Below are 115,343 nucleotides of genomic sequence, written 5' to 3' on the forward strand. Positions count from 1 at the left end.
AAACGCCCGGTTACATTCCGAACCCGGAAGCTAAGCCTTTCAGCGCCGATGGTACTGCAGGGGGGACCCTGTGGGAGAGTAGGACGCCGCCGAACTAATCTTCAGCTCCGGTCTCTGAACCTCTGGTTCAGAGACCGGAGCTTTTTTGTTCTGATTTTCGGGTGGTGGGTGTAACGCGACGTTCACCTCATCTGACCAGGATCCGCTTCATGGCGACAGTGGGAACGCTCAAGTCGGCCGGTGTGCGTGCCGGTGATGAGGTCGTGGTGCCGGCGTATGGCAGTGCCGAAGTGGCGCGGGCCGTGGTGGAGTTGGGCGCGGTGCCGGTGTTCGCCGATGTGGAGGGTGACAGCTACTGCCTGGACCCGGCCGCCGTCTCGGACGTGGTGACGAGTCAGACCGCTGCGGTCGTCGCGGTGCACCGTTTCGGGCGGCGTGCGGATGCCGGTTGGATCCGGGACGTGGGGCAGCGGCATGGGCTCCTGGTACTGGTGGAGGACGAGCCCGGGGCGGATCTGGTGGGGGCGGAGCTGCGGCGGGCGCATGCGGCGTACCTGGACGGCAGGCTCACCGGGGTCTGGACGCCGCAGCCGGCGGCGGGGCACACGTACGAGCAGTATGTGGTGCGGGTGCCGGGGAACGGGCGGCCGGACCGGGACGCGTTCGCGCGGGCTTTGCGGGCCAAGGGAGTTGCGTGCAAGGTGCCGGTGCTGGCGCCGACCTACCGGATGCCGGGGCTGCGGCGGGACGTGTTTCTGCCGGAGACCGAGCGGGCGGTGGACGAGACGCTGGCGCTGCCGGTGCATGCCGGAATGTCGCGGCGGGAGTTGCAGAAGATGGTCAGTGCGTGCAATGCGCTGGGTGGATTGCTGCAGCCGGCTTTTTGACCGAGGGCGGTGCCGGTTCGTGATCGGCGGGGAGTTGGGGTAATATTCTTTCTGTTGCTGCGCCCCAATAGCTCAGTCGGCAGAGCGTCTCCATGGTAAGGAGAAGGTCTACGGTTCGATTCCGTATTGGGGCTCCGGAGAGCGAAGGCCCTCGCCATATGGCGAGGGCCTTCGTCGTATGTGGATGTGGTGTTCCGTCAGTTCTGCGGGGCGGTGATGTAGGCCAGTCCGTGGGCGCCGGAGATATCGGTGCGGTCGACTTCCAGTGTGGTGACGGGGCGCAGGGTGATGAGGTCGACCACGGTCACGGTGCTGGAGAGGTTCCCGGAGACATAGGCGAATCGGGCGTCGGGTGACGAGGTGATGGTGAGCGGGAACTCGCCGACCTGCACCTGGCCGATCGGGGTGAGGGTCTCGGGCGCGAAGACCGTGAGGACGCCCGGGAGCTGGGCGCCGAGCGTCCCGTGAACGGCGGTGTCCGGGCGCAGCTCGCCGGCGAGGAGCATGCCGGTGGCGGTGGCGTGGACGGGCATGGTGAGGCCCTCGGTGGGGAGGGTGCGGACGGTCTCGTGGGTGGCGGTGTCGATGACGCGGACGCCCGGGGGTGCGGTGGACGGCGTACCGAAGTCGACCTTGGGGGCCGCGACATAGAGGTGGCGGCCGTCGGGGGAGACGGTGAGGCCCTCGCTGCCGGGGACCGGGATGCGGTCGGTGCAGACGGCTCGGCCGAGGTCGAGGACGGAGATGAACGCGGCCTCCTTGTTGGTGGTGTAGCCGTGTCGTCCGTCGGGGGTGAGGGCTAACCAGTGGGGCCCGGGAGCCATGGTGGGGATGCGGCCGAGTCGGGCGTGGGTGCGGGTGTCGATGATGAGGACGCCGCCGGGCTCGGTGTCGGTGGCCTCGACACTGACGTACAGGCGGCCGCGTTCACGGTCGAGGGCCAGGCCGTGCGGAGCGTGGTCGGGGCTGGTGTCGAGCGTGGTGACGATGCTGCGGGTGTCGACGTCGATGACGGTGATCTCGTGGGAGCGGCCGGTGTTGGCTCGGTAGTAGCCGGAGCGGTAGGTGCTGGCGCAGTACAGCAGCCGGTGGTCCGGGTCGTAGCACAGTTCGTGGGGCTGCGGCGGGACGCGGAGAACGTCGAGGCGCTCGTGGGTGGCGGCGTCGAAGAAGGTGACGGTGGGGCCGGTCTGGCTGACGACGGCGAGCAGGTCGCCGGGCGTGCCCGTGGTGGTGGAAGTCATGCTCCGCATCCTGTGCGGCCGTTGGCGAGGACTCCAATGCAAGGTGGGCAGGGGTGCCGTGCGCCGAACGCAAGGGTGCTGATGGTGGCGGGGGAGCGGCCGACGAGCTGTGAGGCGGCCCACAGGGTCCGGTGCGGCCGCTGCCCCCGGGTGGTCAGCCGAGCTGGGGCTCGGGGACGCGCATGGCGAGGATGGCCATGTCGTCCGAGGCCGGTTCCGCGGCGAAGCGTTCCACGGCGCGCAGCACGCGGGCGGCGACGGCGCCGGCCGTCAGGCCCGTGCACGTCGTCAGGACGTCGGTGAGGCCGTCGTCGCCGAGCATGCGGGTGCCCTCGCGGCGTTCGGTGACGCCGTCGGTGACGCAGAGCAGGACGTCGCCGGGGTCGAGGGTGACGGTCTGTTCGTAGAGTTCCAGGTCGTCCATGACGCCGAGGAGCGGCTGGGGTTCGGCGGCCGGTTCGACTGTGCCGTCCTGGCGGAGCCGGAGTGGCAGGGGGTGGCCGGCGCAGACGACCTTGAGGATCGAGCTGCCGTCGTCCTGCGGCCACAGTTCGCCGTAGAGGAGCGTCAGGAAGCGGCTGCGGGCGCCCTCGTCGAGGATGGCGGCGTTGAGCCGTTCGAGGACGGCGGGGCCGCCGAAGCCCTCGCGGGCGAGCAGGCGGAGGGCGTGCCGGGCGAGGCCGGTGACGGCTGCGGCTTCCGGGCCGGTGCCGCAGACGTCCCCGATGGCGAAGCCGTAGGCGCCGTCGCGGATCGGGAAGAGGTCGTAGAAGTCGCCGCCGACTTCGTTGCCCTCGCCGGCCGCGCGGTAGATGACCTCGACCTCGACACCGGCGATGTCCGGCAGCGGCTCCGGGGGCAGCAGGCTGCGCTGGAGGGACTGGCTGATGGCCGTGCGCTCGGAGTAGAGGCGGGCGTTGTCCAGGGCGAGGGCGGCGCGTCGGGAGAGGTCCTCGGCGAGTTCGAGGATCTCCTGGCGGAAGTGCTCCTCGGTGGGTTTGCCGAGGGTGAGCATGCCGATGACGCGGTTGCGGGCGACGAGCGGGAGGACGACGGTCTCGCCGCCGACGGCCGAGGCGGTGGCGAGGGTGGCTCCGGGACCGGTGGACGGCCGGGCGGCGTTGCCCAGGCCCAGGCTGCGCATGGACGTGCGCAGGGCGGCGTCGTGGGCGGCGTCGGCGGGGGCGGTCCAGACGCGGGCGCCGGGGGTGGGCACCGGCTCGGGCGGGTCGACCTTCATCAGGAGGGTCTTGAGGCCGTCGATGCGGTCCTCGTCCTCGTGCAGGACGTAGGAGAGTTCGGGCTCGGAGGTCTGGTCGGCGACGGTGTAGACGGCGCACCACGTCGCGAGCGTGGGGACGGTCATCTGCGCCATCAGGGCCAGCGTCTGGTCGCGGTCGAGGGTGCCGGCCAGCAGGTCGGAGGCCTCGACGAGGAAGGAGAGGGAGCCGCGGCGGAGCTTCTCCAGTTCGGTCAGGCGGGCGCGTTCGACAGCGAGCGCGATCCGGTCCGCGGCGAACTGGAGGCGCAGCGCCTCCTCGTTGGTGTAGCGGCCGGGGCCCTCCGCGGCGACGCCGAGGGAGCCGGTGAGGCGTCCCTCGACCTTCAGCGGGACGGTGACGACCGAGCGCATGCCCGTTCCGCCGAGCAGCGGGACGGCGCCCGGGACGGCCGTGAGGTCCTCGTGGACTGCGGGCATCCGGGCGGAGCCGTAGCGGCCCGATCCGGCCTCGACCGGGACGCGGGCGAAGCGCTGGCGGGCGGAGGGCAGGCCGGTGGAGGCGCGGACCTCCAGCTCGGTCTCGTCGTCGGTGGCCAGCAGCAGGTAGGCGGCGTCGCCGTCGAGCATGTCGCGGGCGCGTTCGACGGTGCGCTGGAGCAGGCCGTCGAGGTCGTCGGGGGCCGGGGAGCCGATGAAGACCTCGAACGGGTCGGAGGGGTGAACCGTTGACCGAGCAGCCTGTGCGGCGGCGTCCGGTGCGGGGGTGCGCTGGGGGCTCTGGAGGATCGCGCGCTCGTGGTCGCGCACCAGGAGGCAGACCGTGGAGGCTTCGCCGTCGGCGTCGCGGACGCGCAGGTGGGAGGCGTACACGGGGACGACCCGGCCGTCGGCTCCCCTTATGCCGTAGGAGCCCTCCCAGCGGGAGAGCTGGAGCGCCTCGGCGATGCCGGTGCCGGTGCCGGGGGTGTGCGGCCAGGCGGCGAAGTCGGTGAGCGGCTTGCCGTTGACCTGCTCGGGGTCGTAGCCGAAGAGGTCCTGGGAGTCGTCGTTCCAGAAGCTGATGCAGCCGCCGCGGTCGATCTGGATCACCGAGACGCGGACGCGGGTGTCGGTGACCGGGAGGGCGTCGACGGGGAGGGCGGGGCCGGCGGAGCGGGTGCCGGCGGGGCGCTCGGGGAGGTCGAGCTGGAACCAGACGTGTTTCTGCGCTGCGGTGTACTCGACGCCCCAGCGGGTGGCCAGCGCGCCGCAGAGCAGGAGTCCGCGGCCGCCCTCACGGTCCGGATGGGCCATCGCCTGGCCGGCGTGTTGGAGCGGAATCTCACGTTCGGGGTAACGGTCGGCGACGGAGATCCGTACCCCGCCGTCGCTGCGCAGGCACAGTACGTCGGCGGCGGTGCCGGCGTGGACCACGGCGTTGGTGACCAGCTCACTGGTCAGGACGACGGCGTCGTCGACGATGTCTGCGCAGCCCCAGCCCTGGAGGGTGTCGCGGACGAACGCACGGGCGGTGGCGACCGAGCGCCCCACCGGCTCGAATGTTGCGGCGGCCCGCGCGGTGATCACTGTTCTCCTCGATCGTGTGTCGGTGATCTGCTCCCCCATGGTCGCGGCGCCCCTCCGAATACCTGTCGTGCTCGCAACCACCCGCCCGAGCGCATGGCCGGGCGGGCGGACAGCCGTATGCCAGGTTACTTACCTTCGCCGCGCCCGAGGATGCCGGTCACGTGTGTTTCCGCCCCAATCGTGCCGTGGGACGGTGTGCGATGCTGCCGAACTGTTATGGCCTGGTTGGGCCATGGTGAAACACTGGGCAAGTATCAAGAGAAAGCCCGGGTAGAACGGTCGACCCTGCGGGAGGGACACGGTGGAGTCTGGCGCAGCGGCGCGGGGCGCAAGTACGCGCGCGAAAGGCGGACGATCCCGGAACAATGGGACGATCGAGGTGGATGCGGCTGCGCTCAATCGGCTGTTGGTCGCTCTGGTCGCCATGCGGGACGGGAACTTTCGCAAGCGCCTCACGGTATCCGGCGACGGCGTCATGTCGGAGATCGCGGCGGTCTTCAACGAGGTCGCCGATCGCAATCTGCACCTGACCGGCGAGCTGGCGCGGGTGCGCCGGGTCGTCGGGCGTGAGGGAAAACTCACGGAGCGTCTGGAGGTCGGTGCCGCCGAAGGCTCCTGGGCCGCGGCGATCGACGCCTCGAACGCCCTGGTCGACGACCTCGTACGGCCGGTGTCCGAGGTGGGACGGGTGCTGTCGGCGGTGTCCGAGGGCGACCTGGAACAGCGGATGGACCTGCGGTCGCGCAGTTCGGACAGCTCGTCGGAGCATCCGCTGCGCGGTGAGTTCCTCAAGGTCGGCCGGACGGTCAACGGGCTGGTCGACCAGCTCTCCGCGTTCACCGACGAGGTGACCCGGGTGGCCAGCGAGGTCGGTACCGAGGGCAAGCTCGGCGGTCAGGCGCGAGTGCGCGGGATGTCCGGTTCGTGGAAGGACCTGACGGAGTCCGTCAACACCATGGCCTCCCGGCTGACGGCACAGGTGCGTGACATCGCCCTCGTCACCACGGCGGTCGCCAAGGGCGATCTGTCGCGCAAGGTGACGGTGCACGTCGCCGGCGAGATGCTGGAGCTGAAGAACACCGTCAACACGATGGTCGACCAGCTCTCCTCCTTCGCCTCCGAGGTGACCCGGGTCGCCCGTGAGGTCGGTACCGAGGGCGAGCTCGGTGGCCAGGCACAGGTCCCCGGCGTGGCCGGCGTGTGGAAGGACCTGACGGATTCCGTCAACCTGATGGCCGGCAACCTCACCGCTCAGGTGCGCGGGATCGCCCAGGTCACCACGGCGGTCGCGAACGGCGACCTGTCGCAGAAGGTCACGGTCAGCGCGCGCGGCGAGGTCGCCCAGCTCGCCGACACCATCAACACCATGACCGAGACGCTGCGCACCTTCGCGGACGAGGTGACGCGGGTGGCCAACGAGGTCGGGGCCGAGGGGCAGCTCGGTGGCCAGGCACAGGTGCCGGGCGCGGCAGGTACGTGGAAGGACCTCACGGACTCCGTCAACAACGCCTTCCGCAACCTGACCGGTCAGGTGCGGGACATCGCGCAGGTGACCACCGCGGTCGCCAATGGTGACCTGTCGCAGAAGGTCACCGTCGATGTGGCCGGCGAGATGCTGGAGTTGAAGAACACCGTCAACACGATGGTGGACCAGCTCTCCGCGTTCGGTGCCGAAGTGACGCGGGTGGCGCGGGAGATCGGCGTCGAGGGTGAGCTGGGCGGACAGGCGGCGGTGCCCGGGGCCGCGGGGACGTGGAAGGACCTCACGGACTCCGTCAACACCGCGTTCCGCAACCTCACTGGCCAGGTGCGCAACATCGCGCAGGTGACCACCGCGGTCGCGAACGGCGACCTGTCGCAGAAGGTCACCGTCGACGTCTCCGGCGAGATGCTCCAGCTGAAGAACACCGTGAACACCATGGTGGACCAGCTGTCCTCGTTCGCCGACCAGGTCACGCGGATGGCCAGGGACGTGGGCACCGAGGGCCGGCTGGGCGGTCAGGCCCGGGTGGACGGCGTCAGCGGTACGTGGAAGGAACTGACCGACTCCGTCAACTTCATGGCGGGGAACCTGACCTCGCAGGTGCGGCAGATCGCCCAGGTGACGACGGCGGTCGCGCGCGGCGACCTGTCGCAGAAGATCGACGTGGACGCGCGCGGCGAGATCCTGGAGCTGAAGAACACCATCAACACGATGGTCGACCAGCTCTCGGCGTTCGCCGAGCAGGTCACCCGGGTCGCCCGCGAGGTCGGTACGGACGGCCGGCTGGGCGGTCAGGCCCAGGTGCCCGGCGTCGCGGGCGTCTGGCGGGACCTCACCGACTCGGTGAACGGCATGGCCGGCAACCTGACGGCCCAGGTCCGCAACATCGCGCAGGTCGCCACGGCGGTGGCGCGCGGCGACCTGTCGCAGAAGATCGACGTGGACGCCCGGGGCGAGATCCTGGAGCTGAAGAACACCCTGAACACGATGGTCGACCAGCTCTCGTCGTTCGCGGAGCAGGTCACCCGGGTCGCCCGCGAGGTAGGTACCGAGGGCATCCTGGGCGGCCAGGCCGAGGTGCAGGGCGTCAGCGGTACGTGGAAGGACCTCACCCAGTCCGTCAACTTCATGGCGAACAACCTGACGTCGCAGGTGCGGAACATCGGCGAGGTGACGACGGCGGTCGCCCGCGGTGACCTCTCCAAGAAGATCACCGTCGACGCCAAGGGCGAGATCCTCGAACTCGTCACGACCGTGAACACCATGGTCGACCAGCTCTCGCTGTTCGCCGAGCAGGTGACGCGGGTCGCCCGTGAGGTGGGCACCGAGGGTCAACTGGGCGGCCAGGCAAGGGTTCCGGGCGTCACCGGCATCTGGAAGGACCTCAGCGACAACGTCAACCTGATGGCCAACAACCTGACCATCCAGGTGCGGAACATCTCCCAGGTCTCGGCGGCAGTTGCCAACGGCGACCTCACCAAGAAGGTGACGGTCGAGGCGCGCGGCGAGGTCGCGCAGCTCGCCGACACGGTCAACACGATGGTCACGACGCTGTCGTCGTTCGCCGACGAGGTCACGCGCGTGGCCCGCGAGGTGGGCACCGACGGCATTCTGGGCGGTCAGGCCCGCGTCCCCGGCGTCGCCGGTACGTGGAAGGACCTCACCGAGTCCGTGAACTCGATGGCCAACAACCTCACCGGCCAGGTCCGCAACATCGCGATGGTCACCACCGCCATCGCCAAGGGCGATCTGACGAAGAAGATCGACATCGATGCGCGCGGGGAGATCCTGGCGCTGAAGACCACCATCAACACCATGGTCGACCAGCTGTCGTCCTTCGCCGAAGAGGTCACCCGGGTGGCCCGTGAGGTGGGTACGGAAGGCCAGCTGGGCGGTCAGGCGCAGGTGCGGGGCGTGGCCGGCACCTGGCGGGACCTGACCGAGTCGGTGAACGAGATGGCCGGCAACCTGACCCGTCAGGTGCGCGCCATCGCCGCGGTCGCCGCGGCGGTGACCCTCGGCGACCACAACGTGCGGATCGATGTGGACGCGGCCGGCGAGATCCTGGAACTCCAGGACAACGTCAACACGATGATCTCCACGCTCCGGGAGACCACCCTCGCCAACGAGGAACAGGACTGGCTCAAGGGCAACTTGGCCCGGATCTCCGGTCTGATGCAGGGCCGGCGCGACCTCAAGGACGTCGCCACGCTCATCATGAGCGAGCTGTCGCCCGCGGTCTCGGCCCAGCACGGCGCGTTCTTCCTCGCGGCGCAGCCGGACAGCAAGGAGATCGGCGCGGACGGCGGCGAGCCGGGCGCCTACGAGCTGCGGCTGATGGGCTCGTACGGCTACTCCATGGGCGGGATGCCGACGACCTTCAAGCCGGGTGAGACGCTGATCGGCACGGCCGCGGAGGAGGGCCGCACGATCCTCGTGGAGAACGTCCCCTCCGGCTACCTCAAGATCGCGTCCGGGCTGGGCGAGGCTCCGCCGGCGAACGTCATCGTGCTGCCGGTGCTCTTCGAGGACAAGGTGCTCGGCGTGATCGAGCTGGCGTCCTTCCAGCCGTTCACCCAGATCCAGAAGGACTTCCTCAGCCAGATCGCCGAGATGATCGCGACCAGCGTCAACACCATCTCGGTCAACACCAAGACCGAGGTGCTGCTCGAGCAGTCGCAGGAGCTGACCGAGCAACTGCGGGAGCGGTCGGCCGAGTTGGAGAGCCGGCAGCGGGCGCTGGAGCTGTCCAACACGGAGCTGGAGGAGAAGGCCGAGCAGCTGCGGGCGCAGAACCGCGACATCGAGGTGAAGAACACCGAGATCGAGGAGGCGCGGCAGGTCCTGGAGGAGCGTGCCGAGCAGCTCGCGGTCTCCATGCGCTACAAGTCGGAGTTCCTGGCGAACATGTCGCACGAGCTGCGTACGCCGCTGAACTCCCTGCTGATTCTGGCCAAGTTGCTGGCCGACAACGCGGAGGGGAACCTCTCCCCGAAGCAGGTCGAGTTCGCCGAGACGATCCACGGTGCCGGCAGCGACCTGTTGCAGCTGATCAACGACATCCTCGACCTGTCGAAGGTCGAGGCCGGCAAGATGGACGTCAGCCCGACGCGGATCGCGCTGGTCCAGCTCGTCGACTACGTGGAGGCCACGTTCCGGCCGCTGACCGCGGAGAAGGGACTGGACTTCTCCGTACGGGTCTCCCCGGAGCTGCCCGCCACCTTGCACACCGACGAGCAGCGGCTGCTACAGGTGCTGCGCAACCTGCTGTCCAACGCGGTGAAGTTCACCGACACCGGCGCCGTCGAACTGGTCATCCGGCCGGCCGGCGCGGACGTGCCGGTGGCGATCCGCGAGCAGTTGCTGGAGCACGGCTCGCTGCGTGACCCGGACGCCGAGATGATCGCCTTCTCGGTGACCGACACCGGCATCGGCATCGCGTCCAGCAAGATGCGGGTCATCTTCGAGGCATTCAAGCAGGCCGACGGCACCACCAGCCGCAAGTACGGCGGTACCGGCCTGGGCCTGTCCATCAGCCGGGAGATCGCCCGGCTGCTGGGTGGTGAGATCCATGCCCAGAGCGAGCCCAACCGCGGCTCCACGTTCACGCTGTACCTGCCGCACAACCCGGGCGGGCTGCCGCCGCAGGGCTATCCGCAGCTGGTGGCCGGCGGACTGGCGATGGACGCGGAGGCGCGCGAGACCGAGGACGGGTGGCAGGAGAGCGAGCCGCCGCAGGGCCGCGAGACGAGCGGGGGCAGCCTGAGTCGGCGCCGTCGCCGCGCGGTCTCGGGCTCTCAGCGCCGCCTGGCGCTGCCCGGCCAGCAGCCGTCCGCGCCGCTCCAGCCGGCGCCCCAGGCGCCGCCGCAGCCGGCTGCCCAGCAGCCCGTGGAGGAGCACTGGATGGGCAACGGACAGGACCTGGTGGATCCGGGCTTCGACGGTGGCTTCCACGGCGAGAAGGTGCTGATCGTCGACGACGACATCCGCAACGTCTTCGCGCTCACCAGCGTCCTGGAGCAGAACGGCCTCTCGGTGCTGTACGCGGAGAACGGCCGGGAGGGCATCGAGGTCCTGGAACAGCACGACGACATCGTCCTGGTGCTGATGGACATCATGATGCCGGAGATGGACGGGTACGCGACCACGGCCGCGATCCGTCGGATGCCGCAGTTCGCCGGGCTGCCGATCATCGCGCTGACCGCGAAGGCGATGAAGGGCGACCGGGAGAAGAGCATCGACTCCGGCGCCTCCGACTACGTGACCAAGCCGGTGGATACCGATCATCTGTTGTCGGTCATGGACCAATGGATGCGTGCGGAGTGACGGGGCGTCCAGTATGGGAGTCGAAAGAGGATCATCGCGTGCTGACTGAGTGTGGCCGCGGACGTGTGGAAGCCCCGGATCCGGGGAACCTTCTCGTCTCTGTCTGCGTTTCTGCTACGTGCACAGTGACATCGCGGTGACAGGGTGTGGCGACAGGCGGGGTGCAGCTACCATGACCGGCACAAGGACGGGCGGCATGACGGAGTCGTCCCCTGGGGCGGCGTCCGGTTCCATGCCGGGGCGAGGAGGACGGGCCATGGTGCAGAAGGCCAAGATCCTCCTGGTCGATGACCGGCCGGAGAATCTGCTGGCGCTGGAGGCAATCCTCTCCGCGCTCGATCAGACACTGGTGCGGGCATCGTCCGGGGAGGAAGCGCTCAAAGCACTGCTCACGGACGATTTCGCGGTGATTCTGCTCGATGTGCAGATGCCGGGCATGGACGGTTTCGAGACCGCCGCGCACATCAAGCGGCGTGAACGCACCCGTGACATCCCGATCATCTTCCTCACGGCCATCAACCACGGCCCGCACCACACCTTCCGCGGCTATGCGGCCGGCGCGGTGGACTACATCTCCAAGCCGTTCGACCCGTGGGTGCTGCGGGCGAAGGTGTCGGTCTTCGTCGAGCTGTACATGAAGAACTGCCAACTGCGCGAGCAGGCCTCCCTGCTGAGGCTGCAACTGGAGGGCGGCCGGCCGAGCGCCGACGAGGCCAAGGAGTCCGCGGGGCTGCTCGCCGAGCTCTCCGCCCGGCTGGCCGCGGTCGAGGAGCAGGCCGAGGCGCTCTCCAAACAGCTGGACGAGACGGCGGACGCCGCGGCGGTGGCCACCGCCGCGCATCTGGAGCGCAAACTGACCGGTCTGCGCCGGGCCCTGGACGCCCTGGAGCCGGGGGCGGGACGCGCCGCGGGCTGACCGCGGTGCGGCCACCGGTCGACTGACGCCCTTTCATGACCCGGGCGCGACACGGATGGGTGAAGCGGCGTGCGCTCGTGCCGTGCCCGTGTTCGCCTGTAATCTCGTCGCCATGGCCTCACGTACGTCCGGCAAGGGAACCCAGAGCGCATCGGGACCCTCGAAGCAGCGCGCCGGACGGTCCGGGGGCGCGGCCAAGAAGACCGCCGCGAAGAAGGCTCCCGCGAAGCCGCCGGCGAAGAAGACAGCGGCGAAGAAGGCCCCGGCGAAGCGGGCGCCCGCCAAGAAGGCCGCGCCGAAGCCGGCGCCGTCACCGACCGGCGGTGTCTACCGCCTCGCCCGCGCCTGCTGGCTGGGCCTTGCGCACGCCATCGGGGCGCTGTTCCGCGGTATGGGCCGCGGTGCCAAGAACCTCGACCCGGCGCACCGCAAGGACGGGCTGGCGCTCGGGCTGCTCGGCCTGGCGCTGGTGATCGCGGCCGGCACCTGGTCCAATCTCAGCGGCCCGGTCGGAGACCTCGTCGAGCTGCTGGTGACCGGCGCGTTCGGCCGGCTCGACCTGGTCGTGCCGATACTGCTGGGCGGCATTGCGCTGCGCCTCATCCGGCACCCGGAGAAGCCGGAGGCCAACGGACGGATCGTCATCGGGCTCTCGGCGCTGGTCATCGGCGTCCTCGGGCAGGTGGCGATGGCCTGTGGATCACCGGGCCGCAACGACGGGCTTCCCGCCATACAGGACGCCGGCGGATACCTCGGATGGGTCGCCTCCAAACCGCTGATCTTCACCGTCGGCCAGACGCTGGCGGTGGCGCTGCTCGCCCTGCTGACGCTCTTCGGGCTGCTGGTGGTCACCGCGACGCCGGTGAACGCGATCCCGCAGCGGCTGCGGGCGCTCGGCGTCCGGCTCGGCGTGATCCATCCCTCGGAGTCCGAGGCGGACTACGACGAGGCCGAGGAGTACGACGAGTACGCCGACGACTGGCGCGAGCAGCCGGCCCGCAGGTCCCGCCGCAGCGCCGCACCGGCGCCCGCCGCGAACGACCCGGACGCCATAGAGGAGGCGGCGTTGGCGAAGCGGCGCCGCCCGCGCCGGGCGTCCGCACAGCCCGCCGCGGACCGGCCGATGGACGCGGTGGACGTCGCGGCCGCGGCCGCCGCGGCGCTGGACGGCGCGGTGCTGCACGGTGTCCAGCCCTCACCGCTCGTCGCCGGCCTCAGCAGCAGCGTCTCCGGGGAGCGCCGGGACCGCGACCACGAGGACAGCGTGGCACCGGCCGGCACGGTCCCGCCGGCCCGAGGGGCCGAGCCCGAGCCGCCGGTCGCCGCGCCCACCCCGTCCGTACCCGACTTCACCAAGGCTCCGCCGGAGCCGTCCGGCGATCTGCCGCCGCGCGCCGAGCAACTACAGCTCTCCGGTGACATCACCTATGCGCTGCCGTCGCTGGACCTGCTCTCCCGGGGCGGCCCCGGCAAGTCCCGCAGCGCCGCGAACGACGCCATAGTGACCGCGTTGACCACGGTCTTCCAGGAGTTCAAGGTCGACGCCGCGGTCACCGGCTTCACCCGTGGCCCGACGGTCACCCGCTACGAGGTCGAGCTCGGCCCGGCCGTGAAGGTCGAGAAGATCACCGCGCTGGCCAAGAACATCGCCTACGCCGTGGCCAGCCCCGACGTCCGCATCATCAGCCCGATCCCGGGCAAGTCCGCGGTCGGCATCGAGATCCCGAACACCGACCGCGAGATGGTCAACGTCGGTGATGTGCTGCGCCTCGCGGACGCCGCCGAGGACGACCACCCGATGCTGGTCGCGCTCGGCAAGGACGTCGAGGGCGGCTATGTGATGGCGAACCTCGCCAAGATGCCGCACGTCCTCGTCGCCGGTGCCACCGGCTCCGGCAAGTCGTCCTGCATCAACTGCCTGATCACCTCGATCATGATGCGGGCCACGCCCGAGGACGTTCGCATGGTCCTGGTCGACCCCAAGCGGGTGGAGCTGACCGCCTACGAGGGCATCCCGCATCTGATCACGCCGATCATCACCAACCCCAAGCGGGCGGCGGAGGCGCTCCAGTGGGTCGTGCGCGAGATGGACCTGCGCTACGACGACCTGGCGGCGTTCGGCTACCGCCACATCGACGACTTCAACCAGGCCGTGCGCGACGGCAAGCTCACCACGCCCGAGGGCAGCGAGCGCGAGTTGCAGCCGTACCCGTACCTGCTGGTGATCGTCGACGAGCTGGCGGACCTGATGATGGTCGCGCCGCGCGATGTGGAGGACGCGATCGTCCGCATCACCCAGCTCGCGCGGGCGGCCGGCATCCACCTGGTGCTTGCCACCCAGCGCCCCTCCGTCGATGTCGTGACGGGTCTGATCAAGGCCAATGTGCCGTCGCGGCTCGCGTTCGCCACCTCCTCGCTCGCCGACAGCCGGGTCATCCTCGACCAACCGGGTGCCGAGAAGCTGATCGGCAAGGGCGACGGGCTGTTCCTGCCGATGGGTGCGAACAAGCCGGTCCGTATGCAGGGTGCGTTCGTGACCGAGGCCGAGGTCGCGGCCGTCGTCCAGCACTGCAAGGACCAGATGACGCCGGTGTTCCGCGACGACGTCACCGTGGGCAGCAAGCAGAAGAAGGAGATCGACGAGGACATCGGCGATGACCTCGATCTGCTCTGCCAGGCCGCTGAGCTGGTGGTTTCCACCCAGTTCGGGTCGACGTCGATGCTCCAGCGCAAGCTGCGGGTGGGCTTCGCCAAGGCGGGGCGGCTGATGGACCTGATGGAGTCGCGGAACATCGTCGGGCCGAGCGAGGGTTCCAAGGCCCGTGACGTTCTGGTGAAGCCGGATGAATTGGACGGAGTGCTTGCGGTGATCCGGGGGGAGGCTACCGAGTAGCACACACATCCGGGTCACCTCTCCGACGGTGTGGGGAGAGGTCGGCGGGCGGCACACGTCTTCGGATCAACCCCTCTGCCGTGGCGAGCACGTCTCGACGGGCAGGATGGGGGAGAGGCCGGTGGGCGGCACACGTTTTCGGATCAACCCGTACGAGAAAAGCAAGCAACCGTTTCTCCTGCCGATACGTCAAGTTGAGGGAGGCGAGGGAGCGATGCTTCATCATCAAGCCCCATGGCACCCCGCGGGCGTTCTGATGGCGTACAAACCCCGCCCTCCCGCTTGCCCGACCCTTTCGCTCCACCCCTAGACTGAACTTCCAGCAGGTGGCTACACGCTCGAAAGGCGCCCCCGTGTCCATCGGCAACTCCCCCGAAGCAGACCGGCCTTCCATCGGTCATGCCATCCAGCAGGCCCGTATCGCGGCGGGACTGACCGTCGAAGAGGTCAGTACGACCACACGGGTGCGCATCCCCATCGTGCAGGCGATCGAGCAGGACGACTTCTCGCGCTGTGGCGGCGACGTCTACGCCCGGGGACATATCCGCGCGCTGGCCCGCGCCGTCGCCCTCGACCCCCACCCGCTGATCGACCAGTTCGACGCCGAGCACGGCGGACGGCCCACGCCGACCGATCTGGCCGCGCCGATCTTCGAGGCGGAGCGGATCCGTTCCGAGCCGCGCCGCCCGAACTGGACCGCCGCGATGATCGCGGCGATCGTCGCCGTGGTCGGCTTCGTCGGCTTCACGCTGTTCAGCGGCGGGGAGAAGAACGACAACGGCCCGATCGCGGCCGGTGGCGCCAACGCGAAGCCGGCGCCGGCACCCACCCGCCATCCCTCGACGATCAAGCCTCCGCTGCCCGAGCCCTCCGACAGCGCGGTCGCCGGCCTGCCGAAGGACAAGGTCACGATCAAGGTCACCGCCCGCGACGGCCAGAGCTGGGTCTCCGCCAAGGACGCCAACGGCAAGCTGCTGGAGGACAGCCTGCTCAAGCAGGGTGAATCCAAGACGATCACCGACAAGAAGCGGATCGACCTGGTCCTCGGCAACGCCCCGGTCGTACAGCTGTACGTCAATGGCAAAGAGGTCAAGGAGATCGGCAAGAAGGGCCCGGTGGAGCGGCTCAGCTACACGCCGGGAGACCCGCAGGCGGGCTGATCGCCGCGCCGCGGAGGGCGTCCGCCGCCTGGCTCCGGCTGCCTGGGGCCGGTGGCGGAGACCTGCGCGCCAAGGGGGTGTCCGGGACGAAGTAGGCTGAGCCCTATGCCCGAACGCCGTACCGTCGCCCTTGTCACGCTTGGCTGCGCCCGTAACGAGGTGGACTCGGAGGAGCTTGCAGGCCGCCTGGCAGCGGACGGCTGGGAGCTGGTCGAGGAAGCCGCCGATGCCGATGTCGCCGTGGTCAACACCTGTGGGTTCGTCGAAGCCGCCAAGAAGGACTCCGTCGATGCCCTGCTGGAAGCCAACGATCTGAAGGATCATGGCAGAACCCAGGCCGTGGTGGCCGTCGGCTGCATGGCCGAGCGCTACGGCAAGGAGCTCGCCGAGGCGCTGCCCGAAGCCGACGGCGTACTCGGCTTCGACGACTACGCCGACATCTCCGACCGTCTACAGACCATCCTGAGCGGCGGCGTCCACGCCGCGCACACCCCGCGGGACCGCCGCAAGCTGCTGCCGATCAGCCCGGCCGAGCGCCAGGGGGCCGCCGCGGTCGCGCTGCCCGGTCACGCCCAGTCCGGTTCCGAGCCGCCGGCCCCACCCGAGGACCTGCCGGAGGGCATCGCACCGGCCTCCGGGCCGCGGGCGCCGCTCCGCCGCCGCCTCGGCAGCAGCCCGGTGGCCTCGGTGAAGCTGGCCTCGGGCTGCGACCGGCGCTGCTCGTTCTGCGCCATCCCGTCCTTCCGCGGCTCGTTCATCTCCCGCCGCCCCTCGGACGTGCTCGGTGAGACGCGCTGGCTGGCCGAGCAGGGCGTCAAGGAGGTCATGCTGGTCTCCGAGAACAACACCTCCTACGGCAAGGACCTCGGCGACATCCGCCTGCTGGAGACGCTGCTGCCGGAGCTGGCGGCCGTCGACGGCATCGAGCGGATCCGGGTCAGCTATCTCCAGCCGGCCGAGATGCGGCCCGGGCTGATCGACGTGCTGACCGGGACGGACAAGGTCGCGCCGTACTTCGACCTGTCCTTCCAGCACTCCGCGCCCGGCGTGCTGCGGGCGATGCGGCGCTTCGGCGACACCGACCGCTTCCTGGAGCTGCTGGCGACCATCCGCACGAAGGCGCCGCAGGCCGGCGCCCGCTCCAACTTCATCGTCGGCTTCCCCGGGGAGAGCGAGAGCGACCTGGCGGAGCTGGAGCGCTTCATCACCGAGGCCCGGCTCGACGCCATCGGCGTCTTCGGCTACTCCGACGAGGACGGCACCGAGGCCGCCTCGTACGAGGACAAGGTCGACCAGGACGTGGTCGACGAGCGGCTGGCGCGGGTGTCGCGGCTGGCCGAGGAGCTGACCGCGCAGCGCGCCGAGGAGCGGGTCGGCGAGACGGTGCGGGTGCTGGTCGACCGGATCGACGACGAGGACGGTGTCGTGGGGCGGGCCGCGCACCAGGCGCCGGAGACCGATGGCGTCACCCTGCTGTCGAACGGCCAGGACCTCCGGCCCGGTCGTATGGTCGAAGCAAAGGTGGTGGCCAGCGAGGGCGTGGACCTCGTGGCCGAGGTGCTGTCGGTGGACGGCACGGGGTGTACCGAGGAGGCGGGCAGATGACCGGAGTCCCGGCTTCCGCAGCTGGTGGGCCGCGCACGGCGCCGTCCGTCCGGCAGGCCGGGCTGTGGAACATCGCCAACGTCCTGACGATGCTGCGGCTGGTGCTGGTCCCGGCCTTCGTGCTGCTGCTGATGCACGACGGCGGGACCGACCGGGCGTGGCGCGCCTTCGCCTGGGCCGCCTTCGCCGTCGCCATGATCACCGATGTCTTCGACGGACATCTGGCGCGGACGTACAACCTGGTCACCGACTTCGGCAAGATCGCCGACCCGATCGCGGACAAGGCGATCATGGGGGCCGCCCTGGTCTGTCTGTCGGTGCTGGGCGATCTGCCCTGGTGGGTGACGGGCGTGATCCTCTTCCGTGAGCTCGGGATCACCCTGATGCGGTTCTGGGTGATCAAGCACGGGGTCATTCCGGCCAGTCGTGGCGGCAAATTCAAGACATTGGCCCAGGGCACCGCGGTCGGGATGTACGTCCTGGTGCTGACCGGTCCACTCGCCACCCTTCGCTGGTGGGTGATGGCGGTGGCCGTGGTGCTGACGGCCGCGACCGGCCTCGACTACGTACGGCAGGCCGTGATGCTGCGCCGGGCCGGACTGGCCCGGGAGCGGGCCGAGCGGGCCACGGCGGCGGAGAGCGTCGCACGGGACGCCGAGCGGTGAGCGGGCCGGGTTCTGCCGCTGCCGGGGCGCTGGAGCTGCTCGCCGGGCGCGGGCAGAGCCTGGCGGTGGCCGAATCGCTGACCGGCGGCCTGGTGGCGGGCGCGCTGACCGCCGTCCCCGGCGCCTCGCGGGTGCTGCGCGGCTCGCTGACGGCGTACGCCACCGATCTCAAGCGGGAGCTGCTGGGCGTCGACGGCTCTCTGCTGGCGGCGCGCGGGGCGGTGGACGCCGAGGTCGCGCGCCAGATGGCGGGCGGTGTACGGCGGCTGCTGGGCGCCGACTGGGGCATCGCCACGACCGGTGTGGCCGGGCCGGACCCCCAGGACGGACAGCCCGTGGGCACCGTTTTCGTGGCCGTCCAGGGCCCGGACGGCGCCGGACGGGTGCGTCGGCTGGCGCTGTCGGGGGATCGCGACCGGATTCGCCGGGACACCATCGACGCCGTGCTCGCACTGTTGTTGAGCGAACTGACAGAAAATGCGCGGGCACAGGATACGGAACAACACGGGGGGAATGGATGTTTGCAGCCCTGAGTGAACACGTACTTGCGCCCGGCACGCGTACGGCCCGAGGCGGTACGGTGGGGCGAGAAGGATCCGGATCCGAGGTCCGAGGAGGGAGCCAGCGATGATTCTGCTTCGTCGCCTGCTGGGTGACGTGCTGCGCCGACAGCGTCAGCGCCAGGGCCGAACCCTGCGCGAGGTCTCTTCCTCCGCCCGGGTATCGCTCGGCTATTTGTCCGAGGTCGAGAGGGGGCAGAAGGAGGCCTCCTCCGAGCTGCTCTCGGCGATCTGTGACGCGCTGGACGTGCGCATGTCCGAGCTCATGCGGGAGGTCAGCGACGAGCTGGCGCTCGCCGAGCTGGCAGCGTCCGCAGCCGCGAGCGACGGGGTGCCGGCACCGGTGCGGCCCAAGCTCAATTCGGTGTCCGTCACGTCTCTGGCCGGTGTGCCGGAGGAGCGCGTGACCATCAAGTCTCCGGCCGACGTCGTGGATGTCGTCGCGGCCTGACACCCCTGTTCGTAGGCCTGTGGAGCCCCGGTGGGCAGTTGCCCACCGGGGCTCCGTGCCGTGCCGGGGGCGGCCCCGGGCGGTCCGTCTGAGCCGCCCGGTCGGGACGATTCATTTGTACGATGACAAAACCGGGCAAATCGCCCAAGCGATCCCCGGTCATTCATGCGATCGAATCGTCCGAACAGGAGTATCTGGATGTCTGTCGTCAAGAGCACGCTGTCCGACGAGGACCGCCGCACCGTCGGGAACGCCCTACAGGGAGCCCTGGTCGACCTGGTCGACCTGTCGCTCGTCGCGAAGCAGGTGCACTGGAACGTCGTCGGCCCGCGCTTCCGCTCCGTCCACCTCCAGCTCGACGAGGTCGTCGCCAGTGCGCGCCGGCATGCCGACACGGTGGCCGAGCGGGCGTCCGCGATCGGGGTGTCGCCCGACGGGCGGGCCTCCACGGTCGCCAAGACCAGCGGCATCGGCGAGGTGCAGGACGGCTGGATCAAGGACGGGGAAGTGGTGCGGGCGATGGTGAGCGCGCTGGGTGCGGTCATCGTCAAGATGCGCGAGCGGATCGTCGCGACCGCGGAGCCGGACCCGGTCAGCCAGGACATCCTCATCGGTCTCACTGCCGACCTGGAGAAGCACCACTGGATGTTCCAGGCCGAGGCGCACCACTGACCGGGGCTCGCGCCGGCGTCCGCGCGCCGGGAGTGCCCCGGTACGCCCTCCCCGCCGACGGCGGGCTCCGCCTAGCGTCGGCCGAAGGAGGCAACCATGGCGTGGTGCGGATTCGCGGCCCGCGGGCGGAGCGGCCGGTCCCCGGTGGGTGAGTCGACCGCGCCGCGTCCACGGGTCGCGCCGGGGCGCAGGATATCCGCGGCCGTCGTCGGGGGGCTGTGGTGGTGGGCGGCGCTCCGGCTGGCGCTGTGGCCGCATGCGGCGGGCGTGGTCGAGGGGGCTGTGGTGGTGGGCGGCTGGGGGCTGGGTCTGCTGCCGGTGCACTGCGTTCCCTGGACGGGAGGCAGTGAGGGTGCCCGCCGGCCTGCCCTGGTCCAGGAGGTGCGGGCGGCGCTCACCAGGGCATGGCGACGCCGCCGTTCGGGCGGAGGATCTGGCCGGTCGTGAAGGACGAGGCGTCGGATGCCAGATGGAGCACGGCGTGCGCGATGTCCGCCGGCTCTCCCACCCGCCCCAGCGGCGACATCCGGATCATCGGCCCCTCCGCCTGCTGCTGCGCCTCGGCGGTGTGGCGGTCGGTCATCGGTGTACGGATCCAGCCCGGCGCGACGGCATTGACCCGGATGCCGTGCCGGCCGACCTCCGTGGCCAGGGTCTTGGTGAGCTGGACGACGGCGGCCTTGGCGACGCCGTAGCAGAGCAGTCCGGGTGCGCCGGTGTCGATCGCGCCGGAGGCCATGGTCACGATGGAGCCGCGGGTGGCGGTGGCGATCATGGCGCGGGCGGCTTCCTGGCAGCCGTGCAGCACGCCCTTGAAATTGGTGTTCCAGACCCGGTCCAGATCCTCGTCCGCGGTCTCCAGCACGGGCGAGGAGTGCATGATCCCGGCGATGTTCGCCATCACGTCGAGGCGTCCGGCGGCCTCGTGGGCTGCGGCGACGACGGCGGCGACCTGGTCGCGGCGGGTGACGTCGACGCGGTGCGGGTGTGCGGTGCCCCCGGATGCGGTGATGGCCGCGGCGGTGGCGGTGACGCCCCGGTCGTCGAGGTCCGCACAGTGCACCGTGGCGCCGGCCTCGGCGAGCAGGACGGCAGTGGCGCGCCCGATTCCGCTCGCCGCGCCGGTGACGATCGCGGTGCGGCCCGTGAGGTCGTACGCCGTGAGGGGCATGGTGCGAGGGTAGGGAGAGATCTGACGGTCCGTCAATTGGTGGGTGGGGTGCTCCGGGGGGCGGGTCCGCCGGGCTGGCACGCCGGGCACCAGTAGGTGACGCGTTCCGCCGCGGCGGGATCCTGGTCGGCGGTGCGGACCGCGGTGCCGCAGCGCAGACAGGGGCGGCCGGCCCGGCCGTAGACCCACAGCCGACGGTCGGGGCGGGCGCCCCCGCCAGCCCCCATCGGGCGTGGGCGGTCTCCCCAGGGCGTGGTGGTTCGGGCCGGGCGGTGCTTGTTGGCCTCCAGGAGCCGCTTGGCGAGCGTCGGCACGCGCTCCGGGTCGGGGAGCTCTCCCACGGGCAGCCACGGGGCGGCGCGCAGCAGAAAGCACAGCTCGGACTTGTAGACGTTGCCGATACCGGCGAGATTGCGCTGGTCGAGCAGGGCCTCGCCGAGCGGTCGCTCCGGGGCGGCAAGCAGCCGGCGCAGGGCCTCCTCGGGGTCCCAGTCGGGGCCGAGGAGATCGGGCCCGAGATGGCCGACGGCCCGGGATTCGTCGGCGGTGCGCAGCAGGTCGAGAACGGGGAGGCGGTAGCCCACGGCCGTGTGGTCCGGGGTGCCGAGGACCGCCCTGATCTGGTGGGTGGGGCCGCCGCGCCAGCGCTCCCCGGCCGCATAGATCTGCCAGGCGCCGTCCATCCGCAGATGGGAGTGCAGAGTGAGGCCGCCGGTGAAGCGGGTGAGCAGGTGCTTGCCGCGGGGGACCACCTCGCGTACCTCCCGGCCGGTGAGATCGACCGTTGCCAGACGGGGAACGCGCAGGTCACAACGGGTCAGCGGCCGGCCGGCCAGCGCATCGTGGAGCCGCTGGGCCACACGCCAGACGGTGTCACCTTCGGGCATGCCACCATCATGCCCAAAGGGAGCGGACAGGCCCTGGGCACAGGCGGACGAGCGGGGCCGGCCCGCCGTCCCGGAAGCGGGCGGCCGCACGGAGCCCGGCGGCCGGCCGGCCCGTGGGGAACGGGTCGCCCGCCGGGTGATCGGCCGACGCGCTCATCCCCGCAGTCGCAGCCCCCGTGGGGTCGGGTGGAAGCCGGCGGACTCCAGTGTGGCCGCGAAGGGGGAGGTCAGGGCCGCGGTGCCGTTGATGCGCTCGGTGGTGATGGTGCCCAGGGCGCCGGCGCGGGCCGCGTCGGTCAGCGCCTCCACCGCGAGCTGGAGGCGGGGGTCGGTGGACGCCCGGGTCGGATCCTGGCCGAGCGGCCAGAGCAGCAGCGTCTTGCCGCCGCGCTCCATGTAGAGCGCCAACTCACCGTCGACCAGGACGACCAGCGAGCCCGCCTTGCGGCCGGGCTTGTGGGTGGACCCCTCGGGCGGGTCGGGCCACGGCAGGGCGGCGCCGTAGGCGTTGGCCGGGTCGGCGGCGGCCAGGACGACGGCGCGCTGCGGACCGCCGCGCCGGGACGGTGCCGGGCCGGCCTCCGGCAGGGCGGCATCGGCGGTGCGCTCCCGCTGGGTGCTGACCGCGCGCAGCCGGTCCACCGCACCGTCCATCGCGAACTGGGCGGCGCCCAGCCCTTCGACGACATAGCCCCGGCGGGCCTGGCCGGAGTCCTCGAACGCGGACAGCACGCGGTACGCGGCGGAGAACCCGCCCTCGACCCCTTCGGCGGCGACCGCGCCACGGGTGATGATCCCGTGCCGGTCCAGGAGCGTACGGGCCAGGGCATGGGCGCGGTGCGTGGTGTCCGTCTCCGGGGCGGGCAGCAGCGACCAGCGGCCGCCCACGGTCGGCGGGCCCGAGCGGGAGGCTGTGGGGCGGCCGCCGTGCCCCGCGGCCGCGGCCAGCGAGCCGTACCTGCCGCGCGGGACCGAGCGTCGGGCGCGGTGGGCGGTCGAGCCGGCCGTACGGCCCGAGCCGAGGAGGGCGCGCAGCGGGGCGAGGGTGTCGTTCGTCAGCCGTCCCGACCAGGCCAGGTCCCACAGGGCGTCGGCCAGCTGGGGGTCGGTGGCGTCCGGGTGGGTGGTGGCGCGGACCTGGTCGGCGAGCTGGCGGAAGAACAGGCCGTACCCGGGCGCCAGGGCGGCCAGCAACGACTCGTGCAGCGCGGTCAGTTCGAGGGGGAGCGGCGGCGGGAGGAGCAGCGGGGCCGAGTCGGCGAGATGCAGCGAGAGCCAGCCGTCCTTGCCGGGGAGCGCACCGGCACCGGCCCACAACACCTCCCCGGTGGCGGTGAGCTCGTCCATCAGGGCCGGGGTGTAGCCGGCGACGCGGGAGGGCAGCACCAGCTTCTCCAGGGCGGAGGCCGGAACCGGCGCGCCCTGCAACTGCTCGATGGCCCGCACCAGTCCGTCGATACCGCGCAGGCTGTGCGCGGCGCCGCCGGACGGTGCCGGCGTGCCGTTCGTCGACGCCGGACGCGGCGCCGCGACGTGCTGCCACTGGGGCAGGAAGGCGGCGAGCGCGGCCGGCGGTACCGGCTCCAGCTCCTCGCGCAGCGCGGCCAGCGAGCGCCTGCGCAGCCTGCGCAGCACCTGTGCGTCGCACCACTCCTGGCCGATGCCCGCGGGGTGGAACTCCCCCTGGACGACCCGGCCGGCGGCGGCGAGGCGGTGCAGCGCGCCGTCGGTGACGGCGGTGCCGAGGCCGAAGCGGGCGGCGGCCTGCTCAGAGGTGAACGGGCCGTGCGTACGGGCATAGCGGGACAGCAGATCACCGAGCGGGTCCTTGACCGGTTCGGTGAAGGACTCCGGGACGCCGACCGGCAGCGCCGTGCCCAGTGCGTCACGGAGCCGGCCGGCGTCCTCGACCGCGGCCCAGTGATCGGCGCCGGTGATCCGCACCGGGATGGCGCGCCGGGCGGCCGCCAGCTCCCCGACCCACGCCGGATCCGCGCCGCGCTCGACCAGCTCGGCGTCGGTCAGCGGACCCAGCAGCCGCAGGACGTCGGCGACGCCCTCGGCGTCCTTGACCCGCCGGTCCTCCGTGCGCCACTGGAGCTCGCGCTCCAGCTCGGCGAGCACCTCGGCGTCCAGCAGCTCGCGCAGCTCGGCCTGGCCCAGCAGTTCGGCGAGCAGCCGGGAGTCCAGGGACAGCGCGGCGGCGCGGCGCTCGGCGAGCGGGGAGTCGCCCTCGTACAGGAACTGGGCGACGTAGCCGAACAGCAGCGAGCGGGCGAACGGCGACGGCTCGGGGGTGGTGACCTCCACCAGGCGCACCCGGCGGGCCTCGATGTCGCCCATCAGCTCCGCCAGGCCCGGTACGTCGAAGACGTCCTGGAGACATTCGCGGACGGCTTCCAGCACGATGGGGAAGGAGCCGAACTCGCTGGCCACCTGGAGGAGTTGGGCGGCCCGCTGGCGCTGCTGCCACAGCGGGGTGCGCTTGCCGGGGCTGCGCCGGGGCAGCAGCAGGGCGCGGGCGGCGCATTCGCGGAACCGGGAGGCGAACAGCGCGGAACCGCCCACCTGGTCGGTGACGAGCTGATCGATCTCGCCGTGGTCGAAGGCGACGTCGGCGGCTCCCACCGGGGACTGCTCCGGGTCGTACTCCGTGCCGCGGGCGGCTGGTCCCAGGGCGGCGGACGGGCCGGGCCCATCGTCCCCGCCGAGGCCGAAACCGCCGTCCCCGTCGAGGAGGTCGAGGCCCATCAGGTCCGCGTCGGGCAGCCGCAGCACGATGCCGTCGTCGGCGTGCATCACCTGGGCGTCCATGCCGTAGCGCTCGGCGAGGCGGGCACCGAGGGCCAGCGCCCAGGGGGCGTGGACCTGCGCGCCGAACGGGGAGTGGACGACCACCCGCCAGTCACCGAGCTCGTCGCGGAACCGCTCGACGACGATCGTCCGGTCGTCGGGGACGTGGCCGCAGGCCTGCTTCTGCTCGGCGAGGTAGCCCAGCACATTGGACGTCGCCCAGTCGTCCAGCCCGGCGGCGGACAGCCGGGCCCCGGCGTCCTCCGGGGCCATCGAACCGATCTCCCGGAGGAACGCGCCCAGCGCACGGCCCAGTTCGAGGGGGCGGCCGAGCTGGTCGCCCTTCCAGAAGGGCAGCCGGCCGGGGACCCCGGGGGCGGGTGTGACCAGCACCCGGTCCCGGGTGATGTCCTCGATCCGCCAGGACGTCGTGCCGAGCGTGAAGACGTCGCCGACGCGGGACTCGTAGACCATCTCCTCGTCGAGCTCTCCGACCCGGCGCCCGCCCCCCCCGCCGGAGTCGCCGCCCGCCAGGAACACGCCGAACAGGCCGCGGTCGGGGATCGTGCCCCCGGACGTCACGGCCAGCCGCTGGGCGCCAGGGCGGCCGGTGACGGTCTGTGCGATGCGGTCCCACACCAGACGCGGCCGCAACTCGGCGAAGGCGTCCGAGGGGTAGCGGCCGGCGAGCATGTCCAGGACGGCCGTGAACGCCGATTCGGGCAGCGCGGCGAACGGCGCGGCCCGCCGGACGACGGCCAGCAGTTCCTCGACGTCCCAGGTGTCCATCGCTGCCATGGCGACCAGCTGCTGGGCGAGCACGTCCAGCGGGTTGGCGGGCACCCGCAGCGCCTCGATGGCGCCCGCGCGCATCCGCTCGGTGACCACCGCGGCCTGCACCAGATCGCCGCGGTACTTGGGGAAGACGATGCCCTTCGAGACCGCGCCGACCTGATGACCGGCGCGCCCGACCCGCTGTAGCCCGGAGGCGACCGACGGCGGCGACTCCACCTGGACGACCAGATCGACCGCCCCCATGTCGATGCCCAGCTCCAGACTGGAGGTGGCGACCACGGCCGGCAGCCGGCCCGCCTTCAAGTCCTCCTCCACCTGGGCGCGTTGCTCCTTGGACACCGAGCCGTGGTGCGCCCGGGCCAGCAGTGGCGGTGCGCCCTTGGCGGCCCCCGCCTCGGCCATCAGCTCCGCGGGGGAGTGGTGCTCGGGCAGGGCGGTACCCGTCGTCCGCTCGTAGGCGATCTCATTGAGGCGGTTGCACAGCCGCTCCGCCAGACGACGGGAGTTGGCGAACACGATCGTGGAGCGATGGGCCTGGACGAGATCGGCGATCCGCTCCTCGACCTGCGGCCAGATGGACGGCTTCTCGCCGGTCTCGCCCTCCTGGACCGGTGAGCCGCCCAGCTCGCCCATGTCCTCCACCGGGACGACCACCGAGAGGTCGAAGCGCTTCCCGGACGGCGGCTGGACGATCTCCACCCGGCGCCGCGGCGAGAGGTAGCGGGCCACCTCCTCCACCGGGCGCACCGTCGCCGACAGCCCGATCCGGCGGGCCGGCCGGGCCAGCAGCTCGTCGAGCCGCTCCAGGGACAGCGCCAGATGCGCACCGCGCTTGGTGCCGGCGACCGCATGGACCTCGTCCACGATCACCGTCTCGACGCCCGCCAGCGCCTCCCGGGCCGACGACGTCAGCATCAGGAACAGCGACTCGGGGGTCGTGATGAGGATGTCCGGCGGGCGGTTGGCGATCGACCGGCGCTCCGCCGGCGAGGTGTCCCCGGAGCGGATGCCGACCGTGATGTCCGGCTCCGGCAGCCCCAGGCGGACCGACTCCTGGCGGATGCCCGTCAACGGGCTGCGCAGATTGCGCTCGACGTCGACGGCGAGCGCCTTCAGCGGCGACACGTACAGCACCCGGCAGCGCTTCTTGGGCTCCGCGGGCGGGGGAGTGCTGGCCAGTGCGTCCAACGACGCGAGGAACGCCGCGAGGGTCTTGCCCGATCCCGTCGGCGCGACCACGAGGACGTCCGAGCCCGCGCCGATCGCCCGCCAGGCGCCCTCCTGCGCGGCGGTGGGCGCGCTGAACGCCCCGGCGAACCATCCACGGGTCGCGGGCGAGAACGAGGTGAGCGCTGACTCGGCCATGTCCCCCATCGTGCACCGGACCACTGACAACGCCGCCCCCGCGCGGACCGCCGGCCGCCGCTGGCGGCGCCGGCCCGGCCGTCCACGACTCGGACGCGGCAGGTCACCCGCCCCGCGAGGGACGCAGAATGGGCCGCATGGGGACGCGCGGGGAGCGGGGCACGGCCGGTGGGGACGCCGGGACGCCCCTCGTCGGAGGGCCGGATGCGGACGCCACGCCGCAGGACCGCGGCGAATGGGCGCGCCACTGGCGCTACGCCGGACTGCCCGGCCTCGACCTGCTGCGCGCCCGCTACGTCCGGCACTCCTTCCCGCGCCACGCCCACGAGGGCTACGTGGTCTGCGCGGTCACCTCCGGCATCGAGGAGATCGGGCTCCAGAACGGCACCGTCCGGGCCGGCCACGGCGGCGTGGTCATGATCAACCCGGAGGTGGCGCACACCGCCCGGGCCGGTGCCCCTGAGGGCTGGACCTACGCCACCCTCTACCCATCGTCCCGGCTCGTCGCCGAGATAGCCGAGGAGACCACCGCACTGCGCGGCACCGCCGGATTCACCGAGACCACCGCCGACGACCCGCACCTCGGCCGCATGATCACCGAGGTCCACCGGGCCGCCGAGGCGGGCAACGCCCTCGCCGCCGACAGCCTGCTGCGGATCGTCGTCGCCCGCCTGCTGCGCCACTACGGCGGCCCGCTCCCGGCGCGCACGCCGCGCAGCGCCGGGGCGCGGACCGCCGCCCGTGCACGGGCCGTCCTGGAGGAGCGGATGGCCGACCCGCCCTCCCTGGAGCAGCTGGCGCAGCAGCTCGGCACCAGCCCGTTCGCGCTGCTCCGGGCCTTCAAGGGCAGCTACGGCATGCCGCCGCACGCCTGGCTCACCGACGCCCGGGTGCGCCGGGCCCGCCTGCTCCTGGAGGCGGGCAGCCCACCCGCCGAGACGGCCGTCGCGGTCGGCTTCAGCGATCAGCCACACCTCAACCGGCACTTCACCCGGATCGTCGGCGTGCCGCCCGGCGCCTACCGGAAGGAGCGCTCGGCGTAGCGGAGACACCCTGGGCACGGACGGCGCGACCGAGCGCGTGTGGGGCGCGGACGTGCGGATGGGGCGCGTACGGGGCGCGGACGTGCGGACGGGGCGCGGACAGGGTGCAGACGGGGTGCGCGGCGCAAGAACGTACAAGACCGTCGACGGCGCGCCTTCCTAGGGTCGCAGGCGTGGCAGAACAGACAGACATACGCACCACCGAGCCGGCCGCGACGCCGGCCCCCGGACGGCCCGCGAAGCCCGACTCCGCCGTCATCAGGGACGCCCTCGGCGTCGGCGTCGCCGTCGGGCTCTCCGGATTCGCCTTCGGCGTGACCTCGGCCGGCGCCGGCCTCAGCCTCCTTCAGACCTGCGCACTCAGCCTCCTGGTGTTCACCGGCGCCTCACAGTTCGCCCTGGTGGGCGCGCTCGCCGCCGGCGGCAACCCGCTCACCGCCGCGGCCGGCGCCTTCTTCCTGGGCGTCCGCAACGCGTTCTACGGACTGCGGCTGTCCGCCGTCCTCGGCTACCGGGCGACGGTCAAGCCGCTCGCCGCCCACTGGGTGATCGACGAGACCTCCGCCGTCACCCTGGCCCAGCCCGACCGACGCAGCGCCCGGCTGGGCTTCACCGTCACCGGGCTGAGCCTCTACGCCCTGTGGAACGTCACCACCCTGATCGGCGCCCTGGGCGCGGAGGCGCTCGGCGACACCGACGCCTGGGGCCTGGACGCGGCCAGCCCCGCGGTCTTCCTGGCGCTGCTCGCACCGATGCTCCGGACCACCGTCGAGCGGGCCGCGGCCGGGCTGGCCGTCGTCCTCGTCTTGGTGACGCTGCCGCTGTTGCCCACGGGCGTTCCCGTACTGCTCTCGGCGCTCGCCGCACCCGCCGTCCTCGTGCTCCAGGGATGCCGCGCGCGGGCACGGAAGGCGAGCGCGGCGCACGGGCCGGGCGCCGGCCAGGCCGCGGGCCGCACCACAGAGACCGAGGACCACCGGACGACCGAGGAGGACCGGGCATGAACGTCTGGATCGCGATCACCGTCACCGCCGTCGGCTGCTATCTGGTCAAGTACCTCGGCCTGGCGGCGCCCGCCGGCGTACTGGAGCGCCCGCTCGTCAAGCGCCTGGCGGCGCTGCTCCCGGTGGCCCTGCTGGCCGCGCTCACCGCCCAGCAGACCTTCAGCGACGGCCAGCACCTGATGCTCGACGCCAAGGCCGCGGGCGTGGTCGCGGCGGCCGTGGCCCTCGTCCTGCGGGCGCCGTTCCTGTTGGTCGTCGGCGTCGCGGTGGCCGTCACCGCCGGAGTACGGGCACTGGGCGGCTGACGACACCCGGGGGCGCCCGGCGCCTGGTCCGCGCCGGGCGCCCGGACCGGCACACGCCCGGCGCCCGGACCGGACCGGACCGCGCCCGGCGCTCAGCTGAGGAGACGCCCGTACGCCCGTAGGGTCAGCAGGGCGTTCAGCGTCACCAGCGGGCGGCCCTCCAACGCCGTGCCCGGTGCCCACTCCCGCCAGTTGATCGGCCAGCCGCCGTCCTCCCCCTGGAGCGCGGCGAGGTGGTCCAGCGCCCGGTCCATCTCCTCGTCGGTGAACCAGCCGCGGGCGAGGGAACCGGGCGTGGACGCGAAGTCGTAGGCCAGATGGTGCTCTCCGGGGGCGTACCCCTCCGCCACCGGGACGTCCGCGGCCCGCTCCGGGTCCAGCAGCACCAGGCCCTGCTCCCGGACGAGCCGGCCCAGCCGCTCCGCCGCCGCGGCGGCCCGGGGCCGGTCCGGGGCGCCGTCCAGGAAGGCCACCGCGGCCTCCACCTCGTACGGATGGGTCTCCTTCAGGGACTCCACGGCCGACCAGCAGTAGTCCGTGGCGCGGAACAGCCACGCGTGCCACACCTCGTTGCGGTGCAGCAGCCCGACCACGGGGCCGGTGGCCAGCAGGGAACTCGGCGGATCGTCGACCACCGGGATCCACGGTGCGGCCGGATAGCCGCGCACCGAGGGGTGCAGCGCCGGCAGCGCTCCCTGCGGGGTCGAGACCTTCGTCAGATAGCGGCAGATCCGCTCCACCTGGCGCCCGCCGCAACGCCCGATCACATCGAGGACCTTCAGGGCGTGCGCGGTGTGCAGCGGCTGGCTGACCGGGCCGCGCAGATCGGGCTCCAGGGCGTGGCCGTAGCCGTCGTCGTCGTTGCGGTACGCGGCGAGCGCCGTCTCGACCGGGTCCGCCCCGCCGCCGAGGAAGTGGTATTCGAAGAGCCGCTGCTCCAGCACCCGGGCGGTCAGCCAGACGAAGTGCTCGGCGTGTGCCAGCGGGGTCGCAGCAGGGATTGCTTTTTCGGCCATGGCCTGACCGTAGGGCCGAAATCCCGCGGTGACACCGGCTCGCGCACCGCTGCCCTCCCAGGGCGGGATACTGGAGGCATGCGGTTGACGGTCTTCTGGCAGCGGATGGCGAATCACTTCGGCGTGGCGTACGCCGACTCCTTCGCGCACGACTACGTGATGTCCGACCTCGGCGGCCGGACCGTCCACGAGGCGCTGGACGCGGGCTGGAGCGCCAAAGAGGTGTGGCGGGTGGTCTGCACGGTGATGGACGTGCCGCACGACAAGCGCTGAGGGCGCCGCCGGCCCGGCCGGAGGGCCCCGGAGCCGCCGCCCGCGGGGGTCCGCAGCCGGGCACGGACCGGATTGTCGGCGCCGTGCGGGACACTTGGCTGCGTGTCCGAGTCCGATGAGATCACCAGCAACGATGCCCCACGGCCCGAGGCGCGGCCCGGGGACCGAGCCGATGCGCGGATGCCGCGCTGGCTGCCGCGCGCCATGGTGCTCGCGCTCACCCTCGTGGGCTGCTACCAGCTCGCCACCTGGGGATTCCACCAGCTGATCAGCCTGTTGCTGAATGTGCTGATCGCGTTCTTCCTCGCGCTGGCGGTCGAGCCGGCCGTCGACTGGATGGCGGCCCGCGGCATGCGGCGCGGGCTCGCCACGGGGCTGGTGTTCTTCGGCATCCTCGTCGCCGCGGCCGGCTTCTTCGCGCTGCTGGGATCGATGCTGGCCGGCCAGATAGCCACCATGGTCGAGGAGTTCCCCCAGTACCTCGACTCCGTGATCAGCTGGATCAACAGCACGCTGCACACCCACCTCTCGCGGGTCGAGGTGCAGAACAACCTGCTCCGGTCCGACTGGCTGCAAAAGTACGTGCAGGACAGCGCCAACAACGTGCTGGCCGTCTCGGCGACGGTGCTGGGCAGCCTGTTCAACCTCCTGACGGTGGCCCTGTTCTCGTTCTACTTCGCCGCCGACGGCCCCCGGCTGCGCCGCGCGCTGTGCTCCGTCCTCCCGCCCCACCGCCAGGCCGAGGTCCTGCGCGCCTGGGAGATCGCGGTGGCCAAGACCGGCGGATACCTCTACTCCCGTGGGCTGATGGCCCTGATATCCGGTATCGCCCACTACGTCCTGCTGGAGCTGATGGGTGTTCCGTACGCTCCGGCGCTGGGCATGTGGGTGGGTCTGGTCTCGCAGTTCATCCCCACCATCGGCACGTACCTGGCGGGCGCGCTGCCCATCCTGATCGCGTTCACCGTCGACCCCTGGCACGCCCTGTGGGTCTTCGCCTTCGTCGTGATCTACCAGCAGTTCGAGAACTACCTCCTCCAGCCGCGGATCACCGCCAAGACGGTGGACATCCACCCCGCCGTCGCCTTCGGATCGGTCGTCGCCGGCACCGCGCTGATGGGCGCCGTGGGTGCGCTGATCGCGATTCCCGCGACGGCGACGCTCCAGGCGTTCCTCGGCGCGTATGTGAAGCGCTACGAAGTCCCCGGCGATCTCCGGGTCCGTGGCAGGTCCGGCCGCCGACGCGCGACCGCCCTCCTCGACCGGGTCCGCGGCGCCGCGCACCCGGACCGGCCCTCGCCAGCGCCGCAGGGCCGGGCGGCGGACACCGTCGAGGGCCGCCGTGCCCGTGCGGGCGACGCGGGAAGCCCGGGCGGTACGGCGACCCCGGCCCGGGACGGCGAGGAGCTCGGCTGAGTCCGGCGGCCGCGGTCGAGAGGCGTACGGCGATGTGAGCCACTTCACCACCTCGGGTGGTGCGGGTGCGATGACTGTGGCGCGATGCGGCAGTCTCTCTTCCTGCAACCCCTGAACGAGGAACCTGAACGTGGAAGAGGAGCGAGTCCCATGCGCATCGTGATCAGCGAGTTCATGAGCCTGGACGGCGTCGTGCAGGCCCCGGGCGGGCCCGAGGAGGACACCGACGGCGGCTTCGCCCACGGTGGTTGGTCGCACTCGTTCTTCGACCCCGAGGTGGTGGGCGGCGCCTTCGCCGACGCGCTGACCAAGGCCGAGGCGCTGCTGTTCGGGCGCCGCACGTGGCAGACGATGGCCGCGGCCTGGCCCGAGCGGGCCGGCGACCCGTTCGCCGACCGGATGAACGCCATCCCGAAGTACGTCGTGACCCGTACGCTCGGGGACGACCGGCTGACATGGCACAACACCACGCGCATCCCCGGCGACGAGGCCGTCGCCCGCATCCGGGAGCTTCACAAGGCCGACGGCGGGGACCTGTTGGTCATGGGGAGCCCCACGCTCGTGCGTACCCTGCTGCGCGAGGGCCTCGTCGACGAACTCCGGCTCATGGTCATGCCGGTGCTCCTCGGCGGCGGGAAGACGATCTTCCCCGACGACGGTGCGCAGCGCCGGCTCGAGCTGGTGTCCACGGTCACCAGCGGTACGGGCGTGCAGGTGTGCACCTACCGTCCGGCCGTCGAGGGGTAGGCGGGGCGACGGAGCGCCGTGCGGTGCCGCATCTCCACCTCGCGACCGGGGCCGGCGGCCGGGCCGGTCGCTTGACAGTGAAATCGAACATCCATTCTCATTGGGGTTCCGGCCCGTGATTCCGGGGATTTCGCGGAGTTATCCACAGGCTGGAGCCGGGTCCGGGCGCATTGTCAGTGGCAGGCGTTAGCGTCATGGACGTGAAGCGATCGACTCAAGCAAACCGGGTGGAACCCATGGCAGGCACTGACCGCGAGAAGGCGCTGGACGCCGCGCTCGCACAGATTGAACGGCAATTCGGCAAGGGCGCCGTGATGCGCATGGGGGAGCGGTCGAAGGAGCCCATCGAGGTCATCCCCACCGGCTCCACGGCACTCGACGTGGCGCTCGGCGTCGGCGGTCTCCCCCGCGGCCGCGTCATCGAGGTCTACGGCCCGGAATCCTCCGGTAAGACGACCCTGACCCTGCACGCGGTCGCGAACGCCCAGCGGGCCGGCGGCTCCGTCGCGTTCATCGACGCCGAGCACGCCCTCGACCCCGAGTACGCCAAGAAGCTCGGTGTGGACACCGACGCCCTGATCCTCTCCCAGCCGGACAACGGCGAGCAGGCCCTGGAGATCACGGACATGCTGGTCCGCTCCGGCGCCCTCGACCTCATCGTGATCGACTCCGTCGCCGCCCTGGTGCCGCGGGCCGAGATCGAGGGCGAGATGGGCGACTCGCACGTCGGCCTCCAGGCCCGACTGATGAGCCAGGCCCTCCGCAAGATCACCAGCGCGCTCAACCAGTCCAAGACCACCGCGATCTTCATCAACCAGCTCCGCGAGAAGATCGGCGTGATGTTCGGCTCGCCGGAGACCACGACCGGTGGCCGCGCGCTGAAGTTCTACGCCTCGGTGCGCCTCGACATCCGCCGTATCGAGACCCTCAAGGACGGCACGGAAGCGGTCGGCAACCGCACCCGCGTCAAGGTCGTCAAGAACAAGGTCTCCCCGCCGTTCAAGCAGGCCGAGTTCGACATCCTCTACGGCCAGGGCATCAGCCGTGAGGGCGGCCTGATCGACATGGGTGTGGAGCACGGCTTCATCCGCAAGTCCGGCGCTTGGTACACCTACGAGGGCGACCAGCTGGGCCAGGGCAAGGAGAACGCCCGTAACTTCCTGAAGGACAACCCCGATCTCGCCAACGAGATCGAGAAGAAGATCAAGGAGAAGCTCGGCATCGGCGTCAAGCCGCAGGACCCGACGGCGGAGCCCGGCGCGGACGCCGCGGGGGCGACGGCCGACCCGGCCACCGCGGCTCCGGCACCGGCGGCCAAGGGCGCCAAGGGTTCCAAGGCCGCCGCGGCCAAGAGCTAGTCCGCCATGACACGGCGAACGGAATGGCCGGACAGCGAGGGCGATACCTGGAGCGCTGCCGGCGACACCGAGACCCGTCATGGCCGCGGGGCCCTTCGTGGCCGCGAGGACAGCGGTGGTCCCTCCTCGTCGAGGGCCGAGGCGGGACCACCGCGTACTCCCGAGGAGCAGGCGCGGGCGATCTGCTTGCGCCTGCTCACCGGGACGCCGCGCACCCGCAAGCAGCTTGCGGACGCCCTGCGTCGGCGAGGCATCCCCGACGAGGCAGCACAGGAGGTGCTGTCCCGCTTCGAGGACGTCGGGCTCATCGACGATGCCGCCTTCGCCGACGCCTGGGTGGAGTCCCGCCACCACGGCCGCGGCCTGGCCCGGCGCGCGCTGGTCCGTGAACTGCGTACCAAGGGGGTGGACTCCGCCCTGATCGACGTGGCCGTCGGCCGCCTCGACTCCGAGCAGGAGGAGTCCACCGCCCGCGAGTTGGTCGACCGCAAGCTACGTGCGACCCGCGGCCTGGACCGGGAGAAGCGCCTCCGCCGCCTGGCCGGCATGCTCGCCCGCAAGGGCTACGCGGAAGGCCTCGCCCTCCGCGTCGTCAAACAGGCCCTGGAAGAGGAAGGCGAGGATCCGGAGCTGCTGGACCAGCATCTACCGGATGACTGAGGCGGCCGAACCGGCCCAGGCGACCGAGGCTATTGGGTGACTGGGGTGACTGGGGGGACTGAGGGGGCGAGGAAGGAAGCGCAGGTCCCCACATCACCCCCGTATCGGCAGCCCCGCACTCCGCCAGGCCTGGAAGCCGCCCGCCAGGTCGGTCGCGCGGTGCAGGCCCAGGTGGCGGAGGGAGAGGGCGGCGAGGGTGGAGGCGTAGCCCTCGTTGCAGATGACCACGACCGGGAGGTCGTGGTGGGTCGCCTCGGGGGCGCGGTGCTCGCCGGTGGGGTCGAGGCGCCATTCGAGTTCGTTGCGTTCCACGATCAGGGCGCCGGGGATGGTGCCGTCGCGATCACGCAGCTGCGCATACCGGATGTCGACCAGCAGACCGCCCGCCTCCTGGACGGCGGCCGCCTCCTGGGGGGCCACCCGTCGGCCCAGTTCACGCCGGGCCCGGGCCAGCAGTTCGTCAACGGCGCTCATGCCCACTCCTCCGGCCGCTCGACCTCTTCGAGGTGCAGCACCTGTCCGGTGCGACTGTATCGGCGCATCAGCGGCAGCGGCGGGTAGTAGGCGTGCACCGACACCGCATGGGTGTCGGTGGAGGTGTTGAGCACCTGATGGACGTGGTGCGGGCCGAAGGCCTGGCCGCGGCCGTCGCTGAGCCTGCGCTCACGGTCCACCCCGTCGGCGAGCTCAAGGGTCTTCCAGCCCTCGGTGGGCAGTTGGGCGGCGAGCGACTGCTCCGTCAGCTCGCCGGCGGCCGTCGCGAAGGCGCCGTGGGAACCACCGTGGTCGTGCCAACCGGTGCCGGTGCCGGGCGGCCAACCGATCAGCCAGGCCTCACTGCCACCCGGACCGTCCAGTCGGATCCAGGTACGGCCTTCGGGGTCGAGCGGGAGCGACGAGACGAGGGCCGCGTCCGAGGCGGTGCGGCGGGCGAAGTCGAGGAGTTCGGGAGCGCTGGGGCCGCCACCGGTGTCGGAGGTATGCGGGCGCGCGGAGGTACGTACGTCGGGCACGGAAACCGTCCTGAGTGATCGCGAAGAGGCGCGGCTGCCGGATCGGGGCAGGCGGCCGCGCGGGGAACGAGATGCGGATCAACAGGACGGACGACACATGCAGCTCGCATGGCGGACCAGGTCCAGATGGACCCTCCGCCAGAATCGCGAGCCGTGATCAGTCACGTTCGGAGTGAAGCATGGAGGATCCCACAGGGTCAACCACGGACGGGCCATGAAGTGACGTGCCTTGCGGAGACCTGCCCTGCGGAGACCTGCCTTGCGGAGACGTGCCGCTCGGCGAGGTGCCGCTCGGCGACGTTCCTTCCGCGGCCGTCCCACCGTCGGCCGTGCCGCTGCCCGCGGCTGCCTCCCCCTCGACGGTTCCGCCCACGGCCCCGCCCACGCCTCCGCCCCCGGCTCGCCCCTGCCCGGGCGACGCCGGAGAACCGGACGACGCACCAGTCGACGCACCGGACGACGTGCCGGACGACGCACCGGGTGATGTGGCCGACCCCGGTGGCAGGGACGACCTCAGTGGGCCATCCGTGCCCGACGATGTTCCCGGAGCGCCACTTCCCGGCCTCGGGGCCGCGCTCCCACCCCCGCCCCGTACCGCCGCCGCGCAGGCGGCCATCTCCGCCGGGCGGACGCCCGCCAAGGCCGCGACCAGGTGGCCGTCCGGGCGGACGAGGAGGACGGTGTGGGCGGCGGCGCCTGGATAGGACTCGGTGACGAGGATCTCGGCGGGCATCGGCAGTGCGGCGACCGCGCTGGTCAGCTGGGGCATCAGACCCGCCGACTGCCAGTGCCGACGGTCCCAGACGGTGGTGCCGGGAGCCACCAGCACCACCAACAGGCCCTGGCCGAGGCGGTCGCGCAGCCGCACCACCGAGCCGTCCGAAGCGGTCACGGGCACATCGCTGACCGGCGCTCCCGGGGGCGTCTCGACGAGGGGGACGCCGGTGTGCTCCGCGGGCGGCGCCAGCGGAGTGCGGGCGTAGACGGGGGGCGCGCCCAGCGGGCCGCGCCCCAGGTGGCCGTCGGTCAGCAGGGTGCTGCGCCCGCGCGCCGCGCCCGGGAGCACGGTGCGCCAGCGGGCCGAGCGGCCGTCCCGGAGCAGCGGCAGGGCCTGGTCGGCGGCGCGCAGCCGGGCCGCGACCGCGGTCCGCCGCTCGTCCTGGTAGCTGTCGAGCAGCCGCTCGGAGACGCCGTCGTGCCAGGCCAGGCTCAGCTTCCAGGCGAGGTTCTCGGCGTCCCGCAGCCCCTCGTCCAGGCCCTGGGTGCCGAGCGCGCCCAGCAGGTGCGCGGCGTCCCCGGCGAGGAAGGCGCGGCCCTGCCGCCAGCAGCGGGCCAGCCGGTGGTGGACGGTGTGCACACCGGTGTCGAGGAGTTCGTACGCGGGGACGAGCCGGCCGTGGCCCGACGGCACGCCGACCTCCCCGCTGGTCCCGTCCGCCGGGGGCTCGACGGCCCAGCCGGCCAGGGAGTCGCGGATCCGGGCCACCAGGGCGTCCGGTGTGACCAGTTCGCGGCCGGGCGGCAGCAGCCAGTCCAGCCGCCAGACACCGTCGGCCAGCGGGCGGGCGGAGACCTCGCTGCCCGGTCCGCCGCCCGGTCGGGGCGGTGAGCGGTGCAGCAGGGCCTCGCCGGGCCAAGGGAGCTCACAGCGCAGCGCGGCCACCGCATGCCGCTCGACGGCCGTACGGCCGGGGAAGCGGATGTCCAGCAGCTTGCGGACGGTGGACCGTGGGCCGTCGCAGCCGATGAGGTAACTCCCGCGCCACCAGGTCCCGTTGGGGCCACGGGTGTGTGCGCTGACGCCGCGCTCGTCCTGTTCGAGGTCGGCGAGCCGGCTGCCGGTGACGACCTCGGCGAGCTTCTCGCGGGCCAGTGCGGCGCGCAGCGCGCGGGCGAGTGCGTGCTGGGGGAGGTGGACCGGCGACGCGAGGGCGGCCGGGCCGGCCCCGTCGTCCGGGGTGCGCGGGGCGAAGGCGACGCGCTCCGCCAGGCGCCGGCGGCGCATGATGCGCCAGGCGGTCCAGCGGATGCCGGTGCTCTCCAGGGCGTCGGCGCAGCCGAGCCGGTCGACGAACGCCGCGGTGTCCGGGCGGAGCACGACCGTACGGGCGGGCCGGGTGTCCTCCTGACCGGTGGTTTCGTCGAGGACGATGGAGGGGACCCCGAGCCGGGCGAGGGCGAGGGAGAGCGCGAGGCCGACCGGGCCGGCCCCGACGACGATCACCGGGTCCACGGCGCCGCTCCCTGGGGCCGCTGGAACGTACGGGACAAGCGGGAACTGGCAGTTGGAGCCCGGTGCGTGATCACACAGCGTATGCAACCCACTGCGGCCGTCGGCGTCAAGTGACGGAGGCGGTGGCGCCGTTGCCACCGCCTCCGTGCGGTCCCGTATGAGCCACGCGGCGGCCCGTCCGTACCGTCGGCCTCGTGCCGCCCCGGGAGCCGGCGTCGTGCCGTCCCGGGAGTGCCCGGCTCAGTCCTTCGCGCGCACCGGTCCGTCCGGCGTCGCGTCGTTGACGTCCATCGCGTCGGTGGCGGCGACCGGCTCGGCGGCCGCGGCCACGCTGATGCCGGTCTTGGCCCGACGGCCGCGCCGCTCGATCCAGTTGGCGAGGGCGGACAGCGCCAGGCACATCGCGACGTAGATGGTGCCGGTGACGATGATGACCGGGACGTAGGTGTCGTTGCCGTTGACGATGATGTTGGTGCTCATCAGGCGGGCGGTGTAGAGGAGCTCCTCGAACGTGATGATGTAGCCGAGGGAGGTGTCCTTCAGCGTCACCACGAGCTGGCTGATGATCGTCGGCAGCATCGCGCGGATGGCCTGCGGGATCAGCACCGTCGTCATGACCTGGGTCTTGCTCATGCCCAGTGCGTAGGCGGCCTCGCCCTGCCCCTTGGGTACGGAGTTGATGCCGGCCCGCAGCACCTCGGCCTGGACTGATCCGTTGTAGACGGTCAACCCGGCGACCAGAGCCCAGAACTGCGGCTGGCTCTCGTCCATGCCGAGGCTCTCGCGGTAGCTGAGGAGGACCACCCACAGCGCGTAGATGGTGATCAGCAGCGGTACGGCGCGGAACAGCTCGATGAATCCGGTGGCCAGCCAGCGGATCGGCCGGTGGTCGGACAGCCGTGCCACCGCGAGCAGTACGCCCAGCGCCAGCGACAGCACCGCCGCGACCGCGAAGACCTGAAGTGTCGTCAGGACGCCGTCGCGGATGTTGTTCCGCACCCCGGCGTAGTTGAAGATGTTCCACACCTCGGGTTCGAGCTGACCCTTGGCGCTCAGCCGCAGCACGGCGAACGCGATCAGCCCGAGCACCGCGAGACTGCCGATGACGGTGTAGACGCGGTTGCGTGCCTTCGCCTTCGGTCCCGGTACGTCGTAGAGAACGCTCGCACTCATGCCCTTACCTCGCTTCGTTCCGCCCCGCGTGCGCGCGGCACCCACGTCGTGCTGTTCTTCCAGCCGGGGGACTTCGGCCCGGGGACGCCCATGCTGCGGTCGCTCATCGCACGACCCCCATCCGGCGCTCCAGCAGCCGGAAGAGGCCACTGATGGCGAAGGTGATGATGAGGTAGGAGAGCGCGGTCCACAGGAAGATCCAGGCGATCGGGTACCCCCTGTCGTTGAGCAGCTTGGAGACGCTGAACAACTCGGGGAAGCTGAACGCACCGGCGATCGCGGAGTTCTTCGTCAGGGCGATGAAGATGCTGCTCAGCGGCGACAGCACGGAGCGGGTGGCCTGCGGCAGCACGATCAGGCGCAGCGTCTGGGAGAAGGTCATGCCGATCGAGCGGGCCGCCTCCGCCTGCCCCAGCGGCACGGTGTTGATGCCGGAGCGCACCGCCTCGCACACGAAGGAGGAGGTGTAGAAGCCGAGCGCCAGCGTGGCCAGGACGAACGGGCTCCAGCCGTTGAAGAGGATCTGCGGCACGACGAAGAACGCGACCAGGAACAGCAGCGTCAGCGGGGTGTTGCGCAGCACCGTGACCCAGGCCGTCCCGAAGGCGCGCAGCGGCGGAATCGGGGAGACCCGGAACCCGGCTATGAGGACGCCGAGTACCAGGGCCAGCAGACCGCTGGCCACGGTGATCGACAGGGTACTGAGGAACCCGTCCCGGAACTCGGGCAGATGATCGAGGAGTACGTTCATGGGGTCTCCGCGGTAGCGGTCAGGTCGACGGCGGGAAGAGGGGCGGGGGCGGGGAAGACAGCGCGCCCCGCACACCCGGCCGCGGCGGGCGTACGGGGCGGCGCGATCAGAGCGGGTGCCGGCGCCTCAGTAGCGCGGCAGCGGCGTCTCCGGGGCGACGTACTTCGAGCCCGACTTGCCGAGGGTGCCCTCGTAGGCCTTCTCGTAGTCGCCGTTCTTGATGTGGTTCTCCAGCGCCTTGGTGATCGCCTCCCGCAGCGCCTTGTCGTCCTTGTTCAGGCCGACGCCGTAGGGCTCCTTGGTGAAGGGCTGGCCGACGACCCGCAGCTTGGCGGGGCGCTGGGCGGCGTAGCCCTTGAGGATCGCGTCGTCGGTGGTGACCGCGTCGACCGAGCCGTCGAGCAGGCTCTTGACGCAGTCCGAGTACTTGTTCATCTCGGTGGTGTTGGCGCCGTACTTCGGCTTCTTGATCTCCTGGAGCGGAGTGGAGCCGGTGATCGAGCAGACCTTCTTGCCCTTGAGGGAGTCCGGGCCCGTGATGGCCTTGTCCTCCTTGCGCACCAGGAGGTCCGCGCCGGCGGTGTAGTACGGGCCCGCGAAGCCGACCTGCTTCTTGCGCTCGTCGTTGATGGTGTACGTACCGACGTAGAAGTCGACGGCGCCGTGGGAGATCTTGGTCTCACGGACGTTGGAGTCGACCGTCTGGAACTCGATCTGCTTCTCGGAGAAGCCCAGGTCCGCGGCGACCATCTTGGCGATCTCGATGTCGAAACCGGAGTACTTGTTGGTGGCCGGGTCCTTGAAGCCCAGGAACGGCTGGTCGGCCTTGACGCCGACGACGATCTTCTTGGCCTGCTGGGCCTTCTTCAGCACCGAGGAGTCGACCTTGACGTCCGAGGCGACCTTGTAGCTACCGCTGAAGACATCCCCGCCGGCCGGCTTGTCGCCCGCCGTACCCTTTTCGCCGCCGCACGCCGTCGCCGTGGCCGCCAGCGCGAGCACCACTGCACCGGCCGCAGCCGTCTTACGCATCCTCATGGTCAACATCCTTTGGTTCAACACGTGTTGGCAAACAGAGTGGCCCAACTGCGGGCTCAGTGGTGGAGGATCTTCGACAGGAAGTCCTTGGCGCGGTCGCTGCGCGGGTTGTTGAAGAACTGGTTCGGCTCGGCCTCTTCGATGATGCGGCCGTCCGCCATGAAGACGACCCGGTTCGCCGCGGAGCGCGCGAACCCCATCTCGTGCGTGACCACGACCATCGTCATGCCGTCCCGGGCGAGCTGCTGCATCGTGTCCAGCACCTCGTTGATCATCTCCGGGTCCAGCGCGGAGGTCGGCTCGTCGAACAGCATCACCTTGGGGTCCATCGCCAGCGCGCGGGCGATCGCCACGCGCTGCTGCTGGCCGCCGGAGAGCTGCGCCGGGTACTTGTCGGCCTGGGTGCCTACCCCGACCCGGTCCAGCAGGGCGCGGGCCTTCTCCTCGGCCGCCGCCTTGTCCGTCTTGCGGACCTTGATCTGCCCCAGCATCACGTTTTCGAGCACGGTCTTGTGCGCGAACAGGTTGAACGACTGGAAGACCATGCCCACGTCGGCACGGAGCCGGGCAAGCTCCCGGCCCTCCTGCGGCAGCGGCTTCCCGTCGATGGCGATGCTGCCGGAGTCGATGGTCTCCAGGCGGTTGATCGTGCGGCAGAGCGTCGACTTGCCGGAGCCCGAGGGCCCGATCACGACGACGACCTCACCGCGGTTGATCGTCAGGTCGATGTCCTGGAGCACGTGCAGCGCGCCGAAGTGCTTGTTCACGTTGTCCAGCACGACCAGCTGGTCTCCTGCGTGCGCAGGGCCCTCGGCGTTCTTGGTCACCGATACTTCGCTCATCGGCGTACAGCTCCGTCCTCCTCGGTTGGGGAGGAACCTAGCGAGGTGCTTCGACCAGCGTCATTACATCTGAGGGGAACTTGAGCATAACGATCCGGTCGCAGCGGAACACTCTCTGTGAAGCGGGGGCGACGGCCCGGGGGGACATCCGGGGGAGCGTGGCGTACCGGCTGGGTAACGGATGGCGGCGCGGAGGTGGCCCGCTCTTGACGCGCACACCTCCCATCGCCGTAGATGCCCTGTGGCCCGTACGCACGCACCCGGGAAGGGGGACTGATGAGACTGCTGTTGGTCGAGGACGACGATCATGTCGCCGCGGCCCTCTCCGCGGTGCTCGCCAAGCACGGCGTGGCCGTCGTGCACGCGCGCAGCGGGGAGGAGGCGCTCAAGGCCCTGCTGCCCGATGACGCGGAGCCGTTCGCGGTGGTGCTGCTCGATCTCGGGCTGCCGGACCAGGACGGCTTCGAGGTGTGCGGCCGGATCCGCAAGATCTGCGCCACCCCGGTCATCATGGTCACCGCCCGCTCCGACGTGCGGTCCCGTATCCACGGCCTCAACCTGGGCGCCGACGACTACGTGGTCAAGCCGTACGACACCGGCGAGCTGCTGGCCCGCATCCATGCGGTGAGCCGGCGCGCGGTGCCCTCGGCGGACCGGGGCGCCGAGCAGCCGACCGACGACGGCACCGCCGGAGAGGCGCTGCGGCTGGGCGCGGTCACCGTCGAACTGCCCACCCGGCAGGTGTCGGTGGACGGTACCGCGGTTCCGCTCACCCGCAAGGAGTTCGACCTGCTGGCGCTGCTCGCCCAGCGCCCGGGGGTGGTCTTCCGCCGGGAGCAGATCATCAGCGAGGTGTGGCGGACGAGCTGGGAGGGCACCGGCCGGACCCTGGAGGTGCACATCGCCTCGCTCCGCGCCAAGCTGCGCATGCCCGCGCTGATCGAGACGGTCCGCGGCGTCGGCTACCGCCTCGTCGTGCCCGCCCCCGGCCGGCCCGCGACGCCGGCTTCCTGAAGGCCGCCGCCGGCACGTGCGCACCCGACTCCTCCCGCTCCTCATCGTCCTCATGGCCGGTGTGCTGCTCGCGCTCGGCGTTCCGCTCGGCGTGATCACGGCCGGCGTGGAGCAGCAGAAGGTGGTCATCGACCGGATCGACGACGCCGCGCGGTTCGCCTCCCTCGCCCAGTTCGTCACCGCCCGCCCGGACGCGGACGCCCGGAACAAGACGCCCGAGGAGGACGAGCGGCGGGCCACCCTCGGCGCCGAGTTGGCGCGGTACTACGACCTCTACGGCATACGCGCCGGGGTCTTCTACCGCGACCGTACGCGGATGGCCGCCGCTCCGCAGGGCATGCCGGTGCCCCGCGACGGCGAGGGCGCCCGGGCCTTCAGCGAGGCGCTGGCCGGGCGCCGCAGTCATGATCCGCACCAGGTCTGGCCCTGGGACGAGGGCGGCCGGATCGCGGTGGCCTCACCGGTCATCCGCGACGGCGACGTGGTCGCCGTGGTGGTCACCGACTCGCCCACCGGGCAGATGCGTTCGCGCATCCTGCGCGGCTGGCTGTTGATCGCGGTCGGCGAGTGCGTGGCCATGCTCGTCGCGGTCGCCGCCGCCTTCCGGCTCACCGGCTGGGTGCTGCGGCCGGTACGGATCCTGGACGCGGCGAGCCACGACATCGCCACCGGCCGGCTGAAGTCCCGGGTCGCCGGCACCGCGGGCCCGCCCGAACTGCGCCGGCTGGCCCGCTCGTTCAACGAGATGGCCGACCATGTCGAGGACGTCCTGGAGCAGCAGCGCGCCTTCGTCGCGGACGCCTCCCACCAGCTGCGCAACCCGCTGGCCGCGCTGCTGTTGCGGATCGAGCTGCTGGCCCTCGAACTCCCCGACGACAACGAGGAGATCGCCTCGGTCCGTACCGAGGGCATGCGGCTGGCCCGCGTCCTGGACGACCTGCTCGGCCTCGCGCTCGCCGAGCACTCCGCGGCCGACCTCCAGCTCACCGACGTGGCGGCGCTGGCCGCCGAACGCGTCGACTCCTGGCGGCCGTTGGCCGACAGCAAGGGGGTCCGGCTCAGCTACCAGGGGCCGAGCGCCGTCACCGGCTGGGCCGACCCGGTGGCCCTCTCCAGCGCGCTGGACGCCGTCGTCGACAACGCCCTGAAGTTCACTCCGGGCGGCCAACCGGTCGTGGTCGGTGCCACGCCCGACGGCGGGTCCGTCCACATCACGGTCGCCGACCGCGGCCCGGGCCTCACCGAGGACGAACTCGCCCGGGTCGGTGACCGCTTCTGGCGCAGCAGCCGCCACCAGAACGTCTCCGGCTCCGGACTCGGGCTGTCGATCACCCGCGCCCTGCTCGCCGCGGGCGGCGCCACCATCTCCTACTCCCCGCATCCGCCGCACGGCCTCAAGGTCACGGTGACCGTGCCGCGCACCGCCCCGTGACCGGGCGCGGCGGCCGCGCGGGACGCTTATGCGCACACCTGTGCTAGCGTGGACGCCGTTGCAGTTGTGGTACCCATGATGAACTTTGTGCGCGCCCGGAGGCTGGTAGCCCCGGGCGTTCCTTGTTTCCGGGCCTGTTCCGGTGTGGGGCGATCATCTCGGCGACAAGGAGGCCGCACGGTGCGGCCTCCGGCTTGCCCCATGGAATAGGAGAAGGACATGGCTTCCGGCACCGTCAAGTGGTTCAACCCCGAGAAGGGCTTCGGCTTCATCGAGCAGGACGGCGGCGGCCCCGACGTCTTCGCCCACTACTCGAACATCGCCGCCCAGGGCTTCCGTGAGCTCTTCGAGGGCCAGAAGGTCACCTTCGACGTGACCCAGGGCCCCAAGGGCCCGCAGGCGGAGAACATCGTCGGCGCCTGACGCACCCCGCGTCCCGTGGTCGGGGCCCGCACCGCAGCGCCGGTGCGGGCCCCGACCCGTTCGGTGTCAGGGCTTCTGGGACAGGTAGTAGCGCCGGGCGCCCTCGTGCAGCTGCAACGGGTCGGTGAACACCGCCGTGCGCAGGTCCACCTTCTGCGCGGCGTGCACCTGGCGCCCGATCCAGTCCCGGCTGTTGATCACCGTCCGGGTGATCCCCTCGGTCAGGGCGGCGTCCTCGCGGTCCGTCGTCACCAGCAGGTTCGCGACCGCGATCGTCTTCACCGCCTCCCCGTCCTGGGCCCGGGGATAGGCGTCGGCGGGCATCACCGCCGCCCGGTAGTAACGGGTCGGCTCGCCCTGCCGGTGCAGCCCCTCGGTCAGGTCCCCGAGCTGGACCAGCCGCACCGGGAACCGCTGCGCGAGGTGCTGCACCGCCGTCGTCGGCAGTCCGCCCGACCAGAAGAACGCGTCCAGCTTCCCCCGCTCCAGCAGATCCGGCATCCGGTCGATGCCGACCCGCACGGGCGTGATGTCCCGGTCGAAGTCGAGCCCGGCCGCCTCCAGCAGCCGCCGGGTGATCAGCTGTACGCCGGAGCCGTCGGCCCCCACGCCCACCCGCAGCCGGCGCAGGTCCTTCGTCGAGCGCACCGCGGAGTCCTTCGGCACCACCAGCTGCATGTAGTCGTCGTACAGCCGGGCGCAGGCGCGCAGCCGGTCCGCGCCGGCCTCGCTCCTGACCTGGTAGGTGGCGACCGCGTCCGCCGTGGCGATGGTGAACTGCGCGCGCCCGGCGACCAGCTGCCGCAGGTTGTCGATCGACCCCTCGCTCCGGGTCAGCCGCAGGTCCACATCGGGCATGTCGTGCGCCAGGTCCTGCTTGAGCAGCTCCCCGTAGCGGGCGTACACACCGGTCGGCACGCCCGTCGCCAGCGTCACCCGGCCGCCCGGCGACCGCTCGCCGCCCGTCGACAGCAGCCACCACAGCGCCACCCCGAGGACGACCAGGAGCGTGATCGCCGCCTGGACGGCCCGGCCGCCGGTGCGGGGGAGTGCTGTGCCCATGGGCGGGATCCTGCCAGGACACTGGCGCGAACGGGAGGGCAGGGTGCGGATCTGCGGGGTCGGCCGGTGCTTCCTGCGACGCTCGCCGCACGGGGCGGCCGGCCGGCGCCCGGGACCTCCTGGGGCGAGCCGGCCGGTCTCCGCTACCGGGGTGCCGCGTCAGGGCAGCTCGCCCCAGGACAGGACCCGCTCCGCCTGGGAGTGCAGGGCGGCCAGCAGGCCCAGCCGGTTGGCGCGCCGGGCCGGGTCCTCGGCCATCACCATGACCTGGTCGAAGAACGCGTTGACCGCGGTGACCAGGCCGTCCGACTCGGCGGCGAGGGGGCCCAGCCGGGGCGCGTCCCCGAGGGTGGCGCGGAACTCCTGGAGGGCGGCGTGGAGGTCGTGCTCGGCGGGGCTGTCGAAGAGCGCCGGGTCGTAGGACGGCTCGGTGCCCTCCGGCAGGATCCTGCGGACCCGCTGAAGGGCGGCGACCAGGGCGGTGAACCGGGGGTCTTCCAGCAGCGACGTCAGCTCGACGAGGGTCTGCTCGGCCCGCCGCGGGCTCCCGCCGTACGGCAGCACCGCCCGGACCAGCGCGACCGGGTGACCGCCCTCCAGGAGCTGCTGTTCGAACCGGCGGAGCACGAACTGCCGCGCATCGTCGAGCGCGTCCTTCGAGCAGGTGACGGGCTGCTGCTCGGCGGCGATCAGCAGCCCGTCCTCGACGGTGACGGAAGCGAACTCCGGGCGCGCCCGCAGAATGTTCACCAGGCCCAGTGCCGAGCGGCGCAGGCCGTAAGGGTCCGAACTCCCGGTGGGGGCCGCGCCGATGGCGAACAGGCCCGCCAGGAGGTCGAGACGGTCCGCGAGCGCCAGCAGGGCGCCGACCCGGGTGGCGGGGAGCGCGTCGCCGGCGAACCGCGGCAGCTCCATGTCGGACAGCGCGGTGGAGACCGCCTCGCCCTCCCCGGCCCGCCGCGCGTACTCATCTGCCATGACGCCGGCGAGCCCGGAGAGTTCGGTGACCATCTGGGAGCCGAGGTCGAACTTGGCGAGGGCGGAGGCGCGGTCGAGGGTCTGCCGGTCCGCGGCACCCAGGTCCATGACGTCGGCCAGGCGGGCCGCGACGGCCGCGATGCGCCGCGCGCGGTCGGCCATCGAGCCGAGGCGCTCCTCGAAGGTGAGCAGCGCCAGCTTGTCCCGCATCTCGGCCAGGGGGGTGTCCAGGTCGGCGCGCCAGAAGAACGCGGCGTCCTCGTACCGGGCGCGCAACACCGCTTCGTTGCCGGCACGCACGACGTCCTCGTCGCAGGAGCCGTTCGCCACCGCCACGAAGTGCGGCAGCAGCGCGCCGTCGGCGTCCTGCACCGGGAGGTAGCGCTGGTGCTTGCGCATCACGGTGGTGAGGATCTGCTCGGGCAGGTGGAGGTACGCCGGGTCGAAGCCGCCGAGCAGCGGGACGGGCTGCTCGACGAGGTCGGTGATCTCCGAGACCAGGTCGGTGTGCCCGGTCAGGTCGACGCGGCCGCCGACCCCGGCGGCGAGGCGCTGCGCACCCTCCTCGACCAGCCGGCGGCGCTCGGCCCCGTCGGCGAGGACGCCGTGGCCCGCCAGGAAGGCCGGATAACCCTCGGCCGAGGGGACCTCGACGGTGGGGGAGGCGGCGTCGCGGTGGACCTGGGTCGTGCGGCCGGCGGAGAGGTTGGCGACGGCGCAGGGCACGATCCGCTCGCCGAGCAGGGCCAGCAGCCATCGGATCGGACGGGAGAAGACCAGCCCCGGGGCGTTCCAGCGCATGTTCTTCTCGGCGCGCAGCCCGGTCACCACCTCCGGCAGGATCTCCGCGAGCACGTCGAGCGCGGGCCGGCCGTGCACCTCGCGGACGACCACGACGTGCTCGTGCGCCCCGAAGACGACCCGGCCGAGCTCGGCCACCTCGACCCCCTGGCTGCGGGCGAACCCGCGGGCCGCTTCGGTCGGCTCGCCCGCCGCGTCGAAGGCGCCGGCGACCCGGGGGCCGCGTACCGTCCGCCGGTGGTCCTCCTCCCGGTCCGCCACCTGCTCGACGAGCGCGACCACCCGGCGGGGGCCGGCCAGCACGCGGATCGCACCGTGCCGCAGCCGGGTACCGGCCAACCGCTCGGTCAGCGCGGTCCGCACGGCCTGTGCGGTGCGTCCCACCTCGGCGGGCGGCATCTCCTCGACGCCGATCTCGAAGGCGAGGGTGGCGGGTCCGGCCGGTGCCGGCCGCGCGGTGGTGGCGGCCCCGGCGGCCCCGGACGGGGTGGTAGCCCCGGACGTGGCGGCGGCCCCGGACGTGGCGGCGGTGCCGAGCGGATGGCCGAGTTCCGCCCGCCGGGCGGCCCACAGCTCGGCGACGTCATGGGCGAGCGCCCGCATGCGGGCGAAGGCGCGGGCCCGTTCGGTGGTGGAGATGGCGCCGCGGGCGTCGAGCACGTTGAACGTGTGCGAGCACTTGAGCACATGGGTGTAGGCGGGGACCGGCAGCCGGGCGTCCAGCATCCGGCGGGCCTCGTCGGCGTACGTCTCGAACAGTGCGCGGTGGGTCGCCACGTCCGCGTCGTCGAGGTAGTAGCGGCTCATCTCGTACTCGGCCTGGCCGAAGACCTCCCCGTAGGAGACGCCGGGCGCATAGACGATGTCCTTGAAGTGGCTCACGTTCTGGAGCGCCATCAGGATCCGCTCCAGGCCGTAGGTGATCTCCACGGAGATCGGGTCCAGCGTGATGCCGCCGGCCTGCTGGAAGTAGGTGAACTGGGTGATCTCCAGCCCGTCCAGCCAGACCTCCCATCCGAGCCCCCAGGCGCCGAGCGCGGGCGAGGCCCAGTTGTCCTCGACGAACCGGACGTCGTGTGCGGCGATGTCGATCCCCAGGGCCCGCAGGCTGCCCAGGTAGAGCTCCTGGGCGTTGCCCGGCTCGGGCTTGAGGATCACCTGGTACTGGGTGTGGGTCTGTAGCCGGTTCGGGTTCTCCCCGTAGCGCGAGTCGTCGGGCCGGACGCTGGGCTCGGGGTAGGCGACGCGCCACGGCTCCGGACCCTGGACCCGGAGGAAGGTGGCGGGATTGAGGGTTCCGGCTCCGACCTCGGTGTTCATCGGCTGGGCGAGCAGGCACCCGTGCTCCGCCCAGTAGGAATTCAGTGCGAGCAGGGTGTCTTGCATCGTGTGCACGCGCGCCCTCCAAGGACCGTATCGGTGGGGATGTGGGGTACTGCCGGTATGTGGTTGATCGTTCCCCGAGGTCTTCGGCTCTCCGCACCGCCGTCCTGAGGATGCGGAACGCGCCGGTCCGGCCTGGCCGCGCCCCACACCGGCGGCGACGCGGGCGCGGTTCGTCCTGGCCACTGACCGTGGAGGCGATGACCTCGGCGCCCGGTGGGCACCAACCTCACCGCACCTCGCACGGGTGTGCAAGCCGAATTGCCCCGCGCCCCCGGCCGGTTCACGCTCGTCACGGTCACGGTCACGGTCACGGTCACGGCCACGGCCTGCGGTCCCGCGCCGTGGTGGTCCCCGCAACGGGCGTCGCGACCGCCGCGCTCCGAGCGCTGTGCCCATGCCCCTACAGCGCCGGCCGGCAGGCGTGGTTGCGGTAGTCCCTCGGTGGCATGCCGTAGACGGCGTGGAAGGCGCGGGTGAAGTCGGCGGCGCGCGGGAAGCCCCAGCGGCTGGCGATGGCATGGATGGGGGTGCTGTGCCACGCGGTGTCGGCGAGGTCGTGCCGGGCGCGTTCGAGGCGCTGGAGTCGGATCCAGGCGGCGACCGTGGTCTCTTCGTGTTGGAAGAGGCGGTGGAGGTAGCTGAGGGAGATGTGGTGGGCGGCGGCGACGGTACGGGGGGTGAGGCGGGGGTCGGGCAGGTGTTGGTGGATGAAGGCCTTGATGCGCAGCAGCAGGCTGCGGCGGTGGGTCTCCGGTTCGAGGGCGTGCTCGCTGTCGAGGGTGTGGGCGAGGAGCGAGGAGAGCAGGTCGATGGCCACGGTGCCCAGCCGTGGCCCGTCGGCGGGATCGTAGGCGTAGATGTCCGCCCAGATCCGGGTGAGGAAGTGGGCCAGCAGGCCGCCGAGCCCGTCCCGCCCGGACATCCGGCGGCCGATGAGGCGGTCGGCGCTGGTGGCCGGCAGGGGCAGCAGGCTGCGCGGGACGAAGAGGCCCGTGCCCAGGACCCGTTCCTCGTCGGGCCCGGTGCGCGCCGCCATGGAGTAGGGGCGTGCGGTGTCGACGAGGATCAGGTCCTGCGCGGTGCAGTCCGCCGAGCGGTCGGACAGGGTCAGCGTCTTGGCCCCGCGCAGGGCGAGCGACAGGTGGTACATCTCCGGATCGGAGCGCCGGATCAGTTTCGGGGTGCGGCGCAGCGTCATCCGGGGGTGCTCGGTCTGCCACAGGCGTACGGCGCCGAGCTGGAGCATGCGCTGTGACGCCGGGAAGTCGGCCGCACGGTCGCTGAGGACCTCCACGGGCACGTAACTCGTGGACAGGTGCTCGCGCCAGTGGTCGAACCGGTCCTCGGCGGCCACACCCTCCGTGCATAACTCGGTCTCGATCAACATCTCCCCACTCCCCCTCGGTTGGTGACCGTGCGGTCGACCGGCGACGGCCCTACAGCACCCGGTCGGCACGAGGCAGCGACCGTACGACACGGGCCACGGCCCAGCACAGTGGCAGGGCCAGGACGCCGACGAGGGCGAACTTGGCGACCGCCGGTGCGTGCAGCCACCGGAAGGCGTAGGACAGCCCGACCAGCACGAGCGGGTGGATGAGGTAGACCGTGAAGGCGTGCCGGGAGAGGAAGGCGGCCCGGGGCCCCTGGCGGTTGAGGCGCTCGCGGAAGAAGACCGTCAGGCCGACGACCATGCCGACCGCGAACGTCGACTCCCAGGCGGCCGTGGCCAGCGACTGCCAGGTGCCGTGCCCCGCCATCGACTCGGACGGCGTGAGGACGGACACCGGGAGGTACGCCAGCGTCGCCACGGAGGCGACCGCGAAGCCCAGCCGTCCCGCCCGGCGGGAGAGGGCCTGCGGCCAGCCCCGCCGGTGGGCGAGCACGCCGATGACGAAGAAACTCGCGTACTGCGGAAGGAAGTTGGGGGACGGCAGCCCGACTATCGGGAAGTACGTGCCGGTCGGCACGAGGAACCGCCAGAGGTACGTGGCGAGAGCCAGGCCGAGCACGAAGAGGGCGATGGCGCCCGGTCGCGGGGCGCGCGGGGCGCACACCACCGCAGCGGCGTCCGGCCCCGCCCCACCGCGCCCGCGGAAACGGCGCCCCAGCACGAACAGCGCCGAGAAGACCAGCAGCACCTCGACGAACCACATGGGCCCGGCGTCCCAACTCACCACGTAGTAGAGCCAGTACGGCATCTTGTCCCGCCACTCCGCGAACCCGCCGAAGTTCACCAGGGGACGGATCAGCAGGATGAAGGCGAGCAGCGGGATGCCGAGCCGCTTCAGGCGGTCCCGCAGGAAGGGGCGCGCGCCCTTGCGGTCGTACGAGGCCGGCGTGAAATAGCCGGCGATCATGAAGAAGAACCCCATGAAGAACGCCTGGTTGAACGTCACGGCGATGTCCAGGAGCAGCCCCGAGCCGTCCTTGGCGGGCTCGGTGTAGTACCAGGCGGGGATGTTGCCGTAGGTCACGGCGACGTGGTGCAGCACCACGAGCGCCGTGAGCGCGATCCGCAGATTGTCGACGTACTCCAGTCGGGGGCGCGCGGGTCGCGCCCCGGCCGGTTCGCCCTTCGGCCGGCCCCCTGGGGCCGTGCCGGTCGTCATGTCATCGGTGCTCATGGTGGAATTCCCCCGGTTCGGCATGGCAAGGAAGAGTGGGACGGCTACGCGCGGGTGGCGTGCTCGAACAGGTCGGCCAGTTCGCGGGCGTGCGCGGCCAGGTCGTGCTCCGGATACGCGCTCCAGTACGCGAACATCGCATCGATCCCGGACTGGAGGCTGACGGCCATCACCCGGGCGTCGAACGCCCGGAACTCGCCGCGCTCCTGCCCCTCCCGGAACGCCTGCTCCAGCGCGGCGAAGAGGGGCTCGCCGGACGCGATCCCGTAGTGCGGGGACCCGTCCCCGGTGCGGAAGTTGTGGAAGATCTCGGCCAGTGCCGCGAGTTGGGTCGGATGCCCCTGCATATACGCGGCGACCGACTGGATGTAGGCCCGCAGCCAGCCGCCCTCCGCCTGCTGCTCCGCCAACCGGGGCTGCACATACGCGCCGATCCGCTCGTAGACCTGCGTGACGACGAGCTCGATCAGCTCGTCCTTGCCCGCGAAGTGGTACGAGATCACGCCCTTGCTGACCCCGGCCCGCTCGGCGATCTGCGCCAGCGATGCCTTCGCGAACCCCTTTTCCGCGATGGTCTCCACGGCGGCATCGACGATCTGTGCCCGTCGTGCCTGCTCGATGAACGACCGCTGCGGTTCCGCCCCGCTCACGTTCCGCCCCTCTGCTGTTCAGCCCTGCTGTTCAGCCGCTGTTTAGCCACCCGGCCACTTTTTTGGCCGGTCGGTCAGAATTTTAGGCACACGGTCAGATCGCGGTCCAGTCCAGATGCGACGGGTGACGGTGCGGGCGCGGAGGGTGGCGGCATGGGCAACCGGCCGTGTCCATGGGCGACTTCACGGAGAGCGGGCCCGGCGCGGTCGGCGGGCACCGGCGCGCTGCGCGGCGGAACGTACTTCCGGGAGCGCCTACCCTGGTTTCCATGACCAGCAGCGACCGGAGCCCGGCAGTGGACGTTCAGCAGAGCAAGACGTACGAGATCCGCACCTACGGGTGCCAGATGAACGTCCATGACTCCGAGCGGTTGTCCGGGCTGCTGGAGGAGGCCGGATACGTTCCCGCGCCCAAGGGCGGGGAGGGCGCCGACGTCGTGGTGTTCAACACCTGCGCGGTGCGGGAGAACGCCGACAACCGCCTCTACGGCAACCTCGGGCAGCTCGCCCCGAAGAAGGCCGCGCGCCCCGGCATGCAGATCGCCGTGGGCGGCTGCCTCGCCCAGAAGGACCGCGACACCATCGTCAAGAAGGCCCCCTGGGTCGACGTGGTCTTCGGGACGCACAACATCGGCAAGCTGCCGGTCCTCCTGGAGCGCGCCCGGATCCAGGAGGAGGCGCAGGTCGAGATCGCCGAATCGCTGGAGGCCTTCCCCTCGACGCTGCCCACCCGCCGCGAGAGCGCCTACGCCGCCTGGGTCTCGATCTCGGTGGGCTGCAACAACACCTGCACCTTCTGTATCGTCCCGGCGCTGCGCGGCAAGGAGAAGGACCGCCGGCCCGGCGACATCCTCGCCGAGGTCGAGGCGCTGGTCGCCGAGGGTGTCAGCGAGATCACCCTGCTCGGCCAGAACGTCAACGCCTACGGCTCCGACATCGGCGACCGCGAGGCCTTCAGCAAGCTGCTGCGCGCCTGCGGGAAGATCGACGGCCTGGAGCGGGTCCGCTTCACCTCCCCGCACCCCCGCGACTTCACCGACGACGTCATCGCCGCCATGGCCGAGACGCCGAACGTGATGCCGCAGCTGCACATGCCACTACAGTCCGGCTCCGACCGCATCCTCAAGGCGATGCGCCGCTCGTACCGCCAGGAGCGCTTCCTCGGCATCATCGAGAAGGTGCGCGCCGCCATGCCGGACGCCGCCATCTCGACGGACATCATCGTCGGCTTCCCGGGCGAGACCGAGGAGGACTTCGAGCAGACCCTGCACACGGTCCGGGAGTCCCGCTTCGCCCAGGCCTTCACCTTCCAGTACTCCAAGCGCCCCGGTACGCCCGCGGCCGACATGGACGACCAGATCCCCAAGGCGGTCGTCCAGGAGCGCTACGAGCGCCTGGTCGCCCTCCAGGAGGAGATCTCCTGGGAGGAGAACAAGAAGCAGGTCGGCCGGACTCTGGAGGTCCTGGTGGCCGAGGGCGAGGGCCGCAAGGACGATGCGACGCAGCGGCTGTCCGGCCGGGCTCCCGACAACCGCCTGGTGCACTTCACCCGGCCCGAGGAGCCGGTCCGCCCCGGCGACGTGGTGACCGTCGAGGTCACCTACGCCGCTCCGCACCACCTGCTGGCCGAGGGGCCGGCCAAGGAGGTCCGCCGCACCCGGGCCGGCGACGCCTGGCAGAAGCGCAACGCCGCCCCCGCGCAGCAGCCCAAGGGCGTGCTGCTGGGCTTGCCCACCATCGGTGCCCCGGCGCCGAGCCCGGCGCCGGCCGCCGGCTGCGGCTGCGACTGACCCCCTCCGGCGCGGTCGTCGCCTCGGAGCTGCCGTCTCCGGGGCGTTACGCTGCGTGGCATGCTCGTAGCCGCCGCCATCTGCCCCTGCCCACCGCTGCTCGTACCGGAGGTGGCGGCCGGCGCCGCCCCCGAGCTGGACGCGGTGCGGGCCGCCTGCCTGGACGCGCTCGGCGTGCTCGCCGCAGCCCGCCCCGACCGGCTGGTCGTCCTCGGCCCCGCCGACGAGCCCGGCCGGGGCCGGCACCCGCAGGGTGCCGCCGGCTCCTTCCGGGGCTTCGGGGTGGACCTCCAGGTGACGCTGGGCGCCGCGGAGGACGTGCCAGAGCGGGAACTCCCGCCGTCACTGGCCGTCGGCGCCTGGCTGCTGTCCCGCGCGGACTGGGACGACGCCCCCGTGGAAGGACTGGGCGTGGAGGAGTCACTGCCCCGCGACCGGTGCCTGCCGGCCGGCCGGGAGATCGCCGCGGCCGCGCCCCGAATGGCGCTGCTGGTGATGGGCGACGGCAGCGCCTGCCGGACGGTCAAGGCGCCCGGCTACTTCGACGAGCGGGCCGAGGGCTTCGACGCCGCCGCGGCCCGTGCCCTGGGGGCCGCCGACCTCCCCGCGCTGACCGCGCTCGACGAGCGGCTGGCGGCCGACCTCCAGGCGTCCGGACGGGCCTGCTGGCAGGTCCTCGCGGGCGCGGCCGAGGGCGCCGGCCTGGGCGGCCGGCTGCTGCGCGAGGAGGCCCCGTACGGCGTGGGCTACTTCGTGGCTGCCTGGTCGTAGCGCCCCATGGCACGGCAGCGGCCGCGGGATGACCACCCCGCGGCCGCTGCCGTGCCACGCCTGCTCCGGGCGCGCGGACTACTTCCGCGCGCCCTCGCCGGACTCGTTGTCCGCCGCGGCCCGTGCCGACTGCTGGTGGGGGATCCCGGCGCTCTCGGCGGCCTGCTCGGCGCGCGGCGCGCCGTCGGCGGCCGGTTCCGGAGCCCGCTCGGTGGCGGCCTGCCCGTCCGCCGTCCCCTCCGCGTCACCGGACGTCGCCGACGCCGCGGCTTCACCGGCTTCCCCGGCTTCCGCCGCGGTCGACGCACCCTCGGTGGGCTCGGCGTCGCCCGCGGTGCCGGCGGCCCCCTTGCCCCCCTCGGCACCCTTGGCGCCCTCGGTGTCCTTGGTGTCCTTGGTGTCCGCCGAAGCGGCCGGCTCCGCAGGCTCCTCCGCCTCGGCCGTCACCGCCGCGGCGGCACTCTCCTCCGTCGACGCTTCGGACTTGTGGCGACGAAACCGCGAAAACACACCCATATAACTGCTCCTACGCTCTTCATGTGGCGACGTCCCGGGTCGCCCGGAGCGGACCGGTACGCCGCCCACGGGCGCCGGCGCTGCACCGGATCTCTCGGGACCTCGCAACAGGCAACGACGTCATCGGTAGCCCGTCACGTCGCTCGTTCGAGATGGGGGCGTGAGGTTTGCGAGACTGACGGGGTGAACACCGCCGTTCCCGCTCCGCGGGTCATCGCCGTCGTCGGCCCCACCGCGGCCGGAAAGTCCGATCTGGGCGTCGCGCTCGCCCACCACCTGGGCGGCGAGGTCATCAACGCCGACTCCATGCAGCTCTACCGCGGCATGGACATCGGCACCGCCAAGCTCACGCCCGAGGAACGGCAGGGCGTACCGCACCGCCTCCTGGACATCTGGGACGTCACCCGCGCCGCCAGCGTCGCCGAGTACCAGCGGCTGGCTCGCGCGCAGATCGACCGGCTGCTCGCCGAGGGCCGCACCCCGATCCTCGTCGGCGGCTCCGGCCTGTACGTACGCGGTGCCATCGACGCCCTCGACTTCCCCGGCACCGACCCCGCGGTGCGCGCCCGCCTGGAGGCCGAGCTGGCCGAGCTGGGCAGCGGTGCCCTGCACGCCCGGCTGTCCGCCGCCGATCCCGAGGCCGGCCGCGCGATCCTGGCCGGCAACGGCCGCCGCATCGTGCGGGCCCTGGAGGTCATCGAGATCACCGGCCGCCCCTTCACCGCCAACCTCCCCGGCCACGAAGCGGTCTACGACACCCTCCAGATCGGCGTCGACGTCGAGCGCCCCGAACTGAACGAGCGGATCGCCCGGCGGGTCGACCGGATGTGGGAGGCCGGCCTGGTCGACGAGGTGCGCCGGCTGGAGGCGGCGGGGCTGCGCGAGGGCCGTACGGCCTCCCGGGCCCTCGGGTACCAGCAGGTGCTCGCCCAGCTGGCGGGGGAGTGCACCGAGCAGGAGGCGCGCGATGAGACGGTGCGCGCCACCAAGCGCTTCGCGCGCCGTCAGGACTCGTGGTTCCGCCGGGACCCGCGGGTCCACTGGCTGAGCGGCGCGGCCGATCGCCGCGAGGAACTTCCCGGGCAGGCACTGGCGTTGCTCGAACGACCGGTCACAGCCTGATCACGTCATGGCATCGGGACGCTCCGGCCGTCATCCGGGCCGCTGAGGGCGTGTCATCATCGACCTTCGATCGAGGCGTGCAGTCTGGAGTGGGGAGGGCGCGTGGCAATGGAGGCCGGCCCTCGCAACAGAGCGCAGCAACCGGACAACGGCGCGGATGCGGCACCGCTGACCGACGACGGCCCGGACGTCCGTGACGAGCTGTCCGGCACCGGCGCGCTTCTCGCCCAGGACGCGTTGGACGGCCCCCTCGACGGCTCCGACGGTCCGGACGCCGGCACCGATGCCCCCGGTGAGGGCGGCGAGTCCTTCCGGGAGCTCCGCCCGCCGCGCCGGCTGCGACTGTGGCAGCTCGCGCCGATCGTCGGACTGGCCGCGGTCGGCTCGCTGATGTTCGCCTTCCCCCTCGCCTTCGAGTTCGGCGGCGACGGCGGTGCGGTGATCGCGATGCTCGGCCTGCTGCTGTGCTGCTGCGCCGCCGGCTGGGGCATGATGGCCGCCCGTCGCGTCGGATACACCTGGCCCGGCCTCCCGGCCCGCGGCTCCGGCCGCCGCGCCAACTGGCGCGTGGTCCTGCTGTACGCCCTGGTGGTGGCCGTCCCCGCCTCGCTGGCCATCTGGCGCGTGGCCCGGCTGCGCTGACGCCGGCCCGCCCCGCCGGGATCCCCGCGCTCCCCGTACGATGCAGGGGTGACCAGCACCGCGCGCATCGCTTTCCTCAAGGGCCACGGCACCGAGAACGACTTCGTGATCGTCCCGGACCCGGACGGCCGCCTGGACCTGCCGGCGACCGCCGTCGCCCGGATCTGCGACCGGCGGGCCGGCCTCGGCGGCGACGGGCTGCTGCACGTCGTGCGGTCCGCCGCCCACCCGGAGGCGCGCGACCAGGCCGACCAGGCCGAGTGGTTCATGGACTACCGCAACGGCGACGGCTCGGTCGCCGAGATGTGCGGCAACGGCCTGCGGGTCTTCGCGCGCTACCTGCTCCACGCCGGCCTGGTCGAGCCCGGTGAGCTCGCCGTCGCCACCCGCGCCGGTGTGCTCCGCGTCCACCTCGCCAAGACCGGCGACGTCACGGTCTCGATGGGACGCGCCGTGCTCCCCGAGGAGGGTGTCGTCGTCACGCTCGACGGTCGGAGCTGGCCGGCCCGCAACGTGAACATGGGCAACCCGCACGCCGTCGCGTTCGTCGAGGACCTGGCCCACGCCGGTGAGCTGCGGTCCGTACCGCCGTTCAGCCCAGCGGCGGTTTATCCCGACGGCGTGAACATCGAGTTCGTCGTGGACCGCGGTCCACGCCACGTCGCGATGCGGGTCCACGAGCGCGGCGCGGGCGAGACCCGCTCCTGCGGTACCGGCGCCTGCGCGGTCGCCGTGGCCACCGCGCGCAGGGACGGCGTGGACCCCACCAGGACCGGTACGCCGGTGACATACACGGTCGATGTGCTCGGCGGCAGCCTGTCGATCACCGAGCTGCCCGACGGCACGGTCGAGATGACCGGGCCGGCCGAGATCGTCGCCGAGGGCACCTTCGACCCCGCCTGGCTGACCGCCGCGCTCGCCTGATCGGGACCGGGGCGGACCCCGCCCCGGCCACCCTCACGAGAGACGGGTTCCGGCCAAAAGTTTCGCTCGAACGGGTGGTCTGTATCACTCTGAGCGAGAGGCGGACAGCGCAGCGTGATGGGCTCGATAGCATCAAGCACCGGCCCGGACGTCCCAAGCGACGCGTCCCCCGCCGGTCGACGCTGCCGGAGGTGCCCATGAGCGCAGAGGCCACTAACCCTGGTAACCCTGGAGCAGCGGGCCGCAGGCGCGGCCGCCGCCGACTGGAACTCAGAGGGCTGCGCCGCATCGGCCGGGCCGCGCTCCTCGGCCCGGCCCCGCGCGACGGCCTCCCGCACGCACTCGAACACGTCGCCAAGGTGCATCGCAGGCACCATCCCGAGGCCGACCTGGACATCCTCGCCAAGGCCTATCAACTCGCCGAGTCCTCGCACCGCGGCCAACTGCGCAAGAGCGGCGAGCCGTACATCACCCACCCGCTGGCGGTGACCCTGATCCTCGCCGAACTCGGCGCGGAGACCACGACGTTGACCGCCTCACTGCTCCACGACACCGTCGAGGACACCGAGGTGACGCTCGACCAGGTGCGGGAACGGTTCGGCGCGGAGGTCTGCTACCTCGTCGACGGGGTCACCAAGCTGGAGAAGGTCGACTACGGCGCCGCCGCCGAGCCGGAGACCTTCCGCAAGATGCTGGTGGCGACCGGCAACGACGTCCGGGTCATGTCGATCAAGCTCGCCGACCGGCTGCACAACATGCGCACCCTCGGCGTGATGCGGCCCGAGAAACAGGCCCGGATCGCCAAGGTGACCCGCGACGTGCTGATCCCGCTCGCCGAACGGCTCGGCGTCCAGGCGCTCAAGGCCGAGCTGGAGGACCTGGTCTTCGCGATCCTGCACCCCGAGGAGTACGCCACCACCCGCGCCCTGGTCCTGGAGTACGCCACCCGGCCCGATCCGCTCACCGCGATCGCCGAGCGGCTGCGCACGGTCCTGGACGAGGCCGGCATCGGCGCCGAAGTCCTCATCCGGCCGCGGCACTTCGTCTCCGTGCACCGGGTGCGGCTGGCCCGCCGCGAGCTGACCGGTGCGGACCTGGGACGGCTGCTGGTGCTGGTGGCCGAGGACGCCGACTGCTACGCGGTCCTCGGCGAACTGCACACCTGCTTCACACCGGTCGTCTCGGAGTTCAAGGACTTCATCGCGGCTCCCAAGTACAACCTCTACCAGTCGCTGCACACCGCCATCGCCGGCCCGTCCGGGGAGATCGCCGAGACCCTGATCCGGACCCACCAGATGCACCGGGTCGCCGAGGCCGGGGTGATCGCGCTGGGCAATCCGTACGCGCCGACGGACGGCGTGGACGCACCCGAGGGCGAGCGGGCCGACCCGACCCGCCCCGGGTGGCTCTCCCGGCTGCTGGAGTGGCAGCGCACCACCCCCGACCCGGACACGTTCTGGACCTCGCTGCGCGACGACCTCGCCCAGGACCGGGAGATCACCGTCTTCTGCGTCGACGCGGCAGCGAGCGGCGCGGACCGGCCGGCCGGCGCGGCGGGCGGCGCCATCGACCTGCCGGCCGGCGCGAGTTGTGTGGACGCGGCGTACGAACGACACGGTGAGGCGGCGCACTGTTGCATCGGCGCGCGGGTCAACGGGCGGCTCGCCACCCTCGCCACCGTCCTGCACGACGGCGACAGCCTCCAACTGCTGATGGCCCCGGACTCCGCGGCCGGCCCCTCGCCCGAGTGGCTCGACCACGCCCGTACGCCGGCCGCCCGGCTCACCATCGCCCGGTGGCTGGCCGGGGCGTGCGAGCCCGGCGGTCGCCCGGCGACGCCCGGGGAGGCGCCCGCCGCGGCGCCCCCGGCCGGCCGCCCCAGCGTGCCCCAGGACCGTTCCGGCGCGGTCCCGGCGACCCCGGGCTCGGTCCTCGCGGTGGCGGACCTGCCCGGTGCCGCGGTCCGGCTGGCCGGCTGCTGCACGCCGGTGCCGCCGGACACCGTCACCGGCTTCGCCGTACGGGGCGGCACGGTCACCGTGCACCGCGCCCTGTGCCCGGTCGTGGCCCGGATGGCGGCCACCGGCCGGCAGCCGGTCGGGGTGCGCTGGCGGGGCGCCGGGCAGGGCGGCCACGGCTGCCGGGTCACCCTCCTCGCGGAGGCCTTCAGCCGGCCGCACCTCCTGGCCGACCTCACCGAGGCGATCGCCTCCCAAGGCGCCGCAGTGGTCTCGGCCGCCGTCGAGCCCCCGCACGAACAGCGGGTCCGCCACACGTACACGCTCCATCTGCCGAACGCCGCCGGGCTGCCTTCGCTGATGCGTGCCATGCGCCAAGTACCCGGAGTCTTCGATGTGTTGCGGGCCGGCCGGGCCCGGCAGGCCGCCGTGGCCCGCCCGTGAACGGGTGCCCCGCGAACGGGTGACGCACCGTCAAACCTTCCGCCGGAAAAGCTCCCTGGACGGACGCACGATCCGCCCCCGTTCGGGTGCCGTTTGCCGCCTCGCCCACGGCGGAGGGGGCCGCGTTGGTAGCCGTAGGTCATGTCCCTTCCCTTGCGCCGACCGTCCCGCGACCCCGGTCGCCCCGCCCCTGCCCCCGCCCTGCCGAGCGGCCGGCTCCGGTGGCACGGCCGCCGGGCCGCCGCGCTCGGTCTGGCCGCCGTCGCCACCCTCGGCCTGGCCGACCCGCACCCCCTGGGGGCGCAGGGACTCGGCGACCGGCTCTTCCCCACGCTCGGCAACCCCGGCTACGACGTCACGTCCTATGACGTCTCCCTGGACTACTCCGGCCACAACGACCGGCTGCTGGACGCGACCACCGAGATCACCGCCCGCGCCACCACGGAGCTCGACCACATCAACCTCGACTTCGCCCGCGGCACGGTGCGCTCCGTGCGGATCGGCGGGGCACCCGCCGAACACCAGCAGCACGGCGAGGACCTGGTGCTCACCCCGGCCGCCCACATCGCGGCGGGCCAGGAGCTGAAGATCTCCATCCAGCACACCAGCGACCCCCGGGGCACGAGCGACGGCGGCTGGATCCGTACCACCGACGGGCTGGCGATGGCCAACCAGGCGGACGCCGCGCACCGCGTCTTCCCCTGCAACGACCACCCCTCCGACAAGGCGCTCTTCACCTTCCACATCACCGCGCCCCAGGAGCTGACCGTCGTCGCCAACGGCCTGCCCCAGGGATCCGCCCGCCGGGCCGCGACCCGTACGTGGACCTACCGCACCACCCACCCGATGGCCACCGAGCTGGCCCAGATCTCCATCGGGAAGTCCAGCGTGCTGTTCCGGCAGGGGCCGAACGGCCTGCCGATCCGCGACGTCGTACCGACCGCGGACCGCGCCGTGCTGGAGAAGTGGCTGACCAAGACCCCCGACCAGATGGCCTGGCTGGAGCGCAGGCTCGGCCGCTACCCCTTCGAGACCTACGGCGTGTTGATCGCCAACGCCCGGACCGGCTTCGAGCTGGAGACCCAGACCCTCTCGCTCTTCGAGAAGGCCATGTTCACCTCCGGTCAGCTGCCCCGCTGGTACGTCGAGTCCGTGATGGTGCACGAGCTGGCCCACCAGTGGTTCGGCGACAGCGTCAGCCCGCGCCGCTGGTCCGACGTCTGGCTCAACGAGGCCCACGCGACCTGGTACGAAGCGCTCTACGCCCAGGAGAAGGGCGACTTCCGGGCCTCCCTGGACGCCCGCATGCGGCAGGCGTACGAGCAGTCCGACGGCTGGCGCGCCGAGGGCGGGCCGCCCGCCGCGCCCAAGGTCCCCCAGCCCGGCGAGAAGATCAGCCTCTTCCGCCCGATCGTCTACGACGGCAGCGCGCTGGTCCTGTACGCCCTGCGGCAGAAGATCGGCACGGCCGCCTTCGAGCAGGTCGAACGCGCCTGGGTGACCGAGCACCGCGACGGCGTGGCCGACTCCGCCGACTTCATCGCACTCTCCTCCAAGGTCGCCGGCCAGGACCTGTCGGGCTTCTTCCACGGCTGGCTGTACGGTGCCCACACGCCCCCGATGCCGGGACATCCGCTGTGGCTGGCCACAGGGCGGTTCGGGCACCCCGGAAAACCCGCCAAGACCGGAAAATCCGCGTGACGGCCCTCCGGGGCCGTGCGACCATCGTCGGGTCGACGAGGACGGGACCGGGGAATCTCCGGGGCGGTTCGTTCGTTGACACCAGCGACAGTCCCGGTGGGGTCACCCGGCCCCGATGAGGGCTCCCAACGACGCAAAGGATCAAATGACCTCCTCTTCTTCCCTTCCGCAGGACCGGCAGCGCCTCCCCGAGGGCCTTCGGGCCGACGCCCTGATGGAAGAGGACGTCGCCTGGAGCCACGAGATCGACGGGGAGCGTGACGGCGACCAGTACGACCGCTCGGAGCGGGCCGCGCTCCGCCGGGTCGCGGGTCTCTCCACCGAGCTGGAGGACGTCACCGAGGTCGAGTACCGACAGCTCCGTCTGGAGCGGGTGGTACTGGTCGGCGTGTGGACCTCGGGCACGGTGCAGGATGCGGAGAACTCCCTCGCCGAGCTCGCCGCGCTGGCCGAGACCGCCGGCGCCGAGGTGCTCGACGGTGTCATCCAGCGCCGTGAGAAGCCGGATCCGGCCACGTACATCGGCTCCGGCAAGGCCGCCGAGCTGCGTGACATCGTTCTCGAATCCGGCGCGGACACCGTGGTGTGTGACGGTGAGCTCTCCCCTGGCCAGCTGATCCACCTGGAGGACGTCGTCAAGGTCAAGGTGGTCGACCGGACCGCCCTGATCCTCGACATCTTCGCCCAGCACGCCAAGTCCCGGGAGGGCAAGGCGCAGGTCTCGCTGGCGCAGATGCAGTACATGCTCCCCAGGCTCCGTGGCTGGGGTCAGTCGCTGTCCCGACAGATGGGTGGCGGTGGCTCCGCTTCGGCGGGCGGCGGCGGTATGGCCACCCGTGGTCCCGGTGAGACCAAGATCGAGACGGACCGGCGGCGGATCCGCGAGAAGATGGCGAAGATGCGCCGGGAGATCGCGGAGATGAAGACCAGCCGGGACCTCAAGCGCCAGGAGCGCCGGCGCAACAAGGTCCCCTCGGTCGCCATCGCCGGCTACACCAACGCCGGCAAGTCCTCCCTGCTCAACCGCCTCACCGGCGCCGGCGTCCTGGTGGAGAACGCCCTGTTCGCCACCCTGGACCCGACCGTCCGGCGGGCCGAGACGCCCAGCGGGCGGCTCTACACCCTCGCCGACACCGTCGGTTTCGTCCGGCACCTGCCGCACCACCTCGTCGAGGCGTTCCGCTCCACGATGGAGGAGGTCGGCGAGTCCGACCTCATCCTGCACGTGGTCGACGGCTCGCATCCGGTGCCGGAGGAGCAGCTGGCCGCCGTGCGCGAGGTGATCCGCGACGTGGGTGCGACGGACGTGCCCGAGATCGTGGTCGTGAACAAGGCCGACGCGGCCGATCCGCTGGTGCTCCAGCGGCTGCTGCGCCAGGAGAAGCACGCCCTGGTGGTCTCGGCCCGTACCGGCGAGGGCATGGCGGAGCTGCTGACCCTCCTCGACGCGGAGCTCCCCCGGCCGCAGGTCGAGATCGAGGTACTGGTGCCCTACACCCAGGGCGCCCTGGTCTCGCGGGCGCACGCCGAGGGCGAGGTCATCTCCGAGGAGCACACCCCGGAGGGCACGGTCCTCAAGGCGCGGGTGCACGAGGAGTTGGCCGCCGAGTTCCAGCCGTTCGTGCCGGCCGCGTAACGGTCCGGCAGGACGCCCGGCGCACGACGCCGAAGGCCCGCCCCCACTCCCGGGGGCGGGCCTTCGGCGTACCTGAGGGCGAGGGGGTGGTGCCGCACAGGGCACCACCCCGTCATCCGGCTACTGCTTGCTCGCCCACTTCTTGCTCATGTTGTCGAACATGGCCTTGGCCTCGGGGCCGAGGTGCGGGCCGGCCGACCAGCTGGCCGGACGCGGACCCATCGACATGTTGGAGACCAGCACCGGCTTGCCGTCGGTGCCCTTGATGAACCAGGGGCCACCGGAGGAGCCACCGGTCATGGTGCAGCCGATCCGGTACATGGTCGGCATCTTGGCGTCCCTCGACAGCCGGGTCGGCTTGTCGGTGCACTGCTGCTGCGCCGCACCGTCGAACGGCGCCTCGGCCGGGTAGCCCTGGGCGGTCAGGCTCGGGATCTTGGCCATCGCCGGGGCGTTGAAGTCGACCTCGTACGCGCCGCCGGCCATCTCTTCGAGGGACTTGCCGCCGGTGCCCGTCTCCGGCTTCACGTGCATCAGCGCGAAGTCGTACGGAGCCATCGGCACGCCCGGAACGGCGCCGCCGTCCTTGATCCACTCCTGGGACGTCGCCATGTCGTCCGCCCACCACTTGCCGGACGGGACGCGCTCCTCGAACGGCTTGTTCTTCAACTCCGCGGCGGAACCGCCGGTCTTGTTGAAGTTCGGCACGAACATCATGTTGCGGTACCAACCGCCGTTCTTGCCGGCGTGCACACAGTGCGCCGCGGTCCACACCAGGTTCGACTTGCCGGGGTGCGCCGGGTCCTTGACGACGGTGGCGGAGCACCGGGACTCGCCCTCGGGGGTGCTGAACAGCAGCAGGCCCACGCCGGGAGCGGTGGAGGTGTACGGGGTCTTGACCGGCTGAGCGGGGACGGCGGCCGGCTCAGGATCGGTCTTGCCCTGGTCCTCCGAGATGTCCTCGGGCTTGCTGGGGTCCTTGGGCGGCTTGACCTTGTCGATCTTGTCCGGGTCCCAGAAGTTCTTGATGATCGGGTTGATGAACTGTCCGGCTTCCCGGAGCCACTTGTCCTTGTCCCAGTTCTTCCACTCCCCGTTCTTCCACTTGTCCAGGTCGATGCCGTGTTCCTTGAGCTTGTCCTGGAGGTCCTGGGGAATCTTGATCTCACCCCCACCCGTGCTGTCGGCCGCGGACTGACTGGGATTGGCGTCCGCGTGGGCGCCCTCCGGACCGCAGGCGGTGACGGTCATCGCCAGGACGGCGGAGAGGGCGGCGGCGGCCAGGACTGGCCGTCGTATTGGGCGCATGGGTTGGGTCCCCCCGGTGAATCGGACTGAGCCGGTGTGGCTTGAGCGGAATGCGTCGGTCGAACTTGTCATGAACGGCAAGATCCCGGCGCAGCACACCACTATGCCGGTGACGATGGGGACGGCGGTACTCGGGCCCCCGGTTCCCAGCCGTCAAGGATCTTGCTCTCGGCCGTGATCCGGCGTCGTCACCGTCGTTGGTACATACGGGGGACGGCCGGGCTGCCTGCGGGGCCCGCGCGGTATTCAGCAGCTCACCAAGCAGGAGGACACAACTGCCGTGGCGTTGACCGATATCGTGCCGGCGGCCGCGCCGCCGGCACACGAGGGGATCCTGCGCCGGCAGTCCCTGCGTGAGTCCGCTGCCCGTACGTACGCGCGCTCGCTGCCCATCGTTCCGGTGCGCGCCCGCGGGCTGACGATCGAGGGCGCCGACGGCAGACGCTACCTCGACTGCCTCTCCGGGGCCGGGACGTTGGCGCTCGGCCACAACCACCCGGTGGTGCTGGAGGCGATCCGCGCGGTCCTGGACTCCGGCGCACCGCTGCACATCCTCGACCTGGCCACGCCCGTCAAGGACGCCTTCACCACCGAGCTGTTTGCCACCCTGCCACCACAATTGGCGGAAAAGGCCCGCATCCAGTTCTGCGGCCCGGCCGGCACGGACGCCGTCGAGGCCGCCTTCAAACTCGTCCGCACCGCCACCGGCAGGGACGGCCTGATGGCCTTCTCCGGCGCCTACCACGGCATGACCGCGGAGGCGCTGGCCGCGTCCGGGGGAGCGCAGCACACCAGCGTGGTCCGGCTGCCCTACCCGTACGACTACCGCTGCCCCTTCGGGACGGGCGGGGAGCGCGGTGCCGAACTCGCCGCCCGTTGGACCCAGAGCCTGCTCGACGACCAGAAGAGCGGCGTGCCCCGGCCGGCCGGAATGATCCTGGAGCCCGTCCAGGGGGAGGGCGGGGTGATCCCCGCACCGGACGACTGGCTGCGGCGGATGCGGGAGCTCACCGCCGCCCGGCAGATCCCGCTGATCGTCGACGAGGTGCAGACCGGAGTCGGCCGCACCGGCGCCTTCTGGGCCGTCGAACACAGCGGGATCGTGCCCGATGTGATCGTCCTGTCGAAGGCGATCGGCGGCAGCCTGCCGCTGGCGGTGATCGTCTACCGCGAGGAACTGGACGCCTGGCAGCCCGGTGCGCACGCCGGCACCTTCCGCGGCAACCAGCTCGCCATGGCCGCCGGTGCCGCCACCCTCGCCTATGTGCGTGCCCATCGACTCGCCGAACGCGCCGGTGAGCTCGGCGCCCGGATGCTCGCCCGGCTCCGCTCCCTCGCCGGTGCGCACGACTGCATCGGCGACGTCCGCGGGCGGGGGCTGATGCTCGGCGTGGAGATCGTCGACCGGGACGCTGATGCCGACCCCACCGGCGCCCGCCCCGCCGACCCACAGCTCGCCGCCGCGATCCAGCACGCCTGCCTGGACCGCGGGTTGATCGTCGAACTGGGCGGCCGGCACTCCGCCGTCGTCCGGCTGCTGCCACCCCTGACCATCACCGACGAACAGGCGGACGCGATCCTCGACCGCCTCGCCGACGCCATCACGGCGGCGGCCCGCACCACCCCCGGGCCGACGGGCTCGTCCCCCACGACACTGCGAGGCACCTCCGCATGAACGAACGCCCCGGCGCCGACAACGCCCAGCCCGGCGAGAGCGCCCCCGACCGGCCTCAGAGCGCCGCCACGATCGAGTCCGTACCGCGCCAGCAGCGACGCACCCCGGACGACGACTGCCACCGGCAGACCCACGAGGGCCCGGCGCAGACCGGCCCGCGCGGCACCGCCGGGCCGTACGACCGGTCCCGGCACGGTGACCACGACCCGCTCGACCATCCCGATCCGGCAGTCGCCGCCGACGCGGCCGGTATCGAGCACCTGCTGCGGTGCTGGTTGCGCGAGAACGGCACGTCCCGCCCGGCCGGCAGCCGGCTGCGCATCCCCCTGAGGGCGGCCGCGAGCGCCCTGCACGTCCCCGTCCGCTACTGGTCGCCCACCGGCTGGCACCGCCTGGGCGCGCCCACCCTCGAAGGCGCCCCGGCCGGTGCCGCCCCGCTGGACGCCGTCACCCTCGCCGCGCTGCTGCGCCGGGAGGCCGCGCACGGCGGGGACCGGCGGGCCTCGGACGGCGGTGAGCACCGGGTGGCGGACGCCGACGAGCGGTCCGATCCGCAGGGCGAGGCCGCGCAGACACCGGACGGCGACGGCGCCGAACTCGTCGGACGGGTCGCCGACTCCGTGCGCAACGTGGCCACCTTCCTCGCCGACCGGCGTGCCCGGCCCGCCGACGACCACAGCGCCCTCTTCCTCGAAGCCGAGCAGTCCCTGCTCTTCGGGCATCCGCTGCACCCCACCCCCAAGAGCCGCGAGGGCCTCTCCGCCGCCGAGACCCGCGCCTACTCGCCCGAACTGCGCGGTGCCTTCCCGCTGCACTGGATGGCCGTGCACCGCTCCGCGCTCGCCGCCGACTCCGCCTGGACCGAACGCGGCAAGGCCGTACCGGCAGAGCAGCTCGTCGTACGGCTGGCCGGGGAACGGCTCCCCCTTCCGGACGGAACGGTGCCGCTGCCGCTGCACCCATGGCAGGCACGGGAGCTCGCCGACCGTCCGGACGTCGCCGCCCTTCGGGATGCCGGCGTGCTCCACGACCTGGGCGCACACGGTCCCCGCTGGCACCCCACGTCCTCCGTCCGCACCGTCTACCGCACCGGCGCGGACGCCATGCTCAAGCTCTCCCTCGGGCTGCGGATCACCAACTCCCGCCGGGAGAACCTCCGCAAGGAGCTGGTGCGCGGCGTCGAGGTGCACCGACTGCTGCGCACCGGCCTCGCCGAGCAGTGGCAGGCCGCCCATCCGGGCTTCGACATCGTCCGCGACCCGGCCTACCTGGCCGTCGACGGCCCCGACGGCGAACCCGTACCGGGCCTGGACGCCGTCATCCGCCACAACCCCTTCACCACCACCGACGACGCGGTCTGCATCGCCGGCCTCACCTCCCCCCGGCCCTGGCCCGGCCACGCGGGCGTGCGCTCCCGGCTGGAAGACCTGGTGGGCACGCTCGGTGCGCGCACCGGCCGCCCCCCTGGCGCGGTGGCCACCGAGTGGTTCCTGCGCTACCTCGAAGCGGTCGTACGGCCCCTGCTGTGGCTCGACGGCACCACCGGCGTCGTCCTGGAGGCCCACCAGCAGAACACCCTGGTGCTGTTGGACCCCGAGGGCTGGCCGGCCGGCGGCCGCTACCGCGACAACCAGGGCTACTACTTCCGCACCTCGCGGCGCGCCGAGCTGGAGCGGCGACTGCCCGGTATCGGCACCGTCAGCGACACCTTCGTCGCCGACGACGTCATCGACGAGCGCTTCGCCTATTACCTCGGCATCAACAACGTGCTCGGGCTCATCGGGGCCTTCGGCGCCCAACGCCTGGTCCGCGAGGAGATCCTGCTCGCCGCCTTCCGGCGGTTCCTCGCCGACGCCGCCACGGCCCCCCACGCACACCGCTCGCCGCTCCCCGAGCAGCTGCTGTCCGCTCGCACCCTGCGCTGCAAGGCCAACCTCGCGACCCGGCTGCACGGCCTGGACGAACTCGTCGGCCCGGTCGAGACCCAGTCCGTCTACGTCACCCTGCCCAACCCCCTCGTCCCCTGACCCGCTGCACGTCCCCACCGCCGACACCCACAACCCGTCCCCGGCGCCGACGCCCCGCGACCCACAAGGCCACGTGGCATCCGGCCATGAGAGGAGAGCGTCGCCGTGCCCCACCCCGACTCCGGCCTCAGCTCGAGCTCCCACCGCACCGTCGACCTTCCGTTCCCGCCGCACGGCGGTGCGCTGCTCGCCGATGGCCACCGGCAGCCGGCGTCCCCCGGGCTCCCGGGGGCCGGCCCGCTGCTGGACGACCTGGCCGGCTGGGGGCCGGCCGACACCCCGGCCGGCCCGTTCGAGCTCGTCCCCGTCGAGCTGACGCGCGACCTCGACCGGATCGCCGCCTGGATGAACGATCCGGCCGTCGCGGCCTTCTGGGAGCTGTCCGGGCCGCCGGAGACCACCGCCGCCCATCTGCGCGGCCAGCTCGACGGCGACGGCCGGAGCGTGCCCTGCCTCGGGGTGCTGGCCGGGGTACCGATGAGCTACTGGGAGATCTACCGTGCCGACCTGGACCCCCTTGCGCGGCACTACCCGGCCCGTCCCCAGGACACCGGGATCCACCTGCTCATCGGCGGCGCCGGCGACCGCAGCCGCGGCCTGGGCAGTGCACTGCTGCGCGCCGCCGCCGACCTCGTACTCGACCACCGCCCGCACTGCACACGGGTCGTCGCCGAGCCCGACCTGCGCAACACCGCCTCCGTCGCAGCGTTCCTGACCGGGGGCTTCCGCTACTCCGACGAGCTCGAACTCCCGGGCAAACGCGCGGCGTTGATGGTTCGCGACCGCGCCCACCGCCACCTGCTCTGACCCCGGGGCCGTCGGTCGACGGCCCCGGTCCGGTCCGCCGTCCACCCCGCCGCCCCGGTTGTCCCCCGTACGTGCCGGGGCGGTCCCGCCTCGAGGAGTCCCGCCTTGTCTCCTGAACCCCAGCCTTCGCACCGCTCCTGGCAGCACGCAGCGCGCCGACTGTTCGCCAAGACCCTGGCGGAGTTCGCGTACGAGGAAATCCTCACCCCCGAGCCCGACGGCACCGCCCCGGACGGCACCGCGCAGTACCGCCTGCCGGTCACCGACGACCTCGTCTACCGTTTCCGCGCCCGCCGTGGTGCCTACGGGCACTGGCGCGTCGATCCCGACTCGATCACTCCCGACTCCGATCCCTTCCGCTTCCTGACGCACGCCCACGACACCGTCCTGGGCCTGTCCGGCGACACCACCGGCCACCTCATCCGCGAGCTGACCGCCACCCTCGCCGCCGACACCCGCCTCGACGCCACCGCCCTCAGCGCTGCCGACCTTGCCGACCTGGACTACGCCGCCCTCGAAGGCCACCAGACCGGCCACCCCTGGCTCGTCGCGAACAAGGGCCGGCTCGGCTTCTCCGCCGCCGACGCGGCGACCTGGGCACCGGAGGCCCGTACCGCGCAGCGCCTGCCCTGGCTCGCCGCGCACCACCGCATCGCCCGCTACCGCGGTATCCCCACGCTCGCCACCCCCGATCGTCTCTACGGCGAGGAGCTCGACCCCGCCACCCGGCACGCCTTCGCGCGCACCATCAGCGACGAGGGCCAGGACCCCGCCGACTACCTCTACCTCCCCGTCCACCCCTGGCAGTGGGACGAGACCATCGCCCCGCTCTTCGCCCCGCAACTCGCGGACAGATCCATCATCGCGCTGCCCACTGACAACGACCTCCGCCTGCCGCAGCAGTCGATCCGCACCTTCCTCAACATCAGCCGGCCCGAGGCCCGAACGGTCAAACTGCCGTTGTCCATCCTCAACACCCTGGTCTGGCGCGGTCTGCCCACCGAGCGGACCCTCGCAGCGCCGGCCGTCACCCGCTGGGTGCACGGACTGCGCGACGCCGACCCCTTCCTGCGCGACGAGACCCGGGTGATCCTGCTCGGCGAGATCGCCTCCGTCACCGTCGAGCACCCGCTCTACGACCGGCTGCCCGGCGTCCCCTACCAGTTCAAGGAGCTCCTCGGCTGCATCTGGCGCGAGCCGATCAGCGGCCGGCTCGACCCCGGTGAACGGGCCCGCACGCTGGCCTCGCTGCTCCAGACCGACCCCCGGGGCCGCGCCCAGACCGCGGAGCTGGTGCACCGCTCGGGCCTGGCCCCGCGCGCCTGGCTGAGCCGGCTGTTCGCCGCCCTGCTGCCGCCGCTGCTGCACTTCCTCTACCAGTACGGCACGGTGTTCTCCCCCCACGGGGAGAACGCCATCGTCGTCTTCGACGAGCACGACATCCCCACCCGCCTCGCGGTCAAGGACTTCGTCGACGACGTCAACACCACCTCCCAGCCGCTCCCGGAGCACGACTCCATGCCGGACGACGTGCGCACGGTGCTGTTGACCGAACCGCCCACCTTCCTCACCCAGTTCATCCACTCCGGGCTGTTCGTCGGCGTCTTCCGTTACCTCGCGCCGCTGTGCGCGGACCAACTGGACGTTCCCGAGGCCGAGTTCTGGTCACTCGTACGGGCGGAGATCCTGCGCCACCACGAGCGCTTCCCCGGCCTCAAGGAGCGGTACGAGACCTTCGACCTGCTCACTCCGCGGATCGAGCGGCTGTGCCTGAACCGCAACCGTCTGCACGTGGACGGCTACCGGGACCGCGACGAGCGCCCGCACGCCGCCGTGCACGGCACCGTCGCCAACCCCCTGTTCGCACCGTGACCGGGGCGGCTGTCAGTGGTCCCGCGTAGGCTTGCAGCGCTATGACGAAGCCCTCCCTCCCCGATCTGCTGCACGCCGCCGTCACCGCCGTCGGCGGCACCGAGCGCCCCGGTCAGGTGGCGATGGCCGAGGCCGTCGCCGAGGCCGTGGACGAGAACTCCCACCTGCTCGTCCAGGCCGGCACCGGCACCGGAAAGTCCCTCGGCTACCTTGTGCCGGCGCTCGCCCACGGCGAGCGGGTGGTGGTCGCCACGGCCACCCTCGCGCTACAGCGTCAGCTGGTGGAGCGCGACCTTCCGCGTACGGTCGACGCGCTGCACCCGCTGCTCCGCCGCCGCCCGGAGTTCGCCATGCTCAAGGGCCGGTCGAACTACCTGTGCCTGCACCGCCTGCACGAGGGCGCCCCGCAGGAAGAGGAGGACGGCCTCTTCGACGTGTTCGAGCAGGCCACGCCGACCAGCAAGCTCGGCAAGGACCTGCTGCGGCTGCGCGACTGGGCGGACGAGACGGAGACCGGGGACCGCGACGACCTGACCCCCGGCGTCTCGGACCGAGCCTGGGGGCAGGTCTCGGTCTCCTCCCGGGAGTGCCTCGGCGCCTCGAAGTGCGCGTACGGGGCGGAGTGCTTCGCCGAGGCCGCCAGGGAGCGGGCCAAGCTCGCCGAGGTCGTGATCACCAACCACGCGCTGCTCGCCATCGACGCGATCGAGGGCGCACCGGTCCTCCCGCAGCACGAGGTCCTGATCGTCGACGAGGCCCATGAGCTGGTCTCCCGGGTCACCGGCGTCGCCACCGGCGAGCTCACCCCCGGCCAGGTCAACCGCGCCGTGCGCCGGGCCGCCAAGCTCGTCAACGAGAAGGCCGCGGACCAGCTCCAGACCGCCGCGGAGACCTTCGAGCGCCTGATGGAGCTGTCCCTGCCCGGCCGCCTGGAGGAGATCCCCGAGGAGCTCGGCTACTGCCTGATGGCGCTGCGGGACGCCGCCCGTACGGTGATCGCGGCGCTCGGCTCGACCCGCGACAAGTCGGTCCAGGACGAGGACGCCGTCCGCAAGCAGGCCCTGGCGTCGGTGGAGAACGTCCACGCCGTGGCCGAGCGCATCGCCAACGGCTCCGAGTACGACGTCGTCTGGTACGAGCGGCACGACCGGTTCGGCGCCTCCCTCCGGGTGGCCCCGCTCTCGGTCTCCGGCCTGCTGCGCGAGAAGCTGTTCGAGGACCGCTCCGTCGTGCTCACCTCCGCCACCCTCAGGCTCGGGGGCGACTTCAACGGCGTCGCGGCTTCCCTGGGCCTGGCCCCGGAGGGGACCGGGGGCGAGGACGTACCGCCGTGGAAGGGTCTGGACGTCGGCTCGCCCTTCGACTACGGCAAGCAGGGCATCCTCTACGTGGCCAAGCACCTCGCCCAGCCGGGCCGGGAGGGCAGCCGCGGCGACATGCTCGACGAGCTCGCCGAGCTGATCGAGGCCGCAGGTGGCCGGACCCTCGGCCTCTTCTCGTCCATGCGCGCCGCACAGGCTGCCGCCGAGGAGCTGCGCGGCCGTCTGGACATGCCGATCCTCCTCCAGGGCGAGGAGACCCTCGGCGAGCTGATCCGGACCTTCGCGGCGGACGCCCGTACCTGCCTCTTCGGGACCCTTTCGCTCTGGCAGGGCGTCGACGTCCCCGGCCCGAACTGCCAGCTGGTGGTGATGGACCGGGTGCCGTTCCCGCGCCCGGACGACCCGCTGATGAGTGCGCGGCAGAAGGCCGTGGAGGAGGCGGGCGGCAACGGCTTCATGGCCGTCGCGGCCACCCACGCCGCCCTGCTGATGGCGCAGGGCGCCGGGCGTCTGGTGCGCGCCACGGGAGACCGCGGGGTGGTCGCCGTCCTGGACCCCCGCGTCGAACGGGCCCGCTACGGCTCCTTCCTCCGCAAGTCCATGCCGGAGTTCTGGTACACCACCGACCGCAACCAGGTCCGCCGCTCGTTGGCCGCCATCGACGCGGCCGCGAAGAAGGCCGCCGATTCCTGACGAGGGCGGCCGTGGTCCAGCGGCAAAAACGAGCCCCGGAACCGGCGCAGTGGTTCCGGGGCTCGGTCGTGAGGGGTGGGTCAGACGCGCCGCAGCACCGCCACCACCTTGCCGAGGATCGTGGCCTCGTCGCCGGGGATCGGCTGGTACGCGGCGTTGTGCGGCAGCAGCCACACATGGCCGTCCTCGCGCTTGAAGCGCTTGACGGTGGCCTCGCCGTCGAGCATCGCGGCCACGATGTCGCCGTTCTCGGCGACCGGCTGGCGGCGGACCGTGACCCAGTCGCCGTCGCAGATCGCGGCCTCGATCATGGAGTCACCCACGACCTTCAGTACGAACAGCTCGCCGTCGCCGACCAGCTGGCGGGGGAGCGGGAAGACGTCTTCGACCGACTCCTCCGCGAGGATCGGGCCACCGGCGGCGATCCGGCCGACCAGCGGGACGTAGGACGCGGCGGGCTTGCCCGCGGTCTCCGTCGCGGCGGTGGTGGTCTGGTCGGAGCCGCGCACCTCGTACGCCCGGGGGCGGTGCGGGTCGCGCCGGAGGAAGCCCTTGCGCTCCAGGGCCATGAGTTGATGGGCGACGGACGACGTGCTGGAGAGCCCGACGGCCTGGCCGATCTCGCGCATGGACGGCGGGTACCCACGCCGCTGTACCGAGTCCCTGATCACCTCGATCACCCTGCGCTGGCGGTCGGTGAGGCCTGAACTGTCCGCGCGGATTCCTGGGGGTCGGCCTGGCAGCGAACGGGCGGGCTTCTGCTCTTCGGAGTCCAACGTGGCGTCGTCCATCGGTGACCGCTGTGCCTTCTGCGGATGTTCGAATCGGCTCTGGGAGTGGCTTTGTGCGGTGATGGTCGCGCTGTCTGCGGTGGTGGTCACGTCGGCCCCTCTCGAAATGTTCTCCCTAGTTAGCCAACGGTAGTTGCTTTCGAAAGGTTGCGCCAAACACACGTTCGAGTGAAATATTCACTGATTGGCTGACCCGATCAAGTGGCTGGGTGTATGGCCGAAGGGCGTTCCGTGGGCTCCGTCGTCCGCTTCCGCCCGGCTCCCGCAGCCCGGCCGATTCTGTCACCCCCGCCCCGCCGCACGCCCCGCCGGGGGGCTTCCCGTACCCTCGTGGGCGATCGCGCGGCCCGCCTCCGCCGCGACACGCGGTAGGCGAATGTAAGCGGGCCGACACCACATCTAGTGGTTAGATGCGTTCGCCCGCCCAGAAGTTGTGGTGCCTGGTCCTTCAGGGGTCCGGGAATCGCCTATGCTGGTGGCTGCTCCGAGGGGCCCGCAGGGGTCCGACGGGGTTATTCGTCGTACGCCGGGATCGATGGCGTACGTACGTCCGTATATCGAGGGTGAGGAGGGTGGAGCCATGCACTGCCCCTTCTGTAGGCACCCCGACAGTCGGGTCGTCGACAGCCGGACCACGGACGACGGGACGGCTATCCGTCGGCGCCGTCAGTGCCCCGACTGCTCCCGCCGTTTCACGACCGTCGAGACGGCGTCGCTGATGGTGATCAAGCGGAGCGGGGTCACCGAGCCCTTCAGTCGCAACAAGGTCATCGCGGGAGTGCGCAAGGCGTGCCAGGGTCGCCCGGTCACCGAGGACGCCCTCGCCAAGCTCGGCCAGCGGGTCGAGGAGGCGGTGCGCGCCACCGGCAGTGCGGAGCTGTCCACCCACGACGTCGGGCTGGCCATACTGGGCCCGTTGCAGGAACTCGACCTCGTCGCGTACCTGCGCTTCGCGTCCGTCTACCGGGCGTTCGATTCACTTGAGGACTTCGAGGCGGCCATCGCCGAGCTGCGGGAGCAGCGCGAGCAGGAGCCGCCCGGGCAGGAAGGCGGGACCGGCGGGGAGGCCGGCGGCCCGGCCGTTCCGGTGCCCGCCACCGCCGCCGACTGAGCTCGGCGCGCATCCAGGACCTGTATCGGGGCGAGAGCAGGGCGCCCCGGTATCAGAAAGACAAACACCGTGCCACGGAATGCGTGCGCACATATGGGCGTTTGCCCGTATACAGGGAGGCGGAATGACAGAGACGACGAGCGGCCCGGCACGAGGCTCCCGCGCCAAGGGCAGCAAGGCGAGCAAGGGTCTGCGTATCGAGCGCATTCACACCACACCCGGCGTGCATCCGTACGACGAGGTGGAGTGGGCGCGCCGTGACGTCGTCATGACCAACTGGCGCGACGGCTCGGTCAACTTCGAGCAGCGTGGCGTCGAGTTCCCCGACTTCTGGTCGGTGAACGCGGTCAACATCGTCACGAGCAAGTACTTCCGTGGCGCGGTGGGCTCCCCGAACCGCGAGTCGAGCCTCAAGCAGCTCATCGACCGCGTGGTCAAGACGTACCGCAAGAGCGGTGAGGAGAACGGCTACTTCGCCTCCCCGGCGGACGCCGAGATCTTCGAGCACGAGCTGGCGTACGCCCTGCTGCACCAGATCTTCAGCTTCAACTCGCCGGTGTGGTTCAACGTCGGCACCCAGCAGCCGCAGCAGGTCAGCGCCTGCTTCATCCTCTCCGTGGACGACTCCATGGAGTCGATCCTGGACTGGTACAAGGAAGAGGGGATGATCTTCAAGGGCGGCTCCGGCGCCGGCCTGAACCTCTCCCGCATCCGCTCCTCCAAGGAGCTGCTCTCCTCCGGCGGCAACGCCTCCGGCCCGGTCTCCTTCATGCGCGGCGCCGACGCGTCGGCCGGAACGATCAAGTCGGGCGGCGCCACCCGCCGCGCGGCCAAGATGGTCGTCCTGGACGTCGACCACCCGGACGTCGAGGCCTTCATCGAGACCAAGGTGAAGGAGGAGGAGAAGATCCGCGCGCTGCGTGACGCGGGCTTCGACATGGACCTGGGCGGCGACGACATCACGTCCGTCCAGTACCAGAACGCCAACAACTCGGTCCGTGTGAACGACGAGTTCATGAAGGCCGTCGAGACCGGCGCGAAGTTCGGCCTGCGCGGCCGGCTGAACGGCGAGGTCATCGAGGAGGTCGACGCCAAGGGCCTGTTCCGCAAGATGGCCGAGGCCGCCTGGGCGTGCGCCGACCCCGGCATCCAGTACGACGACACCATCAACCACTGGCACACCTCGCCGGAGACCGGTCGGATCACCGCGTCCAACCCCTGTAGCGAGTACATGCACCTGGACAACTCCTCGTGCAACCTCGCCTCGCTCAACCTCCTGAAGTTCCTGCGCGACGACGACCTGGGCAACCAGTCCTTCGACGCCGAGCGCTTCGCCAAGGTCGTCGAGCTGGTCATCACGGCGATGGACATCTCCATCTGCTTCGCCGACTTCCCGACCGAGAAGATCGGCGAGACCACCCGCGCCTACCGCCAGCTGGGCATCGGCTACGCCAACCTCGGCGCCCTGCTGATGGCCACCGGCCACGCCTACGACTCCGACGGCGGCCGTGCGCTCGCCGGTGCCATCACCTCCCTGATGACCGGCACCTCCTACAGGCGCTCGGCCGAACTGGCCGCGGTGGTCGGCCCGTACGACGGCTACGCCCGCAACGCGGACGCCCACAAGCGCGTCATGAAGCAGCACTCCGACGCCAACGGTGCCGCGGTGCGTATGGACGACCTGGACACCCCGGTGTGGGCGGCGGCCACCGAGGCCTGGCAGGACGTGCTGCGCCTGGGCGAGAAGAACGGCTTCCGCAACGCGCAGGCGTCGGTGCTCGCACCGACCGGCACCATCGGCCTGATGATGGACTGCGACACCACGGGCGTCGAGCCGGACCTGGCCCTGGTCAAGTTCAAGAAGCTGGTCGGCGGCGGCTCCATGCAGATCGTGAACAACACGGTCCCCAAGGCGCTCAAGCGGCTCGGCTACCAGCCCGAGCAGGTCGAGGCGATCGTCGCCCACATCGCCGACCACGGCAACGTCGTCGACGCCCCCGGCCTCAAGCCGGAGCACTACGAGGTCTTCGACTGCGCCATGGGCGAGCGCTCCATCTCCCCGATGGGCCACGTCCGCATGATGGCCGCGGCGCAGCCGTTCCTCTCCGGAGCGATCTCCAAGACCGTCAACGTCCCGGAGACGGCCACCGTCGAGGAGATCGAGGACGTCTACTTCCAGGGCTGGAAGCTCGGCCTGAAGGCGCTCGCGATCTACCGCGACAACTGCAAGGTCGGCCAGCCGCTCTCCGCCAAGAAGAAGGAGCAGGAGAAGAAGGCCGAGGTCGAGCCGGTCGCCGAGAAGAAGGTCGTCGAGTACCGCCCGGTCCGCAAGCGCCTCCCGAAGGGTCGTCCCGGCATCACCACCTCCTTCACGGTCGGCGGCGCCGAGGGCTACATGACCGCCAACTCCTACCCGGACGACGGTCTGGGTGAGGTCTTCCTGAAGATGTCCAAGCAGGGCTCGACCCTCGCGGGCATGATGGACGCCTTCTCCATCGCGGTCTCGGTGGGCCTCCAGTACGGCGTGCCGCTGGAGACCTACGTCTCGAAGTTCACCAACATGCGCTTCGAGCCGGCCGGCATGACGGACGACCCGGACGTGCGGATGGCGCAGTCGATCGTCGACTACATCTTCCGCCGCCTGGCGCTGGACTTCCTGCCGTTCGAGACCCGCTCGGCGCTCGGCATCCACTCCGTCGAGGAGCGCACGCGCCACCTGGAGACCGGCTCGTACGAGCCGTCCGAGGACGAGGTCGACGTCGAGGGCCTGGCCCAGTCGGCGCCGCGCCAGACGGACCCGGCCCCGGTGGTGAAGAGCGTCGAGGAGGCCGCCGCACCGGCTCCCAAGCAGGCGCACACCAACGCCGAACTGGTCGAGATGCAGCTGGGCATCAACGCCGACGCGCCGCTGTGCTTCTCCTGCGGGACGAAGATGCAGCGGGCCGGCAGCTGCTACCTCTGCGAGGGCTGCGGGTCGACCAGCGGCTGTAGCTGAGCCCGATCGGCGCCGCGTGGGAGAGCCCTCCCATGCGGCGCCGTGCGGCACCCGTGAGGACCCGCGGACGACGGTCCGGGCTCCGGGGTGCCGCGCCGCCGCGGCGGACTAACGGCTGGGGGAGGGGATCGGTCTGGTGCCGGTCCCCTTCGTCGTGTCCGGGGTGCCGCCGCGGTGGCCCGTCCGCGGACGGCTGAGGACGTAGAGCAGCGCGGCGCACAGCTGGACCGCCGCGATGGCGAGCAGCAACAGGGGCGGCGGCAGCGCGGCGGCGGTACCGACGAGGGGGGCGCCGCAGGCCGCCGCGGTGATCTTCAGACCCGCGCCGAGGGTGAAGACCTGGGCGCGGGCGCGCGGTGGGGCGTATGCGGCCCGGATCCGCAGGGTGGCGGTGAGCAGCGGGCCGTCGCACACGCCCGCCAGGACGAACAGCACCGCACCGGCGGCCGGCGACGGGACGAGGGCGGCGGCGCCCAGGGCGAGGCCGGTGCCGCACAGGGCCAGTACGACGAGCCGTTGGTCCGGGACGGGCGGCTGCCACCGGGCCACCGCGAGCGCGCCGAGGAGCGCCCCGACTGCAAAGGCGGTCATCAGGGCACCGCCCGCTCCGGGGTGGCCCCGGTGGCCGGCGAGCAGGACCGCGGTGGTGGTCAGGCCGCCGACGCCGCCGAACGCCAGGCAGGTGCCAGCCGTGATGGCGCGCAGTTCCCGGATCCGCCACAGGGCCGTCAGCCCCGCCGTGAGGTCGGTGCGCAGCGTGCCGCGGGCCGGCAACGGGCCCGGTGTGACCTGGTCCGCGGCCCCGTACGGCAACCCCGTGACCAGTACCGCCCCGACGGCGGCCGCGCCCCCGAGGAGCGTCATCGCCGCGCCGGGAGAAGCCAGGGCGGTCACCACGCTGACCGCCGCGGGGCCGGCCACCGACGCGGCGTTGTAGACCGCCGCATCGAGAGCGTAGGCGCGGTCCCGTCGCTCGCCCGACGGCAGCAGGGCGGCGATCAGGCCGGACAGCCCGCCGGAGACGGCCGGGCCGCAGGCGCCGCCGGTCAGCGCGACGGCGAGGACCACTGGGGCCGGGGCACGTCCGACGAGTGCGGACAGCGTCACGATGGCGGTGGCGAAGCCGCCCAGCGCGGCGAGGTGGCACAGCCGGGGACGGCGCATCCGTGTGGCGAAGGCGCCGACCAGGGGCGCGGCGACCACATGCGGCGCCATCCAGGCGGTGAGGACGAACGCGCCCTGGGCCGCGCTCCCGGAGCGCTCCAGCGCCAGCAGCGCCACCGCCACGGCCATCCCCTCGTCCGCCAGGCGGGCGAAGAAGGCGGTGGCCAGATAGAGGGGTAATCCTGATCGCGGTCCTGAGGGGGCGGGGCGCGGCGGCATGCGCATCTCCGGGTTCCGGGCGAGTGGGTGAACGGTGGTCGGGGAGGGGTAACGCCTTATATCTGCAAGACGTTACGCTGGGAGGGGTACGGCGGGCCAGGGCATCGACCGTCCCGGCGGATCACGGCGCGGAGTCGCGCGGAGTGGCACGGAGTGAGGTGGCCCGGTGAAGGGTGAAGGGGCGAGGGGGCAGGGGTTCCGGGCCGCCGAGCGGCTGGTCGACCTGGCCAATGCGGTCCGCGCGGATCCGGCGCTGTCCAGGGACGCCCTGGCCGCGCTGCTCGCACACCACGGGGAGCGGCCCGAAGACCTCACCGAGCCGGCGTTCTCCCAGGACGACGCCGATGACCTGAGGGGTGCCGCCGCGCGCCTGGCCACGATCCTCGCCGAGCCCGACCCGGACCGGGCGGCCCATGCGATCAATGCGCTGTTGGCGGCGTACGGTGCCCGCCCGCGTCTCTCCCGACACGACGGGCACGCCTGGCACCTGCACATCGACCGGGGCGACGAGGCGAGCTGGGCCGAGTGGCTCCTCGCCTCAAGTGCGTTGGCGCTGGCCCAGATTCTCAGCGAGTACGGCCGGGTCCCCTGGGGGGAGTGCGCGGCCGCCCGATGTCGCACGCTCTATCTGGGCACCGGCCCGGGCAGTGCCCGCCGTTACTGCTCGACCGCGTGCGCCTCGCGGGAACGGGTGGCGGTACATCGCCGCCGTAAGCGGGCGGCCGGATAGCGCAGCGGGCGGGGGGAGTCGGATGGTGCGGCGGGCAGAGAAGAGGGACGGGCAGAGAAGAGGGGAGACGGCTGGCCGCCGTCTCCCCTCCGTGCCGGTGGCGGGTCACCGGTCCGCCGTCGTCACCGCCCCATCGTGCGGGCGAAGGTTTCCGGGTCGGTGGAGAACCCGCGGAGGCCGGGGCGGAACTGCCAGTTGCCCGCCTCGTCCCGGGCGAATTCGGCGACCGCGGCGGCGGTTGCGTCCGCGACCCCGGCGAAGTCGTCCTGCGCCAGCTCGGTGTACCCCTGGCGGACCCGTACGGCGGTGTTCGCGATGTCACCGAAGACCTTGCGGCCCTCGGCCTGCTGGATGGCCACACCGACGACGACCCGGGTGTAGGTGTCCGCCAGCCGGTCCAGTTCCAGCGTCATGATCTCGTCGAAGCCGAACCCCTGGCCGGTCCGGCTGTCCCGGTTGAGGGTGATGGTTCCGTCGGGCGACCGGCTGTCGAAGTGCACCAGATAGGCCGGATCGCCGTGCGGCGCGTCGGCCGTGTAGGTCGCCGCGATGATGTCGAGGTCGTGGTCCGGCGTGCCCAGGGGGCTGGGGTCCCACTTGAGCGATACCTCGACCTTCTCGACCCCTTTGTTGAACGTGCTCACCGGGCTTCCCCTCCTTCCTCCCAGGGGCGCGGCTCGGCCCACGCGGTCACGCGACGACTCCCCAGGACTTCCCGTTGCCGACCATCGTGCCACGTGCGCGTCCTCCGGCGCCGAGTGAACTTCCCCTGGTCGGAGGGGGATTGAGGGCAATGTGCGTTATGGAAATGGCCGGAAACAGCTGCTGGGGAGGGGGTGGGGAAGTTCGCTTGTCCCCGCGGCGGCCCAGGTGCGCGTCCAGTACGTCCAGTCCCTCGGGCGCGGAGAGGCGGCGGGCGGCCGGTCAGAACGTGGCCGAATTTCGGTCAGCGTCGGACTGGCGGCGACCTGGGCCACGAAGGCCGGCCGGACCCGGGCCGGCGCCGATCCGCGCGACCCAGGGGCGGTGCTGGTGCCCCCATGCGCGGTGTGCGAGGTCCGCCCCCGTCACCGGCTGCGCGCCGCGACGAGCTTCGTCGGCGTGCTCGCGGTGGCTGCTGTGCCCACCGACGTGGTGGACGGCCTCCCGTACGGCGTGCAGCTGATCGGGCGCTCCTGCCGGGAGGGCCGGTGTCGGGAGGCGGCCGAGGCGGTGGAGCGGCGGTGGGGCATCCGTACGCCCATCGACCCGCGCCCGTAAGGAAGTTCGGGGTGGTCGGAGTGTGACGCGCAGTGATCCGGCTGCGCTCTCGGGCCGTACGATGGCGCGGTGCTGGTCAAGTGGATTCGCCTCACCGTTGTGGACCGTCGAGGGTTCGAGCGGGGGCAGCGGAAATGGGCGGGGCTGCTGGGGGAGCCGGGGTTCCGGGGGCAGGGCGGTGGATGGAGCCGGGCGAGGCCGGGTGTCGCGCATCTGGTGGCCTTCTGGGAGAGCCGGGCGTTCTACGACTCCTTCATGGCGCGCTCCCACGACCGGCTGGCGGCCGCCCAGATCGGCACGTTCAAGGACGCCCAAGTCCGGCTGTTCGAGCACGAGTTCGATGTGAAGGTGGGCTTCCGTCCGGTGTTCGGCGATGTGGACGTGCTGCGGCTGGCGCACTGTCAGGTGCGCGAGGATCGGGTCGAGCACTTCATGCTGATGCAGGAGAAGGTCTGGAACCCGGCGATGGCGGGCTCACCGGGCATGTTGCGGGGGATGTTGGGGAGGGCTCCGGGGGAGGAGTTCCTGGTGCTCTCCATGTGGCAGTCGGCGGCCGAGCGCGGGAAGTACCGGCCCGAACGGGTCGAACGGCTGGCGCTGCGGGCCCAGATAGCCGCGGATGTCCAGGCGATCGCCGGAGACGTCGTGCAGCTCGAACCGTCCTGGACGGTGTGAGCCCGCGGATGCGGACCCCGGGAAGGACGGGGCAGTACCCCGGGGCCGACCGCGCCGCCGGCGTTCGGCGCCCGCTGTCCGGACGGCGGGGCGGGCGCGGTCAGGAGTCCACGTCCGGAGCGGTGTCCGGGACGGCGTCCGTCGTGCCCCCGGTGGTGAACACCCCCGCACGGGCGGCGGCCAGCGTCGCCGCCACGGCCTGGTCGGCGAGGGCGTCGTCGATCGGCTCCCGGGTGATGAAGAGGCGGAAGAAGAGCGGTGCGGAGACGGAGCGCACCAGCGTGCCGGCGTCGAGGGTGCCGATGGGGGCGGCCGCTTCCGCGGCGCCGGCGGCAGTCGCGGGTGCGGGCAACTCCCCCCGGCGGACCGCACGTTCGACGATGGCCTCGCAGCGCTGGAACCTCTCGGCGTAGTACGCCCGCAGCGCCCCGGCCGCCCGCTCCGACTGGAAGCCGGCGGCGATCATCGCGGAGCCGGACGCGGCCACGGCCGGGTCGGTGAAGGAGGCGACGACCTCATGGGCGAGGGCGCGCAGATCCCCCTCCAGGGACCCGGTGTCGGGCGGGACCCAGCTGTCCTCGCCGGCGAGGTCCAGGGCGTCCGCCACCAGGCCCTCGACGTCCTTCCAGCGGCGGTAGAGCGTGGTCTTGTGCACGCCTGAGTGCTCGGCGACGTACTCCACGGTCAGACCCGGGTAGCCGTGCTCGGTCAGGCCGGCCAGCACCGCGTCGCGGACGGCGGCGCGGGTGCGGGCGGTGCGTCCGCCGGGCCGCCGGGTGCCGGGGGTGGGGGCGGTGCCGGCGTCCTGTGCCTGCTCGTTCGCCGTTGCGCGACGGGTCTCTTCCTCGGTCAATTGCAACTCCAGTTGTATTAGTGGACTGAGGTGTGTCATCATCAGCGTAATGCAATTGAAGTTGCGTTTGATTTAGGAGGCGCCCTTGCCCACTCAGATCTCGCTGCACGACATCACCAAGGCCTACGCCGACCGCCTGCTCCTCGACGGCGTCTCGCTGTCCATACGCCCCGGTGACCGGGTCGGGATCGTCGGGGAGAACGGTGCGGGCAAGTCGACGCTGCTGCGCATCATCGCGGGCGTCGAGCGGCCCGATGAAGGCCATGTGGTGCTGAGTGCCGATGGCGGCACCGGCTACCTCGGCCAGACCCCCGACCTCCCGCCGGACCAGACCGTCCGGGACGCCGTCGACGCCGCCCTGGCGGACCTCAGGGAGATGGAGCGCCGGCTGCGCACGCTGGAGAGCGGACTCGGCAACGCCACGGCCGAACAACTGGCGGAGTACGGCGACCTGCTCACCCTGTTCGAGCTGCGTGGGGGGTACGAGGCCGACGCTCGCGTCGACAAGGCGCTGCACGCCCTGGGCCTGGCACGGCTGGACCACGACCGACGGCTCGGGAGCCTCTCCGGAGGCGAACAGGCCCGGTTGGGGCTCGCCTGCCTGATCGCCGCGGCGCCGGAGGTCATCCTGCTCGACGAGCCGACCAACCACCTCGACGCGGCCGCCCTCGACTGGCTGGAGGACGCCCTGGTCGCCCACCGCGGCACGGTCCTCGCCGTCTCGCACGACCGGCTCTTCCTCCAGCGGGTCGCGACCGCGATCGTCGAGGTCGACGCCGACCGCCGGAGCGTCGTCCGCTACGGCGAGGGCTACGGCACCTTCGTCGCCACCAAGGCCGCCGCCCGCCGCCGCTGGGAGCAGGAGTACGCCGAGTGGTGCGACCAGATCGCCCGGCTCACCGACTTCACCGCGGGCACGGCGCGGGCCGTCGCCCAGGGCCGGGCCATCAAGGACGGCAACAAGATGGCGTACGACCGGGCCAAGGGCCGCGTCCAGGCGTCCGTGTCGAGCAGGGTGCGCAACGCCCAGGAACGGCTGCGCCGACTGCACGAGGAACCCGTTCCCCGGCCTCCCGAGCCGCTCCGCTTCCGGGCCGTGCCGGGCGTCGGCGAGGCGGCGGGAACGCTCGTCCGACTCGACGGGGTGCGGGTCGGCGACCGGCTCGCGGTGGACTCCTTCACGGTTGCCGCCGGTGAACGGGTCCTGGTCCACGGCGCCAACGGCGCCGGCAAGACCACCCTGCTCCGGGTGCTGGCCGGAGTCGCCGCCCCGGACCACGGCACGGTGCTGCGCCGGGGGCGGATCGGCTTCCTCGCCCAGGAGATACCGGTCTCCCGTCCGTCCGAACCGCTGCTGGCCGCGTTCCGCCGGGGCCTCGGCGGGGACGAGGACGAGCTGGCCGCCCTGCTGCTCTCCTTCGGACTGTTCCGCGAACGCGACCTCCAGGTGCCCGTCGGGGCGCTCTCGGCGGGCCAGCGACGCCGGCTCGCGCTGGCCCGGTTGCTGGCGCGCCCGGCCGATCTCCTGTTGCTCGACGAGCCGACCAACCATCTGGCACTCGGCCTCGTCGAAGAGCTCGAAGCGGCCCTGGCGTCCTGGCCCGGCGCGCTCGTCGTGGTCTCCCACGACCGCCTGCTCCGCCGCCGCTTCGCCGGCCGTCCCTACGAGATACGCGAGGGCCGCCCGGCCCTCGTCGCCCACTGACCCGCCGGTCGCCGCTGCGGCGTCCCAGGGGGGCATGGCCCGTGGGGGCCTGGAGGGGGCGGCATGTACAGGGCAGGAGACTTACGCTGGCGGCATGGCACGGCCCCGACGCATCGTCCTCATCCGCCACGGAGAATCGGAGGGGAACGTCGACGACACCGTCTACGAACGGGAACCCGATCATGCGCTCGCCCTCACGAGGGCGGGGCGGCGGCAGGCGGCGGAGTCCGGCCGTTCCCTGCGGGGCATGTTCGGCGACGAGCGGATCTCCGCCTATGTCTCGCCCTACCGCCGCACCCACCAGACCTTCCGGGAGCTCGGCCTGGACCCGGCGCAGGTCCGGGTGCGGGAGGAGCCCCGGCTGCGTGAGCAGGACTGGGGGAACTGGCAGGACCGCGACGACGTTCGGCGGCAGAAGGCCTACCGCGACGCCTACGGCCACTTCTTCTACCGCTTCGCCCAGGGCGAGTCCGGGGCGGACGTCTACGACCGGGTCGGGGCGTTCCTGGAGAGCCTGTGGCGCAGCTTCGAGGACCCCCAGCACCCGCCGAACGTCCTGATCGTCACGCACGGTCTCACCATGCGGCTCTTCTGCATGCGCTGGTTCCACTGGACGGTGGCCGAATTCGAGTCGCTCTCCAACCCGGGCAACGCCGAGTGGCGCACCCTCCTGCTCGGCCCGGACGGCCGCTACACCCTCGACCGGCCCTTCGAGCGATGGTGTGTACCCGAGCCTTATGGCGTCACCGGTTAGAGTGCACAGCGATGACCCTCGACCACCGTGACGCAGACCGCTGTGCGCGGGCTCTGGCGAGCCTGCGCGGACTGTCCGTGGGCGACGCCCTCGGATCCCAGTTCTTCGTCCCCGCCCACTACCCCTCCCTCAAGCGCCGCGAGCTGCCGCCCACGCCCTGGCAGTGGACCGACGACACCGAGATGGCCTGCTCCGTCCTGGCGGTGCTCACCGGCCACGGCCGGATCGATCAGGACGCGCTCGCCCGCTCCTTCGCCGAGCACCACGACTTCGACCGAGGCTACGGCCCCGCGGTCAACCGCCTGCTCCGGCTGATCCGCGAGGGCGGCGACTGGCGCGAGCTGGCCTCCGCGCTCTTCAACGGCCAGGGCTCCTGGGGCAACGGCGCCGCGATGCGGATCGCCCCCCTCGGCGCCTGGTACGCCGATGACCCCGAGCAGGCCACCCACCAGGCGGAGATCTCGGCCTACACCACCCACCAGCACCGCGAGGCCGTCGTCGGTGCCATGGCGGTGGCCGCCGCGGCCGCCCTGGTGGCCGACCCGGCCCGGCAGACCGGTCCCGAGCAGCTGCTCGACGGCGTCCTGGAGCTGATTCCGCGCAGCGCCGTCCAGGCCGGGCTGCGCCGCGCCCGCGACATGCTCGACTACGCCGACTCCAGCACCGTCGCGGCCGTACTGGGCTGCGGACGGCGCACCAGCGCCCATGACACCGTGCCGTTCACCCTCTGGGCCGCGGCCCGGCACCTCGGCGACTTCGAGCGGGCGTTCTGGTCCACCGTGCGGGCTGGCGGCGACGTCGACACCACCTGCGCCATCGTCGGCGGCATCGTCGCCGCAGCCCCCGCCGGCGCTCCGCCCGCGGCGTGGCTGGACGGCACCGAGCCGCTCCCGGCCTGGGCCCCGGTCCACGCCGACTGACCGGGCCCGGCCGTCGCGCACGGCGCACCGTCGCACACGGCGTACCGTCGCGCCCGTCGCTCCGGCGCTCTCGTCACCCGGCCGCGAAGTGATCGCCCGCCGCCACCCCCGCCGGGCACCCGCGCCTCCAACGGGCGGCGCCACAGGGCGATTTGGCCCGCGCACGGCAGCCCACGGGCGGGGAAGCGGCCCCTGCGCCGGGGCGAGCCGCCGGGGCGAGCGGCGGCCCGCCCCCGGCGCCCTCCGCGTACCGGCCGGTAGGGTCATCGGCGCTTCCCGGCCGCGGCGCGCCCCGCACCGTTCGCGATCAGGTTCGGATCCGATGCGGACGGCTGGGCCGAATAGGCGTAACCTGGCTGGCGCCATGCCGTACGAGCCCCCCACTCATACCGTCGAGCGATCGTTGCGCGCCAAGACGGGTGCCAAGATCGTTGCAGGTGTCGACGAGGTCGGACGCGGCGCCTGGGCCGGTCCGGTCAGCGTCTGCGCAGCCGTCACGGGTCTGCGCCGACCGCCCGACGGACTCACGGACTCCAAACTGCTGACGCCCAAGCGCCGCGGTGAACTCTGCGATGTGCTCGGCGAATGGGTCACGTCGTACGCCCTGGGGCACGCCTCGCCGGAGGAGATCGACGACCTGGGGATGACCGCGGCGCTGCGGCTCGCGGCCGTCCGCGCCCTGGAGGCGCTGCCGGTCCGGCCGGACGCCGTCATCCTCGACGGCAAGCACGACTACCTGGGCGCGCCGTGGCGGGTCCGCACGGTCATCAAGGGCGATCAGTCCTGCATCGCGGTCGCCGCCGCGTCCGTGATCGCCAAGGTGCGACGGGACGCGTTGATGGCCGAACTCGGCCTGGAGTACGCCGACTTCGACTTCGCGGCCAACGCCGGCTACCCCTCGCCGACCCATCGCACCGCCCTGGAGGAGCACGGTCCCACGCCGCACCACCGACTGTCGTGGTCCTACATGGACGCCCTGCCCCGGTGGCGGCACCTGAAGAAGGTGCGCGTCACCCCCGAAGCAGCCGCTCTGGAAGCCGCTGGCCAACTCGGCTTCGATTTCTGAGCGGTGCGGGCATCAATTCGGTACCCGATGACGTGTCCCGCACTTACGTTTGATAGACATCCCTTTATGCCTCTCATCCCCGAGGAGCCTCAGATTCACGAGAGTGTCCCGGGTCCCCGCGCAACTCCGGCCGCCGGCCGCACCGCGTCGACCCCCCGTCCTGTTCCTGGTCCCGGTCCCCGCCCCGCGCCTCCGCGTGGCGCCCCCGCGTCCAGTGCCCGTCCGGGCAAGCCCGGACCTGCTGCCCCGCCGCGTGGGCCCGTCGCCGCTCCGCCGGCGCAGCGCACCGGCTCGTCGCAGCCCCCCGCCGGCGCGCCCGGCACCACAGGAGCCCAGCTCCAGCTGATCCCGGCTCCTGCCGACGGCGCCGTCGACGCTGCCGACGAGGCCGTCGACCTGCTGCTGGACTCCGGTCGTGCGCCGGGCGAAATCCTCGTGCTCACCACCGGCGAAACCCACCCGTGGGCCGCGCATGAACTGTCCTTCGGCGAGGCCTCCTACTGGGCCCAACACGACGCCGCGGACGATGTGTTCTACGCGGCCGCCACCGCGGAGCGTGCCACCGGCCGTCCGGTCGTGATCGTCGCGGTCAACGGCGGTGCGGACGAGGCCGCCTCGCAGGCGCTGCCCTCGGCGATGGCCCGTGCCGGAACGCTGCTGATCGTCTGCGGCGACCCGCAGCGGATCAACACCGTTCTCGGCGCGAACGCCTGACCGCTCCGGCTCGTAGCAGCCCGTCGGCCCCACCGGCCGTCGGGCTTGCTTGCGTTTCCGGGCACGGTTCCCTGGCGGCGGAGCGCGCGGCGGCTGACACCGTCCCGTTCGACCAGGTCAGCGCGCCGCCGTGTGCCGATGGGCTTCCGGGGCGCCGCCGCCGGTGCTGCGGGGCGCCGGCCGACCCTGCGCGACGACGCTGGGCCTGCGAGGCGCGTCCGGCCGTGCCGCCGTCGCGCCGTGGGCCGGCGGACGCCCGGTCCCGGCACGGCGTGGCTCCTGGTCCGGCCGGTCCGTGGGGGCCGGGCCGGGACGGCGCCCGCCACGCCCCTCTCCCAGGACCTGCCAGCGGTCGGGGGTCAGGGTGATGTACGCGCCGCAGCGGAGCCCGTGGAGGGTGCAGGCATCGCGCAGCCCCCACATCCACGCCCCGTCCGTCTCGGTCCAACGGGGTTCGCCGTCACGGCAGTAGAGCAGCACGGCCGTACGGACCGGGACGCGGAGCCGCAGGTCGTGCGGGATCACCCGGCGCAGATGCGTCAGCAGGGCATTGCGGAACTCCCAGCCGTCGGGGGCGGCGGCGGGCTCGGTGAACGACGCGCTGGCCGTCACCCGTCCCTGCGGATCGAGCACCGCCACGATGGCCGTCGACGGCCCGGGGCGATGACGATCGTGCAGGCCCGTGACGACCTCACGCGGGTTGCGCAGCAACGGGATACCGGCCGAAGCCCACTCTGCGGGCTCCAACATCCGGCCCAGTCGGGCGGCGGGATCGGCGGACGTGGGCGGGGACATGTGCGGGGGCGGGGCGAAGCCGAAGGTCACGGTCCTCCCTTCGTCTACGCGTCAGCGCGTCGGGCATACCCGGGTGCGCCGGTGCACCAGGACATGACCCGGCCTGACCACGGACGGCCGGTACGGGGGAAGCATTTCCAATTCTTGCGGTCGTACAGGCATGCGGCAACGAGCAATTCCGGCACGCGTCCGGAATTGCACCGTGGATCGCAAATGTTCCCACCCGCCGCACCGGTCCTCGGCGCCCCCGGCACCTACCCCTGGACGGCGAGGACCAGCGGAAACACCCCTTCTGCCCCTGATTTGCGGAGCAGTCGGGCGGCCACGGCCAGCGTCCAGCCGGAGTCGGCGTAGTCGTCCACCAGAAGCACCGGGCCAGCCGCCGACGCCAGGGCCTGCGCCAGCTCCGGCGGCACGGTGAGCGAACCGTGCAGGGCCCGCAGCCGCTGGGCGCTGTTGCTGCGCGGGATCCGGCTGTCGGAACCCTCGTCCACGGAGATCACCGTGCCCAGGAACGGCATCCGGCCGACCGCGGCGATCCGCTCGGCGAGCGACCGGATCAGCTGCGGACGGCTGCGCGAGGAGAGAGCGACCACGCCCACCGGGCGGGCCGGGGCCTCCGCGGCACCCGATGCCCAACCCCCGGGCCCCTTGGCCCAGTCGGCGAGAACCGTGACCACCGCGGACGCCACATCGTCGGGGACCGGGCCGTCCGGTGCCTGCGGCGCGAGCATCGGCCGCAGCCGGTTGCCCCAGCCGATGTCGGAGAGCCGTCCCAGGGCCCGGCCGGTCGAGGCCAGTTCGCCGGCCGGAATGCGTCCCTTGAGGTCGATGCCCACGGCCGGCAGCCCCGTCGGCCACATCCGCCGCGGCTCCACCTCCACCCCGGGGCGCCCCAGCTCACCGCGCGCCGCTTCCAGGGATGCGGCGGACACCTCGGCGGCGAACCGCGCCCCGGCGCAGTTGTCGCAGCGGCCGCACGGCCGGGCCGCCTCGTCGTCCAACTGCCGGCGCAGGAACTCCATCCGGCAGCCCGTCGTCGTGGCGTACTCCCGCATGGCCTGTTGCTCGGTCTCGCGTTGCCGGGTCACCCAGGCGTAGCGCTCGGTGTCATACGTCCACGGTCGGCCCGTCGCCGTCCAGCCGCCCTTGACGCGCTGCACGGCGCCGTCCACGTCGAGCACCTTGAGCATGATCTCCAGGCGGGAGCGGCGCAGTTCGACCTGCGGTTCCAGAGCCGGCAACGACACCGGCCGGCCCGCGGCCGCCAGGACGTCCAGGGTCCGCCGCACCTGCTCCTCCGGCGGGAACGCCAGTGAGGCGAAGTACTTCCAGATCGCCTCGTCCTCCCGGCCGGGCAGCAGCAGCACCTCGGCGTGCTCCACCCCACGCCCGGCCCGGCCCACCTGCTGGTAGTAGGCGATCGGGGACGACGGCGAGCCCAGGTGCACCACGAACCCCAGATCGGGCTTGTCGAAGCCCATGCCGAGCGCGGACGTCGCCACCAGCGCCTTGACCCGGTTGGCGAGCAGATCGTCCTCGGCCTGCTGGCGGTCGGCGTTCTCGGTCTTGCCCGTGTACGACGAGACCGTGTGCCCCCGATGTCGAAGGAACGCCGTGACCTCCTCGGCGGCCGCCACCGTGAGGGTGTAGATGATGCCGGAGCCCGGCAGCTCGTGCAGATGGTCGGCGAGCCAGGCGAGCCGATGCGCGGCGTCCGGCAGCGGCAGGACGCCCAGGCTCAGGCTCTCCCGGTCCAGCGGGCCGCGCAGCACCAGCGCCTCGGTGGCGCCCTCGCCGGTACCGAGCTGTTCGGCGACATCGGCGGTCACCCGGGCGTTGGCCGTCGCGGTCGTGGCGAGCACGGGCACCCCCGGCGGGAGGTCGGCGAGCATGGTGCGCAGCCGCCGGTAGTCCGGTCGGAAGTCATGGCCCCAGTCGGAGATGCAGTGCGCCTCGTCCACCACCAGCAGGCCGGTCGAGGCGGCGAGCTTGGGCAGAACCTGATCACGGAAGTCGGGGTTGTTGAGCCGCTCGGGGCTCACCAGCAGGACGTCCACCTCGCCCGCTGCCACCTCGGCCTGGACGGCGTCCCACTCCTCGGTGTTGGCTGAGTTGATCGTCCGCGCGCGGATGCCGGCCCGCGCGGCCGCCTCGACCTGATTGCGCATCAGCGCGAGCAGCGGAGAGACGATCACGGTCGGCCCGCTGCCCCGCTCGCGCAGCAGCGCCGTCGCGACGAAGTAGACCGCGGACTTGCCCCAGCCCGTGCGCTGCACGACCAGCGCGCGGCGGTGATCGGCGACCAGCGCCTCGATCGCCCGCCACTGGTCCTCGCGCAGTCTCGCCTGGCCGTCGGGGTCCCCGACGAGACGGGACAGGACGGCATCGGCTGCGGCACGCAGGTCTTCGTTGCTCATGCCCCCATGCAACCCGATGCCACTGACAACGCGCGAACCCTCGCCCGAAGCTGTGGAAAACCTCGTCACCCGCGAGTTATCCACAGGGGTCGCGGCGCAGCGGCCGGCCGCGGGATCTTCGAGCCATGAATCCGCACAGCGAACCGCACAAGCACAGCAGCGACACCGACCCCGCAGCCACGACGCCCCCGGCACCGCCGATCCCCCAGGCCCCCAGCGCCTCTGCCCCCTCACTTCCCTCGACTCCTCCGACCGCCTTGAACGGCTCGGACGCGACCGGCTCCACGCACCCCGCACCGGCAGCCCCGCCCGGCCGCCCGCCCGAGCCATCGGCCGCCGCGGCCCCGGCGGACGCCTCCCGCCCGGGGGCATCGGGTGACCGGGCCCTTTCCGCCGGCCCCTCTGAGCCGTCCCGCCGCCACGCCGCCGGCCTCCCCGATGCCGGGGCCGCTCCGGCCGCCGAAGCCCAGGTGACCCTGCGCGGCCCGGCCGAGCTCGCCGACGCCCTGCCGTATGTGCTGGGCTTCTATCCGGACGATTCGATCGTCATGGTCGCGCTGCACGGCGAGCGCGGACGTTTCGGCGGCCGGGTCCGGCTCGGGATCCCAACGGACACCGGACAGTGGCCGGACGTCGCGGACCAGCTCGCCGACTGCCTGATCTCGGCTGGCCGGGAGGGTGCCGCCCGGCCCTCGGCGATCATCGTCTACCTGTGCCAGGAGCCGGCGGCTGGGGAGAGCGGCAAGGACGTCAAGGACCGGCTCCGCCCACTGGCCCAGCGGCTGCGCACCGCCTGCGGCGCGCTCGACGTACCCGTCCTGGAGGCACTGTGCCTGTCCAACGGCCGCTTCTGGTCCTACTGTTGCCCCGACTTCCGGTGCTGCCCGGCGGACGGAACACCGATGGTCATGCCGGGTACGTCCGTGATGGCCGCGGCCGCCGCGTACGCGGGGATGCACGTCCGCGGTTCGCTCAAGGAGATGGAGGCCCGGCTGAGGCCCCGCACCGGTCCGCGCGCCGCCGATCAGGCGAGGGCGCTGGACGCGGCGGCCGCCGCGCTGGTCCCCCGGATGCTGTGTCGGGAGGGCGCGCCGGTGGTCCGCAGGGAGACCCTCGACCGGGCCGCCGCCATGATCCACCGCTTCCGGCAGGACACCCCCTCGGGCAGCAACCGGGCCAGGGACGCCTGCGACGACGCGTTGATCACCGATGCCGAAGCCGCCGGACTCATCCTCGGCCTCCAGGACCGGCTCACCCGTGACCGGGCCGCCGAGTGGATGGACGGCCCCTCCGCCGCACCTGCCCTCCGGCTCTGGCGTGCCCTCGCCCGTCGCTGCGCCGGCAGCTACGCCGAGCATGCGGTGGCGCCGCTCACCCTGGCCGGGTGGGTCTGCTGGTCCACCGAGGACGCGCCCTCCGCCCGCGTCGCCCTTGGCTGCGCCCTGGCCCTCGACCCCGAATACACCTTCGCCCAGTTGCTGCACCGCGCCATCAACGACGGCCTCGATCCGGAGCCGCTGCGCCGCTGCCTGCGCGAGCAGCACCGGGAGTGCGCCGACGACGGGCCTGGGCCCACCGCCACACCCGCGTCGGACGATGCGGTCGCGCCGCGACCCGCGAAGCGACCGGGGGCGGCGCGGTCCGGCTCGGCCGGCCGTCCCCGCGGGCCACGGGGTGGCACCGGGCCCGGCGCGCGGACGACCGACGGGCGCGGCAGGCGACGGGCCGGCCGGGGCGACGACCGGAGCCGGCGGTGATCGCGCCGGCCCGGCACGGCCCCCGTGACCTGGGCACCAGCCGGACCGTTCACCTGAGTGGAGTAGGCCGTACGGAGCCCCGACCTCACCAGGGAGCGCAGAGCGTGCCAGGCATCGTCCCCACCACCCAAGCGGCCGTCCGGCCACCCGTAGAGCGGCGCGCGGTGCCGCCCCGGACACCACAGCCGCAGCCCGTCCACTCCTCCCTGGTCTGCGCCGCCCTGCCGGCCCTCGCCGTGTCGCCCGCCTCGGGGCAGCTGACCGGCCACGGCCTGGACGGCTTCTACCGCGACGGCCGACGGGTCCTGTCCCACTGCGCCCTGCGGGTCGCGGGCGCTGAACCACTCGTCGTCCAGGGCCGGTTGACGGGCGCGGACCGTGCCCGGTTCATCGGGACGGTCCGCAGGACCGGCGAGCGCGGACCGGACCCGGAGATCCGGGTGGAGCGACTGCGGTACGCCGACGGCACAGAACGGATCACGTTCCACAGCAGCGCCGCACGGCCCGTCCGACTGCCGGTCGAGATCCGGCTGGGGACGGACCTCGCGGAGCTGGGAGCCGTCGCCGTCGGCCTCCCCGGCCCCGAGCTGCGGGCCGCCGTGCACGGCTCCGGTCTCCGCTGGTCCGGCGCCGGCGCGCATGCGGTGGTCTCCGCGACACCGGCACCCGAGGACGCCCTGGCCTCGGCGGGGCTCCTGCGCTGGGAACTGGACGTCCCACCGGGCGGCCGGCGCACCATCGAGCTGCACGCCGGACTGGAACACGTCCCCGGTGGACCGGCCGTCGGCCCTTCGGGCGGCCAACGGCGTTCCGGGGGCGCCCGCATCCCCGGCCCGCGCAGTGGACTCTGCGCACCACGGGCCCGCGCCGACCGACCACCCCAGCCGTGGACCGCCGCCCGGCTGGAGTGCGACGACGGCAGGGCCGACGCACTCATGGCGGGCAGCCTCGACGATCTGTACGGCCTGGCGATGCGTGACCCGGTCGCTCCCACGGATGTGTATGTCGCCGGCGGCTTTCCCTGGCGCTGCGGTCTGGCGCCGGCCGAGGCCCTGTGGACCGCCCGGATGCTGCTGCCGCTGGGCACCCGGCTCGCGGCGGGCACGCTCCGTGCGCTCGCCCGTAGCCAATGCGCCGCACCAGGGGCGGATTTCGGCCGAATCCCCGGTGCGCTCCGGGACGCAGGACCGCACGCCCCGCCCGGCTGCACCGGTGTCGAAGCGACCCTGCTGTTCCCCGCCGTGCTCGCCGAGGCGCACCGCTGGGGCCTGCCCGCGCAGGAGACCGAGCGGCTGATGCCGGCGGCGGAGCGCTGTCTGAGGTGGCTGCAGACGGTCGCCGATCGCTCGGGCGGCGGCCGCGGTGGCTATGTGCCGGACCCTGTGCCCGACGGGCCGTACCGCTGCGAGACCCAGGCCCACGCCCATCGGGCCGCCCTCCTGGGAGCCGATCTCCTCGATGCGTACGGGTTGTCCGACGGGGCCGCGCTCCGGGAGTGGGCCGCGGAGCTGCGTTGCCGGTTCCGGTCGGGCTTCTGGGTGGATGACCGCGCGGGCGGCCGGCCCGCCGCGCTGCTGATGGCCGACGGACGGCCGGTACCGCACCTCGGCTCCACCGCCGCCCACCTCCTCGACACGGGGCTGATCGGTGGTGGCCGGCTCGCTCCCGGGCTGCTGGACGGGGCGCAGACGGACCAGCTGGCGAGGCTGCTCGGCGGCCCGGCGATGGACTCCGGCTGGGGCCTGCGGGGGCTCGGTGCCAAGGAGAGCGGCTACAACCCTTTCGGCCACCGCAGCGGCGCGGTCCGCGTCCATGAGACGGCGATCGCCGCCGCCGGGCTGGCCGCCGCGGGGCACGAACGGGCCGCCGGCGCCCTGACCAAGGGCGTGCTCGACGCCGCGGACAGTTTCGGGTACCGCCTCCCGGAGATGTACGCGGGCGAGCAGCGCACCGCCGACGGCGCTCCGGTCCCGCATCCGGCGGCCTGTCGTCCCGCGGCGGTGGCGGCCGCCGGGGCGGTGCACTTACTGATCGCGCTCGCCGGGCTGCGCCCCGACGTGCCCTCCGGGACGGTCTCCGTGCGGCCGCTCGGCACCGCCCCGCTCGGCGCGATACAGCTCACCGGCCTGAGCGTTGCGGAGCAGCCGTTCGCCGTGCGGGTCAGCCGGCTCGGCATGGGCATGGTGGAGGCGGCGGCAGACGGCCTGCAACTGGGTTCGTGAGGTGCCGAGTGGGCCTGTTTATCGTCAGGCGGACGACTATGATCACGGCATGCCTCCCTACGACCCGTCGGCCTTCCCGCCCTTCGCTGTCACCGTCGATCTGGTCGTGCTCACCGTGCGCCGCCACGCCCTGTGCGCGCTGGCCGTGCGCCGCGGTGAGCCGCCGTTCCAGGGTCGCTGGGCGCTGCCCGGCGGGTTCGTCCGGGCCGATGAGGATCTGGAGGCCGCGGCCGCCCGGGAGCTCGCCGAGGAGACCGGTCTGCACGCCCAGTCCCCGACGGGCCCGTCGCCCGCGTACGGCGCCCACCTCGAACAGCTCGCCACGTACGGCGATCCCAAGCGCGACCCCCGGATGCGGGTCGTCAGCGTGGCGCACCTGGTGCTCGCCCCCGATCTGCCCGCTCCCACGGCCGGTGGGGACGCCCACAGCGCGCGCTGGGCGCCGGTGGAGACGCTCCTGGGGCAGGACGACACCCATGCGCGGGAGGGCGAACTGGGGGCGCCGCTCGCCTTCGACCACGCTCAGATCCTGGGCGACGGCGTGGAGCGCGCCCGCTCGAAGATCGAGTACTCCTCGCTCGCCACGGCCTTCTGCCCGCCGGAGTTCACCGTCGGCGAGCTGCGGCGGGTCTACGAGGCGGTCTGGGGCGTTGCCCTCGACCCCCGCAACTTCCACCGCAAGGTGACCGGCACGCCCGGGTTCCTGGTGCCCACGGGCGGCACTACGACCCGCCAGGGCGGTCGCCCCGCCCAGCTGTTCCGAGCCGGCGGGGCGACCCTGCTCAACCCGCCGATGCTGCGCCCGGAGGTCTGAGCGCAGGGAGTGGCAGCGGGCTCCTCGAAGAGCGCGGCGGCCCGCGCCGCGTCATGATGATGCCCGGCCGTCCCCGTAACTCCCTTTCCGCGCAAAGGCCGTTCCGTGGCGAGAGGGCTCGTCCGGCGGTGTACTCCGTTCCGCGGCACCGGGGTTGGCTCCGCATTCCACGGCTCTCGGGCGCGAGCCGTCGCCGTCCCGCGATCATCCGCTTCTCGTTCAGCGGTCCCGCCGGCCGTCAAGTGCCCCTCTGGATTCGACCGCGACATTTCGGTCGTGCGGCGGTCCGTGCGCCAATTCGCAGGCGGCGCACGGGTGTTGCTGCCCACCGGTCCTGGTCTGCGGAAATGCACTCGCTGTGCTATACGGTTTCGCGTTCTGACCGAGTAAGACGCCTGTTTTGTCGCTGTGTTGTGGTGGGTGTTGTCCGCAACTCGCCGTGGAGAGCGCATTTCTTTCCGATAAAGCGTCAATTCCGGGATGGGGGGCGATCACCCTTTCGTGTGCTTTTCACCAAAGACCTCAAGGGCGTTCAGGGTGTCGCCGACAAAGGATGCGTGAGTACCCTTGCGCACACCATGATGACCGCGGCTCGCCCCGGCGACACCGGCCTCGCAGGCCCGGGCGAGCTTGACCGCTACCCCTACGCCAACGCTGCCAACGCCGCGAACGCAAACAGCACAGCCGGTCCGGACCGTGCCGAGCGCGTTTCGCAGGTCTGGGACGGCTCCGAGACGGACATCGGCCGGGTCGGCCGGCGAACGGCCGGCAGCCGTGGCCGCGGCCTGCACGGCCAACTCGTCCAGCAGCTCGGCCAGATGATCGTCTCCGGCGATCTCGGCGCCGACCGCCCGCTCGTCCCCGAGGAGATCGGCCAGCGCTTCGAGGTCTCCCGCACCGTCGTCCGTGAGTCGCTGCGCGTCCTGGAGGCGAAGGGCCTCGTCAGTGCGCGCCCCAACGTGGGCACCCGGGTGCGCCCGGTCAGCGACTGGAACCTCCTCGACCCCGACATCATCGAGTGGCGGGCCTACGGGCCGCAGCGTGACGACCAGCGCCGCGAGCTGTGCGAGCTGCGCTGGACGATCGAGCCGCTGGCCGCCCGGCTCGCCGCCGGTCACGGCCGCGAGGACATCCAGCAGCGGCTCGCCGACATGGTCGAGATCATGGGCCACTCCGCGGCCCAGGGCGACACCATGACGTTCAACCGCGCCGACACCGAGTTCCACTCGCTGCTGCTCCAGCTCGCGGGCAACCGGATGCTGGAGCACCTCTCGGGGATCGTCTCGGCCGCCCTGCACGTCTCCGGGGGCTCCGGCGGCGGCTGTGAGCGCCCGATCGACACGTCCGTGGGTCAGCACATGAGGGTCGTCGACGCCATCGGCGCCGGGGACGCCACGGCGGCCGAAACCGCGATGCGCCAGCTCCTCGCCGCTCATGTCGAGGCTGCCGGTCAGGGCTCCGGCGCTGCCGTGGACCACGTCGTCCCCGCGCCCCGAGAGCACTGAAGGCCCGTACTCGACCGCGTACGGACCGTAGGCGCCGCGCGGCTCCCGTGCCCCGCGTACCCCTCGGGCGGGGCACGCCGTACGCGGCGGAGGCGCACGAGAACGCCGGATCCGGGGCGTCGACCGGATCCGGCGCCAGACCCTGGGAGGATTGCATGTCATATGACAGGGAATGGGTGGTTATGGGGTGTGACTCGGGCCACGCAGATTGGGCGTAACGCTCTTCAGGGAAGCGCGATGACTTAAGAGGTGATAGCCGAGGAGGGAATAAGGGCGGCGTACGAGACGCTGTTCAACTCCCCGGTTGCCCCTGCGCCGTCGGTCCATCCCCACCGGCGGTCGTCGGCTCCGATCCACAGTGGACGGGGTCGGAAGCCGTTTCCATCGTTCCGAGAGGTTGTTCGTGTCGGCCAGCACATCCCGTACGCTCCCGCCGGAGATCGCCGAGTCCGAGTCTGTGATGGCGCTCATCGAGCGGGGAAAGGCAGATGGGCAGATCGCCGGCGATGACGTGCGTCGGGCCTTCGAGGCTGACCAGATTCCGCCAACCCAGTGGAAGAACGTTCTGCGCAGCCTCAACCAGATCCTCGACGAGGAGGGTGTGACGCTGATGGTCAGTGCCGCAGAGGCGCCCAAGCGCACCCGCAAGAGCGTCGCAGCGAAGAGTCCGGCGAAGCGCACCGCCACCAAGACCGTCGCGGCCAAGACCGCCACGGTCAAGAAGACCACCGCCGCCGCGGCCACCGCCTCCCTGGCGGACCCGTCGGCAGGTGAGTCCGAGTCCGCGCCCGCGAAGAAGGCGGCAGCGAAGAAGGCGACCGCCAAGAAGACGGTCGCGAAGAAGGCCACGGCCAAGAAGGCCACCGCCAAGAAGACCACCTCCAAGAAGGACGTCGACGAGCTGCTCGACGACGACGTGACCGAGGAGACCCCGGTGCCCGGCAAGGGCGACCCGGAGGCCGCCGAGGGCGCGGAGAGCGCCGGCTTCGTGCTGTCCGACGACGACGAGGACGACGCCCCTGCGCAGCAGGTCGCCGCGGCCGGCGCCACCGCCGACCCGGTCAAGGACTACCTCAAGCAGATCGGTAAGGTCCCGCTCCTCAACGCCGAGCAGGAGGTGGAGCTCGCCAAGCGCATCGAGGCCGGTCTGTTCGCCGAGGACAAGCTGGCGAACTCCGACAAGCTGGCGCCGAAGCTCAAGCGTGAGCTGGAGATCATCGCCGAGGACGGCCGTCGGGCGAAGAACCACCTCCTGGAGGCCAACCTCCGACTGGTCGTCTCCCTGGCCAAGCGGTACACCGGTCGCGGCATGCTCTTCCTGGACCTGATCCAGGAGGGCAACCTCGGCCTGATCCGTGCGGTCGAGAAGTTCGACTACACCAAGGGCTACAAGTTCTCGACCTACGCGACGTGGTGGATCCGCCAGGCCATCACCCGCGCCATGGCCGACCAGGCCCGTACGATCCGTATCCCCGTCCACATGGTCGAGGTCATCAACAAGCTGGCCCGGGTCCAGCGCCAGATGCTCCAGGATCTGGGCCGTGAGCCCACCCCGGAGGAGCTGGCCAAGGAGCTCGACATGACCCCCGAAAAGGTCATCGAGGTCCAGAAGTACGGCCGCGAGCCGATCTCGCTGCACACCCCGCTGGGCGAGGACGGCGACAGCGAATTCGGTGACCTCATCGAGGACTCCGAGGCGGTCGTCCCGGCCGACGCGGTCAGCTTCACGCTTCTGCAGGAGCAGCTGCACTCGGTGCTGGACACCCTCTCCGAGCGGGAGGCCGGCGTGGTCTCCATGCGCTTCGGCCTCACCGACGGCCAGCCCAAGACGCTGGACGAGATCGGCAAGGTCTACGGCGTCACCCGTGAGCGGATCCGTCAGATCGAGTCGAAGACGATGTCGAAGCTGCGTCACCCGTCCCGTTCCCAGGTGCTGCGCGACTACCTCGACTAGTCCAAGCCCCGGACAGCGCTACGAGCCCGGTTCCTCCCTCGTGGAGGTTCCGGGCTCTTGCTCGTCCGGGTGCGGGGCGAGTCCGTTTGGCTCACTCTGGGTTGGCGAACGCTCTCACAGAGTCAGGAGTCCGTATGCGTCCGACCGCGCGCGCTGCCTTCGGGGCCCTCGCGCTGGCCCTCGTCCTGCCGGTGCCGGCGGCCGCGGACGAGTCGGTGATCGGCGGGAAGCCGACCACGCTCTCGCAGAGCCCCTGGGCGGTCGCCCTGGCCTCCCACGAGCGCTTCGGGGCCCAGCGCTCCGGACAGTTCTGCGGCGGGGTGCTGGTCGGGCGCGCGACGGTGGTGACGGCGGCGCACTGCCTGAGCAAGGAGGTCCTGGGGGTCCCCTGGCAGCAGGTGCGCGATCTGCGGGTGGTGATCGGGCGGGACAACCTCACCGGTGGCGGTGGCCAGGAGCTCAAGCCCGCGAGGGTCTGGGTGAATCCGCGCTACGACAGCTGGACGAACGAGGGCGACATGGCCGTCCTCACGCTCACCAGACCCGTCCCGAACCGGCCCATTCCGATAGCGGGACGCCGTGACACCGCCTATCGCCCGGGCAGCAGGGCCACGGTCTACGGCTGGGGGGACACCACAGGGGAGGGCAGTTATGCGACACGGCTACGGTCCGCGCACGTCAATGTGCTGCGCGACGCCGTGTGTACACGGGCCTATCCGGGCAGCGCGGACGGTACGTACCGGTCCAGGTCGATGTTGTGCGCCGGGGAGCCGGACGGGGGGCGGGACGCCTGTCAGGGGGACAGTGGTGGGCCGCTGGTCGTACGAGGGCGTCTCGTGGGGCTGGTGTCCTGGGGGACCGGCTGCGGCCAGGCGGGCAACCCGGGGGTCTACACCCGGGCCTCGGCGCTGCTCCCGGCGGTCTCCGTGCACGGGGCAGGCTGAGGGCACAAGGCGTTCACCGGCAGGCATCGGCGCACGAGTGCGGGCGGCCTCCCCGGTGGTGCCGGGGGACCGCCCGCCGCACGGCGCTGGGCCGCTGTTCGCTCGTCGTCACATGCGGAGTGTCAGCGTTCCTCATCGGGCGCGGACGCCGGAGAGGCGGTCAGCCGCTCCGTCTCGTCCTGTATTTCCGCGGCGATCTTCTTGAGTTCTGGCTCGAACTTGCGGCCGTGGTGGGCGCAGAAGAGCAGTTCTCCACCGGACATCAGGACGACGCGCAGGTATGCCTGGGCGCCGCAGCGGTCGCAGCGGTCAGCGGCCGTCAGCGGGCTCGCGGGTGTCAGAACAGTAGTCACGTCGCCTCTTCTCTAGCTCGACGAGCTGTCGTACCAGGGTCAACATCCAACCAGGCCGAAAACGTTCCCGCTCGTGCCTTTTCCTCGAAAAAAATTCTTCGAGGGGGCCGGGTGCTGCCGGGTGGCGGCGAATGAGCCGTATTGCGTGGTGGTCTGATTCTCGTTGGTTGTTGGGTCTGTCCCCCCGGCTGGCTTGCCGGTTGTTGATGAGGACGTGCCCGGAGCCTAAATGGTTCATGCCTCGAAGGGAACGTGATGTGCACGTCACTCGGACGTCACCCCAACGAGGGATCGAACGTACGAGCGAAATCCTACTACCATGAGCATGCGTACGGGTGGCGTCACATCGGCTCTACAAGGCCTCGGTACCCTCTCACCGGCGACACCGCCACAACCGAGTCCGCGGAATGCGGACTGCCAGAAATTCAGCGAGGAGCGAACCGCGTGACCGCCGAGATGTCAGTGCCGTCCACCGCAGTGCTGACCGGGGCAGACCGGGACGGGTCCAACTACACCGCGCGGCATCTGCTCGTCCTTGAGGGCCTCGAGGCCGTCCGCAAGCGTCCCGGCATGTACATCGGCTCGACGGACAGTCGTGGTCTGATGCACTGCCTGTGGGAGATCATCGACAACTCCGTCGACGAGGCGCTGGGCGGCTACTGCGACCACATCGAGGTGATCCTCCACGACGACGGGTCGGTGGAGGTCCGGGACAACGGCCGCGGCATCCCGGTGGACGTCGAGCCGAAGACCGGACTCAGCGGCGTCGAGGTCGTGATGACCAAGCTGCACGCCGGCGGGAAGTTCGGCGGCGGCTCGTACGCCGCCTCCGGCGGTCTGCACGGCGTCGGCGCCTCGGTCGTCAACGCCCTCTCCGCACGGCTCGACGTCGAGGTGGACCGCAACAGCAAGACGCACTCGATCAGCTTCCGCCGGGGCGTCCCGGGGATCTTCACCGAGTCGGGCCCGGGCGCGCCGTTCGACCCGAGCAGCGGTCTGGTCAAGGGCAAGCGGATCCCCAAGATCAAGACCGGTACCCGGGTGCGGTTCTGGGCCGACCGGCAGATCTTCCTGAAGGACGCCAAGCTCTCCCTGGAGACGCTGTACGCCCGCGCCCGTCAGACCGCCTTCCTGGTGCCGGGCCTGACCCTGGTCGTCCGCGACGAGCGTGGCATCGACGGCGCCGGCAAGACGGAAGAGGTCTTCCACTACGACGGCGGGATCAGCGAGTTCTGCGAGTACCTGGCACAGGACAAGGCGGTCTGTGACGTGCTGCGGCTGACCGGCCAGGGCACGTTCAAGGAGACCGTGCCGGTGCTCGACGACCGCGGCCACATGACCCCGACCGAGGTCACGCGTGAGCTGGGCGTCGACATCGCGCTGCGCTGGGGCACCGGCTACGACACGACCATGAAGTCGTTCGTCAACATCATCGCCACCCCCAAGGGCGGCACCCATGTGTCCGGCTTCGAGCGCTCGGTCACCAAGACCGTCAACGAGGTGCTGCGGTCGAGCAAGCTGCTGAGGGTCGCCGAGGACGACGTCGTCAAGGACGACGCCATGGAGGGCCTCACCGTCGTGGTGACCGTGCGGCTCGCGGAGCCGCAGTTCGAGGGCCAGACCAAGGAGGTGCTCGGTACCTCGGCCGCCTCCCGGATCGTCGCCCAGGTGGTGAGCCGGGAGCTGAAGGCCTTCCTGACGTCCACCAAGCGGGACGCGAAGCAGCAGGCCCGCGCCGTCCTGGAGAAGGTCGTCGCCGCGGCCCGTACGCGCATCGCGGCCCGCCAGCACAAGGAGGCGCAGCGGCGGAAGACGGCGCTGGAGTCCTCCTCGCTGCCGGCCAAGCTGGCGGACTGCCGCAGCGACGACGTGGACCGCAGCGAACTCTTCATCGTCGAGGGGGACTCGGCGCTGGGCACCGCCAAGCTCGCGCGGAACTCGGAGTTCCAGGCGCTGCTGCCGATCCGCGGCAAGATCCTCAACGTCCAGAAGTCGTCGGTCTCGGACATGCTCAAGAACGCCGAGTGCGGCGCCATCATCCAGGTCATAGGGGCCGGTTCCGGCCGGACCTTCGATATCGACGCGGCCCGCTACGGCAAGGTCATCTTCCTGGCCGACGCCGATGTCGACGGTGCCCACATCCGGACGCTGCTGCTGACCCTCTTCCAGCGCTACATGCGGCCGATGGTCGAGCAGGGCCGGGTCTACTCCGCGGTCCCGCCGCTGCACCGCGTCGAACTGATCAACCCCAAGAAGGGCCAGGACAAGTACATCTACACCTACTCGGACAACGAGCTGCGCCAGACGCTGCTCGAACTCCAGGCCAAGAAGGTCCGCTACAAGGACAGCATCCAGCGCTACAAGGGCCTGGGTGAGATGGACGCCGACCAGCTGGCCGAGACGACGATGGACCCGCGGCACCGCACCCTGCGCCGGATCAACATCAGCGATCTGGAGGCGGCGGAGAAGGTGTTCGACCTCCTGATGGGCAACGAGGTCGCGCCCCGCAAGGAGTTCATCACCAACTCCGCATCCACCCTGGACCGTTCGCGCATCGACACCTGAGCGCGCCGCACGGCTCCCGGCGGGCGTCTCTCCACCCAGGGGTGGAGAGACGCCCGCCGTCGTTTCCACCCACGCCCCACCCTGGCTCCGATCCGCCCGGCCGTCGCTCTCCGTAGCGTCGGGGGTGTCGAAATTCCCCGTCCCACGGAGGCTCAGGTCATGGACGGTCTGCTCAACATCGTGGTGGTCGTCGCGGCCGTTGTGTTCGTGTTCGTCCGCCAGTTCACGGCCCGGCGCCTCACGGCCGAGGGCCGGAAGTGGTGGCTGCTCCCCGCCGTGCTGACGTTCCTGGCGGTGCGCCAGCCCGGCGTCCTGGACCCCCATCACCCGACAGCGTCCGCCGCCCTGCTCGGCGTGGAGCTCCTGATAGGCCTGGCCTGTGGTGCCGGCTGGGCGTGGACGACGCGGATCTGGACGGATGCGGACGGCGTGGTGTGGACCAAGGGCGGCTGGGCGGCGGCCGGCGTGTGGCTGTCCGGGATGGTGCTGCGCGCCGGCCTCATGGGCATCGCCGCGCTGCTGGGCGTCCATCAGGGCAGCGGGGCCATCCTGCTCACCGTCGCCGCGATGCTGCTGACCCGGTCCGGGGTCACCATCTGGCGGGCAGGGGCCGGGCAGCGGACGTACGGTGTCCCTGTCGCGGGCTGATGGCGCTGCGCGCACCCAGGAACCACCGCCCACCCACGAAGGACCGCACGTGTCGTTGCCTGCCTGGACGAGCTGGCCCCTGCGGGAGTCCCTGTCCCGCGAGGGCATCAGCGGCGTCCGGGTGTGGATCGGCCGCTCGGTGCGCGTCCTGGTGGTCGGGGGGCTGGTGTGGAGCACCCTGGCGGAGCCGGGCCTTCAGGGCTGGGCCCGGGCGGTGGCGCTCGCCGGCATGGCCGTCACGCTGCTGGTGTTCCACGGCTTCTTCCGCATGACGTTCCAGCGGTGTCTGTGGCCCTCCATCGGCCTGTTCGTCGTCCTGGAAGCGGCGGCCTTCGGCTTCGCCCACACCGGGTTGCGGGCGCCGGCCATCGTCCTGTGGTGCGCCTGCGCCATCACGGCGATGGAGCGGCTGCCGCTGAGCGCCGCCGTGCCGTGCTCCGTCGCCGCCCTCGGCGCTTTCGCCGTGGTCAACACCGACAACTGGCTGACCACCGTCACGACCACCGCGGGCCTGGGACTGGCCGGTTACGTCATCCGGCTGGACGCCGAGGCGCGCGGCAACGCCCAGCGGCTGCTGGCCCAGGAACGGGCCGCCCGTCAGGCCGAGGCCGAATCGGCGGCACTGGCGGAACGGGGGCGGATCGCGCGGGAGATCCACGACGTCCTCGCGCACAGCCTCAGCGCCCAGTTGGTGCACCTGGAGGCGGCGCGGCTGCTGATCCAGCGCAGCGCGGACCTCGAAGCCGACCGCGATCAGCTCCTGGAGCGGGTGGTGGCGTGCCGGGGGATGGCCCGTGAAGGGCTTGACGGCACCCGTGAGGCGCTCTCCGCACTGCGCGGGGAGATGATCCCCGTCGAGGACTTCCTGCGCCGTCTGACCGCCGCTGAGGGCGCTCGGCTGGGCGTCACGGGCGAGGCCCGCGTCCTGCCGGCCGAGGCGGGCCTCGCGGTCCGCCGGGTCGCGCAGGAGGCGTTGACGAACGTCCGCAAGCACGCGCCGGGTGCCCGGGTGGAGGTGCTGCTGGAGTACGCGGCGGGCGAAGTGGGGCTGGAGGTGCGGGACTTCGGTGGTCACGGACGGTCGGATGCGCTCTCCGGGAGCGGTTCCGGGTACGGTCTGCTCGGGATGCGGGAGCGCGCCGAACTGCTCGGCGGAACACTGGAGTCCGGTCCCGGCGAGGAGGGTTTCGTGGTGCGGCTGCGGGTGCCCGCATGACGGCACGGACAGCGGCCCGGGTCGTGGTCGTCGACGACCAGACCGTGGTGCGCGAGGGGATCGTGATGTTGCTGGGGCTGCTCCCCGGCGTCGAGGTCGTCGGGTCGGCCGCGGACGGCGAGGAGGCGGTCCGGCTGGTCGCCGCGTGCGCCCCGGACGTCGTCCTGATGGACCTGCGCATGCCGCGCTGCGACGGCGTCGAGGCGACCCGCCGGATCCGCGCCGAGCACCCCGGCACCCAGGTCGTGGTGCTCACCACGTACGCCGACGACGACTCGCTCTTTCCCGCCCTCCAGGCCGGTGCCCGTGGTTATCTGACCAAGGACGCCGACGGTGACGAGATCGTCCGTGCCATCGAGGACGTGCTCTCGGGCGAGGCGGGACTCTCGCCGAAGATCCAGCGCCGGCTGCTGGAGCGTGTCACCGAGCCGGAGCGGACCCCGCCGCGGCCGCCGGACGAGCCCCCGGACGGGTTGACCGGGCGCGAGGTGGAGGTGCTGCGGCTGGTCGCCGAGGGGCTGTCCAACCCGGAGATCGCGCGCACGCTGCACGTCTCCACTGCGACGGTGAAGACCCACATCAACAACCTCTTCGCCAAGGCCGGGCTGCGCGACCGCGCGCAGGCCATCCACTACGCGTACCGCAACGGTCTCGCACGGCCGCCCGGATGACTCGTCACCTGATGGGGTGAAGGGCTCGGAAGAAGCGTCCGGGATCTTCCTTTGTGTCCACCCTTGGGCCGCACGGACAACAACCCCGTGCGACAAGGAGAGTTCGGTGGACAAGCAGGACGGGTGCTCGGCGGGTGAGCCAGGGGCCGGATGGGTCGACGACCCCTGGTGCGACGCTCTCGCCTCCGGGTGGGGCGTGCGGGACGGCGCGGCGGAGGCGACGGGTGGGCCCGACCGGGCACCGGCGGCCGGGTCCGCGACGCCGCCGCGGTCCGCGACCGACGACGAGATCTATCTGGCGGTGCAGCGGAGCGGAGCCTTCCAGGAGGTGCGCCGCCGCTACCGGCGCTTCGTCGTGCCCGCCACGGCGGCCTTCCTGACCTGGTACCTCGCCTATGTGATCGCTGCGGTGGCCGTGCCGGACCTCATGGCGCACCGGGTCGCCGGCGCCCTCAACGTCGCGATGCTTGCCGGGCTCGGCCAGTTCGCCACAACGTTTCTGCTCGCCTGGGCCTACGCGCACCATGCGCGGCGGCGCCGGGACGCCGCGGCGCTGGACATCCGCTGGGAGACCCAGGAGCTGACCAGGGGGAACGCCCGGTGACCGGCGACCACCAGACCCTGGCGCTGGTCCTGTTCAGCGCGTTCATCGCGGTCACCCTCGCGATCACCACCTGGGTGAGCCGTCGCAGGCGCGGCTCCGCGGAGGAGTTCTACGCCGGCGGCAGGCTCTTCTCGCCCATGGAGAATGGTTTCGCCATCGCGGGCGACTACATGTCCGCCGCATCCTTCCTCGGCATCTCGGGGCTGATCGCCCTCTTCGGCTACGACGGCCTGCTGTACCTGGTCGGCTTCCTGGTCGCCTGGCTCGCCGTCCTCCTCCTCGTCGCCGAACTGGTCCGCAACTGCGGCCGGTTCACCCTGGCCGACGTGGTGGCGGCACGGATGCGGGAACGGCCCGTCCGCATCGCGGTCGGTGCGGCGTCCGTCACGGTGTCCGTGCTGTACCTGGTGGCGCAGATGGTCGGTGCCGGAAGTCTGGTCGCCCTGCTCGTCGGGGGCGCGGGGCACCAGGCGCGTACCTGGATGGTGATCGTGGTCGGCGCCCTGATGGTGGTCTACGTCTCCTTCGGCGGCATGCGGGCCACGACCTGGATCCAGATCGTCAAGGCGGTGCTCCTGCTGGCCGGTGCCCTCGTCCTGACCGCCCTGGTGGTGATCCGCTTCCACGGCGACGTCAACGCCCTGCTGAACACCGCGGCCGAACGCAGCGGCCACGGACGGGACTTCCTCGCGCCGGGCCTGAAGTACGGCACCGGCTGGACCGCACGGCTCGACTTCGTCAGCCTCGGGCTCGGGCTCGTCCTGGGGACGGCCGGGCTGCCGCACATCCTGGCCCGCTTCTACACCGTCCCCACGGCACGCGCCGCCCGTCGCTCCGCCGTCTGGTCCATCGGGTTGATCGGCGGCTTCTACCTGATGACGGTGGTGCTCGGCTTCGGTGCCGCCGCGGTCCTGGGCAGCGACGCGGTCCGCGCGTCCCACACGGCCGGGAACACCGCGGTCCCGCTGCTCGCCCTCGACCTGGGAGGCGGCGCCGGTTCCACCGGAGGAACGGTTCTCTTCGCCCTGGTGGCCGCGATCGCGTTCGCCACCATCCTGGCGGTGGTCGCCGGGATCACGCTCGCCTCGTCGGCGTCCGTGGCACACGACCTGTACGCCTCGCTGCGCCGGCCGTCGCGTCGCACGGCGCGGGACGCCCAGCGCACCGAGGTGGCCGTGGCGCGGATCGCGGCGGTGGCCGTCGGGGCGGTCGCGATCGGGCTCGCGCTGCTCGCCCAGGACGTGAACATCGCCTTCCTGGTGGGGCTGGCGTTCGCGGTGGCGGCGTCGGCCAATCTGCCGGCGCTCCTGTATGCGCTGTTCTGGCGCCGCTTCACCACCCGGGGCGCGGTCTGGGCCGTCTACGGGGGGCTGATCCCGGCGGTCACCTTGGTCGTGCTGTCGCCGGTGGTCTCCGGCGGCCCGGAGGCGCTCTTCCCCGGGCTGGACTTCGCCCTCTTCCCGCTCGCCAACCCCGGGATCGTATCGATCCCGTCGGGCTTCCTGATGGGCTGGCTGGGCACGGTGCTCTCCTCGGAGGTGGCCGACCCGGCCCGGTATGCGAGGACCGAGGTCCGCGCGCTCACGGGCGCCGGGGCGGCCTGACCCCTGGTCCACCGGTCCGGCCCCGGGCCGTCTCCGGCCCGTCATGCACTCCCTGGGGTCTGTCCGATGGGTCAGGGCCGGAAAGGCCTCAGACCCACTGGTAGCGGTGCTCGGGGCGGCCGGTTTCGCCGTATCTGAGGGTGAGGCGGACCCGCCCGGTGCGCTCCAGCAGCTTGAGGTAGCGCTGGGCGGTCTGCCGGCTCAGGCCCGCCTGTACGGCGACGTCCTGGGCCGACAGCGGGGCGTCGGCCGTGCGCAGGACCGCGCGCACGCGGTCGGCGGTGGCGGTGGAGTGCCCCTTGGGCAGCTCGGCCGGACCGGCGTTGGCCGCCCCCAACGCCCCGAAGATCCGGTCCACTTCGGACTGCTCGGCCTGTCCGCCGTCGGCGAACGCGCGGTGCAGCGCCGCATAGCCCTCGAGCCTGGCGCGCAGGCCGGCGAAGGTGAACGGCTTGACCAGGTACTGGAGCGCGCCGTGCCGCATCGCGGCCCGGACGGTCGCGATGTCGCGGGCCGCCGTCACCATGATCACGTCGGTGAGCAGACCGCGTCGGCGCAGCTCGCCGACGAGTTGGAGGCCCGTCCGGTCCGGGAGGTAGTGGTCCAGGAGGATCAGGTCGACGGGGTGTTCCTCAAGGGCGGCGAGGGCGTCGGCGGCGGTGTGCGCGAGCCGGGTGACGCGGAATCCCGGGACCTTGGCGACGTACGCCGCGTTGATCCGGGCGACCTGTACGTCGTCGTCCACGACCAGGACGTCGATCATCGCCGGGCCTCCGTGGTGTCGTCGGTGCGGGGCGCGCCCCGGGGGTCCGCGGTGGGCGGCTCCTCGGACAGCGCGTCGGGGACCGTCACGGTGAACACCGCGCCGCCGCCGGGGCGTTCATCGACGCCGGCGCTGCCTCCGTAGCGCTCGGCGAGGCGGCGGACGAGTGCCAGGCCGATGCCGCGCCGTCCGTGCGCCGGCGGTTCCTTGGTGGTCCAGCCCTCGGTGAAGATGTCCGCGCGGCGCTCCTTCGGCACCCCCGGCCCGTTGTCGGCGACGCGGACGACGGCGGTCCGGCCGGCGGCGCGGACCTCCACCTCCAGGTGTGCGTCGCGCGCACCGGACGTGGCGTCCAGGGCGTTGTCGACGAGGTTGCCGAGCACGGTGACCAGGCTGTGCGGGTCGACGAGCCGGTCCGGCAGGTGGGTGTCGGGCGAGATGCGCAGGGCGACGCCGCGTTCGGTGGCGACGGTGGCCTTGCCCACCAGGAGGGCGGCCAGCAGCGGATCGTGGATGCGTTCGGTGACCTGTTCCGCGGTCGCCCGGTGGACGCCCACGGCCCGGGTCACGAACTCCACGGCCTCGTCGTGCAGCCCCAGTTCGAGCAGGCCGAGGAGGGTGTGCAGGCGGTTGGCGTGTTCGTGGTCCTGGGCCCGGAGGGCGTCGATCAGGCCACGGGTGCCGTCCAGCTCGCGGCCCAGCCGCTCCAGTTCGGTGCGGTCGCGCAGGGTGACCACGGCGCCGCCGTCGTCGGTCGGCATGCGGTTGGCCACCAGGACGCGGTGCCCGCTGACGGCCAGCAGGTCCGCCCCCGACACCCGGCCGGCCAGCACATCGGTCGTCCGGCCTGGCGGCAGGACGGCGTCCAGGGGGCGGCCGGTGTCCTCGGCGCGCAGGTCCAGGAGGCGCTGCGCCTCGTCGTTCATCAGGCGGATCCGGCCCTGCCCGTCGAGCGCGAGGAACCCTTCGCGGATGCCGTGCAGCATCGCCTCCCGCTCGGCCAGCAGCGCGGAGATGTCGGAGAAGGCGAGGTCGTGGGTGCGGCGCTGGAGGCGGCGGGCGACGAGGTAGGCGGCGAGTGCGCCCACGGCGAGCGCTCCGCCCGCGTAGGCGAGCAGCTGGGGCACGGTGGAGAGCAGCCGCTGCTGCACGCTCTCGTAGGCGATGCCGACCGAGACGGCACCGACGACCTTGCCGTTCTCGTCGCGCAGCGGGACCTTGCCGCGGGCCGAGCGGCCGAGGGTGCCCTCGTCGATCTGCATGACCTCCCGGCCGGAGAGCACGGTGCTCGGGTCGGTGGAGACATGGCGCCCGATCTCGTCCGGGTCGGTGTGCGACCAGCGCACCCCGCGCTTGTCCATGATCACCACATACTCGGCGCCGGTGGCGGCGCGGATCCGCTCGGCCTCGTTCTGGACGGGGCCGTGGCGACTGGGCCGGGAGGCCTCCAGGGCGTCGTCGAGGCGGGGCTCGGCGGCGGTGGTCTGGGCGATGGCGAGTGCCCGGCGCATCGCCTGGTCGTCGAGCTGGGCGCTGAGCGGGGCGAGGAACAGGCCGGTCGCCAGCGCGGTGACCCCGGTGGCGATGGCGAGCTGCATCAGCAGCACCTGTGAGAAGACCCGGCGCGGCCAGCCCAGGCGCGGGCGCGGCGGGCGCGCCGCGGGGGAGCGGGTGGGGAACGGCGCGGTGCCCGAGGGCCCGGCGGCGCTCGGGCGCGGAGCCGACGCTGCGTTCTCGCCCATACGGACGAACAGTAAGCGCGGTGGCGGCCGGGCCGGTAATGTCCGGCGGCCCGACTTCGGAGGGTGTTCGGGCCGCGACGGGTAGCGGACCGGCGGGGGGACGGGCCGGGAGTCAGCCGTGGGCGACGGTGGCCCGCACCCCGGCCGGGTCCCCGGTGGCGGTGACGGACGTGACCGCCATCCGGGTCGGCGGTCCGAGCGGGGCGCCGCAGCTCGCGGGCGCCGCGGCGCCGTCGGCCCGCTGCTCGACGGTCACCCGCCAGCTGCGGCCGTCGACATGCGCGACGGTCACGGCCCAGGTGGGGGAGGGGCGCGCCGGATCCGCCGGGTCCACCGCGTGGGTCCGCACCACGTCGAGGGCGTCCGCGCGGTCCTCGTGCAGGAGCGCACGGACGGCGAGGTCGGCGGCCTGGGCCGGGCGGTCCCAGGCCGAGCGGCCCCGGCAGTGGTCGAGGACGACCCGTCCGTGGCGGGCCGCCCGTACGGCCTCCTCGGCCAGCGGTGCCGAGGAGCGTCCGTAGGCGTAGCCGTGGGGGAGGACGAAGAGGGTGGGAGAGAAGCGGTGGCCCCCGATGTGGGTGACCTCCCAGGCCTCGGCACCGGCGGCGGCGAGTTCGGCGGCCAGAGGGCGGCCGAGCAGGGCGCAGCAGCGGTCGCGCTTGCCGTTGGTGCACACGAGGACCAGCGGATCGCCGACGTACGGCTCCCAGAGGTCTTCGTGCTCCCCCGCGCCCAGGGCGGCGAAGTCCAGCCCGAGCGCCGCCCAGGGATCGGCGACGGTGGTGGTGCGGATCCAGGAGCGCCCCGGGGCGGTGTGGGCGGCGAAGAGCCGGCGCCGGGTGGCGCGGTGGTGGTCGGCGTGGCGGCCGGGCCTGCGGATGAGGGCGACGCGGACGTCCGTCCCCTCCGCCGCGGCCTCCAGCGCCCGGCCGAGGCCGGGGTCGAGGTGGCTCTGCGTCAGCGCCTTGGCGCCCCAGGGTCCGGTCTGCTCGATGAGCAGCCAGGTTCGGGCGGGGGCCGCGGTACCGGCGAGCGGTTCGGCCGCCTCGCGGGAAGCGGTGGCGCAGATACTCACGAAGGCCAGCCTAACCTCGCCGGGGAGGCCGGAGCTCCCCGGGAGCTCCACGGCTGCCGACCGCCGGACGCCGCAGCCGAGCGGCCCGTTGCGCCGCCCGACCGTCTCCTGTTCCCGCACGGTCCCTCACGGCAACGGCCGGGGCGGCCTGGGGCCGGTGTACTGGCCGCTGGGGCGCATGCGGAGCGGCGGTTCGGCGTACTCCTCCAGGGCGTGCGCGATCCAGCCGGTGGTGCGGGCGAGGGCGAAGACCGTTTCGCCGGCCTCGGCGGGCATGCCCGCGGCGACCGTCAGCACCGCCAGCGCCAGATCGACGTTGGCGTGCAGCTCGGTGTGCCGGGCCGTGGTGGTGATCACCTCGCGGGCGGCCCGGAGGGCGGGACCGGCCTGCGGTACGTCCTCCAGGAGCGCGAACAGCGCACGCGCCCGTGGGTCCTCACCCGGGTAGAGGAGGTGCCCCAGGCCGGGCACCCGGCGGCCGGCCCGCAGGTGGTCGGCGACCACGGCGGCCGCGCTGCCGCGGTCCAGCACCTCCAGCAGCAACCGGTGGGCGAGGCCGCTCGCGGCGCCGTGCAGCGCCCCGTCCAGCGCACCGAAGCCGGCCGAGACGATCGCGTACGGGTGGGCCCGGGCGGAGGCTGCGACCCGTACGGCGAGGGTCGAGGAGGCCAGGTCGTGGTCGATGAGCAGCACCAGCGCGGCGTCCAGGACCCGGAGGGACGGAGCGTCGGCCGGCTCGGGGGTCAGCCGTGACCAGAGGCGGGACGCGAGCGGCCCGGTGGCGGGCGGCCCGGGAGCCTGTTGCGGCAGGGCGTCGACCAGGGTCGGGATCAGGCTGCGGGCGGTGTCGAGGACGGCGTCCTCGGACAGGTCGAAGCGGAGCGGGTCGGCGGCCGCCGCGGCGATCAGTGCGGCCCGCAGCTGGTCCATCTGTCCGCTGTGGGCCGGCAGCGCCTGCACCGCCCGGCGGGCGGCGGTGAGCGCGTCCTGGGGCGCGGTGAAGCGGATGCCACGGCGGAGTTCGCCGGTCCACAGCCACTCGGCGACTTCCTCGTAGCCGTGGTGCGCGGCGAGTTCGGCGCTGTCGACGCCGCGGAAGTAGCAGTGGTCGCGGTCGATCAGCGTGATGCCGGTACGGAACGTCAACTCGCCGCCGGAGCCGGACGGTTCGCGCCGTCCGCCGCGCCGGGCCAGCGCATCGACCTCCTTGGGGTCGAAGGTGCTGCCCCGCCCGCCCGGTTCGCGGTGGCTGGTGAGCTGGCCCCGGCTGACATACGCGTACACCGTCTCGGGCTTCACGCCGAGCCGTTCGGCCGCCTCCCGGGTGCTCAGCCGGCGCTTGTCCGTGTCCTGCGTCGTCTGTTGATCCGCCATGGGTTCACCGTATCCGGAGCTCTATACATTGATTCAATCAATATTGACGCACCTGAGTCAAGCATAGATAGTCGAATCAATATCCAGAGGGGAATCACGAAGGAGATCCGGCATGCCGATCGCCGAGGCGAACGCACCCATCGACGCTCCCCGCGGACTCGCGGGCGTCATCGTCACCGAGACCCAACTCGGCGACGTCCGGGGCGCGGAGGGCTTCTACCACTACCGCCAGTACTCCGCCGTCGAGCTGGCCATGAGCCGCAGCTTCGAGGACGTCTGGTACCTGATGCTGCACGGCGCGCTCCCGGACGCGGACCAGCTGGCGGCCTTCAAGGCCGAGACCGCCGCGCTGCGCCCGCTGCCCCCCGCGGTGCGCGAGGCACTGCCCGCACTCGCCCACGCCGGTGCGCTCGCCGGCCCGCTCGCCGGGCTGCGCACCGCGCTCTCGCTGCTCGGTGCCACGGCCGGCTTCCGACCGCTGTACGACATCGACGCGGGCCGAAGGCGGGCCGACGCGCTGGCCGCCTGCGCCGCCGTACCGACGCTGCTCACCGCGCTGCACCGGCTCGGCCAGGGGCAACAGCCCATCGAGCCGCGCGCGGACCTCGGCCACGCGGCCAACTACCTCTACATGCTCACCGGTGCGGAGCCGGAGCCGGATCAGGTCCGGGCGATCGAGGCCTATCTGATCTCCACCATCGACCACGGCTTCAACGCGTCGACCTTCACCGCCCGCGTCATCACCTCCACCGGTGCCGACCTCGCGGCCTGCCTCGTCGGCGCCGTCGGAGCGCTCTCCGGACCACTGCACGGCGGGGCGCCCAGCCGCGCCCTGGACATGCTCGACGCCATCGGCACTCCGGACCGCATCGACGACTGGATCCGGGAACGCGTGCTGCGCGGTGACCGGATCATGGGCTTCGGGCACTCCGTCTACCGCACCGAGGACCCGCGCTCGCGGATGCTGCGCGGCATCGCCGAGCAGTTCGGCGGCCCGCTGGTGGACTTCGCCGTCCAGGTGGAGGCCCGGGTCGAGGCGCTGCTGGCGGAGCTCAAGCCCGGCCGCGAACTGCACACCAACGTGGAGCTCTACGCCGGCGTCGTCATGGAACTGTGCGGGCTGCCGCGGGAGATGTTCACGCCCACGTTCTGCACGGCCCGGGTGGTCGGCTGGAGCGCCAACATCCTGGAGCAGGCCGAGGACACCAAGATCATTCGCCCGGCGGCCCGGTACGTGGGCCCGCCCCCGCCGCAGCCGCTGCCCGCCGTGGCGTCCTGACGGATGGGCCGGGACGGGCCCGGCCCGGCGGCGGTCGGTTACGATCGACAGCTCGTCCGCCGCCGGGCCGTGCGGCCCGCCGCCCGCACCATGGAGGCGCCCCGTTGGCCACCCAGCAGATCCCGGTCGTCGTGCTCGCGGGGTTCCTCGGGTCGGGCAAGACCACCCTCCTCAACCACCTGCTCGGCGCCGGCGACGGCACCCGTATCGGCGCGATCGTCAACGACTTCGGCAGCATCGAGATCGACGCGATGACCGTCGCGGGTCAGGTGGACTCGATGGTGTCGCTCGGCAACGGCTGTCTGTGCTGCGCGGTCGACACCAGCGAACTCGACACCTATCTGGAGCGGCTGGCCCGCCCCGCGGCCCGCATCGACGTGATCGTCATCGAGGCGAGCGGGCTGGCCGAACCGCAGGAACTCATCCGGATGATCCTCGCCAGCGACAACGACCGGATCGTCTACGGCGGTCTGATCGAGGTCGTCGACGCCGCCGAGTTCGACGCCACCCGGGCCCGGCACCCCGAACTGGACCGGCACGTGGGCGTCGCCGACATCGTGGTGCTCAACAAGGCCGACCGCATCGGCGCCGAGGCGCGCCGGGCGCTCATGGACACCCTCGCGGACCTCGCGCCCGGCAGGCCGGTGGTCTGCACCGCCTACGGACGGGTCGACCCCGAGCTGTTCTTCGACCGCGGGACGGGCGAGGACCGCGACGCGGCGGTACGGCAGCTGTCGTTCGAGGACCTGCTGCGCGAGGCCGCCGCGCACGGGGAGCCGGCCGCCCGGGCCGGCGAGCGCGTCGACCGGCACGACGTGCACGGTGACCACGACGAGCACGGCGGCCATGACGAGCACTGCGACCACCACGACGGCCGGTGCGGCCACCCGGACCACCTCCACGCCGCCTACCAGAGCGTGGAGTTCAGCTCCGCCGAGCCGCTGCACCCGCGCCGCCTGATGGACTTCCT

General features: G+C 72.2%; 89 protein-coding genes, 1 tRNA gene, 1 rRNA gene and 1 pseudogene (1 of these 92 running past the window's edge). 61 read left to right on the forward strand and 31 right to left on the reverse strand.

Annotated elements, in window-relative coordinates:
• The 3 genes from rrf to AB0C96_RS17370 form a co-directional block, all read left to right on the forward strand.
• Positions 1–95: ribosomal RNA gene (gene rrf / locus AB0C96_RS17360) — 5S ribosomal RNA — on the forward strand; the annotation flags it as partial.
• 114 nt (positions 96–209) lie between these two features.
• Positions 210–887, forward strand: coding sequence for a DegT/DnrJ/EryC1/StrS family aminotransferase (locus AB0C96_RS17365; RefSeq protein ID WP_362918275.1), 678 nt, complete (start codon positions 210–212; stop codon positions 885–887).
• Between the two features lie 61 nt (positions 888–948).
• Positions 949–1,021: transfer RNA gene (locus AB0C96_RS17370), tRNA-Thr, on the forward strand.
• Between the two features lie 63 nt (positions 1,022–1,084).
• On the opposite strand, the gene AB0C96_RS17375 is transcribed toward AB0C96_RS17370, so the two are convergent.
• Together AB0C96_RS17375 and AB0C96_RS17380 are read right to left on the reverse strand one after the other, a co-directional pair.
• Positions 1,085–2,131 carry a YncE family protein gene (locus AB0C96_RS17375; RefSeq protein ID WP_362918277.1) on the reverse strand — a complete coding sequence of 349 codons (1,047 nt, stop codon included), beginning with the start codon at positions 2,129–2,131 and terminating at the stop codon, positions 1,085–1,087.
• Positions 2,132–2,285: 154 nt separating this feature from the next.
• Positions 2,286–4,919 (reverse strand): SpoIIE family protein phosphatase, encoded by a 2,634-nt coding sequence (locus tag AB0C96_RS17380; RefSeq protein WP_362918482.1) that lies wholly within the window; start codon positions 4,917–4,919, stop codon positions 2,286–2,288.
• Positions 4,920–5,220: 301 nt separating this feature from the next.
• On the opposite strand from AB0C96_RS17380, the gene AB0C96_RS17385 reads away from it, so the two are divergent.
• The 10 genes from AB0C96_RS17385 (at position 5,221) to AB0C96_RS17430 (ending at position 20,097) form a co-directional block, all read left to right on the forward strand.
• Positions 5,221–10,728, forward strand: a complete 5,508-nt coding sequence (locus AB0C96_RS17385; protein WP_362918279.1) for a HAMP domain-containing protein — start codon at positions 5,221–5,223, stop codon at positions 10,726–10,728.
• Between the two features lie 256 nt (positions 10,729–10,984).
• The gene (locus tag AB0C96_RS17390) at positions 10,985–11,644 is read left to right on the forward strand and encodes a response regulator (protein ID WP_362918280.1); all 660 of its coding nucleotides are present in this window, start codon (positions 10,985–10,987) and stop codon (positions 11,642–11,644) included.
• A 112-nt stretch (positions 11,645–11,756) separates the two neighbouring features.
• Positions 11,757–14,537: a DNA translocase FtsK gene (locus tag AB0C96_RS17395; protein WP_362918281.1), complete on the forward strand. Its 2,781-nt coding sequence runs from the start codon at positions 11,757–11,759 to the stop codon at positions 14,535–14,537.
• Positions 14,538–14,890: 353 nt separating this feature from the next.
• Entirely contained in the window at positions 14,891–15,697 is an 807-nt protein-coding gene (locus AB0C96_RS17400; RefSeq protein ID WP_362918283.1) for a helix-turn-helix domain-containing protein, read from the forward strand.
• Positions 15,698–15,802: 105 nt separating this feature from the next.
• Positions 15,803–17,302 carry a 30S ribosomal protein S12 methylthiotransferase RimO gene (gene rimO / locus AB0C96_RS17405; protein WP_362918285.1) on the forward strand — a complete coding sequence of 500 codons (1,500 nt, stop codon included), beginning with the start codon at positions 15,803–15,805 and terminating at the stop codon, positions 17,300–17,302.
• Entirely contained in the window at positions 17,299–17,967 is a 669-nt protein-coding gene (pgsA, locus tag AB0C96_RS17410) for a CDP-diacylglycerol--glycerol-3-phosphate 3-phosphatidyltransferase (RefSeq protein WP_362918287.1), read from the forward strand. Before rimO ends, pgsA begins: the two co-directional genes overlap by 4 nt.
• Entirely contained in the window at positions 17,964–18,500 is a 537-nt protein-coding gene (locus AB0C96_RS17415; protein WP_362918288.1) for a CinA family protein, read from the forward strand. The genes pgsA and AB0C96_RS17415 overlap by 4 nt, the downstream gene beginning before the upstream one ends.
• Before the next feature lie 94 nt (positions 18,501–18,594).
• A complete protein-coding gene (locus AB0C96_RS17420) occupies positions 18,595–18,978 on the forward strand; it encodes a helix-turn-helix transcriptional regulator (protein ID WP_362918290.1) in 384 nt (127 codons plus the stop codon).
• A gap of 198 nt (positions 18,979–19,176) precedes the next feature.
• Positions 19,177–19,650, forward strand: a complete 474-nt coding sequence (locus AB0C96_RS17425) for a DNA starvation/stationary phase protection protein (RefSeq protein WP_362918292.1) — start codon at positions 19,177–19,179, stop codon at positions 19,648–19,650.
• A gap of 192 nt (positions 19,651–19,842) precedes the next feature.
• A complete protein-coding gene (locus AB0C96_RS17430) occupies positions 19,843–20,097 on the forward strand; it encodes a hypothetical protein (RefSeq protein ID WP_362918484.1) in 255 nt (84 codons plus the stop codon).
• Here the strand turns inward: AB0C96_RS17430 and AB0C96_RS17435 are convergent.
• The 3 genes from AB0C96_RS17435 to AB0C96_RS17445 form a co-directional block, all read right to left on the reverse strand.
• Positions 20,045–20,821: an SDR family NAD(P)-dependent oxidoreductase gene (locus tag AB0C96_RS17435; RefSeq protein ID WP_362918294.1), complete on the reverse strand. Its 777-nt coding sequence runs from the start codon at positions 20,819–20,821 to the stop codon at positions 20,045–20,047. The two genes, AB0C96_RS17430 and AB0C96_RS17435, sit on opposite strands and share 53 nt — an antisense overlap.
• Before the next feature lie 32 nt (positions 20,822–20,853).
• The gene (locus AB0C96_RS17440) at positions 20,854–21,708 is read right to left on the reverse strand and encodes a DNA-formamidopyrimidine glycosylase family protein (RefSeq protein ID WP_362918296.1); all 855 of its coding nucleotides are present in this window, start codon (positions 21,706–21,708) and stop codon (positions 20,854–20,856) included.
• A gap of 153 nt (positions 21,709–21,861) precedes the next feature.
• Entirely contained in the window at positions 21,862–26,661 is a 4,800-nt protein-coding gene (locus AB0C96_RS17445; RefSeq protein ID WP_362918298.1) for a DEAD/DEAH box helicase, read from the reverse strand.
• Positions 26,662–26,798: 137 nt separating this feature from the next.
• Here AB0C96_RS17445 and AB0C96_RS17450 point away from each other — a divergent pair, with 137 nt between their 5' ends.
• The 3 genes from AB0C96_RS17450 to AB0C96_RS17460 all read left to right on the forward strand — a co-directional run bounded on the left by AB0C96_RS17450 (position 26,799) and on the right by AB0C96_RS17460 (position 29,013).
• Complete coding sequence (locus AB0C96_RS17450) at positions 26,799–27,704, forward strand: AraC family transcriptional regulator (protein ID WP_362918300.1); 906 nt, start codon at positions 26,799–26,801, stop codon at positions 27,702–27,704.
• Between the two features lie 191 nt (positions 27,705–27,895).
• Positions 27,896–28,708, forward strand: coding sequence for an AzlC family ABC transporter permease (locus tag AB0C96_RS17455; RefSeq protein ID WP_362918486.1), 813 nt, complete (start codon positions 27,896–27,898; stop codon positions 28,706–28,708).
• Entirely contained in the window at positions 28,705–29,013 is a 309-nt protein-coding gene (locus AB0C96_RS17460) for an AzlD domain-containing protein (protein ID WP_362918302.1), read from the forward strand. Before AB0C96_RS17455 ends, AB0C96_RS17460 begins: the two co-directional genes overlap by 4 nt.
• 92 nt (positions 29,014–29,105) lie before the next feature.
• On the opposite strand, the gene AB0C96_RS17465 is transcribed toward AB0C96_RS17460, so the two are convergent.
• The gene (locus tag AB0C96_RS17465; RefSeq protein WP_362918304.1) at positions 29,106–30,029 is read right to left on the reverse strand and encodes a hypothetical protein; all 924 of its coding nucleotides are present in this window, start codon (positions 30,027–30,029) and stop codon (positions 29,106–29,108) included.
• A 78-nt stretch (positions 30,030–30,107) separates the two neighbouring features.
• Between AB0C96_RS17465 and AB0C96_RS17470 the strand changes: the two genes are divergently transcribed.
• The 5 genes from AB0C96_RS17470 (at position 30,108) to recX (ending at position 34,483) form a co-directional block, all read left to right on the forward strand.
• The gene (locus tag AB0C96_RS17470; RefSeq protein ID WP_362918306.1) at positions 30,108–30,302 is read left to right on the forward strand and encodes a DUF3046 domain-containing protein; all 195 of its coding nucleotides are present in this window, start codon (positions 30,108–30,110) and stop codon (positions 30,300–30,302) included.
• Between the two features lie 120 nt (positions 30,303–30,422).
• Positions 30,423–31,718 (forward strand): AI-2E family transporter, encoded by a 1,296-nt coding sequence (locus AB0C96_RS17475; RefSeq protein ID WP_362918488.1) that lies wholly within the window; start codon positions 30,423–30,425, stop codon positions 31,716–31,718.
• A 150-nt stretch (positions 31,719–31,868) separates the two neighbouring features.
• A complete protein-coding gene (locus tag AB0C96_RS17480) occupies positions 31,869–32,465 on the forward strand; it encodes a dihydrofolate reductase family protein (protein ID WP_362918307.1) in 597 nt (198 codons plus the stop codon).
• Positions 32,466–32,701: 236 nt separating this feature from the next.
• Positions 32,702–33,823 (forward strand): recombinase RecA, encoded by a 1,122-nt coding sequence (recA, locus tag AB0C96_RS17485; protein WP_362918309.1) that lies wholly within the window; start codon positions 32,702–32,704, stop codon positions 33,821–33,823.
• 6 nt (positions 33,824–33,829) lie between these two features.
• Complete coding sequence (recX, locus tag AB0C96_RS17490) at positions 33,830–34,483, forward strand: recombination regulator RecX (RefSeq protein WP_362918311.1); 654 nt, start codon at positions 33,830–33,832, stop codon at positions 34,481–34,483.
• A gap of 93 nt (positions 34,484–34,576) precedes the next feature.
• On the opposite strand, the gene AB0C96_RS17495 is transcribed toward recX, so the two are convergent.
• The 7 genes from AB0C96_RS17495 to AB0C96_RS17525 form a co-directional block, all read right to left on the reverse strand.
• The gene (locus tag AB0C96_RS17495) at positions 34,577–34,957 is read right to left on the reverse strand and encodes a rhodanese-like domain-containing protein (RefSeq protein WP_362918313.1); all 381 of its coding nucleotides are present in this window, start codon (positions 34,955–34,957) and stop codon (positions 34,577–34,579) included.
• Complete coding sequence (locus AB0C96_RS17500) at positions 34,954–35,496, reverse strand: cysteine dioxygenase (RefSeq protein WP_362918315.1); 543 nt, start codon at positions 35,494–35,496, stop codon at positions 34,954–34,956. Before AB0C96_RS17500 ends, AB0C96_RS17495 begins: the two co-directional genes overlap by 4 nt.
• A gap of 157 nt (positions 35,497–35,653) precedes the next feature.
• Positions 35,654–37,729: an FAD-dependent monooxygenase gene (locus tag AB0C96_RS17505; protein WP_362918317.1), complete on the reverse strand. Its 2,076-nt coding sequence runs from the start codon at positions 37,727–37,729 to the stop codon at positions 35,654–35,656.
• A gap of 240 nt (positions 37,730–37,969) precedes the next feature.
• Entirely contained in the window at positions 37,970–38,902 is a 933-nt protein-coding gene (locus AB0C96_RS17510; protein WP_362918319.1) for an amino acid ABC transporter permease, read from the reverse strand.
• 103 nt (positions 38,903–39,005) lie between these two features.
• Positions 39,006–39,653 (reverse strand): amino acid ABC transporter permease, encoded by a 648-nt coding sequence (locus AB0C96_RS17515; RefSeq protein ID WP_362918321.1) that lies wholly within the window; start codon positions 39,651–39,653, stop codon positions 39,006–39,008.
• A gap of 126 nt (positions 39,654–39,779) precedes the next feature.
• The gene (locus AB0C96_RS17520) at positions 39,780–40,691 is read right to left on the reverse strand and encodes a glutamate ABC transporter substrate-binding protein (protein ID WP_362918323.1); all 912 of its coding nucleotides are present in this window, start codon (positions 40,689–40,691) and stop codon (positions 39,780–39,782) included.
• A gap of 56 nt (positions 40,692–40,747) precedes the next feature.
• A complete protein-coding gene (locus AB0C96_RS17525; RefSeq protein ID WP_362918325.1) occupies positions 40,748–41,533 on the reverse strand; it encodes an amino acid ABC transporter ATP-binding protein in 786 nt (261 codons plus the stop codon).
• A 276-nt stretch (positions 41,534–41,809) separates the two neighbouring features.
• On the opposite strand from AB0C96_RS17525, the gene AB0C96_RS17530 reads away from it, so the two are divergent.
• The 3 genes from AB0C96_RS17530 (at position 41,810) to AB0C96_RS17540 (ending at position 44,402) form a co-directional block, all read left to right on the forward strand.
• A complete protein-coding gene (locus tag AB0C96_RS17530; protein ID WP_362918327.1) occupies positions 41,810–42,547 on the forward strand; it encodes a response regulator transcription factor in 738 nt (245 codons plus the stop codon).
• A 16-nt stretch (positions 42,548–42,563) separates the two neighbouring features.
• A complete protein-coding gene (locus AB0C96_RS17535) occupies positions 42,564–43,979 on the forward strand; it encodes a HAMP domain-containing sensor histidine kinase (protein WP_362918329.1) in 1,416 nt (471 codons plus the stop codon).
• Between the two features lie 219 nt (positions 43,980–44,198).
• The gene (locus AB0C96_RS17540) at positions 44,199–44,402 is read left to right on the forward strand and encodes a cold-shock protein (RefSeq protein ID WP_362918331.1); all 204 of its coding nucleotides are present in this window, start codon (positions 44,199–44,201) and stop codon (positions 44,400–44,402) included.
• 66 nt (positions 44,403–44,468) lie between these two features.
• Here the strand turns inward: AB0C96_RS17540 and AB0C96_RS17545 are convergent, their stop codons facing one another.
• From AB0C96_RS17545 to AB0C96_RS17565, 5 genes are all read right to left on the reverse strand, one after another.
• The gene (locus tag AB0C96_RS17545; protein ID WP_362918333.1) at positions 44,469–45,464 is read right to left on the reverse strand and encodes a TAXI family TRAP transporter solute-binding subunit; all 996 of its coding nucleotides are present in this window, start codon (positions 45,462–45,464) and stop codon (positions 44,469–44,471) included.
• 159 nt (positions 45,465–45,623) lie between these two features.
• A complete protein-coding gene (locus AB0C96_RS17550; protein ID WP_362918490.1) occupies positions 45,624–48,629 on the reverse strand; it encodes a glycine--tRNA ligase in 3,006 nt (1,001 codons plus the stop codon).
• A gap of 400 nt (positions 48,630–49,029) precedes the next feature.
• Positions 49,030–50,016, reverse strand: coding sequence for a helix-turn-helix domain-containing protein (locus AB0C96_RS17555; RefSeq protein ID WP_362918335.1), 987 nt, complete (start codon positions 50,014–50,016; stop codon positions 49,030–49,032).
• A gap of 49 nt (positions 50,017–50,065) precedes the next feature.
• The gene (locus tag AB0C96_RS17560) at positions 50,066–51,253 is read right to left on the reverse strand and encodes an acyltransferase family protein (protein WP_362918337.1); all 1,188 of its coding nucleotides are present in this window, start codon (positions 51,251–51,253) and stop codon (positions 50,066–50,068) included.
• Between the two features lie 44 nt (positions 51,254–51,297).
• Positions 51,298–51,903: a TetR/AcrR family transcriptional regulator gene (locus AB0C96_RS17565; RefSeq protein ID WP_362918339.1), complete on the reverse strand. Its 606-nt coding sequence runs from the start codon at positions 51,901–51,903 to the stop codon at positions 51,298–51,300.
• A 269-nt stretch (positions 51,904–52,172) separates the two neighbouring features.
• Between AB0C96_RS17565 and miaB the strand changes: the two genes are divergently transcribed.
• On the forward strand, positions 52,173–53,693 hold the full coding sequence (miaB, locus tag AB0C96_RS17570; RefSeq protein ID WP_362918341.1) for a tRNA (N6-isopentenyl adenosine(37)-C2)-methylthiotransferase MiaB: 1,521 nt from the start codon (positions 52,173–52,175) through the stop codon (positions 53,691–53,693).
• 60 nt (positions 53,694–53,753) lie between these two features.
• A complete protein-coding gene (locus tag AB0C96_RS17575; protein WP_362918343.1) occupies positions 53,754–54,464 on the forward strand; it encodes a class III extradiol dioxygenase subunit B-like domain-containing protein in 711 nt (236 codons plus the stop codon).
• A gap of 78 nt (positions 54,465–54,542) precedes the next feature.
• Here AB0C96_RS17575 and AB0C96_RS17580 read toward each other — a convergent pair whose 3' ends face one another.
• Positions 54,543–54,980 (reverse strand): hypothetical protein, encoded by a 438-nt coding sequence (locus AB0C96_RS17580; protein ID WP_362918345.1) that lies wholly within the window; start codon positions 54,978–54,980, stop codon positions 54,543–54,545.
• Positions 54,981–55,163: 183 nt separating this feature from the next.
• Between AB0C96_RS17580 and miaA the strand changes: the two genes are divergently transcribed.
• From miaA to hflX, 6 genes are all read left to right on the forward strand, one after another.
• Positions 55,164–56,102, forward strand: a complete 939-nt coding sequence (miaA, locus tag AB0C96_RS17585; RefSeq protein ID WP_362918347.1) for a tRNA (adenosine(37)-N6)-dimethylallyltransferase MiaA — start codon at positions 55,164–55,166, stop codon at positions 56,100–56,102.
• Between the two features lie 108 nt (positions 56,103–56,210).
• Positions 56,211–56,744, forward strand: coding sequence for a hypothetical protein (locus tag AB0C96_RS17590; RefSeq protein ID WP_362918349.1), 534 nt, complete (start codon positions 56,211–56,213; stop codon positions 56,742–56,744).
• A 48-nt stretch (positions 56,745–56,792) separates the two neighbouring features.
• Positions 56,793–57,668, forward strand: coding sequence for a diaminopimelate epimerase (gene dapF, locus AB0C96_RS17595; RefSeq protein WP_362918351.1), 876 nt, complete (start codon positions 56,793–56,795; stop codon positions 57,666–57,668).
• 197 nt (positions 57,669–57,865) lie between these two features.
• Positions 57,866–60,070 (forward strand): HD domain-containing protein, encoded by a 2,205-nt coding sequence (locus AB0C96_RS17600; protein WP_362918353.1) that lies wholly within the window; start codon positions 57,866–57,868, stop codon positions 60,068–60,070.
• Positions 60,071–60,211: 141 nt separating this feature from the next.
• Positions 60,212–61,771, forward strand: a complete 1,560-nt coding sequence (locus AB0C96_RS17605) for a M1 family metallopeptidase (protein WP_362918355.1) — start codon at positions 60,212–60,214, stop codon at positions 61,769–61,771.
• A 145-nt stretch (positions 61,772–61,916) separates the two neighbouring features.
• Positions 61,917–63,407: a GTPase HflX gene (gene hflX / locus AB0C96_RS17610; RefSeq protein ID WP_362918357.1), complete on the forward strand. Its 1,491-nt coding sequence runs from the start codon at positions 61,917–61,919 to the stop codon at positions 63,405–63,407.
• Positions 63,408–63,527: 120 nt separating this feature from the next.
• Here hflX and AB0C96_RS17615 read toward each other — a convergent pair whose 3' ends face one another.
• Positions 63,528–64,715 (reverse strand): hypothetical protein, encoded by a 1,188-nt coding sequence (locus tag AB0C96_RS17615; protein ID WP_362918359.1) that lies wholly within the window; start codon positions 64,713–64,715, stop codon positions 63,528–63,530.
• A 280-nt stretch (positions 64,716–64,995) separates the two neighbouring features.
• Between AB0C96_RS17615 and AB0C96_RS17620 the strand changes: the two genes are divergently transcribed.
• From AB0C96_RS17620 to AB0C96_RS17640, 5 genes are all read left to right on the forward strand, one after another.
• Complete coding sequence (locus AB0C96_RS17620) at positions 64,996–66,390, forward strand: diaminobutyrate--2-oxoglutarate transaminase family protein (protein ID WP_362918361.1); 1,395 nt, start codon at positions 64,996–64,998, stop codon at positions 66,388–66,390.
• The gene (locus AB0C96_RS17625) at positions 66,387–68,417 is read left to right on the forward strand and encodes an IucA/IucC family protein (RefSeq protein ID WP_362918363.1); all 2,031 of its coding nucleotides are present in this window, start codon (positions 66,387–66,389) and stop codon (positions 68,415–68,417) included. The genes AB0C96_RS17620 and AB0C96_RS17625 overlap by 4 nt, the downstream gene beginning before the upstream one ends.
• 183 nt (positions 68,418–68,600) lie before the next feature.
• Positions 68,601–69,224 carry a GNAT family N-acetyltransferase gene (locus tag AB0C96_RS17630; protein WP_362918492.1) on the forward strand — a complete coding sequence of 208 codons (624 nt, stop codon included), beginning with the start codon at positions 68,601–68,603 and terminating at the stop codon, positions 69,222–69,224.
• A gap of 105 nt (positions 69,225–69,329) precedes the next feature.
• Complete coding sequence (locus AB0C96_RS17635) at positions 69,330–71,096, forward strand: IucA/IucC family siderophore biosynthesis protein (RefSeq protein WP_362918365.1); 1,767 nt, start codon at positions 69,330–69,332, stop codon at positions 71,094–71,096.
• A gap of 41 nt (positions 71,097–71,137) precedes the next feature.
• Positions 71,138–73,111, forward strand: a complete 1,974-nt coding sequence (locus AB0C96_RS17640) for an ATP-dependent DNA helicase (protein WP_362918367.1) — start codon at positions 71,138–71,140, stop codon at positions 73,109–73,111.
• Positions 73,112–73,191: 80 nt separating this feature from the next.
• On the opposite strand, the gene lexA is transcribed toward AB0C96_RS17640, so the two are convergent.
• The gene (gene lexA / locus AB0C96_RS17645; RefSeq protein WP_362918369.1) at positions 73,192–73,992 is read right to left on the reverse strand and encodes a transcriptional repressor LexA; all 801 of its coding nucleotides are present in this window, start codon (positions 73,990–73,992) and stop codon (positions 73,192–73,194) included.
• Between the two features lie 490 nt (positions 73,993–74,482).
• Here lexA and nrdR point away from each other — a divergent pair, with 490 nt between their 5' ends.
• Both nrdR and AB0C96_RS17655 read left to right on the forward strand, forming a co-directional pair.
• Positions 74,483–75,013 carry a transcriptional regulator NrdR gene (nrdR, locus tag AB0C96_RS17650; RefSeq protein ID WP_362918494.1) on the forward strand — a complete coding sequence of 177 codons (531 nt, stop codon included), beginning with the start codon at positions 74,483–74,485 and terminating at the stop codon, positions 75,011–75,013.
• A gap of 124 nt (positions 75,014–75,137) precedes the next feature.
• Entirely contained in the window at positions 75,138–78,008 is a 2,871-nt protein-coding gene (locus AB0C96_RS17655) for a vitamin B12-dependent ribonucleotide reductase (protein ID WP_362918371.1), read from the forward strand.
• Positions 78,009–78,116: 108 nt separating this feature from the next.
• On the opposite strand, the gene AB0C96_RS17660 is transcribed toward AB0C96_RS17655, so the two are convergent.
• Positions 78,117–79,391, reverse strand: coding sequence for an MFS transporter (locus tag AB0C96_RS17660; protein WP_362918373.1), 1,275 nt, complete (start codon positions 79,389–79,391; stop codon positions 78,117–78,119).
• 166 nt (positions 79,392–79,557) lie between these two features.
• Here AB0C96_RS17660 and AB0C96_RS17665 point away from each other — a divergent pair, with 166 nt between their 5' ends.
• A complete protein-coding gene (locus AB0C96_RS17665; protein ID WP_362918375.1) occupies positions 79,558–80,121 on the forward strand; it encodes a CGNR zinc finger domain-containing protein in 564 nt (187 codons plus the stop codon).
• A 122-nt stretch (positions 80,122–80,243) separates the two neighbouring features.
• Here AB0C96_RS17665 and AB0C96_RS17670 read toward each other — a convergent pair whose 3' ends face one another.
• The gene (locus AB0C96_RS17670) at positions 80,244–80,765 is read right to left on the reverse strand and encodes a TerD family protein (RefSeq protein ID WP_362918377.1); all 522 of its coding nucleotides are present in this window, start codon (positions 80,763–80,765) and stop codon (positions 80,244–80,246) included.
• A gap of 427 nt (positions 80,766–81,192) precedes the next feature.
• Between AB0C96_RS17670 and AB0C96_RS17675 the strand changes: the two are divergent.
• Positions 81,193–81,381 (forward strand): annotated as a pseudogene (locus AB0C96_RS17675) (indole acetimide hydrolase); the annotation flags it as partial.
• 69 nt (positions 81,382–81,450) lie between these two features.
• On the forward strand, positions 81,451–82,056 hold the full coding sequence (locus AB0C96_RS17680; RefSeq protein WP_362918379.1) for a YdbC family protein: 606 nt from the start codon (positions 81,451–81,453) through the stop codon (positions 82,054–82,056).
• 100 nt (positions 82,057–82,156) lie between these two features.
• Here the strand turns inward: AB0C96_RS17680 and AB0C96_RS17685 are convergent, their stop codons facing one another.
• The gene (locus AB0C96_RS17685) at positions 82,157–82,951 is read right to left on the reverse strand and encodes a TetR/AcrR family transcriptional regulator C-terminal ligand-binding domain-containing protein (RefSeq protein WP_362918381.1); all 795 of its coding nucleotides are present in this window, start codon (positions 82,949–82,951) and stop codon (positions 82,157–82,159) included.
• A gap of 43 nt (positions 82,952–82,994) precedes the next feature.
• Between AB0C96_RS17685 and abc-f the strand changes: the two genes are divergently transcribed.
• The 5 genes from abc-f to AB0C96_RS17710 all read left to right on the forward strand — a co-directional run bounded on the left by abc-f (position 82,995) and on the right by AB0C96_RS17710 (position 88,068).
• Complete coding sequence (abc-f, locus tag AB0C96_RS17690) at positions 82,995–84,614, forward strand: ribosomal protection-like ABC-F family protein (protein ID WP_362918383.1); 1,620 nt, start codon at positions 82,995–82,997, stop codon at positions 84,612–84,614.
• 94 nt (positions 84,615–84,708) lie between these two features.
• Complete coding sequence (locus tag AB0C96_RS17695) at positions 84,709–85,368, forward strand: histidine phosphatase family protein (protein ID WP_362918385.1); 660 nt, start codon at positions 84,709–84,711, stop codon at positions 85,366–85,368.
• 11 nt (positions 85,369–85,379) lie between these two features.
• Positions 85,380–86,288 (forward strand): ADP-ribosylglycohydrolase family protein, encoded by a 909-nt coding sequence (locus AB0C96_RS17700; RefSeq protein WP_362918387.1) that lies wholly within the window; start codon positions 85,380–85,382, stop codon positions 86,286–86,288.
• Between the two features lie 364 nt (positions 86,289–86,652).
• The gene (locus tag AB0C96_RS17705) at positions 86,653–87,354 is read left to right on the forward strand and encodes a ribonuclease HII (RefSeq protein WP_362918389.1); all 702 of its coding nucleotides are present in this window, start codon (positions 86,653–86,655) and stop codon (positions 87,352–87,354) included.
• 66 nt (positions 87,355–87,420) lie between these two features.
• Positions 87,421–88,068, forward strand: a complete 648-nt coding sequence (locus tag AB0C96_RS17710) for a hypothetical protein (protein WP_362918391.1) — start codon at positions 87,421–87,423, stop codon at positions 88,066–88,068.
• Between the two features lie 117 nt (positions 88,069–88,185).
• On the opposite strand, the gene AB0C96_RS17715 is transcribed toward AB0C96_RS17710, so the two are convergent.
• Positions 88,186–88,893 carry a hypothetical protein gene (locus AB0C96_RS17715; protein WP_362918392.1) on the reverse strand — a complete coding sequence of 236 codons (708 nt, stop codon included), beginning with the start codon at positions 88,891–88,893 and terminating at the stop codon, positions 88,186–88,188.
• Between the two features lie 224 nt (positions 88,894–89,117).
• Positions 89,118–91,283, reverse strand: a complete 2,166-nt coding sequence (locus AB0C96_RS17720) for a RecQ family ATP-dependent DNA helicase (RefSeq protein WP_362918394.1) — start codon at positions 91,281–91,283, stop codon at positions 89,118–89,120.
• Between the two features lie 125 nt (positions 91,284–91,408).
• On the opposite strand from AB0C96_RS17720, the gene AB0C96_RS17725 reads away from it, so the two are divergent.
• The 6 genes from AB0C96_RS17725 to AB0C96_RS17750 all read left to right on the forward strand — a co-directional run bounded on the left by AB0C96_RS17725 (position 91,409) and on the right by AB0C96_RS17750 (position 100,479).
• Positions 91,409–93,040 (forward strand): DUF4192 domain-containing protein, encoded by a 1,632-nt coding sequence (locus AB0C96_RS17725; protein WP_362918395.1) that lies wholly within the window; start codon positions 91,409–91,411, stop codon positions 93,038–93,040.
• A 164-nt stretch (positions 93,041–93,204) separates the two neighbouring features.
• Positions 93,205–95,262 carry a glycogen debranching N-terminal domain-containing protein gene (locus tag AB0C96_RS17730; protein ID WP_362918496.1) on the forward strand — a complete coding sequence of 686 codons (2,058 nt, stop codon included), beginning with the start codon at positions 93,205–93,207 and terminating at the stop codon, positions 95,260–95,262.
• Between the two features lie 49 nt (positions 95,263–95,311).
• Positions 95,312–96,076 carry an NUDIX domain-containing protein gene (locus tag AB0C96_RS17735; protein ID WP_362918397.1) on the forward strand — a complete coding sequence of 255 codons (765 nt, stop codon included), beginning with the start codon at positions 95,312–95,314 and terminating at the stop codon, positions 96,074–96,076.
• Between the two features lie 503 nt (positions 96,077–96,579).
• The gene (locus tag AB0C96_RS17740) at positions 96,580–97,581 is read left to right on the forward strand and encodes a FadR/GntR family transcriptional regulator (protein ID WP_362918399.1); all 1,002 of its coding nucleotides are present in this window, start codon (positions 96,580–96,582) and stop codon (positions 97,579–97,581) included.
• A gap of 403 nt (positions 97,582–97,984) precedes the next feature.
• Positions 97,985–99,535, forward strand: a complete 1,551-nt coding sequence (locus AB0C96_RS17745; protein WP_362918401.1) for an RNA polymerase sigma factor — start codon at positions 97,985–97,987, stop codon at positions 99,533–99,535.
• A 134-nt stretch (positions 99,536–99,669) separates the two neighbouring features.
• Complete coding sequence (locus AB0C96_RS17750; protein ID WP_362918402.1) at positions 99,670–100,479, forward strand: serine protease; 810 nt, start codon at positions 99,670–99,672, stop codon at positions 100,477–100,479.
• 122 nt (positions 100,480–100,601) lie between these two features.
• On the opposite strand, the gene AB0C96_RS17755 is transcribed toward AB0C96_RS17750, so the two are convergent.
• Positions 100,602–100,832 (reverse strand): hypothetical protein, encoded by a 231-nt coding sequence (locus AB0C96_RS17755; RefSeq protein ID WP_345086881.1) that lies wholly within the window; start codon positions 100,830–100,832, stop codon positions 100,602–100,604.
• 444 nt (positions 100,833–101,276) lie between these two features.
• Here AB0C96_RS17755 and AB0C96_RS17760 point away from each other — a divergent pair, with 444 nt between their 5' ends.
• From AB0C96_RS17760 to AB0C96_RS17785, 6 genes are all read left to right on the forward strand, one after another.
• Positions 101,277–103,397 (forward strand): DNA topoisomerase IV subunit B, encoded by a 2,121-nt coding sequence (locus tag AB0C96_RS17760; protein ID WP_362918404.1) that lies wholly within the window; start codon positions 101,277–101,279, stop codon positions 103,395–103,397.
• Between the two features lie 159 nt (positions 103,398–103,556).
• On the forward strand, positions 103,557–104,045 hold the full coding sequence (locus AB0C96_RS17765) for a DUF1453 domain-containing protein (protein WP_362918406.1): 489 nt from the start codon (positions 103,557–103,559) through the stop codon (positions 104,043–104,045).
• Between the two features lie 49 nt (positions 104,046–104,094).
• Entirely contained in the window at positions 104,095–105,261 is a 1,167-nt protein-coding gene (locus AB0C96_RS17770) for a histidine kinase (protein WP_362918408.1), read from the forward strand.
• Entirely contained in the window at positions 105,258–105,932 is a 675-nt protein-coding gene (locus AB0C96_RS17775) for a response regulator transcription factor (RefSeq protein ID WP_362918410.1), read from the forward strand. The genes AB0C96_RS17770 and AB0C96_RS17775 overlap by 4 nt, the downstream gene beginning before the upstream one ends.
• Before the next feature lie 106 nt (positions 105,933–106,038).
• On the forward strand, positions 106,039–106,536 hold the full coding sequence (locus AB0C96_RS17780; RefSeq protein ID WP_362918412.1) for a DUF485 domain-containing protein: 498 nt from the start codon (positions 106,039–106,041) through the stop codon (positions 106,534–106,536).
• Complete coding sequence (locus tag AB0C96_RS17785; protein ID WP_362918414.1) at positions 106,533–108,140, forward strand: cation acetate symporter; 1,608 nt, start codon at positions 106,533–106,535, stop codon at positions 108,138–108,140. The genes AB0C96_RS17780 and AB0C96_RS17785 overlap by 4 nt, the downstream gene beginning before the upstream one ends.
• Before the next feature lie 88 nt (positions 108,141–108,228).
• On the opposite strand, the gene AB0C96_RS17790 is transcribed toward AB0C96_RS17785, so the two are convergent.
• The 4 genes from AB0C96_RS17790 to AB0C96_RS17805 all read right to left on the reverse strand — a co-directional run bounded on the left by AB0C96_RS17790 (position 108,229) and on the right by AB0C96_RS17805 (position 113,094).
• Positions 108,229–108,903 (reverse strand): response regulator, encoded by a 675-nt coding sequence (locus AB0C96_RS17790; RefSeq protein ID WP_362918416.1) that lies wholly within the window; start codon positions 108,901–108,903, stop codon positions 108,229–108,231.
• Positions 108,900–110,501 carry a sensor histidine kinase gene (locus AB0C96_RS17795; protein ID WP_362918498.1) on the reverse strand — a complete coding sequence of 534 codons (1,602 nt, stop codon included), beginning with the start codon at positions 110,499–110,501 and terminating at the stop codon, positions 108,900–108,902. Before AB0C96_RS17795 ends, AB0C96_RS17790 begins: the two co-directional genes overlap by 4 nt.
• A 256-nt stretch (positions 110,502–110,757) precedes the next feature.
• Entirely contained in the window at positions 110,758–111,720 is a 963-nt protein-coding gene (locus tag AB0C96_RS17800; RefSeq protein ID WP_362918418.1) for a sucrase ferredoxin, read from the reverse strand.
• A gap of 126 nt (positions 111,721–111,846) precedes the next feature.
• Positions 111,847–113,094, reverse strand: a complete 1,248-nt coding sequence (locus tag AB0C96_RS17805) for a citrate synthase family protein (protein ID WP_362918420.1) — start codon at positions 113,092–113,094, stop codon at positions 111,847–111,849.
• A gap of 112 nt (positions 113,095–113,206) precedes the next feature.
• On the opposite strand from AB0C96_RS17805, the gene AB0C96_RS17810 reads away from it, so the two are divergent.
• Both AB0C96_RS17810 and AB0C96_RS17815 read left to right on the forward strand, forming a co-directional pair.
• The gene (locus AB0C96_RS17810) at positions 113,207–114,373 is read left to right on the forward strand and encodes a citrate synthase/methylcitrate synthase (protein WP_362918422.1); all 1,167 of its coding nucleotides are present in this window, start codon (positions 113,207–113,209) and stop codon (positions 114,371–114,373) included.
• Between the two features lie 104 nt (positions 114,374–114,477).
• Positions 114,478–115,343, forward strand: the 5' portion of a protein-coding gene (locus AB0C96_RS17815) for a CobW family GTP-binding protein (protein WP_362918424.1). Its footprint extends 295 nt past the window's final position; only the first 866 of its 1,161 coding nucleotides appear in the window; the start codon lies at positions 114,478–114,480; its stop codon lies off the right edge, out of view.

Source organism: Streptomyces sp. NPDC048506, assembly GCF_040651315.1.
GTDB lineage: Bacteria > Actinomycetota > Actinomycetes > Streptomycetales > Streptomycetaceae > Streptomyces.

Excerpts from the sequence above, each read along its gene's own strand:
- AB0C96_RS17365 (WP_362918275.1), top strand. The coding sequence starts at position 210 with ATGGCGACAGTGGGAACGCTCAAGTCGGCCGGTGTGCGTGCCGGTGAT.
- AB0C96_RS17375 (WP_362918277.1), bottom strand. The coding sequence starts at position 2,131 with ATGACTTCCACCACCACGGGCACGCCCGGCGACCTGCTCGCCGTCGTC.
- AB0C96_RS17390 (WP_362918280.1), top strand. The coding sequence starts at position 10,985 with ATGGTGCAGAAGGCCAAGATCCTCCTGGTCGATGACCGGCCGGAGAAT.
- AB0C96_RS17395 (WP_362918281.1), top strand. The coding sequence starts at position 11,757 with ATGGCCTCACGTACGTCCGGCAAGGGAACCCAGAGCGCATCGGGACCC.
- rimO (WP_362918285.1), top strand. The coding sequence starts at position 15,803 with ATGCCCGAACGCCGTACCGTCGCCCTTGTCACGCTTGGCTGCGCCCGT.
- pgsA (WP_362918287.1), top strand. The coding sequence starts at position 17,299 with ATGACCGGAGTCCCGGCTTCCGCAGCTGGTGGGCCGCGCACGGCGCCG.
- AB0C96_RS17420 (WP_362918290.1), top strand. The coding sequence starts at position 18,595 with ATGATTCTGCTTCGTCGCCTGCTGGGTGACGTGCTGCGCCGACAGCGT.
- AB0C96_RS17425 (WP_362918292.1), top strand. The coding sequence starts at position 19,177 with ATGTCTGTCGTCAAGAGCACGCTGTCCGACGAGGACCGCCGCACCGTC.
- AB0C96_RS17435 (WP_362918294.1), bottom strand. The coding sequence starts at position 20,821 with ATGCCCCTCACGGCGTACGACCTCACGGGCCGCACCGCGATCGTCACC.
- AB0C96_RS17440 (WP_362918296.1), bottom strand. The coding sequence starts at position 21,708 with ATGCCCGAAGGTGACACCGTCTGGCGTGTGGCCCAGCGGCTCCACGAT.
- AB0C96_RS17445 (WP_362918298.1), bottom strand. The coding sequence starts at position 26,661 with ATGGCCGAGTCAGCGCTCACCTCGTTCTCGCCCGCGACCCGTGGATGG.
- AB0C96_RS17450 (WP_362918300.1), top strand. The coding sequence starts at position 26,799 with ATGGGGACGCGCGGGGAGCGGGGCACGGCCGGTGGGGACGCCGGGACG.
- AB0C96_RS17460 (WP_362918302.1), top strand. The coding sequence starts at position 28,705 with ATGAACGTCTGGATCGCGATCACCGTCACCGCCGTCGGCTGCTATCTG.
- AB0C96_RS17465 (WP_362918304.1), bottom strand. The coding sequence starts at position 30,029 with ATGGCCGAAAAAGCAATCCCTGCTGCGACCCCGCTGGCACACGCCGAG.
- AB0C96_RS17470 (WP_362918306.1), top strand. The coding sequence starts at position 30,108 with ATGCGGTTGACGGTCTTCTGGCAGCGGATGGCGAATCACTTCGGCGTG.
- AB0C96_RS17480 (WP_362918307.1), top strand. The coding sequence starts at position 31,869 with ATGCGCATCGTGATCAGCGAGTTCATGAGCCTGGACGGCGTCGTGCAG.
- recA (WP_362918309.1), top strand. The coding sequence starts at position 32,702 with ATGGCAGGCACTGACCGCGAGAAGGCGCTGGACGCCGCGCTCGCACAG.
- recX (WP_362918311.1), top strand. The coding sequence starts at position 33,830 with ATGACACGGCGAACGGAATGGCCGGACAGCGAGGGCGATACCTGGAGC.
- AB0C96_RS17495 (WP_362918313.1), bottom strand. The coding sequence starts at position 34,957 with ATGAGCGCCGTTGACGAACTGCTGGCCCGGGCCCGGCGTGAACTGGGC.
- AB0C96_RS17510 (WP_362918319.1), bottom strand. The coding sequence starts at position 38,902 with ATGAGTGCGAGCGTTCTCTACGACGTACCGGGACCGAAGGCGAAGGCA.
- AB0C96_RS17515 (WP_362918321.1), bottom strand. The coding sequence starts at position 39,653 with ATGAACGTACTCCTCGATCATCTGCCCGAGTTCCGGGACGGGTTCCTC.
- AB0C96_RS17520 (WP_362918323.1), bottom strand. The coding sequence starts at position 40,691 with ATGAGGATGCGTAAGACGGCTGCGGCCGGTGCAGTGGTGCTCGCGCTG.
- AB0C96_RS17525 (WP_362918325.1), bottom strand. The coding sequence starts at position 41,533 with ATGAGCGAAGTATCGGTGACCAAGAACGCCGAGGGCCCTGCGCACGCA.
- AB0C96_RS17530 (WP_362918327.1), top strand. The coding sequence starts at position 41,810 with ATGAGACTGCTGTTGGTCGAGGACGACGATCATGTCGCCGCGGCCCTC.
- AB0C96_RS17540 (WP_362918331.1), top strand. The coding sequence starts at position 44,199 with ATGGCTTCCGGCACCGTCAAGTGGTTCAACCCCGAGAAGGGCTTCGGC.
- AB0C96_RS17545 (WP_362918333.1), bottom strand. The coding sequence starts at position 45,464 with ATGGGCACAGCACTCCCCCGCACCGGCGGCCGGGCCGTCCAGGCGGCG.
- AB0C96_RS17550 (WP_362918490.1), bottom strand. The coding sequence starts at position 48,629 with ATGCAAGACACCCTGCTCGCACTGAATTCCTACTGGGCGGAGCACGGG.
- AB0C96_RS17555 (WP_362918335.1), bottom strand. The coding sequence starts at position 50,016 with ATGTTGATCGAGACCGAGTTATGCACGGAGGGTGTGGCCGCCGAGGAC.
- AB0C96_RS17560 (WP_362918337.1), bottom strand. The coding sequence starts at position 51,253 with ATGAGCACCGATGACATGACGACCGGCACGGCCCCAGGGGGCCGGCCG.
- miaB (WP_362918341.1), top strand. The coding sequence starts at position 52,173 with ATGACCAGCAGCGACCGGAGCCCGGCAGTGGACGTTCAGCAGAGCAAG.
- AB0C96_RS17575 (WP_362918343.1), top strand. The coding sequence starts at position 53,754 with ATGCTCGTAGCCGCCGCCATCTGCCCCTGCCCACCGCTGCTCGTACCG.
- AB0C96_RS17580 (WP_362918345.1), bottom strand. The coding sequence starts at position 54,980 with ATGGGTGTGTTTTCGCGGTTTCGTCGCCACAAGTCCGAAGCGTCGACG.
- AB0C96_RS17590 (WP_362918349.1), top strand. The coding sequence starts at position 56,211 with ATGGAGGCCGGCCCTCGCAACAGAGCGCAGCAACCGGACAACGGCGCG.
- AB0C96_RS17600 (WP_362918353.1), top strand. The coding sequence starts at position 57,866 with ATGAGCGCAGAGGCCACTAACCCTGGTAACCCTGGAGCAGCGGGCCGC.
- AB0C96_RS17605 (WP_362918355.1), top strand. The coding sequence starts at position 60,212 with ATGTCCCTTCCCTTGCGCCGACCGTCCCGCGACCCCGGTCGCCCCGCC.
- hflX (WP_362918357.1), top strand. The coding sequence starts at position 61,917 with ATGACCTCCTCTTCTTCCCTTCCGCAGGACCGGCAGCGCCTCCCCGAG.
- AB0C96_RS17615 (WP_362918359.1), bottom strand. The coding sequence starts at position 64,715 with ATGCGCCCAATACGACGGCCAGTCCTGGCCGCCGCCGCCCTCTCCGCC.
- AB0C96_RS17625 (WP_362918363.1), top strand. The coding sequence starts at position 66,387 with ATGAACGAACGCCCCGGCGCCGACAACGCCCAGCCCGGCGAGAGCGCC.
- AB0C96_RS17640 (WP_362918367.1), top strand. The coding sequence starts at position 71,138 with ATGACGAAGCCCTCCCTCCCCGATCTGCTGCACGCCGCCGTCACCGCC.
- nrdR (WP_362918494.1), top strand. The coding sequence starts at position 74,483 with ATGCACTGCCCCTTCTGTAGGCACCCCGACAGTCGGGTCGTCGACAGC.
- AB0C96_RS17655 (WP_362918371.1), top strand. The coding sequence starts at position 75,138 with ATGACAGAGACGACGAGCGGCCCGGCACGAGGCTCCCGCGCCAAGGGC.
- AB0C96_RS17660 (WP_362918373.1), bottom strand. The coding sequence starts at position 79,391 with ATGCCGCCGCGCCCCGCCCCCTCAGGACCGCGATCAGGATTACCCCTC.
- AB0C96_RS17685 (WP_362918381.1), bottom strand. The coding sequence starts at position 82,951 with ATGATGACACACCTCAGTCCACTAATACAACTGGAGTTGCAATTGACC.
- AB0C96_RS17695 (WP_362918385.1), top strand. The coding sequence starts at position 84,709 with ATGGCACGGCCCCGACGCATCGTCCTCATCCGCCACGGAGAATCGGAG.
- AB0C96_RS17700 (WP_362918387.1), top strand. The coding sequence starts at position 85,380 with ATGACCCTCGACCACCGTGACGCAGACCGCTGTGCGCGGGCTCTGGCG.
- AB0C96_RS17705 (WP_362918389.1), top strand. The coding sequence starts at position 86,653 with ATGCCGTACGAGCCCCCCACTCATACCGTCGAGCGATCGTTGCGCGCC.
- AB0C96_RS17710 (WP_362918391.1), top strand. The coding sequence starts at position 87,421 with ATGCCTCTCATCCCCGAGGAGCCTCAGATTCACGAGAGTGTCCCGGGT.
- AB0C96_RS17720 (WP_362918394.1), bottom strand. The coding sequence starts at position 91,283 with ATGAGCAACGAAGACCTGCGTGCCGCAGCCGATGCCGTCCTGTCCCGT.
- AB0C96_RS17725 (WP_362918395.1), top strand. The coding sequence starts at position 91,409 with ATGAATCCGCACAGCGAACCGCACAAGCACAGCAGCGACACCGACCCC.
- AB0C96_RS17735 (WP_362918397.1), top strand. The coding sequence starts at position 95,312 with ATGCCTCCCTACGACCCGTCGGCCTTCCCGCCCTTCGCTGTCACCGTC.
- AB0C96_RS17750 (WP_362918402.1), top strand. The coding sequence starts at position 99,670 with ATGCGTCCGACCGCGCGCGCTGCCTTCGGGGCCCTCGCGCTGGCCCTC.
- AB0C96_RS17765 (WP_362918406.1), top strand. The coding sequence starts at position 103,557 with ATGGACGGTCTGCTCAACATCGTGGTGGTCGTCGCGGCCGTTGTGTTC.
- AB0C96_RS17775 (WP_362918410.1), top strand. The coding sequence starts at position 105,258 with ATGACGGCACGGACAGCGGCCCGGGTCGTGGTCGTCGACGACCAGACC.
- AB0C96_RS17790 (WP_362918416.1), bottom strand. The coding sequence starts at position 108,903 with ATGATCGACGTCCTGGTCGTGGACGACGACGTACAGGTCGCCCGGATC.
- AB0C96_RS17795 (WP_362918498.1), bottom strand. The coding sequence starts at position 110,501 with ATGCAGCTCGCCATCGCCACCGGGGTCACCGCGCTGGCGACCGGCCTG.
- AB0C96_RS17805 (WP_362918420.1), bottom strand. The coding sequence starts at position 113,094 with ATGGCGGATCAACAGACGACGCAGGACACGGACAAGCGCCGGCTGAGC.
- AB0C96_RS17810 (WP_362918422.1), top strand. The coding sequence starts at position 113,207 with ATGCCGATCGCCGAGGCGAACGCACCCATCGACGCTCCCCGCGGACTC.